This is a genomic window from Roseovarius aestuariivivens (assembly GCF_004761875.1).
GTDB classification, from domain to species: domain Bacteria; phylum Pseudomonadota; class Alphaproteobacteria; order Rhodobacterales; family Rhodobacteraceae; genus Roseovarius; species Roseovarius aestuariivivens.
The window spans coordinates 224874-337934 of sequence record NZ_SJEY01000001.1; the positions used below are offsets into that span (position 1 = coordinate 224874).

General features: G+C 62.6%; 104 protein-coding genes, 3 tRNA genes, 1 pseudogene and 1 riboswitch (2 of these 109 running past the window's edge). Of the genes and pseudogenes, 65 read left to right on the forward strand and 43 right to left on the reverse strand.

Going from position 1 to position 113061, the window contains the following annotated elements; translation table 11 throughout:
• Both EZV60_RS01095 and gltX read left to right on the forward strand, forming a co-directional pair.
• A protein-coding gene (locus tag EZV60_RS01095) for an MFS transporter (RefSeq protein ID WP_135501284.1) crosses the window boundary here: on the forward strand, positions 1-116 show its end. The gene continues 1216 nt to the left of window position 1, outside the view; the window shows 116 of its 1332 coding nt (coding positions 1217-1332); its start codon lies beyond the left edge, outside the window; the stop codon is at positions 114-116.
• A gap of 69 nt (positions 117-185) precedes the next feature.
• Positions 186-1511, forward strand: a complete 1326-nt coding sequence (gltX, locus tag EZV60_RS01100; RefSeq protein ID WP_135501286.1) for a glutamate--tRNA ligase — start codon at positions 186-188, stop codon at positions 1509-1511.
• Between the two features lie 13 nt (positions 1512-1524).
• On the opposite strand, the gene EZV60_RS01105 is transcribed toward gltX, so the two are convergent.
• On the reverse strand, positions 1525-2802 hold the full coding sequence (locus tag EZV60_RS01105) for a DUF2254 domain-containing protein (protein WP_135501288.1): 1278 nt from the start codon (positions 2800-2802) through the stop codon (positions 1525-1527).
• A 74-nt stretch (positions 2803-2876) separates the two neighbouring features.
• Complete coding sequence (locus EZV60_RS01110; RefSeq protein ID WP_135501290.1) at positions 2877-3452, reverse strand: gamma-glutamylcyclotransferase family protein; 576 nt, start codon at positions 3450-3452, stop codon at positions 2877-2879.
• Between the two features lie 113 nt (positions 3453-3565).
• A riboswitch (glycine riboswitch) is annotated at positions 3566-3651 on the forward strand.
• Between the two features lie 161 nt (positions 3652-3812).
• On the opposite strand from EZV60_RS01110, the gene gcvT reads away from it, so the two are divergent.
• From gcvT to EZV60_RS01130, 4 genes are all read left to right on the forward strand, one after another.
• The gene (gene gcvT, locus EZV60_RS01115; protein ID WP_135501292.1) at positions 3813-4937 is read left to right on the forward strand and encodes a glycine cleavage system aminomethyltransferase GcvT; all 1125 of its coding nucleotides are present in this window, start codon (positions 3813-3815) and stop codon (positions 4935-4937) included.
• 22 nt (positions 4938-4959) lie between these two features.
• Positions 4960-5319, forward strand: a complete 360-nt coding sequence (gcvH, locus tag EZV60_RS01120) for a glycine cleavage system protein GcvH (protein ID WP_135501294.1) — start codon at positions 4960-4962, stop codon at positions 5317-5319.
• A gap of 150 nt (positions 5320-5469) precedes the next feature.
• Entirely contained in the window at positions 5470-8313 is a 2844-nt protein-coding gene (gene gcvP, locus EZV60_RS01125; protein WP_135501296.1) for an aminomethyl-transferring glycine dehydrogenase, read from the forward strand.
• A 119-nt stretch (positions 8314-8432) separates the two neighbouring features.
• Positions 8433-9095 (forward strand): hypothetical protein, encoded by a 663-nt coding sequence (locus EZV60_RS01130; RefSeq protein WP_135501298.1) that lies wholly within the window; start codon positions 8433-8435, stop codon positions 9093-9095.
• A gap of 291 nt (positions 9096-9386) precedes the next feature.
• Here EZV60_RS01130 and EZV60_RS01135 read toward each other — a convergent pair whose 3' ends face one another.
• From EZV60_RS01135 to EZV60_RS01150, 4 genes are all read right to left on the reverse strand, one after another.
• Complete coding sequence (locus EZV60_RS01135; RefSeq protein ID WP_135501300.1) at positions 9387-10046, reverse strand: hypothetical protein; 660 nt, start codon at positions 10044-10046, stop codon at positions 9387-9389.
• Positions 10047-10056: 10 nt separating this feature from the next.
• Positions 10057-10920 (reverse strand): inositol monophosphatase family protein, encoded by an 864-nt coding sequence (locus tag EZV60_RS01140; protein ID WP_135501302.1) that lies wholly within the window; start codon positions 10918-10920, stop codon positions 10057-10059.
• Positions 10921-10998: 78 nt separating this feature from the next.
• On the reverse strand, positions 10999-13518 hold the full coding sequence (locus tag EZV60_RS01145; protein WP_135501304.1) for an ABC transporter permease: 2520 nt from the start codon (positions 13516-13518) through the stop codon (positions 10999-11001).
• Positions 13515-14201 (reverse strand): ABC transporter ATP-binding protein, encoded by a 687-nt coding sequence (locus EZV60_RS01150; RefSeq protein WP_135501306.1) that lies wholly within the window; start codon positions 14199-14201, stop codon positions 13515-13517. The genes EZV60_RS01145 and EZV60_RS01150 overlap by 4 nt, the downstream gene beginning before the upstream one ends.
• On the opposite strand from EZV60_RS01150, the gene EZV60_RS01155 reads away from it, so the two are divergent.
• Positions 14200-14889, forward strand: a complete 690-nt coding sequence (locus EZV60_RS01155) for an arylesterase (protein ID WP_135501308.1) — start codon at positions 14200-14202, stop codon at positions 14887-14889. The two genes, EZV60_RS01150 and EZV60_RS01155, sit on opposite strands and share 2 nt — an antisense overlap.
• 93 nt (positions 14890-14982) lie before the next feature.
• Here the strand turns inward: EZV60_RS01155 and EZV60_RS01160 are convergent, their stop codons facing one another.
• The 6 genes from EZV60_RS01160 to EZV60_RS01185 form a co-directional block, all read right to left on the reverse strand.
• Positions 14983-15189 (reverse strand): cold-shock protein, encoded by a 207-nt coding sequence (locus EZV60_RS01160; protein ID WP_135501310.1) that lies wholly within the window; start codon positions 15187-15189, stop codon positions 14983-14985.
• A gap of 171 nt (positions 15190-15360) precedes the next feature.
• On the reverse strand, positions 15361-15915 hold the full coding sequence (locus tag EZV60_RS01165; protein ID WP_135501312.1) for a L,D-transpeptidase: 555 nt from the start codon (positions 15913-15915) through the stop codon (positions 15361-15363).
• A 122-nt stretch (positions 15916-16037) separates the two neighbouring features.
• Entirely contained in the window at positions 16038-17204 is a 1167-nt protein-coding gene (locus tag EZV60_RS01170) for a geranylgeranyl reductase family protein (RefSeq protein WP_135501314.1), read from the reverse strand.
• Positions 17205-17491: 287 nt separating this feature from the next.
• Positions 17492-18064, reverse strand: a complete 573-nt coding sequence (locus EZV60_RS01175; RefSeq protein ID WP_135501316.1) for a hypothetical protein — start codon at positions 18062-18064, stop codon at positions 17492-17494.
• Between the two features lie 4 nt (positions 18065-18068).
• Positions 18069-19724: an energy-dependent translational throttle protein EttA gene (gene ettA / locus EZV60_RS01180; protein WP_135501318.1), complete on the reverse strand. Its 1656-nt coding sequence runs from the start codon at positions 19722-19724 to the stop codon at positions 18069-18071.
• A gap of 112 nt (positions 19725-19836) precedes the next feature.
• Positions 19837-21699: a putative bifunctional diguanylate cyclase/phosphodiesterase gene (locus EZV60_RS01185; protein WP_135501320.1), complete on the reverse strand. Its 1863-nt coding sequence runs from the start codon at positions 21697-21699 to the stop codon at positions 19837-19839.
• Between the two features lie 175 nt (positions 21700-21874).
• Here EZV60_RS01185 and EZV60_RS01190 point away from each other — a divergent pair, with 175 nt between their 5' ends.
• From EZV60_RS01190 to EZV60_RS01200, 3 genes are all read left to right on the forward strand, one after another.
• Positions 21875-22489 (forward strand): nicotinate-nucleotide adenylyltransferase, encoded by a 615-nt coding sequence (locus EZV60_RS01190; RefSeq protein ID WP_135501322.1) that lies wholly within the window; start codon positions 21875-21877, stop codon positions 22487-22489.
• Positions 22490-22550: 61 nt separating this feature from the next.
• Complete coding sequence (gene dacB / locus EZV60_RS01195) at positions 22551-24041, forward strand: D-alanyl-D-alanine carboxypeptidase/D-alanyl-D-alanine endopeptidase (RefSeq protein WP_135501324.1); 1491 nt, start codon at positions 22551-22553, stop codon at positions 24039-24041.
• Between the two features lie 54 nt (positions 24042-24095).
• On the forward strand, positions 24096-24410 hold the full coding sequence (locus EZV60_RS01200; protein WP_135501326.1) for a TraR/DksA family transcriptional regulator: 315 nt from the start codon (positions 24096-24098) through the stop codon (positions 24408-24410).
• Positions 24411-24446: 36 nt separating this feature from the next.
• On the opposite strand, the gene EZV60_RS01205 is transcribed toward EZV60_RS01200, so the two are convergent.
• A complete protein-coding gene (locus EZV60_RS01205; RefSeq protein ID WP_135501328.1) occupies positions 24447-24881 on the reverse strand; it encodes an Lrp/AsnC family transcriptional regulator in 435 nt (144 codons plus the stop codon).
• Between the two features lie 109 nt (positions 24882-24990).
• On the opposite strand from EZV60_RS01205, the gene EZV60_RS01210 reads away from it, so the two are divergent.
• The 3 genes from EZV60_RS01210 to EZV60_RS01220 all read left to right on the forward strand — a co-directional run bounded on the left by EZV60_RS01210 (position 24991) and on the right by EZV60_RS01220 (position 29521).
• On the forward strand, positions 24991-26118 hold the full coding sequence (locus EZV60_RS01210; protein WP_135501331.1) for a type III PLP-dependent enzyme: 1128 nt from the start codon (positions 24991-24993) through the stop codon (positions 26116-26118).
• A gap of 63 nt (positions 26119-26181) precedes the next feature.
• A complete protein-coding gene (locus EZV60_RS01215) occupies positions 26182-28470 on the forward strand; it encodes a xanthine dehydrogenase family protein molybdopterin-binding subunit (protein WP_135501333.1) in 2289 nt (762 codons plus the stop codon).
• Complete coding sequence (locus tag EZV60_RS01220; RefSeq protein WP_135501335.1) at positions 28454-29521, forward strand: DUF2235 domain-containing protein; 1068 nt, start codon at positions 28454-28456, stop codon at positions 29519-29521. The genes EZV60_RS01215 and EZV60_RS01220 overlap by 17 nt, the downstream gene beginning before the upstream one ends.
• A gap of 159 nt (positions 29522-29680) precedes the next feature.
• On the opposite strand, the gene metF is transcribed toward EZV60_RS01220, so the two are convergent.
• Positions 29681-30550 carry a methylenetetrahydrofolate reductase [NAD(P)H] gene (metF, locus tag EZV60_RS01225; protein WP_135501337.1) on the reverse strand — a complete coding sequence of 290 codons (870 nt, stop codon included), beginning with the start codon at positions 30548-30550 and terminating at the stop codon, positions 29681-29683.
• A 105-nt stretch (positions 30551-30655) separates the two neighbouring features.
• Between metF and EZV60_RS01230 the strand changes: the two genes are divergently transcribed.
• The 10 genes from EZV60_RS01230 to EZV60_RS01275 all read left to right on the forward strand — a co-directional run bounded on the left by EZV60_RS01230 (position 30656) and on the right by EZV60_RS01275 (position 38496).
• Positions 30656-31576 carry a LysR family transcriptional regulator gene (locus EZV60_RS01230; RefSeq protein ID WP_135501339.1) on the forward strand — a complete coding sequence of 307 codons (921 nt, stop codon included), beginning with the start codon at positions 30656-30658 and terminating at the stop codon, positions 31574-31576.
• Positions 31577-31691: 115 nt separating this feature from the next.
• Positions 31692-32933 (forward strand): glycosyltransferase family 2 protein, encoded by a 1242-nt coding sequence (locus tag EZV60_RS01235; RefSeq protein WP_135501341.1) that lies wholly within the window; start codon positions 31692-31694, stop codon positions 32931-32933.
• Between the two features lie 147 nt (positions 32934-33080).
• A complete protein-coding gene (locus tag EZV60_RS01240; protein WP_135501343.1) occupies positions 33081-33965 on the forward strand; it encodes a carbon-nitrogen hydrolase family protein in 885 nt (294 codons plus the stop codon).
• Between the two features lie 89 nt (positions 33966-34054).
• On the forward strand, positions 34055-34273 hold the full coding sequence (infA, locus tag EZV60_RS01245; RefSeq protein ID WP_005978431.1) for a translation initiation factor IF-1: 219 nt from the start codon (positions 34055-34057) through the stop codon (positions 34271-34273).
• Between the two features lie 14 nt (positions 34274-34287).
• Positions 34288-34866, forward strand: coding sequence for a Maf family protein (locus EZV60_RS01250; RefSeq protein ID WP_135501345.1), 579 nt, complete (start codon positions 34288-34290; stop codon positions 34864-34866).
• Positions 34863-35891, forward strand: a complete 1029-nt coding sequence (locus EZV60_RS01255) for a ribonuclease E/G (protein WP_135501347.1) — start codon at positions 34863-34865, stop codon at positions 35889-35891. Before EZV60_RS01250 ends, EZV60_RS01255 begins: the two co-directional genes overlap by 4 nt.
• Entirely contained in the window at positions 35888-36070 is a 183-nt protein-coding gene (locus EZV60_RS01260) for a DNA gyrase inhibitor YacG (RefSeq protein ID WP_135501349.1), read from the forward strand. The genes EZV60_RS01255 and EZV60_RS01260 overlap by 4 nt, the downstream gene beginning before the upstream one ends.
• Positions 36071-36146: 76 nt before the next feature.
• Positions 36147-36221: transfer RNA gene (locus EZV60_RS01265), tRNA-Phe, on the forward strand.
• Between the two features lie 329 nt (positions 36222-36550).
• The gene (locus EZV60_RS01270) at positions 36551-37765 is read left to right on the forward strand and encodes a CaiB/BaiF CoA transferase family protein (protein WP_135501351.1); all 1215 of its coding nucleotides are present in this window, start codon (positions 36551-36553) and stop codon (positions 37763-37765) included.
• Positions 37762-38496 carry a glutathione binding-like protein gene (locus tag EZV60_RS01275; RefSeq protein WP_135501353.1) on the forward strand — a complete coding sequence of 245 codons (735 nt, stop codon included), beginning with the start codon at positions 37762-37764 and terminating at the stop codon, positions 38494-38496. Before EZV60_RS01270 ends, EZV60_RS01275 begins: the two co-directional genes overlap by 4 nt.
• A 404-nt stretch (positions 38497-38900) precedes the next feature.
• On the opposite strand, the gene EZV60_RS01280 is transcribed toward EZV60_RS01275, so the two are convergent.
• Complete coding sequence (locus EZV60_RS01280) at positions 38901-39386, reverse strand: hypothetical protein (RefSeq protein WP_135501355.1); 486 nt, start codon at positions 39384-39386, stop codon at positions 38901-38903.
• Positions 39387-40584: 1198 nt separating this feature from the next.
• Between EZV60_RS01280 and EZV60_RS19270 the strand changes: the two genes are divergently transcribed.
• From EZV60_RS19270 to EZV60_RS01315, 8 genes are all read left to right on the forward strand, one after another.
• Entirely contained in the window at positions 40585-41586 is a 1002-nt protein-coding gene (locus EZV60_RS19270) for a diguanylate cyclase domain-containing protein (RefSeq protein ID WP_245306162.1), read from the forward strand.
• 12 nt (positions 41587-41598) lie between these two features.
• Positions 41599-42354, forward strand: a complete 756-nt coding sequence (locus EZV60_RS19275) for an EAL domain-containing protein (protein ID WP_280952561.1) — start codon at positions 41599-41601, stop codon at positions 42352-42354.
• 846 nt (positions 42355-43200) lie between these two features.
• Positions 43201-43989, forward strand: coding sequence for a hypothetical protein (locus EZV60_RS01295; protein ID WP_245306164.1), 789 nt, complete (start codon positions 43201-43203; stop codon positions 43987-43989).
• Between the two features lie 16 nt (positions 43990-44005).
• Positions 44006-44245, forward strand: a complete 240-nt coding sequence (locus EZV60_RS19280; RefSeq protein ID WP_245306165.1) for a hypothetical protein — start codon at positions 44006-44008, stop codon at positions 44243-44245.
• Positions 44202-45191 (forward strand): MFS transporter, encoded by a 990-nt coding sequence (locus tag EZV60_RS01300; protein WP_245306166.1) that lies wholly within the window; start codon positions 44202-44204, stop codon positions 45189-45191. Before EZV60_RS19280 ends, EZV60_RS01300 begins: the two co-directional genes overlap by 44 nt.
• A 433-nt stretch (positions 45192-45624) precedes the next feature.
• Positions 45625-46329 carry an ABC transporter ATP-binding protein gene (locus EZV60_RS01305; RefSeq protein ID WP_210115043.1) on the forward strand — a complete coding sequence of 235 codons (705 nt, stop codon included), beginning with the start codon at positions 45625-45627 and terminating at the stop codon, positions 46327-46329.
• 9 nt (positions 46330-46338) lie between these two features.
• A complete protein-coding gene (locus tag EZV60_RS01310; protein WP_135501361.1) occupies positions 46339-48702 on the forward strand; it encodes an ABC transporter permease in 2364 nt (787 codons plus the stop codon).
• Between the two features lie 9 nt (positions 48703-48711).
• Positions 48712-49917 (forward strand): efflux RND transporter periplasmic adaptor subunit, encoded by a 1206-nt coding sequence (locus EZV60_RS01315; RefSeq protein ID WP_135501364.1) that lies wholly within the window; start codon positions 48712-48714, stop codon positions 49915-49917.
• Positions 49918-50072: 155 nt separating this feature from the next.
• Here the strand turns inward: EZV60_RS01315 and EZV60_RS01320 are convergent, their stop codons facing one another.
• The 4 genes from EZV60_RS01320 to EZV60_RS01335 all read right to left on the reverse strand — a co-directional run bounded on the left by EZV60_RS01320 (position 50073) and on the right by EZV60_RS01335 (position 54658).
• The gene (locus EZV60_RS01320; protein WP_135501366.1) at positions 50073-51020 is read right to left on the reverse strand and encodes an MvdC/MvdD family ATP grasp protein; all 948 of its coding nucleotides are present in this window, start codon (positions 51018-51020) and stop codon (positions 50073-50075) included.
• Between the two features lie 86 nt (positions 51021-51106).
• Positions 51107-52774, reverse strand: a complete 1668-nt coding sequence (locus EZV60_RS19230) for a M43 family zinc metalloprotease (RefSeq protein ID WP_210115044.1) — start codon at positions 52772-52774, stop codon at positions 51107-51109.
• A gap of 67 nt (positions 52775-52841) precedes the next feature.
• Positions 52842-53150 carry a hypothetical protein gene (locus tag EZV60_RS01330; RefSeq protein ID WP_135501368.1) on the reverse strand — a complete coding sequence of 103 codons (309 nt, stop codon included), beginning with the start codon at positions 53148-53150 and terminating at the stop codon, positions 52842-52844.
• A gap of 71 nt (positions 53151-53221) precedes the next feature.
• Complete coding sequence (locus EZV60_RS01335; protein ID WP_210115045.1) at positions 53222-54658, reverse strand: M28 family metallopeptidase; 1437 nt, start codon at positions 54656-54658, stop codon at positions 53222-53224.
• Positions 54659-55385: 727 nt separating this feature from the next.
• Here EZV60_RS01335 and EZV60_RS01340 point away from each other — a divergent pair.
• From EZV60_RS01340 to EZV60_RS01355, 4 genes are read left to right on the forward strand one after another with little or no spacing between them, the layout of a single operon-like run.
• Positions 55386-56480, forward strand: coding sequence for an ABC transporter permease (locus EZV60_RS01340; protein ID WP_135501370.1), 1095 nt, complete (start codon positions 55386-55388; stop codon positions 56478-56480).
• A complete protein-coding gene (locus tag EZV60_RS01345) occupies positions 56477-57271 on the forward strand; it encodes an ABC transporter ATP-binding protein (RefSeq protein WP_135501372.1) in 795 nt (264 codons plus the stop codon). Before EZV60_RS01340 ends, EZV60_RS01345 begins: the two co-directional genes overlap by 4 nt.
• An 11-nt stretch (positions 57272-57282) precedes the next feature.
• Positions 57283-59022, forward strand: a complete 1740-nt coding sequence (locus tag EZV60_RS01350) for an MlaD family protein (RefSeq protein ID WP_135501374.1) — start codon at positions 57283-57285, stop codon at positions 59020-59022.
• 7 nt (positions 59023-59029) lie between these two features.
• Positions 59030-59665 carry an ABC-type transport auxiliary lipoprotein family protein gene (locus tag EZV60_RS01355; protein ID WP_135501376.1) on the forward strand — a complete coding sequence of 212 codons (636 nt, stop codon included), beginning with the start codon at positions 59030-59032 and terminating at the stop codon, positions 59663-59665.
• Positions 59666-59979: 314 nt separating this feature from the next.
• Here the strand turns inward: EZV60_RS01355 and EZV60_RS01360 are convergent.
• A pseudogene (locus tag EZV60_RS01360) lies at positions 59980-60316 on the reverse strand (transposase); the annotation flags it as partial.
• 477 nt (positions 60317-60793) lie between these two features.
• Here EZV60_RS01360 and EZV60_RS01365 point away from each other — a divergent pair.
• Entirely contained in the window at positions 60794-61309 is a 516-nt protein-coding gene (locus EZV60_RS01365) for an FkbM family methyltransferase (protein WP_167853432.1), read from the forward strand.
• Between the two features lie 676 nt (positions 61310-61985).
• On the opposite strand, the gene EZV60_RS01370 is transcribed toward EZV60_RS01365, so the two are convergent.
• Complete coding sequence (locus EZV60_RS01370; RefSeq protein WP_135501380.1) at positions 61986-65045, reverse strand: P-loop NTPase family protein; 3060 nt, start codon at positions 65043-65045, stop codon at positions 61986-61988.
• A gap of 870 nt (positions 65046-65915) precedes the next feature.
• Between EZV60_RS01370 and EZV60_RS01375 the strand changes: the two genes are divergently transcribed.
• Positions 65916-66923 carry a tyrosine-type recombinase/integrase gene (locus EZV60_RS01375; protein WP_135501382.1) on the forward strand — a complete coding sequence of 336 codons (1008 nt, stop codon included), beginning with the start codon at positions 65916-65918 and terminating at the stop codon, positions 66921-66923.
• A gap of 525 nt (positions 66924-67448) precedes the next feature.
• Here EZV60_RS01375 and EZV60_RS01380 read toward each other — a convergent pair.
• Positions 67449-67522 (reverse strand) — tRNA-Cys (locus tag EZV60_RS01380).
• A 245-nt stretch (positions 67523-67767) separates the two neighbouring features.
• On the opposite strand from EZV60_RS01380, the gene EZV60_RS01385 reads away from it, so the two are divergent.
• The 3 genes from EZV60_RS01385 to EZV60_RS01395 all read left to right on the forward strand — a co-directional run bounded on the left by EZV60_RS01385 (position 67768) and on the right by EZV60_RS01395 (position 71516).
• Positions 67768-68421: a protein-L-isoaspartate O-methyltransferase family protein gene (locus EZV60_RS01385; protein ID WP_135501384.1), complete on the forward strand. Its 654-nt coding sequence runs from the start codon at positions 67768-67770 to the stop codon at positions 68419-68421.
• Between the two features lie 23 nt (positions 68422-68444).
• A complete protein-coding gene (locus EZV60_RS01390) occupies positions 68445-69851 on the forward strand; it encodes a TolC family outer membrane protein (RefSeq protein WP_135501386.1) in 1407 nt (468 codons plus the stop codon).
• 75 nt (positions 69852-69926) lie between these two features.
• Entirely contained in the window at positions 69927-71516 is a 1590-nt protein-coding gene (locus EZV60_RS01395) for a hypothetical protein (protein WP_135501388.1), read from the forward strand.
• A 3-nt stretch (positions 71517-71519) separates the two neighbouring features.
• Here EZV60_RS01395 and EZV60_RS01400 read toward each other — a convergent pair whose 3' ends face one another.
• Entirely contained in the window at positions 71520-72974 is a 1455-nt protein-coding gene (locus EZV60_RS01400; protein ID WP_135501390.1) for a cobyric acid synthase, read from the reverse strand.
• A 58-nt stretch (positions 72975-73032) separates the two neighbouring features.
• On the opposite strand from EZV60_RS01400, the gene EZV60_RS01405 reads away from it, so the two are divergent.
• Positions 73033-73614, forward strand: a complete 582-nt coding sequence (locus EZV60_RS01405; RefSeq protein WP_135501392.1) for a cobalamin biosynthesis protein CobQ — start codon at positions 73033-73035, stop codon at positions 73612-73614.
• A gap of 72 nt (positions 73615-73686) precedes the next feature.
• On the opposite strand, the gene EZV60_RS01410 is transcribed toward EZV60_RS01405, so the two are convergent.
• The gene (locus EZV60_RS01410; RefSeq protein ID WP_135501394.1) at positions 73687-74007 is read right to left on the reverse strand and encodes a DUF6280 family protein; all 321 of its coding nucleotides are present in this window, start codon (positions 74005-74007) and stop codon (positions 73687-73689) included.
• A 217-nt stretch (positions 74008-74224) separates the two neighbouring features.
• Here EZV60_RS01410 and efp point away from each other — a divergent pair, with 217 nt between their 5' ends.
• Positions 74225-74788: an elongation factor P gene (gene efp / locus EZV60_RS01415; RefSeq protein WP_135501396.1), complete on the forward strand. Its 564-nt coding sequence runs from the start codon at positions 74225-74227 to the stop codon at positions 74786-74788.
• Positions 74789-74834: 46 nt separating this feature from the next.
• On the opposite strand, the gene EZV60_RS01420 is transcribed toward efp, so the two are convergent.
• Positions 74835-75635, reverse strand: a complete 801-nt coding sequence (locus EZV60_RS01420; protein WP_135501398.1) for a fructosamine kinase family protein — start codon at positions 75633-75635, stop codon at positions 74835-74837.
• The gene (ygfZ, locus tag EZV60_RS01425; RefSeq protein WP_135501400.1) at positions 75632-76366 is read right to left on the reverse strand and encodes a CAF17-like 4Fe-4S cluster assembly/insertion protein YgfZ; all 735 of its coding nucleotides are present in this window, start codon (positions 76364-76366) and stop codon (positions 75632-75634) included. Before ygfZ ends, EZV60_RS01420 begins: the two co-directional genes overlap by 4 nt.
• A 64-nt stretch (positions 76367-76430) precedes the next feature.
• On the opposite strand from ygfZ, the gene EZV60_RS01430 reads away from it, so the two are divergent.
• Complete coding sequence (locus EZV60_RS01430; protein WP_135501402.1) at positions 76431-77099, forward strand: TIGR04283 family arsenosugar biosynthesis glycosyltransferase; 669 nt, start codon at positions 76431-76433, stop codon at positions 77097-77099.
• Here EZV60_RS01430 and EZV60_RS01435 read toward each other — a convergent pair.
• Complete coding sequence (locus EZV60_RS01435; protein ID WP_135501404.1) at positions 77096-77779, reverse strand: phosphatase domain-containing putative toxin; 684 nt, start codon at positions 77777-77779, stop codon at positions 77096-77098. The genes EZV60_RS01430 and EZV60_RS01435 overlap by 4 nt on opposite strands.
• A 126-nt stretch (positions 77780-77905) precedes the next feature.
• On the opposite strand from EZV60_RS01435, the gene EZV60_RS01440 reads away from it, so the two are divergent.
• The gene (locus EZV60_RS01440) at positions 77906-79120 is read left to right on the forward strand and encodes a pyridoxal-phosphate-dependent aminotransferase family protein (RefSeq protein WP_135501406.1); all 1215 of its coding nucleotides are present in this window, start codon (positions 77906-77908) and stop codon (positions 79118-79120) included.
• On the opposite strand, the gene EZV60_RS01445 is transcribed toward EZV60_RS01440, so the two are convergent.
• Together EZV60_RS01445 and EZV60_RS01450 are read right to left on the reverse strand one after the other, a co-directional pair.
• Positions 79092-79271, reverse strand: a complete 180-nt coding sequence (locus tag EZV60_RS01445; protein ID WP_135501408.1) for a hypothetical protein — start codon at positions 79269-79271, stop codon at positions 79092-79094. The two genes, EZV60_RS01440 and EZV60_RS01445, sit on opposite strands and share 29 nt — an antisense overlap.
• Before the next feature lie 54 nt (positions 79272-79325).
• On the reverse strand, positions 79326-80435 hold the full coding sequence (locus tag EZV60_RS01450; protein ID WP_135501410.1) for a pyridoxal phosphate-dependent aminotransferase: 1110 nt from the start codon (positions 80433-80435) through the stop codon (positions 79326-79328).
• Positions 80436-80538: 103 nt separating this feature from the next.
• On the opposite strand from EZV60_RS01450, the gene EZV60_RS01455 reads away from it, so the two are divergent.
• The gene (locus tag EZV60_RS01455; RefSeq protein WP_135501412.1) at positions 80539-80703 is read left to right on the forward strand and encodes a Tat pathway signal protein; all 165 of its coding nucleotides are present in this window, start codon (positions 80539-80541) and stop codon (positions 80701-80703) included.
• Between the two features lie 122 nt (positions 80704-80825).
• Here EZV60_RS01455 and EZV60_RS01460 read toward each other — a convergent pair whose 3' ends face one another.
• Together EZV60_RS01460 and EZV60_RS01465 are read right to left on the reverse strand one after the other, a co-directional pair.
• A complete protein-coding gene (locus tag EZV60_RS01460; protein ID WP_135501414.1) occupies positions 80826-83747 on the reverse strand; it encodes a valine--tRNA ligase in 2922 nt (973 codons plus the stop codon).
• A gap of 164 nt (positions 83748-83911) precedes the next feature.
• Complete coding sequence (locus EZV60_RS01465) at positions 83912-84508, reverse strand: HD domain-containing protein (protein ID WP_210115050.1); 597 nt, start codon at positions 84506-84508, stop codon at positions 83912-83914.
• 192 nt (positions 84509-84700) lie between these two features.
• Between EZV60_RS01465 and EZV60_RS01470 the strand changes: the two genes are divergently transcribed.
• Positions 84701-85489, forward strand: coding sequence for an inositol monophosphatase family protein (locus EZV60_RS01470; RefSeq protein ID WP_135502170.1), 789 nt, complete (start codon positions 84701-84703; stop codon positions 85487-85489).
• Between the two features lie 40 nt (positions 85490-85529).
• On the opposite strand, the gene EZV60_RS01475 is transcribed toward EZV60_RS01470, so the two are convergent.
• A complete protein-coding gene (locus EZV60_RS01475; RefSeq protein ID WP_135501418.1) occupies positions 85530-85889 on the reverse strand; it encodes a GFA family protein in 360 nt (119 codons plus the stop codon).
• Entirely contained in the window at positions 85886-86629 is a 744-nt protein-coding gene (locus EZV60_RS01480) for a rhomboid family intramembrane serine protease (RefSeq protein ID WP_135501420.1), read from the reverse strand. The genes EZV60_RS01475 and EZV60_RS01480 overlap by 4 nt, the downstream gene beginning before the upstream one ends.
• 110 nt (positions 86630-86739) lie before the next feature.
• Here EZV60_RS01480 and EZV60_RS01485 point away from each other — a divergent pair, with 110 nt between their 5' ends.
• Together EZV60_RS01485 and EZV60_RS01490 are read left to right on the forward strand one after the other, a co-directional pair.
• Positions 86740-87297: a tetratricopeptide repeat protein gene (locus EZV60_RS01485; RefSeq protein WP_135501422.1), complete on the forward strand. Its 558-nt coding sequence runs from the start codon at positions 86740-86742 to the stop codon at positions 87295-87297.
• Positions 87298-88463: 1166 nt separating this feature from the next.
• Positions 88464-89222 carry an IS5 family transposase gene (locus EZV60_RS01490; RefSeq protein ID WP_135501424.1) on the forward strand — a complete coding sequence of 253 codons (759 nt, stop codon included), beginning with the start codon at positions 88464-88466 and terminating at the stop codon, positions 89220-89222.
• A gap of 145 nt (positions 89223-89367) precedes the next feature.
• Here the strand turns inward: EZV60_RS01490 and EZV60_RS01495 are convergent, their stop codons facing one another.
• Complete coding sequence (locus EZV60_RS01495; RefSeq protein WP_167853433.1) at positions 89368-90249, reverse strand: hypothetical protein; 882 nt, start codon at positions 90247-90249, stop codon at positions 89368-89370.
• Positions 90250-91782: 1533 nt separating this feature from the next.
• Between EZV60_RS01495 and EZV60_RS01500 the strand changes: the two genes are divergently transcribed.
• Positions 91783-91868, forward strand: a tRNA-Leu gene (locus EZV60_RS01500).
• A gap of 22 nt (positions 91869-91890) precedes the next feature.
• Here the strand turns inward: EZV60_RS01500 and metG are convergent.
• The 5 genes from metG to EZV60_RS01525 form a co-directional block, all read right to left on the reverse strand.
• Entirely contained in the window at positions 91891-93603 is a 1713-nt protein-coding gene (gene metG / locus EZV60_RS01505) for a methionine--tRNA ligase (protein ID WP_135501428.1), read from the reverse strand.
• 140 nt (positions 93604-93743) lie between these two features.
• Positions 93744-94976 (reverse strand): MFS transporter, encoded by a 1233-nt coding sequence (locus tag EZV60_RS01510; RefSeq protein WP_135501430.1) that lies wholly within the window; start codon positions 94974-94976, stop codon positions 93744-93746.
• A gap of 75 nt (positions 94977-95051) precedes the next feature.
• Positions 95052-95627 (reverse strand): YceI family protein, encoded by a 576-nt coding sequence (locus tag EZV60_RS01515; RefSeq protein ID WP_245306167.1) that lies wholly within the window; start codon positions 95625-95627, stop codon positions 95052-95054.
• 20 nt (positions 95628-95647) lie between these two features.
• Positions 95648-96043 (reverse strand): hypothetical protein, encoded by a 396-nt coding sequence (locus tag EZV60_RS01520; RefSeq protein ID WP_135501432.1) that lies wholly within the window; start codon positions 96041-96043, stop codon positions 95648-95650.
• Positions 96044-96661, reverse strand: coding sequence for an ImuA family protein (locus EZV60_RS01525; RefSeq protein WP_135501434.1), 618 nt, complete (start codon positions 96659-96661; stop codon positions 96044-96046).
• 112 nt (positions 96662-96773) lie between these two features.
• On the opposite strand from EZV60_RS01525, the gene EZV60_RS01530 reads away from it, so the two are divergent.
• Positions 96774-97817, forward strand: a complete 1044-nt coding sequence (locus EZV60_RS01530; protein WP_135501436.1) for an aldo/keto reductase — start codon at positions 96774-96776, stop codon at positions 97815-97817.
• An 87-nt stretch (positions 97818-97904) separates the two neighbouring features.
• Here EZV60_RS01530 and EZV60_RS01535 read toward each other — a convergent pair whose 3' ends face one another.
• Entirely contained in the window at positions 97905-98774 is an 870-nt protein-coding gene (locus EZV60_RS01535; protein WP_135501438.1) for a helix-turn-helix domain-containing protein, read from the reverse strand.
• A gap of 108 nt (positions 98775-98882) precedes the next feature.
• Between EZV60_RS01535 and EZV60_RS01540 the strand changes: the two genes are divergently transcribed.
• Genes EZV60_RS01540 through EZV60_RS01550 form a run of 3 tightly spaced genes read left to right on the forward strand, consistent with a single transcriptional unit; the run spans position 98883 to position 101011 of the window.
• Positions 98883-99089: a DUF2061 domain-containing protein gene (locus tag EZV60_RS01540; RefSeq protein ID WP_135501440.1), complete on the forward strand. Its 207-nt coding sequence runs from the start codon at positions 98883-98885 to the stop codon at positions 99087-99089.
• A 10-nt stretch (positions 99090-99099) separates the two neighbouring features.
• Positions 99100-100062, forward strand: coding sequence for a fatty acid desaturase (locus EZV60_RS01545; protein ID WP_135502174.1), 963 nt, complete (start codon positions 99100-99102; stop codon positions 100060-100062).
• 46 nt (positions 100063-100108) lie between these two features.
• Positions 100109-101011: a DMT family transporter gene (locus EZV60_RS01550; protein WP_135501442.1), complete on the forward strand. Its 903-nt coding sequence runs from the start codon at positions 100109-100111 to the stop codon at positions 101009-101011.
• Between the two features lie 11 nt (positions 101012-101022).
• Here the strand turns inward: EZV60_RS01550 and EZV60_RS01555 are convergent, their stop codons facing one another.
• Both EZV60_RS01555 and EZV60_RS01560 read right to left on the reverse strand, forming a co-directional pair.
• A complete protein-coding gene (locus EZV60_RS01555) occupies positions 101023-101730 on the reverse strand; it encodes an NUDIX hydrolase (RefSeq protein ID WP_135501444.1) in 708 nt (235 codons plus the stop codon).
• A 31-nt stretch (positions 101731-101761) separates the two neighbouring features.
• Positions 101762-102148, reverse strand: coding sequence for a DUF983 domain-containing protein (locus EZV60_RS01560; RefSeq protein WP_135501446.1), 387 nt, complete (start codon positions 102146-102148; stop codon positions 101762-101764).
• Between the two features lie 226 nt (positions 102149-102374).
• Between EZV60_RS01560 and EZV60_RS01565 the strand changes: the two genes are divergently transcribed.
• The 4 genes from EZV60_RS01565 to EZV60_RS01580 all read left to right on the forward strand — a co-directional run bounded on the left by EZV60_RS01565 (position 102375) and on the right by EZV60_RS01580 (position 104588).
• Entirely contained in the window at positions 102375-103064 is a 690-nt protein-coding gene (locus EZV60_RS01565) for an EF-hand domain-containing protein (protein WP_135501448.1), read from the forward strand.
• A gap of 98 nt (positions 103065-103162) precedes the next feature.
• A complete protein-coding gene (locus tag EZV60_RS01570; protein WP_135501450.1) occupies positions 103163-103741 on the forward strand; it encodes an RNA polymerase sigma factor in 579 nt (192 codons plus the stop codon).
• Positions 103738-104106, forward strand: a complete 369-nt coding sequence (locus tag EZV60_RS01575) for a hypothetical protein (RefSeq protein ID WP_135501452.1) — start codon at positions 103738-103740, stop codon at positions 104104-104106. Before EZV60_RS01570 ends, EZV60_RS01575 begins: the two co-directional genes overlap by 4 nt.
• A complete protein-coding gene (locus EZV60_RS01580) occupies positions 104106-104588 on the forward strand; it encodes a periplasmic heavy metal sensor (RefSeq protein WP_135501454.1) in 483 nt (160 codons plus the stop codon). The genes EZV60_RS01575 and EZV60_RS01580 overlap by 1 nt, the downstream gene beginning before the upstream one ends.
• Here EZV60_RS01580 and EZV60_RS01585 read toward each other — a convergent pair.
• Positions 104585-105976 (reverse strand): diguanylate cyclase domain-containing protein, encoded by a 1392-nt coding sequence (locus EZV60_RS01585; RefSeq protein ID WP_135501456.1) that lies wholly within the window; start codon positions 105974-105976, stop codon positions 104585-104587. The two genes, EZV60_RS01580 and EZV60_RS01585, sit on opposite strands and share 4 nt — an antisense overlap.
• 86 nt (positions 105977-106062) lie before the next feature.
• On the opposite strand from EZV60_RS01585, the gene EZV60_RS01590 reads away from it, so the two are divergent.
• The 8 genes from EZV60_RS01590 to EZV60_RS01625 all read left to right on the forward strand — a co-directional run.
• Entirely contained in the window at positions 106063-106347 is a 285-nt protein-coding gene (locus EZV60_RS01590; protein ID WP_135501458.1) for a DUF3572 domain-containing protein, read from the forward strand.
• A gap of 7 nt (positions 106348-106354) precedes the next feature.
• Complete coding sequence (locus tag EZV60_RS01595; protein WP_135501460.1) at positions 106355-107062, forward strand: HAD family hydrolase; 708 nt, start codon at positions 106355-106357, stop codon at positions 107060-107062.
• The gene (locus EZV60_RS01600) at positions 107059-107949 is read left to right on the forward strand and encodes a DMT family transporter (RefSeq protein WP_135501462.1); all 891 of its coding nucleotides are present in this window, start codon (positions 107059-107061) and stop codon (positions 107947-107949) included. The genes EZV60_RS01595 and EZV60_RS01600 overlap by 4 nt, the downstream gene beginning before the upstream one ends.
• Positions 107950-108041: 92 nt before the next feature.
• Entirely contained in the window at positions 108042-109604 is a 1563-nt protein-coding gene (locus EZV60_RS01605; RefSeq protein WP_135501464.1) for a trimethylamine methyltransferase family protein, read from the forward strand.
• Between the two features lie 77 nt (positions 109605-109681).
• The gene (locus tag EZV60_RS01610) at positions 109682-110278 is read left to right on the forward strand and encodes a heme NO-binding domain-containing protein (protein WP_135501466.1); all 597 of its coding nucleotides are present in this window, start codon (positions 109682-109684) and stop codon (positions 110276-110278) included.
• Entirely contained in the window at positions 110275-111309 is a 1035-nt protein-coding gene (locus tag EZV60_RS01615) for a diguanylate cyclase domain-containing protein (RefSeq protein ID WP_135501468.1), read from the forward strand. The genes EZV60_RS01610 and EZV60_RS01615 overlap by 4 nt, the downstream gene beginning before the upstream one ends.
• 82 nt (positions 111310-111391) lie before the next feature.
• On the forward strand, positions 111392-112405 hold the full coding sequence (locus EZV60_RS01620; RefSeq protein ID WP_135501470.1) for an NAD-dependent epimerase/dehydratase family protein: 1014 nt from the start codon (positions 111392-111394) through the stop codon (positions 112403-112405).
• 116 nt (positions 112406-112521) lie between these two features.
• Positions 112522-113061 carry the start of a SulP family inorganic anion transporter gene (locus EZV60_RS01625; protein ID WP_135501472.1) on the forward strand. 1095 nt of this gene lie beyond the right edge of the window, so only the first 540 of its 1635 coding nucleotides appear in the window; the start codon lies at positions 112522-112524; its stop codon lies off the right edge, out of view.

Below are 113061 nucleotides of genomic sequence, written 5' to 3' on the forward strand. Positions count from 1 at the left end.
ACGAGCATCCCGATCTGCCGCCCGACCACCCCCATCTGCGTGCCCATGGCGGGCGGCGTCACGCGCATCCCTTCGTGATCGACGACGAGCATCGCGTCTGGCCCACCCACGGCTGACGCGCACCGCGCGCAAACTGGACAAATCCCCCGCCATGTGACATCTCGCGCAGCGACAGGAGACACCCCATGACAATCACCCGTTTCGCGCCGTCCCCCACTGGCTATATCCACGTCGGCAACCTGCGCACCGCGCTGATGAATTTCCTGATCGCGCGCAAGGCGGGCGGTACCTTCATCCTGCGGATCGACGACACCGATCCCGAGCGCTCGAAAGAAGAATATGTCGACGCGATCAAGGAAGATCTCGACTGGCTCGGCCTGCATTGGGACCGGGTGGAACGCCAATCGCAGCGCCTTGACCGCTATGCCGAGGCCGCGGATCGTCTGCGTGAGATGGGCCGCTTCTACGAGGCCTTCGAGACGCCGACCGAACTGGATCTCAAGCGCAAGAAGCAGCTCAACATGGGCAAGCCCCCGGTCTATGACCGCGCCGCGCTCACCCTTTCGGACGCCCAGAAAGATGCCCTGCGAGCTGAACGCGGCGACGGCGTCTGGCGGTTCAAGCTGAACCACGAGCGGATCATCTGGGATGACGGCATTCTGGGCGAGATCTCCATCGACGCGGCCAGCGTCAGCGACCCGGTTCTGATCCGGGGCGACGGGCAGGTGCTTTACACGCTCGCCTCGGTGGTGGACGACATGGAAATGGGTGTGACCCATGTCGTGCGCGGCTCCGACCATGTCACCAACACCGCCACCCAGATCCAGATCATCGAGGCGCTGGGCGGCACCGTGCCCCAGTTCGCGCATCATTCCCTTCTGACCGGCCCGCAGGGTGAATCGCTCTCCAAACGCCTCGGCACGCTCAGCCTGCGCGACCTGCGCGCCCAGGGCGTCCAGCCCGCCGCGCTTCTGTCGTTGATGGCCCGGCTCGGCTCGGCCGATCCGATCGAGCTGCGCACCGACATGGCAGAGCTGATCGAGGGCTTCGACATCTCGCGGTTCAGCTCTGCGCCGACGAAATTCGACGCGCAGGATCTCTTCCCCCTGACGGCGCGCTACCTGCAGACACTGCCCTATGCAGATGTGGCCGACCGCATCCGCGCGCTGGGCGTGCCCGACGACAAGGCAGAACTTTTCTGGCAGGTCACACGCGAAAACATCACCACGCTCGACGATCTCGAAGGCTGGTGGGTGATGTTCCGCGACGGGGCCGAGCCGGTGATCGCCGAGGAAGATAAGGCTTTCGTGGCCGAGGCGATGGCACTTTTGCCCGAAGGCCCCCACGATACCGAGACATGGGGCACCTGGACGAACGAGGTCAAAGAGGCCACGGGCCGCAAGGGCAAGGGGCTTTTCATGCCGCTGCGCCTGGCGCTGACGGGGCAGCCGCGCGGCCCGGAAATGGCGCAGGTCCTGCCGCTCTTGCAGGTGATCCGCGCCAAGGGCTGATCTTGCCCGCGCCCTAGCGCCGCCGGGCAAACCCGGTGCCGTCCTGCTCGTCGCGCAGGGTCTCGCGCTCCTGGGCCAGGGGCAGCGCCCGCATGGCATAGGCCTCGGCCCGCGCGGCCATCTCGCGGCTGGCCTCGGCCAGCTCCGCGTCCGGGCCCGAAGCCAGGTGATCGAGTGCCTGCAGCAGCCGCCGCACGACCTCGATATTGCCCGCCACGTCCCGCGCCAGCATGCCAAAGGCGTTTTCGATCAGCGTTCCGGCGTCGAGCGGCGGCAGGAACACCCGCGACTGCGCCGGCGGCGCGTCCGAGACCGGCGCGCGCGCCCAGTCCCACAAAAGCCGCTCCTGCCGGCCTATCACGTCGATGGCGGTGCCCGGATCGTTGATGCCTGGCGACATCGCCCGCACGCCGATCTCGGCCAGGACCAGCGGACCATAGGTGGCGTCCTGCTCGAAGGTCCGGTGCGCGCCGATGACAAGCGCCTCGGTCACGCCCTGCGCCTGCGCGTCGGACAGCCCGGCGGCATGGCCGATCGTGTCGCCCTCGCGCACGAACCGGCCGGCCGGTACGTGCAGCCACACCAGCCCCTGACCGTCACCAAGACAGGCGGCGATACCGGCCGTGTCGACGATCTGCAGATACCCTGTAGATCCTGCGCGCAGCGGCGCGGCATCGGGCGGGAGGACCGTGTCGGGGGTCAGCGGCCGCGCGCCGTGACAGGGCCGGCTGCGGCTGCGCATCAGCGGCCCGCGCGCCTTGTCCTCGGTGGCGCGCAGGGTGGCGTCCATGCTGCCCAGCTCGCTCAGGTGGTCGATCCAGCGCAGCATCGCGAGGATCACCAGAACGACGACCACCACCGTCACCGCCATGAGCGTGACCGGCGCGCCGGGGGCCTGCAATTCGGATTTCAGCAGGATGATTGCGCTCAGCGCGTAGACGAAGGCGCCGATGAAGGTGGCCAGCACGGTTTGCGTGGTGCCGTCGTCCAGCAGGACCCGGTGCGCGCGCGGCGTGGCCTGCGCCGCCGCGGCCCGATGGGCCGAAACCATGACGTTAAGCGAGAACGTGCTGACCGCCAGCATGCCCGAGGCCAGGATCGTCAGCACCGGCAGAACCGCCTCGGGCCCAAGCCATCCCATCAGGTCGACGGGCAAGACCGGCTCCAGCAGGCCCGCCCCCAGCGTGGCAAGCACGGCCAGCACAGCCATAAGCGTCACTCGGACCCAAAGCTGCTTGAGAAAGCGCAGGGCGATCATGAACTTGCCTGAAACGGCGTCCGCTCCGGTCATGTCGCTCCCTTTCACATGGCGTTTCCCGGTCACGATGCGCCAGCCGCGCCGCGCGGTCCAGTCCGGTGATGCGCTCAGGCCTTCAGAAGGCGCACGCGCTTGTCGGCCAGATGCGCGTCGACCATCTCGCGCTCCTCGACGCTCAGCACGCAGTGCCGCGGATAACGCGGCGCGCCGCGATCGTTCAACACCGGCGCCTCCCAACCGTCGGTCGTGTCGAAAAACCGCGCCACGCCCTCGGCGCCGAACTCGCGCAGATAGCCCTGCACCACGACGTCGATATAGCTCAGCAGGACCGGGCTTTCGGGATCGGGCGGATGGTGCGCGCCGGGGGCGATGGCGTAAACCGCGATGCGCGGCCGCGTAGTCTCCGGCGCCTGGGGCAGGTCGATCTGGTGGGCGGCGTCGCGCCGCTCATAGGCTTTTTCGCGCAGATCGAGCGCGGCCCAGTCGCCCTGCGGCACGGCTGCGATCAGCCCGTCGATCTCGGTGCTGTCATCCGGCACGGCGGTCAGATAGGCGACCTCGCGCAGCGCCGTTTTGCGCCACATGCGCTTCCAGCCCCGAAGCCGCGCGGTCTGCGCCTCGGCAAAGCCATGCGTGCCCCGATTGACGAGCGATCCGTATCCGAAAAAGAAATCATGCGACATGGCCCTTGTCCTGCCCGAACCGTGCGGGCATCGCAACCGGTTCTCCGCCTCGCGGCACATCAGGCGCTAAAGGGCAGGGGGTTGCGGGCCGATACCGACGAAAGTATCGTTTCTTCATCGGATCGGGAGAATCGGCTTTGCCGGTGCCGAAGGAGCAACCGCCCCGGAAACTCTCAGGCGCAAGGACCGACCGGAAACAGACTCTGGAGAGATCTCCGCGATGACGGGGGCGCCGAAGGGATAGCGATCTCAGGCGAAAGGACAGAGGGGGCATCGCATGCGGGGGTGTTGCCCCTCGCGCCACTGACGATGCCGGACGCTGCACCCGCCAAAGCCCGGCCAACCCGAGGGAGACCGGCCTTGAGCGACCTTCACACCACGCCGCTGACCGCGTTGCACAAGGAACTTGGCGCCAAGATGACCGGCTTCGCCGGCTACGAGATGCCGGTGCAGTTTTCCCTGGGCGTTATGAAAGAACACCTGCACACACGCGAAAAGGCCGGGCTCTTCGACGTCTCGCACATGGGACAGGTGCTGATCCGGCACGAAGCGGGCTATGGCGGCGCGGCCGCCGACCTTGAAACGCTGGTGCCCGCCGACCTTCTGGGACTGGGCGAGAAGCGCCAGCGCTACGGGCTTTTCACCAATGATACGGGCGGCATCCTCGACGATCTGATGATCACCAACCGGGGCGATCACATCTTTGCCGTGGTCAACGCCGCCTGCAAGGGCGCCGATATCGCGCATATGCGCGCGGGCCTGCCCGACTGCGAGGTCGTGGCGGTGACCGACCGCGCCCTGCTGGCGCTTCAGGGGCCCGAGGCGGCCGGGGCGCTCGCCCCGATCGCTGCGGGCTGCGAGATCATGCGCTTCATGGACACCGGTATTTTCACCTCGGACTATGGCGAACTCTGGATTTCGCGCTCGGGCTATACCGGCGAGGACGGGTTCGAGATTTCCGTACCCGAGGCCGAGGCCGAACGCCTAGCGCGCGATCTTCTTGCGCAGGACGCGGTGGAACCGGTCGGCCTTGGCGCTCGGGACAGCCTGCGGCTGGAAGCCGGGCTTTGCCTTTACGGACAGGACATCGACACCACGACCACGCCGGTCGAGGCCGGGCTGAGCTGGTCCATCGGCAAGGCGCGCCGCGCCGATGGCGCCCGCGCCGGCGGGTTCCCGGGGGCCGAGCGGATCCTCGACGAGATCGCGGGCGGGGTCGCGCGCTGCCGCATGGGGCTTGCGCCCGAGGGGCGCGCGCCGATGCGCGCGGGCACAGAGCTTTTCGCCAACGAAGATGCCGACACGCCGATCGGTCAGGTCACCTCGGGCGCGTTCGGCCCGTCCGTGGGCGCGCCGGTCGCGATGGGCTATGTCGCCGCCAGCCACGCCTCCGAAGGCACCCGCATCTTCGGCGAACTGCGCGGCAAGCGACTGCCGGTCGAGGTGGCGAAGCTGCCCTTCGTCGCCCCCGGTTTCAAACGTTGATCATCAGGAAGGAGACCCCCCAATGAAATTCACCGAAGAGCACGAATGGCTCGACGAGGAGGATGGCGTCGTCACCGTCGGCATCACCGAGCATGCCGCCGAACAGCTGGGCGATATCGTTTTCGTCGAACTGCCCGAGGTCGGTGCAGAAGTGAGCAAGGACGACGAGATCGTGGTGATCGAAAGCGTCAAGGCCGCCTCGGACATCCTCGCGCCGCTCGACGGCGAGATCGTGGAGGTCAACGAGGCGTTGGTCGACGAGCCCTCGAAGATCAACGAAGATCCGATGGGGGCTGCGTGGTTCTTCAAGATGAAGCCCGCCGACACAAGCCAGATGGACGATTACATGGATGAAGCCGCCTACAAGGCCTTCATCGACTGATCCGAACCCGCCGGGCGGCGCGACGGCTTTGCCCTTAAAGCTTTGCCAAGATCCTCATGCGGGATTTGGCGCCGACGGCGGGATTATTCGAGGCACGGAGGACAGGGCAGGGCGCGCGCCGTGCCCCGACCCGACGCAAAGGAGACTGACATGCCGTTCCAGCCCACAGATTACCAGCCCTATGATTTCGCCAACCGTCGTCACATAGGCCCCTCGCCCGAGGAAATGGCCGAGATGCTGGAAGCCGTGGGCGCAAAGTCGCTCGACGCGCTCATCGACGAAACCGTGCCGAAATCCATCCGGCAGGACACGCCGCTCGATTTTGGCCCGCCGAAGTCGGAGCGTGAGTTGATGCACGACATGCGCATGGTCGCAGCCAAGAACAAGGTGCTCGTCAGCCTGATCGGTCAGGGTTATCACGGCACCGTCACGCCCCCCGCGATCCAGCGCAATATTCTCGAAAACCCCGCCTGGTACACAGCCTATACCCCATATCAGCCCGAGATCAGCCAGGGCCGGCTCGAGGCGCTGCTGAATTTCCAGACGATGATCTCCGACCTGACCGGGCTCGAGATCGCCAACGCCTCTCTGCTGGACGAATCGACCGCCTGCGCCGAGGCGATGACCATGGCGCAGCGCGTGGCCAAGTCGAAAGCGACCGCGTTTTTCGTCGATGAAAACTGCCATCCGCAGAACATCGCCGTGATGCGCACCCGGGCGGAACCCCTGGGCATCGAGATCGTGGTCGGCGCGCCCGAGGATCTGGACGCCACCGCCGTCTTCGGCGCGATCTTCCAGTATCCCGGCACCTTCGGGCATCTGCGCGACGTGTCCGACCAGATGTCGGCGCTTCACGAACAGAACGCCATCGGCATCGTGTCCGCCGATCCGCTGGCGCTGACCCTGCTCAAGGAGCCCGGCGCGATGGGCGCCGATATCGCGGTGGGCAGCGTGCAGCGCTTCGGTGTGCCGATGGGCTATGGCGGGCCGCACGCGGCCTATATCGCTTGCCGCGACGCCTACAAGCGCGCGCTGCCGGGTCGGCTTGTCGGGGTCAGCGTCGACAGCCACGGCAACCGCGCCTACCGCCTCAGCCTGCAAACGCGCGAGCAGCACATCCGCCGCGAAAAGGCCACGTCGAACGTCTGCACCGCGCAGGCGCTTCTGGCGGTCATGGCGTCGATGTACGCGGTCTTTCACGGTCCCAAGGGCCTGCGCGCCATCGCCGAGCGTATTCACGCCAAGACCGCGCGCCTTGCTGCGGGGCTGGAAGCGGCGGGCTTCACGGTCGAGCCCGAAACCTTTTTCGACACGATCACCGTCGATGTCGGCCCGCTCCAGTCCGCGGTGATGAAATCCGCCGTGGACGAGGGCATCAACCTGCGCGCCGTGGGCAAGACCCGCATCGGCATCACGTTGGACGAGGCGACGCTGCCGGCCAATGTGGATGCGGTCTGGCGCGCCTTCGGCATCACGGGCCTGTCGGTGGACGAACAGCACCCGCGCCTGCCCGAAAATCTTCTGCGGCGCTCGGACTATCTCACGCATCCCATTTTCCACATGAACCGCGCGGAAACCGAGATGATGCGCTACATGCGCCGCCTTGCGGACCGCGACCTCGCGCTTGACCGGGCGATGATCCCGCTCGGGTCCTGCACGATGAAGCTCAACGCGGCGGCCGAGATGATGCCGATCAGCTGGCGCGACTTCGCGCGCCTGCACCCGTTCGTGCCCGCTGATCAGGCCGAAGGATATGCCGAACTGATCGGCGACCTGTCGCACAAGCTCTGCGTGATCACCGGCTACGACGATATGTCGATGCAGCCCAATTCGGGCGCGCAGGGCGAATATGCGGGGCTTCTGACCATCGCCGCCTATCACCGTGCCAATGGCGACGAGAATCGCAATGTCTGCATCATCCCCGTCAGTGCGCATGGCACCAACCCCGCCTCGGCCCAGATGGTCGGCTGGAAAGTGGTGCCGGTCAAATCCGACAAGAACGGCGATATCGACGTCGAGGATTTCCGCGCCAAGGCCGAGAAGCATTCCGAAAACCTCGCCGGGTGCATGATCACCTATCCCTCTACCCACGGCGTTTTCGAGGAAACCGTGCGCGAGGTCTGCCAGATCACCCACGATCACGGCGGGCAGGTCTATATCGACGGCGCGAACCTCAACGCCATGGTGGGCTTGGCACGCCCCGGTGACGTCGGCGGCGACGTGAGCCATCTCAACCTGCACAAAACGTTCTGCATCCCCCATGGCGGGGGCGGGCCCGGCATGGGGCCGATCGGCGTCAAGGCGCATCTTGCGCCGCATCTGCCTGCCAATCCCCTCTCGGGCACGGGCGGGGCGGTGTCCGCCGCGCCCTTCGGCTCGGCCTCGATCCTGCCGATCAGCTGGGCCTATACCCTTCTGATGGGCGGCGAGGGGATGACGCAGGCCACCCGCGTGGCGATCCTCAACGCCAATTACATCGCCCGGCGGCTCGAGGGGGCGTATGACGTGCTTTACAAGGGCCGCAACGGGCGCATCGCGCATGAATGCATCCTTGATACGCGTCCCTTCGCCGACAGTGCGGGCGTGACCGTCGATGATATCGCCAAGCGGCTCATCGACAACGGCTTTCATGCCCCTACGATGAGCTGGCCGGTCTCCGGCACCCTGATGGTCGAACCGACCGAGTCCGAGACCAAGGCCGAGCTCGATCGCTTCTGCGACGCCATGCTGGCGATCCGCGAAGAGATCCGCGATATCGAGGAAGAGCGCATCGACCGCGACAACAACCCGCTCAAGAACGCGCCGCACACGATGGAGGACCTCGTGCGCGACTGGGATCGGCCCTATAGCCGCGAACAGGCGTGTTTCCCGCCGGGCGCCTTCCGGGTGGACAAGTACTGGCCGCCGGTCAATCGCGTCGACAACGCCTATGGCGACCGCAACCTCGTGTGCACCTGCCCACCGATGGAGGACTACGCCGAAGCCGCCGAATAAGGGCGGCGCCTCCCGGCGTGCGGGTACCTTGATCCAGACCCGGGGCAGCGCACCTGTCCCGGGCCGCAGATGTCTTGTAGGGTCAAAGGGTTTTCATCCACCTATTTGAAAGGCAATGCATGTCCAGCCCCTACAATTCTACTCCCACCGTTTCCGTCATCGGCTGCCCCCGGAACGACGCGCTGCGCACGCGGCCCTACGCGCCGCTCGGCGCGGCGGTCTGGACGTCCTCGGGCGATCTTGCGCAGCGCGGCATCACGGCCATCGCGCAGGCCGCGACAGGCACCATGTCGCCCTTCGCCGTTCAGGGCGGCGAACCCACGCGGAAGTCCGTCTCCGACAGCGTCGTCAACGCGCTGGCGCTCGCGTCCCAGAACGGGCGGGCAAGGCTGGCAATCCCGTTTGTGGCCAGCGGGATCTTTCTCACCCGGATCATGCCCGCCTGCACCAAGGCCGAACTGGCCGAGATCATCGTCAAGGCGGCGCAGGATAATGACTGCGGCGTGCAGCCGGTGATCGTCGCCTACGGGGCCGAGGATTTCGGCCTCTTCCAGACCGCGATCTCGTCGCTCGGCGCAACGGGAGTGGAGCTTGTCGAAGGCTCCGTGACGGATCACGCCCTGCATGGCTGCGACGTGATCGTCAACGCCGCCAACATGGAGGTGGAGTTCGGCGGCGGCATGTCCGGCAAGATCGGCAGCGCCACCGGCCAGGAAGCGCAGATCAACGCCGAAGCCCGCAAAGAGCTGCAGGCGTTCTGGGCGGCGAACCCGCCCGGCTGAGCGCGCAACGAAATCGGGGCGGCCCGTCCGGACCGCCCCGTCTTTGGTACTCAAAATGACTGCCTTAAATGGGGCGGGCCACGCGGGACAGGCGCGGCCCCTGCCGACGCACTTGGGGAAAAGGCCGCGTGGCAGTTAAACGTCTGTCGCGGCCATAGCGCGAAAGGTTCAAAACTTTTGTAACGTTTGGGTGAAAGAATTCACCGTGCCGAGGTAAAAGCGGCTTGCCCTTGGCCCGGGGTGCGGCGACAGGCACCCGCGACGCGCCCCATACGCGGTGCGCGGACCGCTCTAGGTCTCGTCGGTCCAGGGCAGCAGGGCTTTTTCAAGATGGTCCTGAAGCTCCTGCTTGATCCGGCGCTGTCGCTTGCCGCGCACGGATTCCGTCGTCATCCGCTCGGCGCGCAGAGCCCAACGTCCGTCGCGATGCGCGATCTGAAACACCCGGCGCGCGAAGACCAGCTTTTGCTCGGCCGAATAATCGGCAATGACCCAGATCTCGAAACTGTCGAACTCCATGCGGTCGGGCGACGCCTCGTTTTCTCCGGCCTTGCCGTAGGTGCGCTCGACAAGGTCCTGAAACCGACCGATATTCAGAAACTCGCCAGATTTCAGCGGCCCGTCATGCGGCGTCACGATGCGTGCCCCGCTTTTGGTCGTCGCCTCTTCCGACAGGCCGCCCGCCGCCGTGATCGCCGTGCTCCAGCGCTGCTTACCGCATTTTAGCACGAGGATGATGCCTTCCACATGGATGGCCTCGGCGCTCATGTTGCTGATCAGGCATTGCGCGTCCATGCCCGTGCCCGCCCCGGGATGGATGATCAGGCTTGCGCGCAGCTGGCGGCGGTAGCTGCTCCAGAAAAGCTGCAGATAGGTCATCCAGATGGGCACCATGGCGACACTCGCCACCACGGTGATCAGATCGCTGTTCTGTCGCAGAAAATCGAGCATATCGTCCTTTTCAATCCGCGAGGAAGGCGAACATAGCGGCCAGCTTGTCCCAGGTTGCCTGATCCGGCGCGGCCAGAAGATAGCCGTCCTCGAGGCCCGCGTTGTAGTCCGAGCCATCCAGCATCCGCACCACGCCGCCCGCGCGCTGAAAGATCAGAACGCCCGCCGCGTGGTCCCACGGGTTCATCGTGCCGGAGATGGTGAAATCCATCGCCCCCTGCGCCAGCATCCGGTACTCGTGGCACGAACAGCGCAGCATCTGCGTGCGCGCGAATTGCGGCAGCAGGGCCGCCGCCTGCGCGCGCTTGTCCTCTGGCAAAAGGTACAGATGCACGAACCCCGACAGATCCTGCGGTGCGCCACCCCTGGCCACGGACAGGCTGCGCGCCGCCCCTTGCTTGCGCGACATCCGCGCAGGCCCGTTTTCCTCGGCGAGGATCCAGTCATCCATGATCGGATCGTAAAGCAGCCCGAAGACCGGCACGCCAAAGCGGGCGACCGACAGGATCACCCCGAATAGCGGCAGCCCATGCGCAAAGTTCCACGTCCCGTCCAACGGGTCGACGATAAAGGCAAGCTCCGCCTCGGCCAGCCTGGCGCGCACGCCGTCTTCCCTTGCGGCCATTTCCTCGCCCACGACCAGCGCGTGGGGAAACATGCGCTGAATGCCGCGCAGGATCATCGCCTCGGCGGCCTCGTCGGCCTCGGTCACAAGGTCGAACCGATGCGCCTTGGTGCCCACGTCGCCCGCACCCAGATTACGAAAGCGCGGCAGGATCTCGGCCCTGGCGGCGCGCCGCACGAGATTTAGGATGGCGGTCGTTTGCGCAAGGCTCAGCGGCGAACTGAGCGGGATGGGCAGGCTGTCGGACATTCGGCGCGGGCTCCCGTCACAGGCGAATCCAAAAGGGGGTCGGGTGCGCCACTCAATAGGCCGTGACGGCGGACGGGATCAACCGCGCTCGTCTCGCGCCCGCAGCGTCCGCGCCGGCCGGGCCGAGATCGGGCCAAGCGAAAAGATCAACCCGGCCAGCAGGCTGATCGCCGCGCCGCCGGCCACCACGATCACGCCCGGGCCCCACGCCACCGCGAACTCCGTGCCCATCACGTAATGACTCACCGCCCAGGCCCCGGCCAGTCCCGCGCCAAGCGCCACCGCGCCCGCCGCGGCCCCCAGAAGCCCCGCGCGCAGGCTTAAGCCCCACAGGATCCGCGCCCGGCTCGCGCCCAGCACCTTCAGGATCGCCGCCTCGTAGCTGCGGCTGCGCTGGTCTGCCGCCGCCGCCCCGATCAGCACCAGGAACCCGGTCAGAAGCGTCGCCGCCGCCCCCCAGGCGATGGCCGAGGCGAGCCCCGCCAGAAGGCCGGACACCTGCTCGACCGCGTCCTTGACGCGGATCGCGGTGATGTTGGGATAGGCGCTGCTCAAATCGCGCAGGATCGCGGTTTCGGCCTCCGGCTCGGCATAGACCGTGGCGATGAAACTGTGCGGTGCCGCGGCAAGCGCGGCCTCGTTCATGATCATGATGAACCCCATGCCTGCGCTGGAAAAATCCACTTCACGGAAAGAGGTGAGCGTCGCCGTCATGTCGCGGCCAAGAATGTTGACGGTGATCTCGTCGCCAAGGCTCAATCCCATCTCGGCGGCCTCTTCGGCGGCGAAACTGACCTGCGGCGCGCCGTCATAGCCCGCGTCCCACCATTCGCCCGCCGTCACCGTGCTCCGCTTCGGCAACTCGGCGGCATAGCTTACCCCGCGATCCCCCTGCAGCACCCAGTGATCGCCCGCGACCTCGCTGGCCTCCCGGCCGTTGATCTGCGTGATCACCCCACGCAGCATCGGCGCGGCGTCAACCCGCGTGACACCGTCATCCTCGTCCAGACGGGCGCGAAATCCCGGCATCTGGTCGCGCTGGATATCGACGAAGAAATAGCTCGGCGCGCGCGTCGGCAGATCGCGTGCGATGGCGTCGCGCAGGTTGCGGTCGATCTGCCCCACGGCGGCCATAACGGTCAAGCCAAGACCCAGCGACAGCACCACGGGTCCCGCCGTGCTGCCCGGGCCGCCGATCGCGGCCAGCGCCCAGCCCAGGGCCACGCGCCCGCGCACCCGGGGCCGCACCAGCCGCGCCAGCGCGCGCAGGCCCCGCCCCGCCACCGACAGCGCCGCCAGCGCCCCGGCGATGCCGGCCGCCGCCCACAGCGTCAGCGTTGTATTACCGGAAAACCACGCCGCCACGGCCACCAGCGCGGCCACCAGCGCCAAGGTGAGCGCCACCAGCCCCGCACCGGGTCTTCCCGCGCCGTCCGCGCCCCGGTAAAGCGCGGCGGGGCGTACCTCGCGCACCCGCGCCAGCGGCCAAAGCGTGAAGATCAGCACCGTCAGCAGGCTATAGACCACCGCCTCGGCCATCGGGGCGGGATAGGGGGCGAAGACCGCCGGCACCGGCAGCCGCGCCTCGATCAGGGGCGCCAGCAGGATCGGCGCGCCCACGCCCAGAACAAGCCCCGCCGCAATCCCCAACAGCGCCAGCACGCCCACCTGAAGGAAATAAACGGTAAAGACCATCCGCTGATCCGCGCCCAGCGTGCGCAATACCGCGATGACCCGCGTCTTGCCCGCCAGATACGCCCGCAGCGCGGCGGAAATGCCCACGCCGCCCACCGCCAGCCCCGACAGGCCCACGAGGATCAGGAACGCGCCCAGCCGGTCGACGAACTCGGCCACGCCCGGCGCGCCGTTGCGCGCGTCCGACCAGCGCATGCCGCTGCCCGCAAGCGCGTCCTCGGCCTCGGCGCGCAGCGCCTCCAGATCGGCCCCTTGCGGCAGGTCGAGCCGGTAATGCGCCGAGAAGAGCGTACCGGGCTCCAGAAGGCCGGACGTGTCCAGCGCGTCCCGGGCCACGATGATGCGCGGCCCAAGCCCGAAGCCCGCCGTGCGCGTGTCGGGCTCTCGCGTCAGCCGCGCCATCAGGCGAAAGTCCTGCGTGCCCAGCCGCACGGTGTCGCCCGGCTCAACCCCCAACCGGGCCACCAGCGTCGGGTGCATCACCATGCCCGGCAGGTCCGCGTCCCCCGCCAGCGCCACGTTCAGAGGCATCGGGGGGTCCAGCCCCACTTCACCAATCAGCGGATAAAGGTCATCGACCGCTTTCACCTGCGCCAGACCACGTTCCGCGCCCGCCACGGCCATCGACCGGAAATCGGCGATTTCCGATACTTGCGTGGCCTCGCGCTCCATCCAGGCGCGTTCGCCGGCATCGGCAAACCGATAGGTCAGCTCGATCTCGGCATCCCCACCCAAAAGGGCCGCCCCTTCCTCGGCCAGCCCTGTCGCGATGCTGGCCCGCACCGTGCCGATGGCGGCGATCGCCGCCACGCCCAGCACGACACACGCGAGGAAAATCCGGAACCCCCGGATACCGCCGCGCAACTCCCGCGCGGCGATCCTTACGGCAACGGCCAGATTCACGCCGCCTCCGCCGCCCGGTCGATCCGCCCGTCGCGCAGACGAACAACGCGCCCGCAGCGATCCGCCAGCGCGGGATCGTGCGTCACCATCACCAACGTCGCACCCTGCCGCTCCGCCAGCCCGAAGAGCAGCTCGATGATCGCCGCCCCGGTCGCGCTATCGAGATTGCCCGTCGGTTCGTCGGCCAGAAGGATGTCGGGACGCGGCGCCACCGCGCGCGCCAGCGCCACGCGCTGCTGCTCGCCCCCAGACAACTGCGACGGGTAATGCCCCGCGCGCTTTGCAAGGCCCACCGTGTCAAGCGCCGCCTCCGCGCGGTCCATCGCGTCGCCCGCGCCCGCCAGTTCCAGCGGTGTCGCCACGTTTTCCAGCGCCGTCATCGTGGGGATCAGGTGGAAGGACTGAAAGACCACGCCGATATGGTCTCGCCTGAGCCGCGCCAGCGCGTCCTCGCCCATCGCCGTCAGGTCCTGCCCCAGCGCCTTGACCGTGCCGCCGGTCGCGCGCTCCAGCCCGCCCATCAGCATCAGCAGTGAGGATTTGCCCGAGCCGCTGGGCCCAACAAGGCCAAGTGTCTCGCCCCTGTGGACATCGAGATCGATTGCCTCAAGTATCCGCACAAGACCGGCGTTGCCATCAAGGGACAACGACGCCTGCCGCAGCGATAACACGGGATCGGACATGAAAATGCGCCTGTTTTGCAAGGGTTTTGGGACATATGGGGTCCGCCGGCTGGTGGGCAAGGCCGCAATCGGGCTTTTCCTGTCGGCCGCTCCGGCGCTGGCCGATCCGGTGCGGATTCTGGCCTTTGGCGACAGCCTCACGCAGGGCTACGGTCTGATCGCGGACGAGGGATTCGTGCCGCAGCTTGACGCGTGGCTCGATGAAAACGGCGCCGAGGCCACCGTGGTCAATGGCGGCGTCTCGGGCGACACCACCGCAGGCGGCGCGGCCCGCGTCGACTGGAGCCTGACACCCGATATCGACGCCATGATCGTCACGCTTGGCGGCAATGACATGCTGCGCGGGCTTGATCCGGCCGAGGCGCGCAAGAACCTGGCCGCAATCCTTGACAGCGCGGCAGCACAGGATCTGCCGGTCCTGCTTGTCGGCATGACCGCGCCGGGCAATTTCGGCCCCGACTACAAGGCGTCGTTCGACGCGATCTATCCCGACCTCGCAGACACCTACAACACACTCTATTTCAGGGATTTCTTCGCCGGTCTGGGCGCGGGCGACCCGGCCTCTCTGCAACCCTATTTCCAGCCCGACGGCATCCATCCCAATGCCGAGGGCGTGGAAAAGATCGTCGCGGCGCTGGGCCCGAAAGTGCTGAAGCTGATCGCGGCGGCCAAAGGGCAGGGCAGCTGACCCGGCACGCGCGCGGCGCGGCGGCGTCCAGGACCCTGCGCAAAAGAAAAGGGCCCCGCAAAGGGCCCTTCCGGTGTCATATCGCGTGAAAGCTTACGCCAGAGCTAGATTCGTCGCCGAGCTGCGGCCGTCACGGCCGGCTTCGATGTCGAAGGTCACTTTCTGGTCGTCCCGCAGGCCGGTCAGACCGGCGCGCTCAACGGCAGAGATGTGCACGAACACGTCCTTGCCGCCCTCATCGGGGGCGATAAATCCAAAACCTTTGGTTGCATTGAACCATTTCACGGTGCCACTGGCCATCCGTCTACTCCTTAGAATTGCGCTGCCCGCGGAAGTGCGGCAGCCCGGCGTGTCAGTGCAAGATCGAATAACTGAGCCGGGTCTCGGAGCAGGGGTCGATAGAGGTAACGTCGCACGCCCCATATGAGGGTGTGCGACGCGAAAATCAAGGGAATTCGCAGATGCGGCGTCTTACAGAACGGTGACGACCGTCCCCACCGGCACACGCTCATAAAGATCGATCACGTGGTCGTTGATCATCCGGATGCACCCGTTCGACACCGACCGGCCGATCGACCGCGGCGCCGTCGTGCCGTGGATCCGGAAATACGTGTCGCGCCCGTTCTGGAAGAGGTACAGCGCGCGCGCGCCAAGCGGGTTGCCGGGCCCGCCGGGCTGGACATAATCGTTGTCCTTGAACCGGCCATAGGTCTGCGGCTCACGCTCGATCATCTCCTGCGTCGGGCGCCAGGTGGGCCATTTCTTCTTGACATCGATGGTCGCGGTGCCGGTGAATTCCAGGCCGGCCTTGCCGACGCCCACGCCGTACCGGCGGGCACGCCCCGGCTCGGTGATGTAATACAGAAAATGCGCCCGCGGCAGGATAAGCAGCTGTCCGGGCGCGTATTTGCGCGAAATCGCCACTTCCTGCGGCATGAATTTCGAATCCAGCTCAAAGGCCCGCGCCGCGGCTGGCAGCATCGCGGCAGCAAGACCCGTGGCCACGAATTGGCGTCGGTCGATCATGATCGGTCTTCCCCTCAAAAAATCGTCAATCCTGTCAAGTGGCAATAATCTGCCACCGTCTCCAAAAAAAATCAAAACCCGGTGAGCCGGGTCGTTTCAACGACTGGCGTGGCGTTTCGGTGTCACCCGGCCCTGCCGCGCGTCACAAGGTGGCGCGTGATCTTGCCGGGCAGCCGCACCAGCACCCGCGACAGGATCGCGGGATAGCTCGTATCCCCCGATAAAAGATGCATATACGCGCGTTTCAAGCCGCGTGACGCCGCGAAACTTCGCGCAAAGAACGGCTGCAGCCGTCGTGAGAACATGAGCGGACGCAGCATGCGGGCCTGCGCGATCGACGTCCGGATGGGCCGTGTCGCCGCGCGGTAATACCCCGCCGCCAGGATGGGACGGCCCTCGCGGATCGCCCGAGCGCCCACCTCTGCGGCCAGCGCGCCCGACTCGATGGCATAGCCGATCCCCTCGCCGGTCAGCGGATCGACGAATCCCGCCGCATCACCGGCCAAAAGCACGTTTTCCCGCCCGGGCCGGGTCTTGGCTTCGCCGAAAGGCAGGAAATGTCCCTTCACCTTCGCCCCCTCGGGCAGGGTCAGCTTCGCGCGATAGGCCGCCAGCGCCGCGCCCATATCCGCGTTGCGCGCCTGGATCCCGCCTAGCCCCACCGTCGTGCTGCGGCTCTTGGGAAAGACCCAGCCATAGCCCCAGTCGGCGGCGGCGAAATCGATGCGCAGGGGCGTGTCCTCGTCCGGCATCTCGCTCGGCGCCTCGATTTCAAGCGCGAAACCGATTTTTTCAGGGTCGAAGGCGCGCCCGAAAAGCGCCTTGGCCACGAAGCTCTGCACCCCGTCCGCGCCGATCAGAACGCCATAGCGCAGCACCTGGCCGCCCTCCAGCGTGACGGTGTTGTGCTCAAGATCGAGGTTTTCGACCCGTCGCCCGGTGAAATCCGTCGCCCCCGCCTTGATCGCGCGGGCGTAAAGCAGCCGGTCGAAATCCCACCGCATGGTAAGGTGAACCGGCGGCACATCGTCGAGCCGCCCCAGATCGTCCGCACCCAGATGAAACGTGAAGTTCTTGCGCGTCTCGAACAGCCCGGGAATGAGATCGAGATCGAAGACCTCTTTCAAATGCGCCGCACACCGCCCCGTCACCAGCCCCCCGCACAGCTTCGCCCGCGGAAACACCGCCTTGTCCACCAAGGCCACGCTGAGGCCCCGTTTCCGCGCCGTCACCGCCGATGCAGCACCAGCGGGGCCGGCCCCGATGATCACGATGTCGAAGGTTTGCATGGTAAAATCCAGCTTTGTCCGGGTGTCTTGTGACCCAGCCCACGCCAACGATCAACAGCGCAAACGGTCGCTATTCACACCCGCGCGGTGTCAAGGCCGAAGGCCGCCGCGCGATCGCCAGACCGCCCGAACGGGCTGGCGATTGGATGCCGTTGGCGCGCCGCTCAAATCTCGTGCGGACACATCAGCATAAAGCGCGTCGTTCATCCGTCGGATCGCCATCCCGCGGTCTGGCCATCGCGCGGCTAAGCAATCCTGAGCTACTCAGTTCTGCCGTGTCGAAAGATTCAAAGTACCAGTGGTCTTTGATCTGTTTTATCATGGGCGAGCAGAGTTTCATCTGTCGAATATTTGATAATTTTTTTCCGAAGTTTTTCTTTACATCCGGATCTTGATAACGCCGATAAACTGCCAAAGATCTCGGTTTTGTCGACTTCTGGTTCTTGAGCCTCCGGATACATCTCGAAATACCAAACTTGAAAAACCTGAACGGCAATTGGCAAAGGTAATCTTGCGCTCGCATAATCGTACCATACAATAAACAGCATATGGTCATTTGCGATATCAGAGAAATCAGCCAGCTCTTTTTCGGGCAGGCGCAAAGAACCGTCGAGATGACGCGCATGTTTAATCGCATTCCAATCGCGATTTCTCAATTGTCGGATATAGCGTATAGATTTCTCTGGAAATGTTTTGAGAATTTGATCGTTGAACGTCTCCCCTGACGTTTGTCTGGCCAGTTCAGCCGCATGTTCTCCCGCTGTACTTGCAAGACAATACACAGAAAACGGATCTTTGTCGTTGATGAAAAGATCCGTTGCAACGCCGAGAAGGCGACGCACTAGTTCTTGTCGTTCCATCAATCTAGCGCGCAAACTTCTTGTGCTTGATCCGCTTTGGCTCCAGCGCGTCGGGGCCCAGCCGGCGCTTCTTGTCTTCCTCATAGTCCTCGAAGTTGCCCTCGAACCATTCCACATGCGCCTCGCCCTCGAAGGCCAGGATATGCGTGCAGATCCGGTCGAGGAAGAACCGGTCGTGGCTGATCACCACCGCACAGCCCGCGAAATCCACCAGCGCGTCTTCCAGCGCGCGCAGCGTCTCCACGTCCAGATCGTTCGTCGGCTCGTCGAGCAGGAGCACATTGCCGCCCTCTTTCAGAAGCCGCGCCATATGCACCCGGTTCCGCTCACCGCCAGAGAGCAGCGACACCTTCTTCTGCTGGTCGCCGCCCTTGAAGTTGAAGGCCGAGCAATAGGCGCGGGAATTCATCTGCGCGTCGCCCAGCTGAATGACCTCGGCCCCGCCGGTGATCGCCTCCCACACCGTCTCGCCGTCCTTCAGATCATCGCGTGACTGATCCACATAAGAAAGCTGCACCGTGTCGCCGTACTCCACCGTGCCCGCGTCGGGCTTCTCTTGCCCCGTGAGCACCTTGAAGAGCGTCGATTTACCGGCCCCGTTCGGCCCGATCACGCCCACGATGCCCCCCGGAGGCAGAGAAAAACTCAGATCCTCGATCAAAAGTTTGTCGCCCATCGCCTTTTTCAGGCCCTCGACCTCGATCACCTTGTTGCCAAGGCGCGGGCCGTTCGGGATGACGATCTGCGCGCGCGCGATCTTCTCGCGCTCCGACTGGTTGGCCAGCTCGTTATAACGCTCGATCCGGGCCTTCTGCTTGGACTGGCGCGCCTTGGCGCCCTGCCGCATCCACTCCAGTTCCCGCTCCAGCGTCTTCTGCCGGCTCTTGTCTTCGCGCGCTTCCTGCGACAGCCGCTTGGCCTTCTGCTCGAGCCAGCTGGAATAATTGCCCTCGTAAGGCACCCCGCGCCCGCGATCGAGCTCAAGGATCCAGCCGGTGATATCGTCGAGGAAATACCGGTCGTGCGTGACGATCAGGATTGTGCCCTTGTAGTCGATGAGATGCTGCTGCAGCCACGCGATCGTCTCGGCATCCAGATGGTTCGTCGGCTCGTCCAGAAGCAGCATGTCCGGCGCTTCCAGAAGCAGCTTACACAGCGCCACCCGGCGCTTTTCCCCGCCCGAAAGAGAGGTGACATCCGCGTCGTCCGGCGGACAGCGCAGCGCCTCCATGCTCACGTCGATCTGTGCGTCGAGATCCCAGAGGTTCTGGCTGTCGATCTCGTCCTGCAGCTGCGCCATCTCGTCGGCGGTCTCGTCGGAATAATTCATGGCCAGCTCGTTGAACCGGTCGAGCTTGGCCTTCTTCTCGGCCACGCCCAGCATCACGTTCTCGCGCACCGTCAAAGACGCGTCGAGCTCGGGTTCCTGCGGCAGGTAGCCCACCTTGGCGCCTTCCGCGGCCCAGGCCTCGCCCGAGAAATCCGTGTCGAGCCCCGCCATGATCTTCATCAGCGTGGATTTACCTGCGCCGTTCACGCCCACGACGCCGATCTTCACGCCGGGAAGAAAGCTCAGGTGGATATTCTCGAAGCACTTCTTGCCGCCGGGATAGGTCTTGGAGACCCCCTGCATGTGATAGACGTACTGGTAGGATGCCATGATGCCTTTTCCTCGCCAAAGGGAACTGCCCTTCTCATTCATCCTGTCCCATACTAGGCGTGAGGCGCGAATTCAAACGGGGAAATGCCCGCTGCGCACGGCGCCCGCCGGCTCAGCCGTGCCAGTCCTGCCGCGCCGCGCCAGGCGCGCGTGCCAAAAGCCGCTCGGGCGCGGCGCCGTGGGTTTTCAGCCAGTCGATCATGGCCGCCACCGGCATCGGTCGGGCCAGCCCGAATCCCTGGATCATCGGGCATTTCGCGGCCCGCAGCACCTCGACCTGCACGGGCCGTTCCACCCCTTCGGCGACCACATTGGTGCCCAGCCGCCGGCACAGCGCGATCACCGCGCGCACGATGTCGCGGGCGCGGGCGTCCTCGGGCAGGCGCGCCACCAGCGACCTGTCGAGCTTGATCGCGTCGATCTCGATCGCCGACATATGCGCAAGCCCGGCATAGCCGGTGCCGAAATCGTCAAGCGCCACTTTCGCCCCCAGCCGTTTGAGCCGCTCCACCGCCTGGCTTACCGCACAATCGGCGCGCTCCATGATCGCCGTCTCGGTGATCTCCACGCACAGCGCCGCCGCCGAAAGGCCGCGCGACTGCACGGCCCAGTCCAGCAGGCCGGGATAATTGGCATCCGCAAGGATCTCGGCCGAGACGTTGATCGCAAGCCCGAGCTCGGGAAATCCCGCCTCGCGAAGCCGCACCAGCGCGTCGAGCGACAGGTTGAGCGCCTGGTAATCCAGCTCGGCCAGCACGCCCGCGCGCCGCGCCACGGCTAGGAATTCGCCCGGGCTCAGCTGGCCCAGCTTCGGATGGTTCCAGCGCAGCAAGGCCTCGCAGCCGGTGATGCGCCCGCGCTGCAGGTGCATCTGCGGTTGCAGGTGGATCTCGAACGCCTCCTCGGCCAACGCGGTGCGGATGTCGCGCGCAAGCTGGTTGCGATCGGTCTGGGCGCGGCCCAGTTCCGGCGCATAGCTCACGATCTGACCTCGGCCGCGTTCCTTCGCGGCGTAAAGCGCCTGGTCGGCCTGCGTGATCAGCGTCTCACCCCGGCTGACCCCCGTTTCGGCAAGGCTCGCCCCGATGGAACAGCCGATGCGGATGCTCTGATCGCGCCAGCGCAACGGCTGATTGACCGCGCGCAGGATCCGCTCGGCCCGGCTCAGAAGGGCGGCCTGCGTGCCGACGCGCTGGCACACCAGCAGAAATTCGTCGCCACCGGTGCGGCAGGCAAGGTCCCGCGTGCCGCTCGCCGCGCGCAGCGCGCGCGCCACATGCACCAGCGTCGCGTCGCCGGCACCGTGGCCCAGCGTGTCGTTGATTTCCTTGAACTTATCGAGATCAAGCTGCAGCACGCCCAGTTCCCGGCGCGCCAGCGCATGCTTCGCCAGATCGGATTGCAGATAGGCCGTCAGCCGCTTGCGGTTGGCCAGCCCCGTCAGGTCGTCGTGATGCGCGGCATGCTGCAGCTCGACCTTGGTGGCGCGCAGCTTGCGCTCGGTCTCGATCTGCTCGGTCACGTCGCGGCAGCTGATCGCGACCATTTCCTCGGGCATCGTCGCCACGTCCGGCCCCTCTGCGGCACAGCTGGCGCAGGGCGCGGGCCGCTCGATCAGGGTAAAGCTCTGCTGGTTCCAGAACAGGCTGCCGTCGCGCCGTTTCTGGCGCGCAATCACATAGCGCTCGAAGATCGTGCTGTCCGTGTCGTAGCGAAAATTATCAAGCTGTTCCGGCGTTCCGGCCTCTTCGTCGGGCTGCACCCGTGTCACGCCGCGCTGGCCGGCCACCTCGTTCAGCTGCCAGCCGAACATCGCTTCGGCGGCCGGGTTCATCCAGCGCACCCGCCCGTCGAGATCCTGCACGACAAGCGCGTCGCGCCCGCGCAGCAAAAGCTGCAGGCAAAACGCGCCCGTTCCCCTGCCGCAGGGCGGCGCGGAAGGTCTCTGGCCGGTGATGTCTGATCCGTCGGGCACGAGGCGGGATCCTGTCGGTTGCAAACTCGCCCGACCCTGACGCGCGCGTGTTAACAAGCCGTCGCTGCCCGGCCCGCGAAATGGCTAAAATTGCAGGCACCACTCGGGCGCGGATCGGCCCCGCGCAGGCCGGAAAGGGCTGGACATCCGCCCGCCCGACCGCGAAAGGAAAACCATGCGCTATGCATTGCCCCTTTCGCGTCCCGGCCAGGTGATCGGCCTGCTCGGCGGCTCCTTTGACCCGCCGCATGCGGGCCATACGCATATCTCGCGCGAGGCGCTGCGCCGCTTCGGGCTCGACGCCGTGTGGTGGCTGGTCAGCCCCGGAAATCCGCTCAAGGCCCACGGACCGGCCCCTCTGGCGCGGCGCCTGGCGGCCTGCCGTGCGCTGATCGACCATCCGCGCATCCATGTCAGCGATCTGGAGGCGCAGGCCGGCACGCGCTACACCGCGCAGACGCTTGCGCGGCTGCAGACGGCTTGTCCGGACCGGCGCTTCGTCTGGCTCATGGGGGCCGACAACCTTGCGCAACTCGACCGCTGGCAGGACTGGCGCGAGATCGTGGCGCGCGTGCCCATGGGGGTGCTGGCCCGGCCCGGCCAGCGCATCTCGGCACGCATGTCGAAGGCCGCGCGCATCTTTCGCGCCGCCCGGATCCCGGCACGCCACAGCCACCTTCTCGGCCGGGCCGACCCGCCGACCTGGTGCTTCGTCAACGTGCCGATGCTGGCGCAATCCTCCTCGGCGATCCGCGCGCGCGGCGACTGGGGCGGGATGCCGTCGGGCTAAGTCACCCTGGACGGGTAATTGCTGATTGTCTGTGCCGCCCGGCTTGGGTTAACTGGCCTCCATGACACAGGGGTATTCTCGGCGGTTCTTTCTCGGCACGGCGCTTGCGGCGCTGGCCTCGGGCGCGCACGCGGGGGCGCCCGCGGTTTCGCTGCGTCCGCAACTGCGCCCCAATGGGCTCGGCACGCGCCGCGCGCCCGCGCTCGACGCGCTTTTGCAAGGGGCGCAGCTTGGCGGGCAGGTCGGGGTCGCGGTGGTCGACACCGCGAGCGGCGAGATGCTGGAATCGCACGGCGCCGACACCGGTCTGCCGCCCGCGAGCGTGACCAAGGCGGTCACGGCGCTCTACGCGCTCGACGCGCTGGGCGGCGCGCACCGGTTCGAAACCCGCCTCGTGGCGACCGGACAGGTCCGCGACGGCGTGCTTCACGGCGATCTGGTGCTGACCGGCGGCGGCGATCCGGTGCTCGACACCAACGCGCTCGCCGACATGGCGGCGCAGCTGGCCGCGTCGGGCCTGCGCGAGGTCCGGGGCCGGTTTTTCACCCATGGCGGCGCGGTGCCCTTCACGCGCGTGCTCGATCCCGGTCAGCCCGATCACGTGGGCTACAACCCGACGCTCTCGGGCCTCACCCTCAATTTCAACCGGGTGCATTTCGAATGGCGCCGGCAGGGACAGGGCTACAGCGTCGCGCTCGATGCCCGCTCGGACCGGCACCGCCCGCCGGTCTCGGTGGCGCGCATGGCCGTCGCCGACCGCCGCGCGCCGGTCTACACCTACCGCGACGAGGGCGATCACGACGCCTGGACCGTGGCGCGCGGCGCGCTGGGGCAGGGCGGCACGCGCTGGCTGCCCGTGCGCCGCCCCGAGGCCTACGCGGCCGAGGTTTTCGCGCATTTCGCCCGCGCCGAGGGGATTGACCTGAGCTATGACGGCGCGCTCGCCGCGCCGCCGGGCGGCAGGATCCTCGTGCGTCACCGCAGCCCCGAGCTGACGGCGATCCTGCGCGGCATGCTGAAATACTCCACCAATCTCACGGCAGAGCTGGTGGGCCTGGCCGCCACCAAAAAGCTCGTGGGCCCGCCCAAGGACCTCGCGGCGTCCGCTGCCGCCATGACCGACTGGGCGCGCGACAGCCTGGGCATGCAGGGCGCGCTTTTCGTCGACCACTCCGGCCTGGGCGAGGCGTCGCGGATGACCGCCGGCGGCATGGCCCGCGCGCTGGCGCAGGTGCATGGCGACGGGCAACTCGCGCCGCTGCTCAAGCCGATCCCGATGCGCGACGCCAAGGGCCGCACCCAACGCGATCACCCGGTGCGCGTCATGGCCAAGACCGGCACGCTCTATTTCGTCAGCTCGCTGGCCGGCTACGCCACCGCCGCCGACGGCACCGAGCTGGCCTTCGCCATTCTGACCGCCAATCTCGACCGGCGCGACGCCGTCGACAGCCGGACCGAGGAACGCCCGCCCGGCGCCGCAAGCTTCAACGCCCGCGCCAAGCGCCTGCAACAGCAATTGATCGAGCGGTGGGGCATCGTGCATGGCGGGTGATCCGCGGCGCGCCGCATCCCCGCCCTATCTGTCGTCAGTCAAGGAGGACCCAGCATGGACGTGACGAAATACGAGACCGCGCTGAAAGAGCGCCGCGCCGCGCTGACCGCGCATCTCGAAACGGTCGAACAGGAACTCGACGAAACACCGTCCAAGGACTGGGAAGACCGCTCGTCCGAGCGGCAGGGCGACGAGGTCCTGGAATCTCTCGGTCAGGCCGAACTGGCTGAGCTGCGCCGGATCGACGCGGCGCTGGGCCGGATCGAGGCGGGCACCTATGGGATCTGCCAGAAATGCGGCGAGGACATCTCGACCGCGCGGCTCGATATGCTGCCCGAAACGCCCTTCTGTAAGACCTGCGCGGTCTGAGGCGCGGCAGCGCCATTCGCCCCGGCCCCGGCCGCCTCAGCGTCCTCGGTCAAGCTTCGTGGCCAGGTGGATCAGGCTTTCCGAGCTGCGCACGCCCTTGGCCTCGCCAATCCGATCAAGCGTGTCGTCAAGCTCTTCGGTGGTCTCGGCCTCAAGCGTCACGATCAGATCGAACCGACCCGAGGTTGTGTGCACGCGTCGCACGTTGGGAAGCGATTTTAACCGGGCCAGCACCGCGGGCTGGCTGCGCGCCTCGAGGCTCAGAAGGGCCGTGGCGCGCAGAGGCGCGCGGCGCGCCGTCGACAGCCGCAGCGTATAACCTGCGATCACGCCGCCTGTCTCCAGCCGGTCCAGTCGCGCCTGCACCGTCGTCCGCGCCAGCCCCAGACGCCGCGCGAGCGTGGCCACCGGAAGGCGGGCATTGTCCTGTAAAAGCGCGATCAGCGCGGCATCAAGTTCGTCTGTTTGCATTATTCCCTCGGCGATTCGCCCGAATTTTACGGCATATTGCTGGATGTGACGCCTGAAATCGTCCGGTTTTCGGGGCACACTGAAAGAAAACAAGTCACGAGGTCCGGGCATGACCACACATCTTTCCTGGGGCACCCCCGTCGATCACCTGCGCCGCACGCGGCCCGACCGGGCGGTGCTCTACCTGTCGCCGGCAGTGCTGCACGACACCGCGCGGCGCTTCACGGACGGCTTTCCGGGGCTTGTGACCTACGCGGTCAAGGCCAACCCGCACGAGGCCGTTTTGGCCAATCTTCTGGCCGCCGGGATCACCGCCTTTGACGTGGCGAGTCCGGCGGAAATGCAGGCCGTGCGCCGGCTCGCGCCCGGGGCCGTGCTGCATTACAACAATCCGGTGCGCTCGCCCGACGAGGTGGCTCTGGCCGCGCAGATCGGCGTGGCCAGCGCCTCGGTCGACGACACAGCCGAGCTCGACAAGCTGGCCCCGCTGCCGAAAACCACCGAAATCGCGGTGCGACTGGCCCTGCCGGTGCCCGGCGCGGCCTATGATTTTGGCGCAAAATTCGGCGCGGCACCCGATCAGGCGGTGACCCTTCTGCAAGAGGTCGCGCGGCGCGGTCATCCCCCGGCGATCTGCTTTCACCCCGGCACGCAATGCGCCGACCCCGAGGCGTGGGCAAGCTATATTCGCGCCGCCGCCGACGTGGCGGCGCGCGCCGGTCTGCGCCTCGCGCGTCTCAACGTAGGCGGCGGGTTCGCCGCGCACCGCGCCGCCGCTGCGCCGGATCTCGACGCGATATTCGCGCGCATCGAGGCCGCGACGCGCGCCGCCTTCGGGCCTGCCACGCCTGCGCTCTATTGCGAGCCGGGCCGCGCCATGGTCGCCGAGGCCATGACGCTGGCCACCCGCATCAAGGCGGTGCGCTCTGGCGCGGTCTTTCTCAATGACGGGATCTACGGCGCTCTGGCCGAGGCCCGCGATATCGGCGCGCCGGCACGGCTTCGGGCGCTGTCGCCCTGTGGCACGCCACGCCGGGGCCGGCCAAAACCGTGCGTCGTCTTCGGTCCGACCTGCGACAGCCTCGACCGCCTGCCGGGCGAGGTGCCGCTGCCCGAAGACCTCGCGCCCGGTGATTATGTCCTTTTCGACGGCATGGGGGCGTATGCGGCCTGCCTTGCCACCGCGTTCAACGGCTACGGCCCGACCGGTCCTGTCACCGTGGGGCGCGTCGCCTGACCCGCGCTGGACAGCCGCGCGCGCCATGCTACCGTCCGCCTGTCTGTCAGAACGAGGCCCACCATGAAAAAATTCGGACGCAGCCAGCTCGTGACCCGGCTGGAAGACGCGCGATTTCTGGCCGGGGCGGGCCGCTATACGGGCAACATCGCGCCGCGCGGCGCGCTGCGGGCCTATATCCTGCGCGCCAGCGTGGCGCATGCCCGGATCCGGGTGGATCTGCAGGCCGCGCGCACCGCCCCGGGCGTGCATCTGGTACTCGACGCCGCGACCTTGCACGAAGAGGGCGTCACCGCGTCCATGCCGGCGCTGCTGGTGCAGAACCGTGACGGCTCGACAGCGGCGAACCCGCGCCGGCCCCTGCTGGCCGAAGACAAGGTGCGCTTCGTGGGCGAGGCGGTGGCGATGGTTGTGGCCGACACGCTCGAAGAGGCCCGCGATGCCGCCGAGCTGATCGAGATCGACTACGATGAATGCCCCGTGCATCTCGATCTCGTGGCAGGCGGCGCGGCGCTGCATGACGACGTACCCGACAACCGCGCCTTCGACTTTGCCCTCGGTGACGAAGACGCCACCGACACGGCCATCGCGGCGGCGGCGCATGTGGTCCGCCTGCCGCTCACCGACAACCGCGTCATCTCCAACCCGATGGAGCCGCGCGGCGCCTTCGCCCGGATGGAGGACGGCCGCCTGCACATCACCTATGGCGGGCAGAATGTCTGGAACACCCGCCGCCACGCCGCCGAGATCCTGAACATGGACCCAAGCGATGTGCGCGTGACCATCCCCGATGTCGGCGGCGGGTTCGGCACCAAGGCGCCTGACTACCCCGAGACGTTCCTCGTGGCGCAGGCCGCGCGGATGCTTGACCGTCCCGTGCTCTGGCTCGCCGACCGCTCCGAGGGGATGCTCTCGGACAATGCCGCGCGCGATCTTGTCCATGATCTGACGCTGGCCTTCGACGCCGATCACCGCCTCACCGCCTACAAGGTCGAGACCCGCTGCAACCTCGGCGCCTATAACAGCCCGCTGGCGCAGAACATCCCGACCAATCTCTTCGCGCGCGTGCTGATGGGGGCCTATGACTGCCAGACGGCGTTCCTGCGGGTCGAGGGGATCTACACCAACACCACGCAGGTCGACGCCTATCGCGGCGCGGGCCGGCCCGAGGCGATCTTCGCGCTGGAACGCGGCCTCGACCACGCGGCCCGGCAGCTTGGCGTGGACCCGTGGGACCTGCGCCGCCGCAACTTCATCCCGCCGGAAAAATTTCCCTACACCTCCGCCACCGGCGAACTCTACGACGTGGGCGATTTCGCCCGCGTGCTCGACGCGGCCGAGACGGCCTGCGACCGGGCGGGCTTTCCCGACCGGCAGGCCGACAGCGCTGCGCGGGGCAAACTTCGCGGGCTGGGGCTCTGTTACTATATCGAAAGCATTCTGGGCGATCCTTCCGAAACCGCGCGGATCACGTTTCAGAAGGATGACACCGTGGCGCTTTTTGTCGGCACGCAATCGAACGGGCAGGGGCACGAGACCGTCTTCGCGCAGTTTCTCGCCGATCAGACCGGCCTGCCGGTGGACCGCATCGAGATCGTGCAGGGTGACAGCGACCGGATCGAGACGGGCGGCGGCACCGGCGGCTCCCGCTCGGTCACGGTACAAAACAACGCGACGCTGGCCACGGTCGACGCGATGATCACGGCCTTCACGGCCTATCTGGCCGAGAAGACTGGCGTGGCCGAGGATGAGATCACCTTCGATCACGAAACATTCCGCGCGCCGGGCTCCAATCTGACGCCCACGCTGGCCGAAGCCGCGCGCATGGCGCGCGAGGACGGGCGCGACGACCTGCTCGATCACGCGCAAACCGCCACGCTGCCGGGCCGCTCCTATCCCAACGGCGCCCACGTCGCCGAGGTCGAAATCGACCCCGAGACCGGCCAGGTCACCGTCGCGCGTTACACCGTGGTCGACGATTTCGGCAATCTCATCAATCCCCTGCTGGTCGCCGGACAGGTCCATGGCGGCGTGGCGCAGGGGCTGGGCCAGGTGCTGTGCGAGCATGTGGTTCACGACGCCGATGCACAGCTGCTCACGGCAAGTTTCATGGACTACGCCATGCCCCGCGCCGATACTCTTCCGATGATCGCCTTTTCCGATATGCCAGTGCCCTCCACCGCCAATCCCATGGGCATGAAGGGCTGTGGCGAGGCGGGCACCGTGGGGGCGATGGCGGCGGCGGCCAATGCGGTGGCCGATGCGCTTCGCCCGCTTGGCGTCGAGACCCCGCAAATGCCCTTCACCCCCCACCGGGTCTGGAGCCTGCTGCGCGATGCGGCGGCTGCGTGATATCGCCCTCGGGCTGGCGCGACGGCTCATCCGGGCCGCGCCGCTGCATGCGCAGAACGTGCGCCCCACCCGGCGCGGGCCTGTTACCCATGTCATCATCCTCGACGGCACCATGTCCAGCCTGCGAACGGGCCGCGAGACAAACGCGGGCCTGACCTACAAGCTTCTCCTGCGCAATCGGGGGGCCGCCCTGTCGCTCTATTACGAGGCGGGCGTGCAATGGTCCGACTGGACCCGCACCGGCGACGTGGTGGCGGGCCGCGGCATCAACCGGCAGATCCGCCGCGCCTACGGCTATCTCGCCTCGCGCTACCGGCCCGGCGACCGGATCTTTCTCTTCGGGTATTCCCGCGGGGCCTTCGCCGCGCGGTCGCTGGCCGGTCTCATCGGGCGCATCGGCCTTCTGCGCCCCGAGAAAGCCACCGTGCGCAATGTCCGCACCGCCTATCGCCACTACCGCACGGGCGGGCAGGGCCGCGCCGCGCGCGCCTTCGCGCGCGCCCGCTGCCACGAGGCGGTCGAGATCGAGATGCTGGGTCTCTGGGACACGGTCAAGGCGCTCGGCCTGGGCGTGCCGCTGCTCTGGCGGGCCGGCGCCGCGGATCACGATTTTCACGATCACCATCTCGGCCCGCATGTAAAGGCCGGCTACCATGCGCTGGCGCGCGACGAGACGCGCAAGGTCTACACACCGGTCCTGTGGGACACCGCCGGCCTAAACGGCGCGCAGGTCGAACAGGTCTGGTTCCGCGGCACCCATGGCGATGTCGGCGGACAGCTCGACGGGCTGCAGGCCGCCCGCCCGCTGTCCAACATCCCGCTGGTCTGGATCCTGGAACGGGCCGAGGCCCGCGGCCTGCCCTTGCCCGAAGACTGGCGCGCGGATTTCCCCTGCGATCCCGCGGCCCCCTCGATCGGCACCTGGCGCGGCTGGGCCAAGCTTTTCGTGTTGCGCGGTCCGCGCCAGATCGGCGCGGACCCGTCCGAACGCCTGCACGAGACCGCGCTGCACGATCCCGCACCGCCGCCCGACGCCGCACCAGCGGTCTGAACGCCTGCCGGGCCCGCCTTTCGCGGCACGCCCCGTAGACCGTGCTTCAGCGCGGCCGCGCTGCGCGCATCTTTCCGTAAAAAACCCTGCCTCCGGGGGGACCGATGGCAGGGCAGGGGCACCAGGCCTTTTGGCCGGCACACAGGGATCTTTCGGCCCTCAGGCCACGTCGCGCAGCTGCACCTTTGGCGTCACGCCAAGCGCGTGACAGACATCGCGCGTCAGTTCGGGCCGGTTGAGCGTGTAGAAATGCAGCTTGTCGACACCCCCGTCGATCAGCGTGCTGCACAATTCCGTGGCCAGCGCTGTCGCCAGCAGATCCTCGCGCCCGTCGCGCTTGGCCTTTTCAAAGGCATCATCCAGCCACGCCGGCACGCTCGTCCCGCAGGAGAGCGCGAATTTGCGTGCGCCCGCCCAGTTTTCGATCGGGAAGATGCCCGGCACGATCGGCGCGTCGATCCCGGCCTTCACGCAGGCGTCCCGGAACCGGAAGAACATGTCGGCCTCGAAGAAAAATTGCGTGATCGCCTCGTCGGCGCCCGCATCGATCTTGCGCTTGAGCCACTCGATATCGGCGGCATGGTCGCGCGCCTCGGGGTGCTTCTCGGGATAGGCGCCGACACGGATCTTGAACTTGCCGGTCTCGGCAAGGGCGGCGATCAGCTCGCAACTGTCGCGGAACCCCTCCGGATGCGGCGTGAACCCGTCCGAGCCCTTGGGCGGGTCGCCGCGCAGGGCCACGATCTCGCGCACACCCGCCTCGGCAAAGCCCTCGGCGATCTGCATCGTCTCGGCGCGGCTCGCGTTCACGCAGGTCAGATGCGCCGCCACGTTCAGCCCGCTCGCCTTGTGCAGCGTCGCCACCGCATCGCGCGTCAGTTCACGGGTTGTGCCGCCCGCGCCATAGGTGACCGAAACGAACCGCGGCTCCAGCGGCGCCAGCACGTGGACCGTATCCCAAAGCCGGAACGACGCCTCGAGCGTCTTGGGGGGGAAGAATTCGAAAGAAACCTGCGGGGCCTGCGCCATCGGAATGATCCTGCTACCTGAACCTCTGTCCACCTCTTGTCGCAGCACATTAGATGTGAAACAACTTCATAAAATTCATGGTCTGAATGAGCCGGACTAATATTGATGCATATCGACTTTCGTCACCTGCGCACCATCCGCGCCATCCACAAGGCCGGCGGCCTGGCCCGGGCGGCCGACCTTCTGCACATCACGCAATCCGCTTTGTCGCATCAGATCAAGGGGTTAGAGGATCAGGCAGGGGTCGAGCTTTTCGTGCGCCGCTCCAAGCCGCTGAAACTTTCGGCTGCGGGCCTGCGGCTCTTGCGGGTGGCCGAAAAAGTCCTGCCCGAGATCGAGGCGCTCGAGGCCGAGTTCAACGGTCTGCGGCAGGGCAGCGCCGGACGGCTCCATATCGCCATCGAATGCCACGCCTGTTTCGAATGGCTTTTCCCCGTGCTCGAACGGTTTCGTCAGACATGGGCGGACGTGGATATCGACATCCGCCCCGGTCTCGCCTTCGACGCGCTCCCGGCCCTTGCCAAGGAAGAGGTCGATCTCGTGGTCTCCTCGGACCCTGAATCCATCCCCGGCATCACCTTCCAGCCGCTTTTCGACTACGAGCCGCTCTTCGTGGCCTCCGCGCAGCACCCGCTCGCGGCGAAATCCTTCGTCGAGGCTGAGGATTTCCGCGACGAAACGCTCATCACCTATCCCGTCGACCGCTCCCGCCTCGATGTCTTCACCGAACTTCTGACGCCCGCCAAGGTCGAACCCCGCGCCGTGCGCCAGATCGAGCTGACGGCGGTTATCCTGCTTCTGGTGGCCTCCAATCGCGGCGTCGCGGTGCTGCCCGACTGGGTCCTGCGCGAACAGCGCACCAGTTCGGAGTTCATCACCCGGCCCCTCACCAAAGACGGCGTGACCAAGCGGCTTTACGCCGCCATCCGCAGCGACGACGTCGATAAACCCTTCATGTCCCACCTTATTCGTCTCGCGCGCGAAATTCCCCTGCGCCTGCAGCGCCCGGCAGAACCCTCGCTCTGATTCCGCCTGCTCCGAATGCCCAAAAGATAGGCAGGCACCGCGCTTTTTCTTGGCATGCCGCCGCCCGCTTGGCATCATGGCGCCGCGCGGCGCAAGCTACAGGACAACGTTTCGGATGACCGGTTCTGTCTCGGTCGTGATCCCGGCTCGCAACGAGGCGGGCACGATACATGATGTGATCACGAACCTCTCCCGGCAGGACTGGGTCGACGAAGTCGTTGTCGTCGACAACGCCTCGACCGACGACACCGCCGAGGCCGCCCGCGCCGCCGGGGCCCGCGCAATTCACGAGGCCCGCCCTGGCATGGGTCACGCGCTGCGCACCGGCATCAGCGCGGCGCGCAACGACTGGATCATGAAGGTCGACGCCGATCTGCGCGATTTCGACATTTCGCTTTTCGCCAATATGGCCGCCGCCCGCGCCGACGGCGTCGGGCTCATCAAGGGCAACTGGCACGACCCGGCCAACAACATGCTGATGACCCGGCTGCTCGTCCGCCCGTTCCTGCGCCGCCGCCTGCCGGGACTGGCCGGCGTCGCCGCGCCCAATTCCGGTCTCTACCTGCTCGACCGGCGCTGCATCGCCCATCACGAGATCACCGGCTCCTACGCCGCCGATCTCGATATCATGCTGCGCGTCCATGCCGCCGGGGCGGCGGTGCGCGACGTCGACATCGGCCGCATCGACCACGCGCAGCGCGACCTCGATCACTACGGCGCACAGGCCGAGACGATCATGGACTTTCTGCTCGACACCGCCGGCCACGGCCTGACCGAAGAGATCGTCGTGCTGGTGGGCGACGGGCGCGACCTTGCGACATCGGGTCTGGGCCATTGCGCGGTGCGTGCCCGCGCCGGGGCCATCGTCACGATCTTCGTGCGCGACCCCGACGATGCCGTCGCGCTCCTGCTGCGCGAGGCTTTCGCGGCCTACCCGACGGTCTCGCTCCTGCCGCTGTCGCAAAGCGGCGCGTTCACGCCGCGCGGTCCCGAACGGCGGCTCTGCCTGCTGGCCCCCCATCCCGGCTCGCACGATCCCGCCGCCCTGCGCGCCGCCATCGCCCTGCGCGCCCGGCTTCTGGCCGAGCGCGTCGAGGCCTGCGAGCTTCTGCTTATGCCCGTCACCCGCAACGGGGCGCCCCCGGCGCCGTTCCATGCCGATTTCGCGTTCGACGTCTCGAAGGGCGTGACGATCCGTCAGCGGGTGCGCGACCGGCTCTCGACTCTCGGTCGCGGTACCGGGGGCGCGTTCGGGCATCGAGAAACCTTCCAAAGCTTCGGATCCCTGCCGTCCGCCCTGCGCCAGGACCTGACCGGCGTCCCGGCCGAGGCTGCAGCGCAAAGCCGCGCGCTTTAGATCGTCCGCCAGACCCCGGGGGGCGGCGGAGAAGCGGTAAAACCGCGCGAAAAATTTTGTACAAAATGGACATTCGCCCTTTAGAAGTTGCTCCAAATTGTACATTTTCGCCGCCACACACCTCCTTTCCCTCTAGCCGGACAGATCATGAAGCTCGCCACCGCCGCTTACCCGCTGACGCCTGTGCAAACCTGGGCGGACTACACCTCGAAACTGACGGAATGGGTCCAGGAGGCGGCCTCTAACGGTGCAGAATTACTTGTTTTTCCGGAATATGCCGCGATGGAGCTGGCCATGCTTGACGGGCCGGATGTGGCGGCGGATCTCGAATCGTCCCTGCACGCGGTTTCGGCCCATATGGTTAACGCCGACGTGTTGCATGCCGACCTCGCGACCCGGTTCAACGTGCATATCCTCGCCGGCTCCGGCCCGGTTTTCGACCCCGCGCTGGGGCCGCGCCCGGTCAACCGCGCCCGGCTCTTTACGCCGACGGGCGCCGTGGGCATCCAGGACAAGCAGATCCTGACCCGCTGGGAACGCGATCCCATGCAGGCGGTTCCAGGCGGACCCTTGCGGATCTTCGAGACAAGCCTGGGCCGGATCGGCATACTCATCTGTTATGATTGCGAATTTCCGCTTCTTGGGCGGGCATTGTCGGACGTCGATCTGCTGCTCGCGCCCTCCTGCACCGAGGCGCTCTCGGGCTATTGGCGGGTACGGATCGGGGCCATGTCCCGCGCGCTTGAGTCTCAATGCGTAAGCGTTATGGCCTCCCTCGTGGGTGACGCCCGCTGGAACGAGGTTGCCGACGTAACCACCGGAAACGGCGGTATTTTCGGGCCGCCCGATGTCGGGTTTCCCGACACCGGCGTGATCGCCGAAGGGCTGTTGAACGCGCCCGGGTGGACCTATGCCACCGTCGATCCCGCTGCCATCGCCCATGTCCGCGCCGACGGCCGCGTTTTGAACCGCACGCACTGGGCCGAACAGGACGGCCGCGCGGATCCGGTCGCAGCGCAGCGCCTGCGCTGACCGGCGCCAATAAAGTCCTTGAAAAAAGGGCCGAATAGGCCCATTTAATGCGCGTCCATAAGAACGGGACGGCAACATATGGAGAGATCATGGCCAAGGAAGACACGCTCGAATTCCCCGGCGTCGTGAAGGAACTCCTGCCGAACGCGACATTTCGGGTCGAGCTTGAGAACGGCCATGAGATTATCGCCCACACGGCAGGCAAGATGCGCAAGAACCGCATCCGTGTTCTGGCAGGCGACAAGGTGCAGGTCGAGATGACACCCTACGATCTGACCAAGGGTCGGATCAATTACCGCTTCAAGTAAGCGATTGATATAACATGCGTTTGATCCTCGGATCAGGCAGTCCGCGACGCCGCGAACTGCTGGCGCAGATTGGGGTTGTGGCGGATGAGATCCGCCCGCCTGACATTGACGAAACCCCCCTTAAGTCCGAATTGCCTCGCCCGTATTGCGCGCGCATGGCTTTGGAAAAGGCCCGCGCGGTGCCTGCCACACCCGAGGAACTTGTGCTGTGCGCCGATACAACCGTCGCCTTGGGGCGCCGGATCATGGGTAAACCCGAGACGGCCGAAGACGCGGCCGGGTTTCTGAGCGCCATGTCGGGCCGGCGGCACCGGGTCATCACCGCCGTCGCCCTGCGCCGGGGCGACCGGGTCTGGCACCGAGAGGTCGAAACCATCGTGCGTATGAAACGTCTGACGCAAAAAGACATTTCCGCCTATCTTGAGACCGGAGACTGGCAGGGCAAGGCCGGCGGCTACGGCATTCAGGGTCCCGCCGGCGCGTTCATCCCTTGGATTCGCGGCTCGTTCACCGCCGTGGTGGGCCTCCCGCTCTGCGAGACCGCCAATCTTCTGGCGGGTGCGGGTTATCCCGTTTGGGAGAGCGTCGCATGAAGGGTCGCGCAATCGCACTTGGCCAGTGGCGCGGCCACGAGGCCGCCGCCCTCATCGAGGACGGCATCGTCACGGATTTTCTGCGTGACGGCGATGCGCCGCGCCCAGGCACGATCTATCGGGCTATCGCAGACCGGCCCGCGAAAGGGCAGGGCGGCATTTTCGTCCGAACCCCGGATGGAAACGGATTTCTTCGTCAGATCAAAGGGATAAGCGCGGGCGGGTCTTTGCTTGTCCAGGTCAACGGCTATGCTGAGCCGGGTAAAGCGATCCCTGTGACCGCGCGGCTTCTCTTCAAAAGCCGCTACGCGATCATCACCCCCGGTGCGCCCGGTCTCAACGTATCGCGCAGCCTGCGCGACGACGACCGGCGCGACGCGCTGACCGTCCTGGCCAAAGAGGTCATGCAGGGGCGTGGCGCGCTTGGTCTGATCCTGCGCTCGGCCTGTGAAACGGCCGACGACGCGGACATCGCGCGCGACGTTAACGAAATGGCCGATGTGGCGCGGCAGGTGCTCGGCGACGAAGAGGGCAGGGAGCCCGAGAAGCTGGTCGAAGGCGACAGCCCCCATACCCTCGCCTGGCGCGACTGGCCCCACCCCGATACCTGGGCCGACGACCCGGACGCCTTCGATCACTTCGGTGTTCTTAAGGCTTTGGAAGATATGGAAAAACTTGATATCCCTCTCGACCGCGATGGCAGCATCTGCGTCGAGCCAACCCGCGCCCTTGTCGCCGTGGACGTCAATACCGGCGCCGACGGACAGCCCGCCGCCGGCCTGCGCACGAACATCGAAGCCGCCCGCGCCCTGCCTCGACTCCTCCGCCTGCGCGGCCTCGGAGGCCAGATCGTCATGGACCTCGCCCCCATGCCCAAGAAAGACCGCAAGACCTTCGAAAGCGCGCTTCGCGCATCTTTCCGCAAAGATCCCGTCGAAACCGCGCTCGTCGGATGGACACCGCTCGGCCATTACGAACTGCAGCGCAAGCGCGACCGGCTTCCCGTGACGGGAGGCAACGCATGACGTGTCCGATATGCGGAAAGAAGACTGAAACGGCGTTTCGCCCCTTTTGCGGCCGTGCCTGCGCCAACCGCGATCTGCTGCATTGGCTCAACGGTCGCTACGCCGTCCCGGGTCCCGAAAAGCACGCTCCTGAGGCAGATCCGGACGAGGAGGAAGAGACCAACGGAAAATGGCATTGACCGCGGAAAAACCTGCTGGACAGCCCGTTAACGCTGGCCTAGAAGACGCGCACCCGAACGCCCAAGCGTTCCCCGTGCCCGGGTAGCTCAGGGGTAGAGCAGTGGATTGAAAATCCTCGTGTCGGTGGTTCGATTCCGCCCCCGGGCACCATTCATTCAACTAAAACATTGGAAACGCTCTAGCTTTTGACAGATGCTAGGAGCCGTAGACCATGTCGGAGAACATTTCGCGCCCCTATACCTTCGTGAAAGATGGGGCTTTCTACTTCAGCCGTCGTATCCCGAAGTCGAACTGCCCGGAATTTGTCGTTACGTGCGTCTGGCCGAAAAGGCCGGGAGGGAGAGCCCAAGCCCATCGCGACTAGCCCCCTTTGACAATTTCCGGGTGAGTTGCCTCCCGGCGCGAGACGGTGGAAAGTGACACCAAGATGTATCGCGTCCTTGCCCAAAGGCGCAAAGACCGGAACGGAGACCGAGTAAATGCCAGGACCGCTGCACGGCTTTCGGGTGATCGACCTTACGACGATGATTTCGGGCCCACTGGCCACGATGACCTTGGCCGATCAAGGCGCCGAGGTGATCAAGATAGAGCACCCGAAAGGCGGCGATCACAGTCGGCAGGTGGCTGGACGTCGCGGCGGCTTCTCTGCTTCGTTTCTGAACAACAATCGCGGCAAGAAGTCGGTAACGCTGAACCTGAAAGACGAGCGTGGGGTCGCCGCGGCGCTTCGGCTTTGCGAGACAGCGGACGTCTTCGTACAGAACTTCCGCCCCGGCGTTGCTGAGCGGATCGGACTGGGCGAGGCGGCGGTGCGGGCGGTGCGGCGGGACATCGTCTATACCTCGATTTCGGGGTTCGGGTTCGAGGGCGACTGGGCGGGCAAACCCGTCTATGATCCCCTAATCCAAGCGATTTCCGGGCTGGCCAGCGTGCAAGGCGGTTCGGACGCGGAACGCCCCCGTTTGGTGCGCACGATCCTGCCTGACAAGCTGACTGCCATCCAGACCGCGCAGAGCATCACCGCCGCACTTCTGGCCCGCAGCCGCGACGGTAAGGGCAGTCACGTGCAGATCTCAATGCTGGATACGGTGCTGGCGTTCCTTTGGAGTTCGGACATGACCGGCTATACCTTCGTCGGCGACGAGGTGACCTCTGATACGAGCGCCACCGCGCAGACCTTCGTAGAGCTGATCTACCAGACTGCCGATGGGTGGATGGCCGTCTCGGCTCACACCGACAGCACATGGGCCGGGCTGACCGCGGCGGTTGACCGACCCGAATGGCTGGACGATCCGCGCTTTGCCACAGTCGCTGCCCGCGAAGAGAACAAGCCCGCGCGACTGGAATTGACGCAGGCGGCGCTGTTGCAGGACACGACGGCTAACTGGATGGAGCGCCTCGGCGCTCACGACGTGCCCTGTGCCCCGGTCTTGACTCGGGCGGAAGTCTATGACCATCCGCAGGTCGTCGCTAACGGGATCGTCGTCGAACAGGATCATCCGCAGGCCGGCCTGCTGCGGCAGACCCGTACGCCTGCGCGGTTCTCGGCCAACCCAACCGACAGCCCCGCTCCCGCCCGACGCCTGGGTGAGGACACCCGCGAGGTGCTGGCGCAGGCAGGGTACAAAACTGCGGCAATTGACGAAATGATCGCGCAGGGCATTGCCACGGACACACAGGACACCACCGAATGATTGACCTTTACTATGCGCCAACGCCCAATGGCTGGAAGGCCGCCATTATGCTGGAGGAAACGGGCCTTGAGTATCGATTGATCCTGATGCGCCTTGGTGAGGGCGACCAGTTCGCTCCCGGCTTCCTGAATATAAGTCCGAACGCCAAAATGCCGGCGATCGTGGATCACGCGCCAGGTGAGGGATGGGGCGCCGACCCGGTAACGGTCTTCGAATCCGGCGCGATCCTGATTTACCTTGCGGACAAGACCGGCCGCTTCGCCCCAACGGAGACCGATTTGCGGGGTCGCAAGGCGCTGATGGAGTGGCTCTTTTGGCAGGTCGGCAATCAGGGCCCGATGGGCGGGCAGCTCAGCCATTTCAGAAACTACGCTCCGGAAAACGAGCGCGCGTACGGCTTCAAACGCTATCTTGGCGAATATGACCGCAACCTCGGCGTGCTGGAAGCCCGGCTTGAAGGGCGCGACTATATCCTCGGCGACTATTCCATCGCCGACATGATGGCCTTTCCCTGGGCTTTCATCGCCAAGCCGCTTGGTGCATCGCTGAATGATTTTCCAAAAGTATCCGACTGGCGGGCGCGGATCAAAGCACGCCCTGCTGTGCAACGCGCCATCGATTTGTACAAGTCAGAGCAGAATGGCGGACGGCACAGGGTGGATAACAACGACATCCTGTTCAGCCAGTCCTCCGCGTCGTTCAAGCCCAAGCCGGACGGCGGTTCGGCCTAGTGTTTGATGCTATTTTTATGGTGTGATCTGTTCGTCGAGTCCTGTCAGTTTGCTTCGAACTCGTCTCGGTTCGTACGATGAAACACCTGCTGGGAAAGAGCGGACGACACCGAATGAGCGGCAAGACGCCGCGCGCAAAGCGTTGCTGGATCATGAGATCTCGGAACGTCGAACCGATTGATCTGTTCGCTGCCCGGCAGTGCCTTGCGAAGAATTGTCGCGACAGGCGTTGCCAATCCCAGGACGATCCGGAGCGAACGTCCGCCGAATATCCTTGCGATACGCAGTGACATCCAATCCGTCACTGCCAAGCGGCGCCGGTTGTGCTACCGGCGGATCGGGGTGATGCTGAAACGCAATAGGATGAGCATGAACCCGATCCACCAAACGCAAGAACCAAACATCTAGGCGGTCACCCAAGGGCGCTTGTTGGAGACCCCGGCGGCTTCACCCGGGTCGCGTTCTGCGGTCACCCACGGGCGCTTGTTGGAGACCCCGGCAGCTTCACCCGGGTCGCGTTCTGCGGTCACCCAAGGGCGCTTGTTGGAGACCCCGGCGGCTTCACCCGGGTCGCGTTCTGCGGTCACCCACGGGCGCTTGTTGGAGACTCCGGCGGCTTCACCCGGATCGCGCTCGGCGGTTACCCAGGGGCGCTTGGCGTCTATGCTGCATACGTCGCGTTTATCGCGCAAAGTGGTCAGCAAGGGACGTCTCTTGTCGAGGTCACAGACCTTGTCGCGCTTGCGATCAGCGGCCAACCAAGGTTCTGCGTTGTCAACGCCTGGTATCTCGCCCGGGTCGCGCTCTGCCAGCATATGAGGCGCGTCAAAGGACATGAAAGTGGCAAGCGAGGTAGCCACAACGAAGGATAGAATTGTACAATTATGCATAGTGCTTCTCCTTTCCTGAATGAGTTTCTATGTTTTAATTGCGTTCAACCGCCACACAGGATGGTAGAACTTCCACGCCATCCTGATTTACAATTGACTTTAATAATTTTTGATCATCGGGCTTTAGAGATTTTAGATACCTGAAAAAATAACTGCTTGTTTGACGTAGTTTTTACTCCATTTTTCAAAACTCGAGTGAAAGCTTTGGAAGGCCAAAGCTCTTACTATTACAGCATTGCTAGAGTTACGTTATCTTTGGCTATGATCCAATTACCGAACTGCTAAGTTTTCGAGAAGGAACAAAGAATCCAATAAACTTTAAAGCGATCGTGCTCTGACTTTTGAAAAGACAGAGGTACAACTATAAAACTGTAAATCGACTCCAAGCATCTTCGCATTACCTAGCTGGGTCATTTCCAAAGCTAGGATATTCGCCGTGACGCCTTCATCCAATTGGAAGTCGCCAATGAACTACTGATTACTGAGAGACTCATACCTTACCATAACTTTGATCATGCCACAATATTAGTCGCGCCATCTTCCGAGCCTTGAGTCAGGACCTTGAAAGGGGCGGTTCTACATGTGACAAAGCCGTCACGTCGACGCTCGATCGAATTCTGTGCATAGCGCCAATGTCCGCACAGCCCGACAAAGCCTAGAACGGGTTGTCAGCAGCCTAAGGTCGCAAGCGGACATGTATCGACTGATCATGCACTGCGCTGCAGTGTCACTTGGTTCGAGGGTCCTCATCATCGACAAAGCAAAGGACACGCTGGTAGACTAAGTTTGGACTCCGCGGATCGATGCCTTGGGCGGCGACCGCGAACAGCCAGACCGAAATGCTCAGACCGATGGCCCAAATTTAGTCTGCCCCTTAATGCCGAACGCAGATAGGACGCCGGGAAGATGAGCCATCAAACAGGCGCGACTTAGGACCATTATTCGACCGGAACAGGTATTTGGGGCCACGTTTGCCTTGGGCGGAACCGGACCGAATGTTCTTATCTCGTTCCATTTTTCCCTAAAAATAGGCCAGCACGCTGTCACGGTTTAACCGTTCCTAGTCGCTTACTTGCCATAGCAGGAGTGAACCACGTAGGCCCGGCTAGTGATACCTGCTCAGATATTCGATCAAGTCAACGACATGTGCACGGAAGGTCTCGCGCTTGCTTTGGCATCGAGCGACGACGGAGCGGTCATGGAGCTTCAATGGTGCAACAAGGCTTTCACCAGGATTACCGGGTACGAACCCACCGAGGTATTGGGGCAACGTGGAACCATACTGATCGGTCCGGACATGGAGCAGGGCGTTCACCTCTATATCATCGAAAAGCTGATGAATTGGGAAAACTTTTCAATCAAGGCTCTCAATAATCGTAAGAACGGCGAGATTTACTGGCAGCGCATGAGTTGGGTTCACCTGTCCGATCCCGAAACTGGAAATCACTGGTGGCTCTGTTCGATCATCGATTTGCAGGAAGAGCGCGTCGAACCGACCAAACGCGCGGAAGCGGACCTCACGAAATCGGATGAGACAAGCTATGCTAGGGCCGTTGAAAAAATTCAGCGTCTTGAGAAAGAGAACGCGCGCCTGCACGAACTTGCGAAGTCTGTGGCCCGGGACGCCAACGAAGATGCACTGACCGGTCTTTCGAACCGGCGGCACTTTGAGATCGAACTGAAGACCTGGATTGCGAGACTACAAGAACACGGAACCGAGTTTGCCGTGCTCTACATTGATCTCGACCGCTTTAAGTTGGTAAACGACACACTTGGGCATGATGCTGGCGACCGGCTGTTGGTGTCTGTCGCGAAACTGTTGCGGAGTGTGACCGATCCTTCGGATCTGGTTGCTCGACTGGGCGGGGATGAATTCGTTATATTGAAACCACTCGGAAAGAGCGCTCTCAACATTAGTAGTCTTGCTGACGAACTCGTTCGAAGTTTGCAGACGCCCTTTACCTGCGATGGCAAGTCGACCAACTGCAGTGCCAGTATCGGCGTAGCGATTGCCAACAAACGCATGGCGGATCCAGAACAGGTCGTCGCGGATTCAGATTCGGCGCTGTACCATGCGAAATCGCAGGGAAAGGGGCGGTGGTCATTCTTTACAGAACAGATGCACGCCAATTCCATTGCAACAAAGCAGTTGGCGTCGGACCTGCTACTTGCATGCGAAAGGCGGGAATTCGTTCCATAATTCCAGCCTCTGATTGATGCACGGACCGGCCGGATTGCCTGCGCGGAGATGCTGGTGCGATGGTCTCATCCAACCAAGGGCATTCTCGCGCCGGCAGCGTTTCTGGATACCGCCGCGGATATGGGGATCCTCAAAAGAATAGACGAAATCGTGTTTTCCAGCCTGCATGGCGTCATGTCGCGTTTCGATGATGCGCGCGTCGACGTACCGCGCGTTGCGGTGAATGTCTCAGCAGCCCGGTTGGCGGATCCAAGCTTCATCCATGACATCAAGAGTTCCGGTGTCGATCCAGCCAGACTGACGGTCGAGATTCTGGAGTCGGTTTACCTGGATCGCATGGGAGATGTCGTGCGCTGGACCATAGACGAACTCGATGAGTTGGGCGTGACAGTTGCACTGGACGACTTCGGAACGGGCCATGCTTCGGTCCGGGCACTCTTGGCCATAAGACCCGCGATCCTGAAAATCGATCGCCATTTCATCCAACCTGTTGTGATGGATCCGAGTACGAGGCCTCTGGTCGCGTCGATCATCTGCATCGGCAAGGGTCTGAGTATGCGCGTTGTTGCGGAAGGCGTCGAAACCGAAGAACACGCCCGGATTGTTGGCGAAATGGGATGCGATTATCTGCAAGGCTTCTATTTCGGGCGACCGATGAGCGAGAGCGACTTGTCTGTCAGGCTTGTTGAAACCGGTGGCAAGTTCTTTTCCGGCGTGAATTGGGAGCCTAACCGAGAGGACACGGACAAAGCCCGCCGCACAGTGTGAGGCGTCATACTGCAGTCAATCCGAGGGTGACCAAAGCTGTGTCACCGATCGGTCGACACTGCTTGGCTCCTCGATCATTCAATTTAAATGGCCACATCGTATCCATGCTGTGCAGAAAGGTGCCGTATTGATCCGATCATCCTATGCGGCCGCCGTCTCAGCGAGGTCAATCGCGCGAGACAACGCCTCGTTGGCGCAAGACGTCGGCTGGTCGGCGGCACAAACCTGTCTTCGACCGGGCCCGACCTCGTAGACGCAGGACACGTAGGCCCCATCCGCTATCGCGGACGCACATGGAATCCAACGTCCTCCAGGGCCTTCAACGGGAGGGCCGATGCACACGTTTACAGACCCAGGTGGTGGGTAGGACACGAGGCAGAAATTATCGAACATCCTAGCGAGGCTCATGGCGACTCCTTTCTCGCGCCGATAGTCCTTGCCAGATTTGACCAATTCATGGCTTCGCTTGCGTGTCCGCCTTTGGGATGCCGCATTGTCGTTCGGCAGGCCGTAGGATTTGATCCGGCACCGTAGTCTGTATTCCCACCGGCTTTCAGGCAGTCTCGGTAATAACTTTTAAAAACAAACGGTTGGAACTAGTGCGGAGCATGCGGCCTGTTGCCCTTAATTCTATGAGTAATCCTTACTTTGGCCGCTTTTGGTTTCGGTGCTTCGCCTTGTGAGCGCATGCCTTTGCACGGACAGCCGCCGCAGGAGGGTCTGGCAACTTGCACATGAAGACCGCACAAAGATCGGAGATCCCGCAAACTGCAGAAAAGCGACTAACACATCATTAACCATTTGATGGGAGCCTGAAGTCGTTAACCAGAGAATGGGACGGGTTGGATGGGCATGACGCCAAGTAAACTGTTTGCATCGGTTAGTAGCCTGTCCGGGATCCTTGCCGATCTCGAGGCGTCGGGAATTTTTCTAGAAATCGGCGACGATTTTGCCAAGTATCGCGCCTATAGGAGCCAGCAGACCGGTCGCAGTGCGATCTATCCGATGTTTGACGTGGCGAGCTCGTATATCGACCAGGCCAACGGTTTCTGGGTTTGTGGTTTCGACGCAAATCGCGAGTTAGTTCACACCCAGGCCGTGCGTCTTCTTGACCTGTCGGGGATTTCACTCGCAAGGCACCTGGAGATACATCGCCACAAGTACATCACCCCCGATACAACGCCAGACCCGGATCTTACCTTCTATTCTGGCCCCGAAGCGCTTCAAAAAATCACTGGCAAGGTCTGCTATCAGGGCGAGTTCTGGCTGCGCGCTAGCGGTCTTGGCGGCCCGCGCAGCCAGGGTGCGACGTCGCTTTTGTCGCGCGTCTTGTTCGAGATCATGGTCGGAACCTGGAACCCGTCATTCGTTTTTGCGCTCGTGCCAAAGCAGTTGGCCGCCAAGGGGGCCCATCTTCGATATGGTTACTGTCACTGTGAACCCGGTCGATGGTTGGGCCCGGACCAACAGGTGACCGATGAGGACCATTTGATCTGGATGGGGGCCAGTGACATGGCCAAAATGCTCGCGCAGCCGCCGGAAAAAATCCTACGCGCGGCTAAGGTTTCGGCGGTTCAATCGACCACTCGCTCCGATGAGACGCCGGACCATTTGACGGCTAGAGTCACTGTCTGACCGTCGGAATTTCTAAATGACATCCCAGACGCCAGAATTCGGCACGGCAAGCCCCATCGCCGTGTCGCCACGCAGCGCGATCATAGGCCCCGTCGCGGCAAATACCGCGTTCGTAATGGAGATCACGCTGGTTCCGCTGCTCCTACCGGCAATCCAAATGCAGTTCGGCCTGTCGATCGGCGAATTGGCGTGGGTATTTAATCTATACGGCATTGCCGTCGCAGTCGGCGTATTGCTCGGGGGGGTGGTCTGGTGACAGGTTCGACACGAAGAAAGTCTTTTGTTGCGGGGTTGCCTTTTTCGCGGGCGGGTCAGTCCTGGTGGCGGCCGCGGACGGCTTCGTGGCGCTCATGGTCGGGCGCATACTGCAGGGCTTCGGTGCTGGTATCTTTTCGCCGCTCGTGCCCATACTTCTGACACGTGCGTCACCCCACAAACCGGGTAAGGCACTTATCTTCTGGGGAGGTATCGCGGGCTACGTTGCTGCCTTTGCACCGCTTTTCTATGGTAGCTTTCTGGTCGAGTATGGATGGCATTTCGCTTTCATCATTACCGCGATGCTGGCGGGGGTCGCATTGGTTGTCCTCAATCGATCACAGACCACCGTTGATCTGGCTTTGGGCCACGAACCGAAGACGGACTATTCCGCCTTGTTTAGGGCCCGGGACCTTTGGGTGACCTTTGTCTACGTGTTCTGCACCTACGGGGCTATCACCTACTACTTGTTCCGGCTTCCGGTCTGGCTGTCGAAGAACGAAGTCACGGCGGCGAGCATCGGTTTCGCACTTACGATCCTGTGGCTGACCTATTCTGCCTTGAGTACGCTCTTGCGGAACATGGTGGACAAGCCGCATATCCGGATGATTATGCTCGCCGCCCCGCTGCTCATCGCCGCCGGACTGCCGCTGTTGTACTTCGATGAAAACCTGTTGCTGCCGATTTTGTCATCGATTCTCGTCGGTTCGGGTCTGGCCTGCAGCAACGCGCCGTCAACTCAATTGATTCTGAGGCTAGCTTCCAGCGGTATGAGCGCTGTCTCAACGAGTCTGGACATCACATTCGCGCGGCTCGGCGGTATTGCGACGGTCGCGATACTTGCAGAGATGGAGTTCGTATATGCAGCGGTCGCGACATGTCTTTCGTGTCTCGTCGCGGCCTTCTGCGCGCTGATGGCCAGCAATGGGTTTGACGAAGGTATGTGATTACGTGTGGTCGTACGCGCTTTACCGCAAAACGGCAGGGAAAAGCCCTGCAAGGGGCATAAATGGGGGCATCGATATGTCTCGCCCAGAATACAATTTACTTATCAGCCGGTTGGATGATCAAGATATCCCGGAGCATAAAGAAGTACTTCCCACCGTAGACCCGTTTACCCCGAATGAGGATCTGCTTGAACTCGATCATTGAACGGATCAGGCGCGTCAGCACGATTTGCCTGACGTTTTGAGCATCCACATGTGTGGACGGATTCTTCGCGGCACATAATCATTTTTGTCTGATAATGCCTTGAGTGATACCGCGCCTATCGGTCTGGCGGACACTTGCCTGTATGACATTGTTCCGAAACTCCGGTTGAGGCAGGTCAAGGCATGAAGGCGCACGGTTGATAGAATTCCCGCCGGAAAGGATCTTGATTTGGACACGATTTTTGTGACGGAGAAACTGACCAAGATCTACGACTCCGGCGAACTTCAAGTAAGAGCACTTGATGGCGTGAACCTCACGTTAAATGCGGGCGAACTGGTCGTTTTGCTCGGACCGTCGGGAAGTGGAAAATCGACGCTTCTGAACATCTTGGGTGGGCTGGATCATGCCTCCTCGGGCAAGGTTTGGTTCCGCAATCTTGAACTGTCCGCGCTCAATGACCGGGGCCTTACCCGATACAGACGCGATCACGTCGGTTTTGTCTTTCAATTCTATAACCTTGTCGCAAGCCTAACGGCGCGAGAAAACGTGCAGCTTGTGACTGATGTTTCGCCCGATCCTATGCCGGCGGACGAGGCCTTGGCTCAGGTCGGGCTTGAGCACAGGCTGGATCATTTTCCCGCCGAAATGTCGGGCGGCGAGCAACAGCGTGTGGCCATCGCGCGCGCCATCGCGAAACGACCGGAGGTGCTTTTGTGCGACGAACCGACCGGCGCGCTCGATAGCAAAACCGGCGTGCAGGTGTTGGAGGTGTTGCAGGATGTGAACGACAGGCTCGGCACGAGCACGGTTGTTATAACGCATAACGCCGCCATTCGCCGGATGGCCCATCGCGTGGTGTATTTCCTAGATGGGCGCATTGATCACGTTGAGGAAAACGCCATGCGCCTCGCGCCGTCGGAAATCAGTTGGTAGGGGCTGCGGATGACAACGCTTGATCGCAAGCTGTTGCGTGATTTCCGGCGTCTCTGGGCTCAGGCGATTGCGATCGCGTTGGTTCTGGCCTGCGGCGTAGCAATCCTTCTGACAACTTTTGGCACATTCGTTTCCCTCGAAGAAACTCGCAGCGCCTATTATGAGCGCAATCGTTTCGCGGACGTCTTTGCAGACGCAAAGCGTGCGCCTCTCTGGGTTATGCAGGAGATCCGCAAAATCCCCGGCGTGCGCGCAGCCGATGCCCGTATTTCGCAGTTCGCGGTGCTGGATGTCCCTGGGCAAGAGGAAACGGTCACCGCGCGAATTCTTTCGCTGCCGCAGACGGGCGTTCCGCATTTGAACCTGCCGGTGCTGCAGGTGGGGCGATTACCTTCGCCGGACGTTGCTCACGAGGTCGCCGTGAACGCGCCATTTGCCAAGGCCAACGATCTGCAGCCTGGCGATACCTTTCGTGCCAATCTAAATGGTCACCGGCGCGAATTGCTGATCACAGGAACATTCCTGTCGCCGGAATTCATCTACACGATTGGTCCGGGCGCGCTGATGCCGGATAACGAAACGTTCGGCGTGCTCTGGATGCCTGAAATCGCCGTCGAGGCGGCATTTGATATGGACGGCGCATTCAACAGCTTGGCGGTAAAGCTTAACCGCGGAATGAGCAGCGATGATGTGATTGATCGTCTGGACAACCTGCTCGAGCCTTATGGCGGAGTAGGCGCCTATGACCGCGAATTGCAGATTTCCAATAGTTTCATAGAATCCGAACTTGCCCAGTTGAAGACCAGCGCATTGATCCTGCCGCCGATATTTTATGCCATCTCGGCGTTCCTCGTCAGTATGGTGATCAGCCGGATTGTCGCACTTGAACGCAGCGAAATCGGTTTGCTCAAGGCCATCGGATACTCTGATGGGGAAATCTGTCTGCACTATCTTATGCTTGCGGTCCTGATTGCGGTTGCCGGAATATTGCTTGGTTGGGGCGCCGGCACGTGGCTTGCGAGGGCTCTCGCACGACTTTACGCACAGTTCTTCGACTTTCCGTACCTGATCTATAATCTTGGTTACGGTGCCTATGCCTTGTCTGGCCTTCTTGCCGTCGTTAGTGCGGCCTTGGGCGCGGCCCGTAGCGCGCTTCGGGCTGCGCGCTTGCCCCCCGCGGTCGCCATGGCGCCGCCTGCGCCGCCGCGTTTCAAGCGGACTTTGATTGACCGGGCGATGGCCGGTCTTCATCTTTCGCAGGGTGTGGTGATGATTATGCGAAGCCTCTTACGTTGGCCGATGCGCACCGCGCTGACATCGCTTGGGATGGCCCTTGCCGTCGGCGTGCTGGTGGCCACCAGCTTTTTCCCGGCGGCACTCGATTTGCTCGTATCGACCACTTTCGATAGATCCAACCGACAGGATGCTATGCTGCTGTTCGATCCGGACATTCCGGAATCCGTGCTGTCGGATGTCATGCGATTACCCGGTGTGATCCGCGCCGAAGGTCAGCAGTTCGAACCCGCTGTCCTGCGTCATGGACATCGCGAAAAGCGGGTCGAAATCGAAGCGCGACGCCCCGGTTCTGATCTGACGCGGATCATTGCGTCAGATGGCAGATCGGTCGACCCGCCAGCGACGGGTGTAATGTTGTCGCAACGTCTGGCTGACCAATTGCGCGTCAGTCCGGGCGATATCGTCAGCGTAGAATTTCTGGGCAGGATAAATGAAACCCATGCAGTTCCGGTCGCAGGGATCGTCACACAATATATCGGTCTCGGGGCTTACATGGATATCGACGCGCTCAGCCGGCTCTTGCGTCAGGCCCCGCGTATTTCAGTGGCCAATCTGCAAGTCGATGCGCAGCATTTGCCGGACCTGCATGACGTACTGAAAAGCACACCTGAACTGACCGGCCTGATCGAGATGAACAAGATGCGCCGTTCCTTCGAGGAGACCGTGCAGAAGAACATCGATATCATGACGACGATCTACCTGACGGTCGCCGTGCTGATAACCATAGGTGTGGCTTATAATGGCGCGCGCATACAGTTGTCCGAACGCGCCCGAGAGTTGGCGAGCCTGCGCATCCTGGGTTTTTCGCGTGGCGAAGTGTCTTTCATTCTTGTTGGTGAAACCATGGCATTGGCCCTTCTGGCGCAACCTCTTGGCTGGTTGCTCGGCGCGGCGATAGCGCAGGCTCTTGCAACGGGATCGACCAGCGATCTCTATGAAATTCCGCTGGTGCTCAAGCCCGCCGGGTTTGCGCAGGCGAGCCTGGTTGTTTTGTGCGCGGCATTGGTTTCGGCTCTGGTCGTCCGGCGTCGTCTCGACAGGCTTGATCTGGTGCAGGTGATGAAGACACGTGAGTAGGAAAATCCAATGAAGACAAGCACTGTGATGTTAACAGTCATTGGCGGCCTGACGGTCGCGATGCTTGGCTTCGTCGCGTTCCGAACCGAACCCGTGCCGGTGGATATCGTGACCGCTGCGCGTGCGCACATGCAAGTGACGGTCGACGTCGAGGGCGAAACAAGGATTGCCGAAATCTACGATGTGGCGGCAACCATCCGTGGCGTGGCGCGCCGGTCCCCGGTCAGGGTGGGGGACCCGGTCGCAGCGGGCCAGACAGTTGTCGCCATCATTGATCCGGCCGCGTCCGACCCGTTGGATCCCCGCAGCCGCATTCAGGCCGAAGCTGCCCTGCGCGAGGCAGAGGCGGGCCTGCACGTGGCGCAAAGTCGCCTGCAACAGATCGAAGAAGAGCTGGAACTTGCCGAGAGTGAATTCCGCCGTACGAAGGAACTGGTCGACCGCGGTGTCGCGTCGCTCACCCGTCTGGAAAATGCCGAGCAAACCCTAGGCGTCCGCAAAGCCGCGCGTCAGGCCGCCATTTCCAATCTCGAAATGGCAGAGGGCACGCTTGATCGGGCACGAGCGACACTGATGGATCCCGCGGGATTTGCCCGATCGAATGACGATTGCTGTTTGCGAATTCTCGCGCCGGTCGACGGTCTTGTCCTGGATATCGATGTGATCAGCGAACGTCCGGTGCTTGCCGGTACGAACCTTTTATCGATCGGTCGCCCGGAGGATCTTGAGATCGTAGCGGACGTGTTGTCGACCGATGCCGTTCGCCTTCAGGTCGGGGATCGCGCCATCGTCGAAAGATGGGGCGGACCGGGTACGCTCTCCGCACGGATCTCGGAAATCGAACCGTCCGGTTTCACAAAAATTTCGGCACTCGGTATCGAGGAACAAAGGGTCAATATCGTGTTCGAACTCGTATCCCCTCTCGAAGAGCGTCTATCTCTTGGGCATGGGTACTCTGTTTTCTTGCGTATCGTGGAGTGGGAGAAGGATAACGTGTTGCAAATTCCGCTGAGCGCTTTGTTCCGGCAGAACGGAGAATGGGCGGTTTTCATTGCGGATGGTAACACCGCGCGTTTGCGAGAGGTCCGCATCGGACGCACAAATGATCTTTCTGCCGAGGTTCTGAGCGGCGTCTCGGACACCGACCGGGTTTTGGTTCATCCAAACGAGAGGATCGAAGACGGCATCGCGATCACCCAGCGGAAAGAGGATTGATCGGTAGGCGCGACATGCGGTTCCTGACACATCGCGTCAGGACGCGTCACCGTAGGCTTGCCGTTGCTTCGAGCAACCACGGATGATCTGTGATACCGGAGCGTGAATACTCGAACACCGGGTGTTCTTGCTTTTTGGCGCCTCCGGAATGCTTGTCACCTGCTGTGGGCGGCGTCGTGACGTTCCAGCGTCGCGGCGATTGCCTGAGGGATCGGAAGGTCGATCCGATCTGAAACGAAAAGATACTCGCCCGCGGGATTGACCTCAAAGAACACGTGCTCACCCTCTGGCGTAACCCGGAAATCGACGGCGCCGAAGGCAAGTCCCAAACGCTTCATGAATTCGCGCAGCTTGTCGGTAATGTCGTCGGGCAATTGATAAGGTGCAACCTCGGCGGTTCCGATCCCCGCGCGATAATCGACATCGTATTGCGGGTCCGACCGAAACGACGCCGTGAAGATCTCTCCGTCGACCACTGTCACTCGCAGGTCAAGCGCGACAGGGATATATTCCTGAAAGATTACCGGGGTGAAGCGGACGGTATCGATCAGCTCCAGTTCGGCCGGTCCAACCTTCAGGGTTTGTCGTGGCGCAGAGGGATGGTTCCGAAAGGCCTTTCGGATCACGCCGCTGGCCATGCGCGGTTCAACGAAGGCTCTGGCCGTTTCGGGATCGTTCGTCACAAGGGTTTCCGGCACCCTAAGGCCCAATTGTGCGGCCAAACGATGCTGGTACACCTTTTTCATGGCTCGTTCGTCGGTATCAGGTGGATTCATCCAGAAACAGTCCATCCCGTACCAAAGACCCGGCAAAGACTCTGCAGCCTCGGACCAGGCGAAGCTGCGCGCTGTTTCTTCCGTCAGCGCGGGATCCAGTTCGAAAGGCCGAATGCGCCGGTGCCAGACCGCCCCGACTTCGTCGAGATCCAGTCTTCTTCCGTGGGGTAGGTCTAGCGCCATGGCGTCCACCTCGGGAGAGATCATGGCGTGCATGCGCATGTCCTTGGGAAACCATGACAGGTCAACGATTTCATAGTCTCGCGTCAGATGACGTGTGACGCGCTCAACATGGGCGTTATCCAGAAAAGAAATAATGAGGATCACGTGCGTCCTCCCCTTTCAAAGTATTTGGCAGTCCGCATGAAAAGGCCCCGGGGTGAACTCCGGGGCCAAGAACTCTGGTAAGACAGTCACTGTCCGCCCAGTTGACGATAGGTCGCATAAAGCTGCTGCCATGCAGCCATACCCTGAGCATCCAGCATGCCGCGTTGATACAGCCCTGCATATTGAGCCAAGAGCTGCGCATACTGACCCAAAGCCGATGCGGTTCCATCTGCCTGACCGGTTTCCTCTGGCCGGCCGGTTCCGAGCACGAACGGCGTGGCCGGCTGACCGGATCCTGCAAGCGGTATTGGGATCGGGCCGGGGAACGGTCCGGGGCTTGGTCCGATGGGCGGTTCGAGCGCCGATTTCGGGCTGGGACCCGGTTCGAATACCGTTTTCGGTCCCGGACCTGGCTCGAACACCGTTTTCGGTCCAGGCTCCAACACGGATTTTGGGTCTGGCCCGGGTTCCAGGATAGACTTTGGGCCGGGTTCGAATACTGATTTCGGCCCGGGATCGCGCGTCTTGGGCCCCGGATCGAACGGACCTTCCTTCGGGAAGTCCTTGGGAGGTTCCTTTTGGAATTCCTTGGGAGGATCCTTCGGAATTTCCTTCGGCGGATCTTTCGGGAATTCTTTCGGGAAGTCCTTTGGTCCGTCTTTCGGGAACTCCTTGGGCGGATCCTTCGGGAAGTCCTTTGGCGGATCCTTTGGCAGCTCCTTGATGATTTCTTTCGGCGGATCTTTCGGAAATTCCTTGGGGGGATCCTTCGGAAACTCCTTGATGATCTCCTTCGGGGGCTCCTTGGGCAGTTTGACTACTGGACCCGGGCCACACGGAATTGAGGTGCCGATAGAACTGCGCGGGCCGTCAAGGCATGCATGCATCCGCTGAATCTGGCCCTCGGTGAACATGACCATGGTATCGTCGTCGACATAATCCATGTAGTTCATGAACATGTCGCCGTTCGGGCCGTTGTTGCACGAAATCGTAGGGAATGTTGGCTTGCCCGTGTTCGGTCCGCCCTGGTTCGGCGTATCGTCGACGAAGTCCGAACCTGAACAGCCCGCCCCGTCATCGCCCCAGATGTGGCGCAGGTTCAGCCAGTGACCGATTTCATGTGTCGTTGTCCGGCCCTTGTCGAAGGGTGCCGCCGCTGTGCCGGTGGTACCGAAACCGGTATGCGTCACCACGACGCCATCGGTATCTGCGGGGCCGCCGGGGAACTGCGCGTATCCCAAAAGTCCTCCAGAAAGCTGGCAGACCCAGATGTTGAGATATTCGTCTCTGGGCCATGCATCAGACCCACCACGTGCATCGAATTTCACGTCATCGTTCGAACTGAAGCTGTCGCGGTCGGTCTCTTTGCGGATGACGCCGCTGTGAGGATTGCCTTGCGGATCGGTGCTGGCCAGTTCGAACTGGATCCGCGCATCTCCCGCAAGGGGAGAAAAGGGGGCCGGAACGCTGGAGACGTCCGGGTTGGTTTTCCGAAAGTCTCGGTTGAGCACGTCGATCTGGCTGTCGATCTGTGCTTGGGACACGTTTTGCGCGTCCGTCTTGTAGACGACGTGCACGACCACCGGAATGAGCGTGCATCCCGGTCGGGCCACCATAAACCCGCTTCGTGCGCGAAACGCCTGTTCTTCGATCCGCGCAAGACGACGCGCATAGCCTGGATCGGTATCGAGCAAGCGGCGATGCACCGACATGGTGCCACAGCCGCGATGGCGCGGGGTTTCTTCCTCTGCCATGACTTCCTCCTAAAAAATGATTTCAGCCGAAAACGCGGCAAACAATTTACTAGGTTCCAAGGCGCATTCAGCGCCGACGCAAAACGAGGATCTTGTCCCCGATCTCTTCAACTTCGTAAGTTCCGTTCCAGCCCTCCAAATCGAGCCGTAAAATATCTTCTTGCAGGGACCAGCCGCCTTCGCTGACCATGCTGATTTCGTCGGTTGCACCTTGGGCGAGGTTGCTTGCCGCGCCGCTGGTGGACAAATCCAGGTGCCGCCGCCCGCCGCGGGTCGGCGCGACAGGATAATCGAGCGGCCTAAGGACAAGCCGGTCGCCGGAGCTTTCTTCCTGTACTTCCACCCATTCGCGAGCGAGCATTGTTTGGTCTGCCATGGCAATCTCCCTGGTCTCAATAACGCCTGTACCAAGCAGTACGACGGCCGAAGCCAATATGACAGGCCGCACTACCATTGGCCCGGAGCCCCGCCGCGGCCGGCAGCGGCCATCGCCGTGCTATAAGCCGCGCGCGCCTGCTGCCATTGAGTGAAATCGAAATGAGTGAGTTTGCCTTCGTTGTGAAGGCGCGCATATTGCGCAAACAAAGCCTGATAATGCGCGGCAAGCTGATTGGTTCTTGCGATCTCATCTGCAGAAAGGGCATCGCCTAGGCCCGTGCAGCCACAGCTGCAGCCCCCGACGGGTTGGCCCGCGGGCTCCGGCTCGGCCACGGGGGCATCCGTCGCGATCCCTGCCTCGATCGCCAGATAGGCGGCGTTCATGCGAAGGATTTCCATCGAGAAACCGGGATTGACGTGGGACAGGATGTCGTCAGCGGTGTGGATGCTGTCGTTTGCGCTGTCCGCGCCTTCGATGGTCAGCACGGCCGGGATACCTGCGCGAATGAACGGGACATGGTCGCTTGCGAAAGGGTTGAGGGACGTCTGCACGCTTAGGGAAGTCACTTGGGCCGCGGCGGTCGCAAGGCCGTAGATCATGGACTGGCTCAGGTCCGCACCTTCAAGCAGCACGCTTTGTGGGTCGGAATTGATTGTGCCGATCATGTCCATGTTCAGCACGGCCTTGATCCGGTCCCGTTCTGCGGTGTCGAGCGTGCTGACATATTGCACCGATCCGTGCAGGCCCTGCTCCTCGCCGCCGAACAAGATAAAGATCAGATCATGATCGAAATTTCGCTTGCCCATGGCTTCGGCCAGAACGAGAAGACCCGCCGAACCGGAAGCATTGTCGTCGGCGCCGGGGGCGGGCGCATCCGGACCATCAACGGCATTTACCGAGTCAAGATGGGCCACGACCAGCACGGCCTGCTTGTCCGTGCCGGTGCCGGGCTTGCGCCCGACCACATTCAGGGATGTTCTGCCGGCTACGTCGATTTCGACGAGATCGGTTGTCATGCCATACTCTGTCAACCTGTCGCGGGCCCAGGTCGCGGCATCTTGAAATTCGGCCGAAAGAGAGTGCCGGGTGCGGAAGGACACCAGTTTCGACAGCGATTTTTCCAAAGTGGCGCGGCTCAGGTCTTCTACAATTCGGACCACCGCCGAGGCGGGTGCGCTTCGCGCTTTCGGCGCGAGCGTCTCGAAGACCACGCTGTTTTCGCGCAGGGGCTCGATGTGGAAACATGGTTCGTCGCGTTTGCCCAGACGTTTCGCAGTGGCGCTGTCGAGTTCGACCACCAGAAATCGACCCTTGTCCATCAGAACCGGAACATCGGGGTTCTCCAGTTGGAAAACTCTGCCCTTCTGGACCACAAGATGCATGTCGCCCTTTCGGACATCGCCTTCGGGGTCGGCCCGACCTAAGCTGTCGGCAACGCTGCGCCATTTGCTGTCAGCGGCATAAACAAATACATCTTCACCAAATCGGACCCACCATGCGCCCATATCTGAGAGCCTTGAAGTCCTGTCACGTCCGCCAGCAATCGGCCATGAAAAAGTCGCGTATTTCATGGGAAATCTGCTTGGTATAAATCAAATCTACTACCGCAATATATTACGAAATCCCAAAAAATTCTACCTTTAATTGCACGAGGCGTGTCATCGTTTGCGCGCGAGGGGGTCTTGCTTCGACGTTGGTCTATGCCCCTAGAGGGTGGTCCGGCTTGATTGTAGTTGCTCTGCTCGCCTCTTGTGCCGTGTTCCGAAGTTTTCCGGTGCGGGTAGTCGATATTCCAATGACTTATGCGGCCCGACCGTGTTCTTTAAACGCGTCATTGTTCAATCGGCACTCTGGCCGCACAGAGGCGTTAGAAGATTTCGTCAATGAGCACTTTGTTGCGGAACCTAGCGTACAGCCTTCGCAGTGCCGCTGTCTCATTGTGAGCCTAATTTGATGCACGCCGTCCCCTTCTAGATGGAACTGGCTGTTCAGACCGGCACTTTGTTACGGGGCCAGTTCTAAGGGTGTTTTCTTCATCAAGGGCGTTGCATACAGAAGACAAAATTCAAGAGCGACACTTGCGGCGCTGCCACCTTCTTGAACTAGGGTTGATCACGCGCAATCGTAAAGCGCGAGCATATTGATGAATGCTTGCGGACCCATAGGTCGGCAAAAGTTACCAGCGGCGGAGAAAGCTTGGAACAGGATCACTTATTTTGCTGTGAAGTTGCCATGGGTGAGGTTCCGGCACGGGTCGCTTTGCGCGGGGACTTGACGGTGAGATCCGTCACGCAGCTTGAGGAAACCTTGTCCAAGCTCGAGGCTTCTGGCGCGGTCAGTCTCGACCTGACGGACGTCCGTAGGTTGGATACCGCGGGCGCCTGGAGCCTTGTCGCGCTCCGACGGCGTGTCGAAGGCGCCGGGCAGAAGTTCGATGTCGTCGGCGTGACGCCCGAGGCGGAAAGCCTTCTGGATGTGGTGACGAAATCCTGGCCGTCGGTGGAAGAGGTGGAGCCGCGCAAGCGGTCTTTGAGTGACCTTCTGGAGATCGTTGGTCGCAAAGTCGGTTCTGGCGTTGGGTTTCTTTTGGACCTGACGAGCTATTTAGGGCTTTTTCTGGCGAGGCTCGGGCGATCTTTTCTGCATCCGCGCGAATTCCGCTTCACGTCTTTGGTGCATCATTGCGAAGAAGTGGGGCTCAAGGCCGTACCGATCGTCGCTTTGATGGCCTTTCTGATCGGGGTCGTCCTTGCTTTTCAAGGCTCGACGCAATTGCGGCAGTTCGGCGCAGAGGTGTTCGTCGTGGACCTTATAGCGATCTCGATTCTGCGCGAACTGGGTATCCTTTTGACCTCGATCATCGTGGCCGGTCGCACCGCATCGGCGTTCACTGCCGCGATCGGATCCATGAAGATGCGAGAGGAACTCGACGCCATGAGAACGCTTGGGATTGATCCGGCCATGGCGCTTTTCGTGCCGCGAATTCTGGCGCTGCTTTTCATGTTGCCGATCCTCGGTCTTATCGCGAACGCATCGGGGTTGATCGGCGGGGCGCTTATGTCCTGGGCTGACCTCGGCATTTCGCCCGAGATGTTCGCCACGCGCCTGATCGAAAACACGGATGTCGCACATGTTTTCGTCGGCCTAGTGAAGGCGCCAGTCTTTGCTCTGATCATCGGTGTCGTGGGGTGCTATGCGGGGATGCAAGTGCAGAGCAACGCGGAGTCACTTGGCCGAATGACGTCGAATTCTGTCGTAATTTCGATTTTTGCGGTCATCGTCGCAGACGCGATGTTCTCGATCTTTTTTGCAAGGATGGGTATATGACCGCGAAGCCTGCCCAGTCAGAAGCGGTCATACGGGTGCGTGGCGTTCGCAACCAGTTTGGCAAGCACGTGGTGCACGAGAACCTCGATCTTGATGTCTTTCGGGGTGAGATCCTCGGTGTGGTCGGCGGGTCAGGCTCGGGTAAGTCTGTCCTGTTGCGGACGATTGCCGGCCTTCAAAGACCCGCAGAAGGCTCGGTGAACGTGCTGGGTGTAGACGTCCTGAAGGCGGACGAAGACACGAGCGCAGCACTGGAGCAGAGATGGGGTGTGATGTTCCAGGACGGAGCGTTGTTTTCTTCACTAACTGTGAGGGAAAACGTGGAAGTGCCCATGCGGGCGGTTGACGGTCTCGATCCTCGCATCCGCGCAGAACTGGCGGATCTCAAGATCTCGATGGTCGGATTGCCCTATCTTGCGGGGGAAAAGTATCCGTCGGAGCTTTCGGGCGGGATGCGCAAACGCGCCGGGTTTGCCCGCGCGCTCGCGCTTGATCCCGAGATCATGTTTCTCGATGAACCGACCGCCGGCCTCGACCCGATTGGCGCATCGGCTTTCGACCGTTTGATCCGCAGTCTCAGCCGCTCACTGGGACTTACCGTGTTTCTTGTGACGCACGATCTTGATACGCTACACGCCGTATGTGATCGCATCGCCGTTCTGGCAGACCGAAAGGTCTTGGTGACCGGAACGATGCAGGAAATGTTGAAAGTCGAACATCCTTGGGTTCATGAGTATTTCCATGGGCCAAGAGCCAGAGCCGCTCAGATGCAAAGCCCCGGCGGCAAGTAGGAACCCGGTTTTTGGAAACACGAGCGAAATTCATTCTCATCGGGGCCTTCACGATTGCAGGGTTCGTTGGAATTCTTGCGTTTTTTCTGTTGTTTGTCCGCGTCGAACTGGACCGGCAGTTCGATTACTACGATATCCGCTTTTCGTCTGTTTCCGGCTTGGGGAACGCATCGGATGTGCGGTTCAGCGGCTTGCCGGTCGGCCAGGTCGTTAATGTCCGGCTGTCCCCGGATCAGGACGGCTCAATCGAGGTTCGGGTTGAGGTGGACGGAGATACACCCGTTCGTGTGGATAGCGTGGCAACCATCGAGGCGCAGGGGGTCACGGGCGTGTCTTTCGTGAATATCGGCCCGGGCACGCCTTCTGCACCGCTACTGACCGGCACGGATGCGGATCCTGTTCCTCAGATCGAAGCAGGCCGATCGACACTTCAGACGCTCTCGGAAGACGCGCCTGAGCTGATTTCCGAAACGCTCGAGATCGTCAAACAGATCCGCAGCCTTCTGGGCGGGGAAAACGAAGAACGGATTCAACGCATTCTGGTGAATGTGGAAGCTGCGTCAGAGGATTTCGCCAGCACGCTCGATGACTTCTCGTCGGTCGCTGATACCGTCTCGAAATTTGCTGAGCGGGTCGGGCGTTTCAACGAGATTCTCGAGACCCTGACGGTGGACCTCAGCGGTGTGCTTGAGACGGCGGATGATACGCTTGTTTCCATCGGCGAGCTCTCGGAAGAGGCGAAAACGATCGTCGCGCAGGGATCGGACACGCTGGAAAACGTACAGGGCACGCTGGCAAAAACCGAAACCTACATTTCGACGGACCTTACAGAGGCTACAAGGGATGTGCGGCAGACGGTGAATGACTTGCGAGAGCAGGTCACGGTGCTCAGTGAAGACGCACAATCGCTAATGCGGAGCCTCGACACCACGAGTAAGACAGCAACCCTGCGGCTTGAGGAAGCGCGCACGACTCTTGAGGGCGTCAATGGTGTCGTTACCCGCTTTGAGGACACCGCCGACGCGGTAAGCGATGCAGCAGGTAGTATCGAGGCCATGATCGACACCGATGCGACTCCGCTTCTGGCGGAGAGCCGCGCTTTGATCGCGGAGGCGCAAAAGGCGGTATCCGCGATCGGGCAAGCTGCCGAAGTTGACCTTCCGGCTATTGTCGCTGACATCCGCAGCGCGACGCAGACGTCATCTGAAGTCATTCAGGACGTGGCGGACAACCTGACATCCGCGAGCGGACGGATCGATACGATCGCGCAGAAGGCCGAAGTGACGCTTGTCGAGGCGACAGAAGCCTTCCGAAACGCAAATGATACACTCGGTGCGATCAATGCCGCGCTGGAAACAGGAGACCGTGCTTTGAGCGCGGCCGAACGCGCGTTTTCCGGAGCTGACCGCGTGATAAACGAGGAAATTTCAAAGATCATTACAAATCTGGAAACAACTCTTGGATCTCTTAATGCAGCGGTGGCGGAAGTTTCGGACGATCTTCCGCTTATTTCGGAAGACCTGAGATCTGCAGGCCGATCCGCGTCCGAGGCTTTCGACACTCTTCGCGATCTGTCGCGATCGATGGCGCCGGACGTGGAGCGGTTCACCTCAACGGCACTGCCGCTTTACACTCGACTTGCGGCCGAAACGCGGACATTGATCTCCAATCTGGATCGGCTGACACGACAGATAGAACGCGATCCAGCCCGCTTTTTCCTGAGCAGGGAAGCGCCGGAATTCAGAAGATGAGGTTAATGTGACTCTTCCATCGTTGCTTCGTGCGCTCTTGGTCGCCACCCATGTCTTTTCATTGGGAGGATGCAGTGCGCTAACGGCTTTGGGGTCGGCCTCCACGCCGCTCGATGTCTATGAACTGCGCGCGCCCGGACCCTCCGGGGCGCGGCCAGGCCGCGTTATTCCCGTAGATGTCACGATTGAGCTTCCGACAAGCGGTGGAGCGCTCCAAACCGATCGGATCATGATAAAACCCGGACCGCTGCAGGCTGAGTATCTGCCTCAGGCCCGTTGGGGAGATGAAACGCCCGTGATGCTGCAGACGCTTCTGTTGCGGTCAATAGAGGCAACGCAAGCTGTCCGCTACATCGGTCGCCGCCCCCTTGGAGCAAGGGCAGATTACGCGATCATTACGGAACTCACCGATTTTCAGGCCGAGTTGACCGAAAGCCGAGACACAGCCGAAGTGCGGATAAGCTTCATTTCCAGAATGGTCCGGGAAGACGATGCCCGCATCGTTGCAACACGGACATTCTCGTCAAACTTTACCGCGCAGTCCCTCGAAACCAAGGCGATCATCGAGGCATTCGACAGGGCGTCCACCGGGCTTTTGTCTGAGTTTTCCAGCTGGGTTCTTGCAACGCTGAGACGCCGGTAGCCTCCCAAGGCCGCTTCAAAGCTCACCGAAGCATAGACGTTCTATCCTCGGGGCGGGTCCGCGGAGGGCAGAATTTCATGGCCTTGATTCTGGAAACGCACGTGAAAACCATCATCAGAACCTGTTAGCACCTTCAAGATCAGCGCGTTGTGGTGATGATTTAGACCCAAGATATCGCCTTTCCGCTCAGAGAGCTTTGTGACGTCTGCCTGCGTGCCCGGATCAAATGAAGGGTCTACAGAAGCCTAGCTCAACCAATTGTCCAGATCTGAAATCGGTACCTGCTCCAAAAGTTTTTCGTTGAAATAAGCAAGCCGCTTATGCCGGTTCTTTGAAACGGTCGAATGATCGGGCACCGCATCGGCCATATCGAAGCGGCAGAACCAGCGCTACGGCAGGCTCAGATGCATTTCCTCGCAGAGCCGCCGCTCCGAACGGATGCCGAAGGCATAGCAAACGATCAGCATTCGGAGCGTTAGCTTCGGGTCGGCCAATGCCCTGTCTTTCGAACTGTAGAAAGGAGCGAGATGCCGGCGCATGGTATCGAGAGTGACGAACCTGTCGATGGCTCTCAACAGATGGTCCGGCGGCACGTGCTCTTCGATCGAAAACTCGTAGAAAAGCGCCCTGCGACACCTGCCGTGGCCCCATCGCCCCAAGACCTCCTTTGCATTGGGAGAAGTAGGTCGGCCAAAGACGAGCCGATCAAACCGAGTATTTCAAAACGATCAGCCCAAATCAGAGACACGGATCAGTCGCGGTGAAAATCCGAAACTATCTGAATTTGAACGACATATTTCGGCGCCTTCAGCATGAAGAACTGCGCCGGAATTGCGTTTACGGCATCTGCCAAAGCATTCCTGAACGCAAATGATCCGGAGATAACGCCGTTGTCATGTTCTGCTCCATGACCTTAGTGTGATGTGGATAATCTGCCGCCGTTTCAGAGACCTTGCCAAAGGAAAAACGATGGATGGAATGCACAACTCCTCAAGTAAAAGATGGTACGAGCGGGGACTGGGGTTAAGGACGAAACTGGCGCCGATACATCGCCTTCTTCGCTTCTTGCCTGGTAGAGAAGGTCGAAAGGCATACCTTTCCTGGATTGACCACGTTCGGACAGTTCGAATGGACGAAACAATAGAGGCCTTTATTCGCATCGTCGGCAGGTTGACTGCAGATGACGTTGTGATGGACATTGGTGCCAACGTCGGCGATTACACTGCCAAGTTCGCGGCTTCTGGGGCGCAGGTCCATGCATTTGAACCTGAGCCAAGGCTTTTTGCGTGTTTGAAGGATCGTTTCTCAGATTTTTCCAACGTATTCTTGTATCAAGCAGCGATCGCAGCGCAGCCAGGCGTGCTCAAGTTGTGGCTGGAAAACCAGAGTGACAAGAACCCACTCGACATGATGTCGCATTCAATAGTGGACGGCGGCGAATTGACCGAAAATGGCAAGGCGATCGACGTGGATTGTATAGACTTTTTTTCCTTTTTGGAAGGTCTCGAGAAGGTGCCTGCGTTGATCAAGATGGATATTGAAGGAGCCGACGTCGAAATCCTAGAGCGGTTGTTCAAGGAAGAGCGTTTCGATCAGGTCGGACCTCTTTATGTCGAAACGCATGAACGTCAGATCGCGAAATAACAGGATCGAACAATTGCTCTGCATAAGAAGGTAAAGGCAGCGAACCTAAAAAAGTTAATCTTTTCTGGCCGTAGAAACTGTATTTCTTAGGTGGGCAGAGGGGCCCACTTTTGACGTGATCTACAAAGCGTATTCGCGATTGTGACGAGCTTTCTGGCGACTGCTCTGATGATGACTTTGTGCGAATTTCCAGCAGCGCGCAAACGATCTGCAAAAGTTTTGAAAAAAGGGTTTGGTGGCTGGCAACGAGAGCGGCCTGGAATAGGACGCGGCGCAATCGCGCCACTGGACGTAGCCGAGGCCCGCTGGCACGCCCGCAAACTAATTGCAAAATAGTGCTCCTTGCCCGCTTCAGAGAGGCTTTGCCCTCGCCGGATAAATGCGTTTGAAGTGGCGAAAATACAAACACAGCAATGAAACAAAATGTTTAGGCCGGCGACGCTTTGCCACGCCAGAATCCGCTTATTCGTTGATAGCAAATGGAGGCGAGTACCGGAATCGAACCGGTGTACACGGATTTGCAAAACTTAGTATCTTTATGATTTTACGAAGGAATCGGTTTAGATGCAGCGCAAGAATTGGCGGAACATAGCACGAATGTTTAGACAAATTTCAGTGCCAAATTTAGCTTGGAAGCAGTACTACTGACGTTATCATCTCTGAGAGGTTTGTTCCCTCAGGTCTGACTGGAAACGCCTTCTTCGCCGCGCTCATCCAACCACCGTTTAAGAAAACCAACAGTCAAACTTCGATTGCCTTGCCTGGGAACAACCATGTCAGACCCGAGAAGTTCAACAAGCGGGTCCATCATCGTTCCCAACTCGGCCAAGCGATGGGCTTGGGCTGTCTCGCTGTCAATAACTGAAACTGCAATACAAACGATTTGCAGTGCTGCTGATCCAATCTCGCGATCCTCGGGGAAGGCCGCCCGTAGCGCACAGATACGCAAGAGCATCGCATCGATTCTCTTCCAATCGCCGGCTTGGCCGGCGTTGCTCGAGATGTTAATCGCCGACTGTGCGTCTGCTCGTGCAATCTTGCGATCCTTGGGAAAGGCCGCCCGCAGCGCATCCAGATGTGATAGCACTGCATCGATCCTCGGCCACTTGTCTGCTGTGCCGGCGAGGTTCGAGGTGTTGATCGCCGACCGACCCTCTGCACGTGCAATCTCGCGTTCCTCGGGAAAGGCCGCCCGCAGCGCATCCAGACGTGAGAGTACCGCATCGAGTCTCACCGAATCGCCGGCTTTTCCAGCGTGTGTCGAGATGTCGGCCGCCGACTGAGCCGCTGCAAGCGCAATCTCGCGATCCTTGGGGAAGGCCTCCCGCAACACATCCAGACGCGAAAGCATCGTATCAATTCTCGCCCACTCGCCGGCATTGCCGGCGTGGTCCGAGATAACGACCGCTGCATTGGCGTCTGCACTTGCAATCTCGCGATGCTCGGGAAAGGCTCTCCGCAACGCATCCAGACGCGAAAGCATCTCATCGATCCTCGCCCAATCGCCGGCTTTGCCGGCTGACTGCGAGATATTGACCGCTGAATGAGCTTCTCTAAGCGCAATCTCGCGATCCTCGGGGAAGGCTCCCCGCAACACATCCAGACGCGAGAGCATCGCAGCGACCCTCGCCCAATCGCCGGCTTTGCCGGCGTAGTTCGAGATGTTTGCCGCGTTCAGAGCCGCGGCACGTGCAATCTCGTGATCCTTGGGGAAGGCCTCGCGAAGCTTATCAAGACGTAAGAGCAACGCTTCAATTCTCTCCCAATCGCCTGCTATGCCGGCGTCGATCGAGATATTCGCCACCGCCATAGCCACTGCAAGCGCAATTTTGCGATCCTTCGGCATGGTGTCCGTTAGCGCGTCCAATTGGCGCTCCGCCAGCGTTCCACGGTCGTAGACCAGTTTTACGAACTCGATAGTTAGACCCGCAAGTGTCTTTGCGACATCCATTTTTGTTGTGGCTCGTGTGATGGCTGGAAGGTCAAGGCGGTCGACTGTTTCAGGGAAATCTCGAGCCAACCGCAAAAGGCTGACCGTTGGAAAAGGTTTGTTTAATTCCAGTGCCCCCAGCAGGAATTGCTGGCGGATGTTGTCAGGCATAGCCGGTTCCAAGAGTGTCTGGGCAAAGAAGAATTCCCCCAGAATGTCAGGTTCCATTTGTGGCCAATAGCCTTCAGTACAGCCAAAAGCTGACAATACCGTCTGGTCATCATTCGGCGGCAGTGGAGGTAACCAATCTAGTGCGTTGCCGAATCGCGCTTGTGTCATCTCGCTTAAGGCCAATCCTTGTACCAAAGTTGCAAGCGCAAATCCCCGCTCGTAGCGCCTTCGCAGAGCGTCATCGGGAATAGCCTTTGCCCAAATTGTCTGGCGGTCCCGGCGGACGATTCCTTCGAGCACTTCTTCGCGGCTAAGACTTTTTGGCAATTCTCCTGTTTGCCGTATAGCGTCAATGAGTGCGTCAGCAGCTGCTAAAGCAAAAAGAGGTCTGGGAGTGTGCGACTCAATTACTTCTCCGCTTTGTTTGGTACTTATAGTTCCCGGGTCAATTTGATGCGCAAAGCCTAACAATTCATGCGGTGACACTTCATCCAGACCTGACTCGGCGATCCGTGCGGCCATCAAGCGAAGCGTTACTTCGGGCAAGAGCGGTGATATGGTTCTTCCTTCGATGCCAGCGCCCAAGAACTCATGTTCCAAAATGGAAGGACGTCCGCCCGTTTCCGGGAGAAGCTTATCAGTCCACGTCCAATGCGAGCTCCGTTCAAGTAACAAAAGCCGCACGGGAAACTCGTACTGCGCTGATTGCCTTGAAAACGCGGCCAAAAGGCGATGTATGTCCTCTGGTGCGGACTGCGCGTAGTCGATGACAATGAAAGTAGGTTTTCGTGGACGCCATTTCTGGGGTTCGGTGAATTGGCTCAGGTCGCTAATGTCCAGCTTGCCCGTCTCCCAATGATCTGAATTCAAAACCTTCGTGGTGAAATGATACGCAAGTCGTGTTTTTCCGCTCCCCCCTTCTCCGGTCAGCAGCATCCACCGGAAATTAAATAAGCAACCGCCCAAATGCGGATCGCCAGCAAAGTCTGTCAAAAGCCCTATTTCTTCGTCTCGGCCAAGAAATTGATCCAAACCTGAGGTGTATTTCAGTCGGTTATAAGCAGATAGTTTTTCCGGCTGTGTCGCCTCCTCCGGCCATGAAAGTGTTGGACGGAACACTTCCTGAGCCATCGTAGCAATTTCGGCTTTCAAGGTTGCTACCAAGCTCTCCCCAAGGGTGTCTATTGCGCCGGACAGCGCCTCTAGCTTCTGGGTGCTGTGCAAAGCGATGGCAAATTCAAGAGACGTGGCATCATCAACTTCTATGCCTGGTTTGAATTCGCGCCCTTCGCGAATTGCGTAAATAAGCTCTGACTTAAAAAGGTCTTTCGCTTTCGCACCGTGGTGCAGGTTGGCGACCCTGCTTACCAAATTCGCGAGGGCGGGCGTTCGATCAATAAAGGCCTGCAAGCGCGAAGACAAAGCGCCACCGAGAAAAACTTCAGATTTACCGGCTGCGAAAACCAAGCAACGATAGACTACTCCAGGCATCGGAAAGCCTATGTCGCGAAGCTCTGATATGAGCGCCGCTTTTACATCTTTGTCCTCCAAAAGTTTGCTAAGTCCTGCAACATCGCCGATTTGTTCAATCAAATCACCAGCTGTTTCGCCGGCTTTCGGTTCTTCGTCATTCATGCAATCGAACCCCTTTACATTACTCCCTAGCCAAGCGCTTACATTTCGATGAGTCAAACACTGATAAGCCGGAAAGCAAATCGTAAACGTATCCTGTCGGTGCTCTAAGCGCTTTGCGTTCTGTCACTGACCACTTGCGCTAACTTCAATTCTAAATCGCACGACAGCCCCGCTCCTCCGTAGACCTTGGGTATCGGAGGAGGGGCGGGGCGGCCACCAATCCCCCACACTCTCTTGTTCGTCTTATCGCAGTTAGTGACACCAAAGTCAGTCAGCGACACTGGATCGGGCGGTGAAATCCGTTAGCCTGGCACGAAGGCAGTAGGGGCCAGTTACCTCGCAGATCGCTCGCCTGAGGCTAAGCGCACCGGCCTGCGCTATTCTCGGAAACTTCTAGATTCACTGTACGCCCAACTAGTTTTGCATGATGCTCGTGCATCCATTCGACCACAAGTCGCGCAAAACATCGGCGTTACCAGCTCTTGGTCGACGAATTTTCTTAAGTCGAAGTCGCGTAAGCTTCTGACTTTTCACACTAACTGCATAAAAGTATTAATCGGTCAGAGACCTTGGGAAGCAAGTCACGCAAGGCAAGCTGCCGACTCTCACGGGCTGCATGCACTGAAATCAATATGTTGTGTTGATGGGGGTAGAGGCACAACATATTGTGCCTCATGTGATCGTTTTACATATACAGCCAGGGTGCCACGGTGCCTGCAACAACTATAGAACAAAGAGCGCTGAGCCTTCTGAAGGTCCTTGAGGGCGCCGGCAAGCTTGTCAGCAGCGTATCTGTAGAGGGACGGCGGATTGAGATTGTACTATCTTCCGGCGAGACCTTCGACGAATTTGAGAAGATAGATATGCGTCATGGCAAAACGTGAGCTTCCCAAGCATGTCTACCGTCAGAGAAACGGTATCTATTTTCAACGGCGCGGATGGCCGTCGCAGAAATTCCAGAATGAGTTTGGGACAGCAGAATTTTGGCGGGAGTATGCGGGCATTCTCTCGCAGAAGGATCGCCCGCGCCGGGTCATTCGGCGCAACTTCGGCGCGCTGATTGACGACTACCGTAAGTCGCCCAGGTATCGTAACCTCAAGCCGCGCACTGGTTTGGATTACGACAAACATCTCGACTTCTTCCGCGAGATCATGGGTGAGGCCAATCCGGCCAAGATGCAGCGCAAGGACGTTATCCAGCTGCGGGACGCAAATGCCAACAAAGCCTATTTCGCCAACTACTCGCTGCGGGTGCTTCGAGTTCTAATGGAGCACTGCGTCGATCTAGGCTGGCGGGATAGCAACCCGGCACGGGGCGTCCCGGAACTCAAGACAATGAAGAAAGAGCGCGAGCCTTGGCCGCGCGAGCTTCTGGACGCCTACCGCGAAGCCTGCCCTCTCGGCAGCAGAGAGCGGCTTGTGATGGAACTGTGCGTCGGAACCGGCCAAAGGATCAGCGATGTCCTAAACATGCGCTGGTCCAATATCGAAGATGGAGCCGTCTGGGTTCGGCAAAGCAAAACCTCGAAAGAACTTTGGGTTCCGATCCTGCCTGAGCTGCAAAGCGCTCTGGACGCCGCCAGCCGCCATTCGGTCTTTATCCTGACGAATGAGCGCGGATCGAATCGCTGGTCCTACAGAGGCGCGTCAGCGGCTGTCAGGGCCGTCAGGGATCGTATCGGGGCGTTGGACTACGATATCCACTCTTGGCGCTACAACGCCGCCTGTGAGCTTCTAGAGGCTGGCTGCAGCGATGACCTTATCGCGTCGGTGACCGGTCAAAGCCCGGCGATGGTCCAGCACTACACCAGAAAGGTCCGTCAACGGATCAGGGCTGTCACGGCTCAAAAGATGCGCGGCGAGAAAAACCGCTCCTGACGAATGCGAAGAGCTAGTGCTGTTTATAGCGGCACGATCACGTCAAAACAGGTGCCCCAAAAAAGCCTAAAAAATCGTGTAACGTCTCGTCTTTCTTTCTGAGGCAGACTTCTTATGCGACAGGCTACGCAAAAAGATACACAATATCGCCGCTGTCACCGATGCAGGAGCACTGGCGAAGCTACGTGCGCTATATGTTTTGGGGAAGGTCTTGTATTTAAGCGACGGGACCAACGCGGAAAGCCAATTCGGGAAAGATGTGGCGGGTGCCTCGGTCGAAGGACCAGGAGGTGTCCACTTTGCGCCGGCTACGGTTTCATCTAGCCGCGCATGCGCGATAGGCGCGTGCGCAGAAACAACGCCATAAATTCTCTTCCCGGTCCACGTCACAACGGCGCGTTGACTGCCACGCAGATGCGTCTGGAGAGCTAAGAATGCGAACAGAACAAAAACAGAATGTTTAGACAAATGTTTAGACGGGCTATGCGCCGCCGCGTCAAAATCCGCTAAGTCATTGATTTTAGATGGAGGCGAGTACCGGAATCGAACCGGTGTACACGGATTTGCAATCCGCTGCGTCACCACTCCGCCAACTCGCCATCCGTGGTGCCTTTTAGGCTGCGCCGACAGTGTCAACGCGCGGAATGTGCTTAGTGTCTTGTTGAGACCTTGTCCAGTCCTTGCGCTGGAATTGCTAGAATAGTCCCGCCGTGTTTGGAGCCCTGCGGAATGGTCTCACGTCTCGCCGGGCGAGAATGGATTGCTGGGCTCTTATGGCATTGCCGGGTCCGGGGCTTTGTGGCAAGAACGCAGGGACGACTTCTTAGACGCAAGAGTGGATCGAATGACGGATTACACCGCACGCCGCACGATGATGGTCGACACCCAGATCCGCCCGGCGGATGTGACGAAATTCCCGATCATCGACGCCATGCTTTCGGTTCCGCGGGAGGCATTTGTACCACGATCGCTGCGCGAGGCAGCCTATATTGGCGAGAATATCGATCTGGGTGGCGGGCGCGTGATGCTCGAGCCAAGAACGCTCGCCAAGATGCTGGACGCGCTCGATATTCAGCGTGACGAGCTTGTCCTCGATCTGGGCTCGGGTCTGGGCTATTCGGCAGCGGTTATTGCGCGGATGGCCGAGGCGGTCGTCGCTGTTGAGGATCAGCCCGAACTTTTGTCGGAGGCGCAGACCATCCTGGCAGAGCAGGGGGTCGACAACGTGGTCTTGCACGAAAGTCTTTTGAGCGCGGGCGCAGAAGAGCATGGGCCCTATGACGTGATCATGATCGAGGGCGCGGTCGAGCACCTGCCTGAGACACTCGTGACCCAGCTCAAGGAAGGGGGCCGCATGGCCTGCCTTTTCTCCGAGGGCGCTCTTGGCGTTGTACGGATTGGATATAAGATCGATGGCGAGATGACGTGGCGCTTTGGTTTCAACGCCGGCGCGCCGGTGCTTGCAGGGTTCGAACGGCACGCGGCGTTTACGTTTTGAGGCGGGTGAGTGGGAGGCCGGGCATGTTCGGAACGATGACACGCTGGCTCGGCGCGGGTGTGATCTGCGCCGTGGTCACGGCGATGCCAGCACCGTCAAAAGCCGAGACGCTCGCGGACACGTTGATGGAGGCCTATAATCACAGCGGGCTGTTGGATCAAAACCGGGCGCTGCTGCGTGCCGCGGATGAAGACGTGGCCGCAATCGTATCAGAATTGCGTCCGATCCTGAACTGGTCGGCCGATGTGACCCGGAATTTCGGGCGTAGCCGAACAAGCGGGATTGCGCGCCCGGCGACGGAAACCGACATGGGCGTCGCGTTGACACTGGACTTGCTGCTCTACGATTTCGGGCAAACGCGGTATCGGATCGACGCGGCCAAGGAATCGGTTCTCGCGACGCGAGAGCTTTTGCGGAGCATTGAGCAGCAAGTTCTGCTGCGTGCAGTCACCGCCTATCTCGACGTGCGTCGTAACGGCGAATTCGTAGCCTTGCGCGAAAACAACCTGAGGCTTTTGCGGCAGGAATTGCGCGCGGCGCGCGATCGATTCGAGGTTGGCGAGGTGACACGCACCGACGTCGCACAAGCCGAGGCGCGCCTGGCCGAGGCGCAAAGCGGTCTGGCAGCTGCACAGGGCGAGCTGCAACAGGCTATCGAAGAGTTCCGGACCGCAGTCGGGCGCGCACCGGGCAACCTTCGCGCGCCACGCGCCACGCCCGATCTGACCAACACCGTCGCCGAGTCGCGGGCGATCGCAGTGCGCAACCATCCCGACATGCGCGAAGCGCAGCACCAGGTAGCCGCCGCAGACCTGACCATTCTCGCCGCCGAGGCCGCTATGAAACCCGAAATCGGTCTGACGGGCCGGGCAGGTCTGCGAGAGTCCTTTGATGACGATGATTTCTCGCGCACCGGAAGCTTCGGGGTCACCGTGAGGGGGCCGATCTATCAGGGCGGACTGCTTAGCTCGGCCAAGCGTCGCGCGATGGCGCAGCGCGACGCCCGCCGGGGAAACCTGCACGTGGTGCGCCACAGGATCAGCCAGGATGTCGGCAATGCCTATGCGATCCTGCGCGCCGCGCGTGCGGTTCAGCAATCAAGCCGCGAGCAGGTGCGCGCGGCGCGCGTCGCCTTTCAGGGCGTGCGCGAAGAAGCCAAGCTTGGCGCGAGAACGACGCTTGATGTGCTTAATGCGGAGCAGTCGCTGCTCGATGCCCAGACCAATCTGATCTCGGCGGACACGGATGTGCTGATTGCGGCCTATCGTGTTCTGGCCTCGATCGGGCAATTGACGGCCAAGGATCTCAATCTGAACGTGCAAACCTACGATCCGGCGGCCTATTACAACCTGGTCAAGGATGCGCCTGTGCCGATCAGTCCGCAGGGCGAAAAACTTGACCGTGTGTTGCGCGCGCTAGGGAAAGATTAAAAGCTTTTCTAACTTGTTGTGTGAAATCCTCGGCGCAGCTACACTTCGCGCGAGGCAAAAAAATGGTTGTTGAGCATGTCTGATCCCGTGTCGAACAGGGAAATCGAGGACGTCTTGTCGTCTATTCGGCGGCTGGTCTCGGTTGAAAAGCGAAGTGAACGCAATGAAGGCGATGATCCGACCGCCTCTGACCCGTCCGAAGAACCGGAATCCAGCACCGCCTCTCAGGAAGAGGCGAAGCTGCTTCTGACGCCGTCTTTTCGCGTAAAGGACAAGGAGGCCGAGGCCCAGGAAAACGCCCCTGCTGCACCGGAGCAGGCCGATCACGCCACGCAAGGCGACGACAGTCTGTCCTTGGAACAATGGCAGATCACGGACGAGCGCGGACAGCACACTGCGCAGGACGCGGTTGATGAGATCAGTGTGCCGCAATCCGAGGATAATGACGATGCTTCCTCAGAAGATCATGCGCTGACAGACACAGAAGCCGGGCCGGAAGTGACCGAGGCTGCGGACAGCCCAGACGAGGACGAAACAGAAGAGAGCGACGCGGAGCCTCGCGGCGACAGCTCCGACGCCGATGACCATGAGTTCCACGCTGACGCAGACGCTTATGATAAGGACGCGATTGAGGCTGAGATTCATACGGAGACGGAAGACGATATTGCCGAGGTCGCGGACCATGCGTCTGCTGAACATGCGGCGGACGAAGGCATGCTTGATGCGGCTTTCCTGAACGAGTGCGACGGCTTTGAGTACGAAGATGACGAGCCTGAGGAGGCCTCGGAACACGCCGCTGTATCACGTCATGGTGACAGCGAGCTAGAGGCGCGCATTGCGGAAGTCGAGGCCGCCGTCGCTGCGCGACAGGATGCCTGGGATCCTGAAGCGGAGGACGCGGATGATAACGCGGCGCGCAAGGGCGAGTCCGTGCCGTGGGAAGATGACGACGACGATTCAGAACATGTCGCCGCCGATCTGGGCGAAGCCGAGACCGAAGACACGGGACTGGTGGAAGACGCGCCGGAGGATATTGCCAGCGAGGCCGCCGCGGTGATGCCTGATCCGGAGCCGGAGCCGGAGCCGGAGCCGGAGCCGGAGCCGGAGCCGGAGCCGGAACACGATGACGATGAGGTGTCCGAGGCGCATGACCCGTCGGCAGAAGCCACGCCGGACGACGCCCCTGAGCCTGAAATGGAAGAGGGCTCGCCGGTCGAGAATGTCTCCGCCGAAGCGGCAATGTTGGCCGCCATGCGGGCGAGCCGGTCCGAGGCGCTTGCGCGTCGTGGTGAAAACCCCCGTGCGCGTCCGTCTTCAGAGGGTCGGCTCGAAGGTCACGCGGACAAGTCCGAGGACGACGCCGCAGAGACACTTGATTTCACGTCGAGCCGCAGTGCTGGGGCGGAAGCACGCCCGTTGGCCGAAAAGTCGGATAATCCCGACATGCCGGATGAGGCCAAAGCGAGTCCCGCAACAAGGCCCGCGCGTGACGCCGATTGGTACAACGAAGACACCGTGCTGGACGAAGATGCGCTGCGTGATCTCGTGGCGGATATCGTCCGGCAGGAATTGCAGGGCACGCTCGGAGAGCGGATCACACGCAACGTCCGAAAGCTTGTTCGCCGCGAAATTCATCGCGCAATGATGGGACAGGATTTCGATTGACGATCAGAACGTTGGACGCTCGGCCAGATTTAGCAACAGGTCGAGATCCATATGCGTCTCGAGATGTGTGGCGAGGGCGTCCAGCGTCGTTTCGACCGCGTCGTTAAAGGCAATATCCGAAGAAACGCCGAATTCCGCAAGATAGGCCGCGCGAAACCGGTCGGATGCGAACAGACCGTGCAAGTAGCAGCCACGCACCCGCCCCGTGGCGTTCGCGGCGCCTTCGAGACGATCGTCGATTTGCAGCCAGGCCCGATCTCGGTCAGGACCATCGGTTTCGCCGAGATGAATTTCGTATCCCTCGACAGCGTGCCCGCTTGGCAGGTAGAGCGCCCGTGTGAGAGACAGATGTTTTTCCTGCCGCATGACCGTGGTGACATCGAGATGCCCCAGGCCCGGCACCGAGCCCGGTGCACCTTCAAGACCTTCGGGGTCGGCGATTTCGCGGCCGAGCATCTGGTAGCCACCGCAGATCCCCAACACGTGTCCGCCGCGCCGGATATGCGCCGCAAGATCGATATCCCAGCCATTGGCGCGGAATGCGGTCAGGTCGGCGATCGTGGATTTGCTTCCCGGGATAAGTACCATGTCGGCATTGCCGGGCAGCGGGCGACCCGGCTCTATGATCTCGACGCTCAGGCCCGGTTCGGCGCTGAGAGGATCAAGATCGTCGAAATTGGCGATCCGGCCAAGGCGCGGCACGACGATCCGGAACCCCGCGCGCGGGGTTGAACGGATGTCCATCACGTCCTCCGCGGGCAGCCGCCAGGCCTGTGGGAACCATGGGATCACCCCGAGGCAGGGCCAGCCTGTGCGATCCGAGATGGCGGTCACGCCCTCGTCGAAAAGCCTTACATCGCCACGGAACTTGTTGACGGCAAATCCTTTGATCCGTGCAGCATCCGCAGGGGGCAAGATGGCTTGCGTGCCCACCAGCTGCGCGATCACGCCACCACGGTCGATATCGCCTACGAGGATTACCGGCACGCCTGCGGCCTCGGCAAAGCCCATATTCGCAATATCGCCGGCGCGCAGATTGATTTCCGCTGGGCTGCCGGCCCCTTCGACAAGCACGAGGTCGGCGTCCGCGCAGAGGCGTTGAAAGCTTTGCAGCGCCGGCCCCAGCAGCTGTGGTTTGGCCTTGGCGTAATCACGGGCGCGCATCGTGGCGACACGTCTGCCCTGCACGATCACCTGTGCCCCTGTATCGGTTTCCGGCTTGAGAAGAACTGGGTTCATATCGGTATGGGGGACCCGCCCGGCGGCGCGCGCCTGTAGCGCCTGCGCGCGCCCGATCTCGCCCCCGTCAACGGTGACGGCGGCGTTGTTGGACATGTTCTGCGGTTTGAAAGGGGCGACCGACCGGCCGCGACGCACGAAGGCCCGCGACAGCCCCGCAACGAGCATGGACTTGCCCACGTTGGACCCTGCGCCCTGGATCATGATGGACTGTGCCAAATCCCGCCCCATATTGGTCTCAGGCTCGGATACAGTTCACACGCTGCTGTGGAAAGACATGAATACGCCCGCCCACGTGATTTTCGCCGCCATGGCTTTCGCCCGCCCGTATGACCGGCGGCGGACGATTGCGGCGGTGGCCGGGGCGCTTGCGCCCGATCTTTCGCTTTACCTGATGGTCGCGGTGTCGCTCGGCCTTCTGGGCATAAGCCCCAGAACCGTTTTCGACGAGCTCTATTTTTCGGACGCTTGGCAGGCAGTGTTCAAGGTCGACAACTCGTTCTTCGTATGGGGCGCTGCGTTTGGCCTGGTCTGGTGGTGGAACGCGCGCAACGCGATGGTCTTTGCGGCGGCGGGGCTATTGCATCTGGCACTCGACTTTCCGCTTCATCACGATGACGGGCGGCCGCATTTCTGGCCGCTGACCGACTGGGTCTTTCAAAGCCCGCTGAGCTACTGGGATCATGCGCATCATGCCGGCCTGATCGGGCCGGTCGAGATGGCGCTTTCGGCGCTTTTCTGTGGGATACTGATGCTGCGGTTTCAAAGCGTGCGGTCGCGGCTGGTGATCGTAGGACTGGGCGCGGCGCAATTGTTCCCGCTTTTCATATGGGCCTGGATCTTCGCCACCGGTGGCTGAGCGTCGCAACGAAAAAGCCCTGCCGGTGAGGCAGGGCAATTAAGGGCTTACGCCGGATATGGTGACAGAGGGTCAGGCCGCTTCGGCCTGAGCGGCGGCGTGACGACGCTCGCTCTCCTCGCGCGAAAGGGCCACAGAGGTGCGCACACCTTTGGCCACGAATTCCATCAGTCCGGAAACCACACGCTCGTTCGGGTCGATCCCGGCGCAGGACAGCACCTCGCGACCATCGCGAGAGCGCGCCCAGCGGGCGATTTGTTCCGGACCGTTGCCATACTTCTTGTCATCGGCGATGGCGTCGTCCAGTGCGGCCAGTACGACGGCCGCGAAAAGTTTACGTGCACGGTTGCCCTGTTCAGCATTGAAGGCCGTGCCGTCAACGAAATCCTTCATGGTTCGTCCTTATTTTTTTGCTCTTGTGTCTGCGGCGTGGCGATGGTTATGGCGGAGTTTCAACGATTCGGATAGCCCTGACATGCATAGCAATGTTGCAAATTTTGCATGGCTTGCTGCATGTGCAGCACGATATTTCGTCGTCTTGCCCTTCATCACTCGCCTAGATATAGGGACGGACATCAACTGATCAAGTTTTTGTCAAGGTTTCGCCACAATGCCCAAGATCAATGGAAACGAGATCCGCCCCGGCAACGTTCTGGAGCATAACGACGGCCTCTGGAGCGCTGTCAAGGTTGACCACGTGAAGCCGGGAAAGGGCGGGGCCTTTGCCCAGGTGGAACTGCGCAACCTGCGCAATGGCTCGAAGCTTAACGAACGTTTCCGGAGCGCCGACAAGGTCGAACGCGTACGCCTCGAGCAGAAGGACCAGCAGTTCCTGTATGAACAGGATGGCATGCTTGTCTTCATGGATTCAGAGACTTACGAGCAGATCGAGCTGCCCGCCGACATCCTTGGCGAGCGCCGCCCGTTCCTGCAGGACGGGATGACGATCACGGTGGAGTTCTATGAAAGCGAGGCGCTCAACGCGACCCTTCCGCAGAAGGTCGTGTGCCGCGTGGCCGAGACCGAGCCGGTGGTTAAGGGACAGACAGCTGCCAACAGTTTCAAGCCGGCGATTCTCGACAACGGTGTCAAGGTCATGGTGCCGCCTTTCGTCGGACAGGACGAGGATATCGTCGTAAATACCGAGACGATGGACTACGCCGAACGCGCCTGACGAGTGCCTCGACCGGCGCCGCGCCGCGAGTGCCGCTGACGCGACGTCATGCGCCGCATCTGTCGAGAAGATCGCAGACCAGTGACCGGTAGCCGCTCCCGAAAAGGCGCAAATGCACGAGGGCGGGCCAGAGCTGATACACGGCTCTGCGCTCAACCGCCCCGGGCGAGAGGGGGCCATACCCCTCCCAGAACGCCGCAGGCGGCCTTCCGAAAAGCGTGAGCATGGCAAGATCGATCTCGGCATGGCCGTAGTAGCTGGCCGGGTCGATCAGATATCCGCGATCCCCTGAAAAAAGCAGATTTCCTGACCAGAGGTCGCCGTGCAGCAGGCTTGCCGACGGTTTTGGGGGAAGCATATCAGGCAGATTGGCGCAAAGCGTCTCGATGCGCGCGCGCAGGTCGCCGTCGAGCGAGTCCCGGCCGGCCAAAAGCCGGTTCTCGGCAAAGAATTCATGCCAGTCGTCAGCTTGGGTGTTGGGAATGTGCAACGAGCCGAAGGCATAGTTCTCGGGCCAGCCATACATGTCTCCGCAATGCCCGTGCAGCTGGCAGAGCGCGGTGCCGAGCGCGGACCAGGCGGTGTCGGAGGGCGGTGTTTCCTCCAGATACTCCAGTAAAAGCAGGCTTGGTTCGGCGTGAAGAACCTGCGGGGCAGGGGCGTGCTGTCCCAGCTTCTGCAGCATCCGAGCCTCGGTGTCGACGACAGGCCCGGTTTTCGCGACCACCGACCGGCCGTCCGACAAATCGGCGCGACGAACATCGGACAAGTCGCCGCCGTGAAGCGGTCTTAGACCGGTCACCTCTGCACCAAGCGCTGCCGCGATCCGGTCTGAAAGATCGCTCATGGTGCGGGGAAAGTCACCGTCGCCTGTCCGGCCTGCATCGGTCCGGTGGCGCGGTCAAACCGCAGGTAGGCGATGGCGCGGTCGCCCGAGCGGGTGAAGAGCGTGCCCGCCGTCTTTCCGCCCGCTGTGATCTCCGTGCCGGGAGCTGCGTCGCCGTCGATCCGAACCGTTGCAAAGCCCTTGCGCAGCTCGGTCTTGTGTTTCATCCGCGCGGTCACTTCCTGTCCCACGTAACAGCCCTTGCGGAAATCGACGCCGTTTAGACGTTCGAACCCGGCCTCGAGAATGAATGTGTCGGGCGTCAGCTCTATGCCGGTTTCGGGAATGCAGTGCGCCACGCGGAGCGCGTCGAAATCGGTGCCGTCGTCGCCCTCTTCCGTGCCGTAAAGCCGCCAGCCCATATCGGGATGGCGCGGATCTGCGACCGCGCCTTCGGGGGCGGGCACGGTGCCGCGCGTGACCTTGAGCGGGCTTTCCTCGATCAACACCTTCGCCCGCAACTTGTACATGTTCAGCCGTTGCAGAAGGGGAAGGGCGATGTCGCTATCGACATCGAGCAACACTGCATCCCCCTGCGGAATAAGAAAGAAATCCGCAATATACTTGCCCTGCGGTGTCAGCATCGCGGCATAGACCGGCCCGGCTTCCAGCCGTGCGACGTCATTCGTCACGAGGCCCTGAAGGAAATCCCGCGTGTCCGGCCCACTGAGTTTCAAAATGCTGCGCGTCATGGTCACCTCTCTGCCTTTCCGTCATATAGGCCAGAGGGCGGAGTGCAAACAGGGGGCCGGGACCATGCCAGCGAAACTCTCTATCGTGATGCCGACGCTTAACGCCGAGGACGCGCTGCGTCGGTCTTTGCCGGCGCTTGCCGAAGGCTTGCAGACAGGGCTCATTCGCGAACTGGTGATCAGCGATGGCGGCTCGACCGATGCCACGCTTAAGATCGCCGATACGGCGGGGGCCGAGATCGTCGAAGGGCCTGCGTCGCGCGGGGGGCAGTTGCGCCGCGGGGCAGAGGTGGCGCGGGGCGAATGGCTGCTTTTTCTTCATGCCGACACTGTGCTGCCGCCGGACTGGCCCGATCTGGTCGTGGCGCAGATGGCGCGTGGCGGCCCGGCGGCTTTTGCCTTGCGCTTTGACGCCACCGGGCTGGCCGCCGCGTGGGTGGCGGGCTGGGCCAACCTGCGTTCCCGGCTATTTTCCTTGCCCTATGGCGATCAAGGGCTTCTCGTGGCGCGCCGGACCTACCGCAAGGCCGGCGGCTATCCCGATATTCCCCTGATGGAAGACGTGGCGCTGGCCCGCGCGCTGCCGCGGATAGCGTTGATGCCGGGGGCGGTGCGGACCAGTGCCGCGCGGTACGAACGCGATGGCTGGCTGCGGCGGGGTGGCGGCAATCTTTTCCGTCTTTTGCGGTTCTTGCTGGGGGGCGACCCGGAAAAACTGACCCGGCGCTATTAGAACCAGGGTTTGTGATTCGCGAGGAAATCGGCCTGCATCGCACGAAACTCGTATTCGTTTCGCACCCAGTCCTCGAAGCTGATCGGCGCGCGCGCTGTACGGGCCTCGTAGACGTCGAGGATGTGATCCAGCACGCCGGTCTTTGATTGCTTCACGTGCAGGTATTTCAGGCCCAGCATGCGCCGCGCCTCAGCCATGGGGCGCCTTTCGATTACCAGCAGATAAACCGCAGCCGCGAAGCCCGCGCGGTCCGCACCCGATTTGCAATGCATGACGAAGGGCTTCTCCAGCGTGCGAAAGGCGTGGATCATATCGAGGATTTCTTCACCCGGTGGGGCGTGGCGCGCCTGCAGGTTGATGCTGACCAGCGTAAGGCCCAATTCGCGGCAGGTTTCTTCCTCGACCAGGTAATGCGCCGCGCCGAAGCTGCCTCGCAGGTTTAGCACCGACTTGATCCCCATCGCCTTCATCTTGGCAAAGCGTTTGGAGGTGGGATGGTTGGAGCGATAGACGCCCGGGGCGATTTCGAAGAAATTGGTCCAGATGCCGCGCAGGATCGCGTGGTCGAACCAGAGGTTGTAGATATGGGCGCGGCGGCGCTTTTCCGGCGTGGACAGATCGGTGTTGTAGTAGGCGCGCAGGTTCCGCTCCCAGTCGGAGATGCGTTTCAAGAGTTTCATTTGCGCTGCGCCTTCATCCTCGCTCAGGCGCCCCATTTAGGCGCAGGCGCCCTGCAACACAAGCCGCGCGATTGACGCCGGATGCGCGGGCAGCTAATCCGTCGCGACGTTTCAGGAGTATGCGCCATGCCCGGTTCCGGCGGTCGTCCCCATCTTGCCATTCCCGGCCCGTCCATCATGCCCGACCGGGTGCTGCGCGCCATGCATCGCGCTTCTCCCAATATCTATGCCGGCGAATTGCCCGACATGATGCCCGGCGTGATTGAGGATCTCTGCAAGGTCGCCCGGACAGACGGGCAGGCCGCGATCTATATTTCCAACGGGCACGGCGTGTGGGAAGCGGCGCTGGCCAATACCGTGGCACCGGGTGAGACCGTGCTGGCGCTTGTCACGGGCCGGTTCGGGCAGGGTTGGGCCGAGGTCGCGGAGGCGCGCGGAATCGCTGTCGAGACGCTTGATTTCGGCAAGCAGGCGGCGGCCGATCCGGCGCGGGTGGAGGAGCTGCTGCGCGCCGACAAGGGCCATAAGATCAAGGCGGTTCTGGCCACGCATGTGGATACCTCGACCTCGATCCTAAATGACATCGCAGGATTGCGCTCGGCGCTTGACGCGGCCGGGCATCCCGCGCTTCTGATGGCCGATTGCATCGCGTCGCTGGCCTGCGATCGGTTCGAAATGGACGCCTGGGGCGTCGACGTGATGATCGCGGCAAGCCAGAAAGGGCTGATGACACCGCCAGGTTTGGGCCTTGTCTTTTTCAGCGCGAAGGCTGCCGAAGCGCGACGGGGACTGCCGCGGGTGGCCAAGTACTGGGATTGGGGGCCGCGGGCCGAGCCGGAGCTGTTTTACCAGTATTTCGGTGGTACCGCGCCCACCCATCACATCTACGGTTTGCGCGAAGCGCTGGACATGCTGCTCGAGGAAGGGCTGGAGGCGGTTTGGGCGCGGCACGAATGGCTGGCACAGGCGGTTTGGGCCGCTTGCGGGGTCTGGGGCGCGGATGGGCCGCTGCGCATGAATGTGGCCGACGTCGCGAACCGCAGCCGTGCGGTCACCTCGTTGTCTTTGCGCGCGCCCGACGGGCGGCGGCTGCGCGAATGGCTGGAGGCCGAGACGGGCGTGACCCTCGGGATCGGGCTTGGCATGAACACCGAGGATGATCCCAAGGCGGAAGGGTTTTTCCGGATCGGCCATATGGGCCATCTCAATGCCCATGGCCTACTGGGCGTTCTGGGCGCGATCGAAAGCGGCTTGCTGGCGCTCGACATTCCGCACGGGCTTGGGGCGGTCGGGATGGCGGCGCGCTCTCTCGCTAAGCCCGCCGCAGGCGCAGCCAGCTGATGAGCCGGTTGAGGCCGAGGCCGACGGCAACCACCATGTAGAAGCCGAACACGGCCCAAAGCACGATAAAAATCCAAAGCAGGTTAACCAATCCCATAACCAAGGCGGCATTGGTGTAATTCGGAGCTTCGGGCAGGTTTCCGCGTCGCATGAGTGAATCCTAACGCAGTTTTCGTCAGGATGCGGTAAAAATTGTTAACAAACCCTAGAGGGCGCGCGCCGCGTCGAGCGCGCGGGGCAAGGCCTTGGCCAGCACGTCCAGTTCAGCGTCCCGACCGGCACTGATCCGGATACAGCGATCCAGCGGGGCGACGCCGGGCATGCGCACGAAAACGCCCTGATTGACGAGCGACTGAAGGACCGCGCGCGCGAAATCGCCGTCGCCGCCGCAATCGACGCTGACGAAATTGGTGGCCGAGGGCAGGGGCGTCAGGCCGTTCTCGCGGGCGATCTGCGCGATCCGGTCCCGGGCGGCGGCGGTTTTGGAGACTACGTCGGCGAGATAAGCCTGGTCGCGGATCGCGGCCTCGGCCCCGATCTGGGCGGTGCGGTTCATCCCGAAATGGTTGCGGATCTTGTCGAAGGATTTGATCAGCTCGGCCGCGCCGATGGCATAGCCCACGCGCGCGCCTGCCATGCCGTAAGCCTTTGAAAAGGTGCGCATCCGGATAACGCGGGGATCCTCGGCCTCAAGCGGCGCGGCGGTGCCTTCGGGGGCAAACTCGACATAGGCCTCGTCGAGCACGAGCAAGCAGCGCTCGGGCAGCGCGTCCATCGCCGCGACGATCTCGGCGCCGGTGCGCCAGCTGCCCATCGGATTGTCGGGATTGGACAGGTAAACGAGCTTTGCCTCCGTGTCGACCGCCTTGGCGAAAAGCGCGGCGGGATCCTCGTGATCGTCGGCATAGGGCACCTTGTGAAGAACGCCACCAAAGCCCGCCACGTGGTAGTTGAAGGTGGGGTAGGCGCCGTCGGAGGTGACCACCGTGTCGCCCTGCGCCACAAGCATCCGCACAAGATAACCCAGGATACCGTCAATCCCTTCACCTACAAGGATATTTTCGGCCACGATGCCATGGTGATCGGCGATGGCACGGCGCAGGTCGTGGCTTGTGGAATCGGGGTATTTCCAGATTTCGGCGGCGCTTGCCTGCATGGCTTCGATGGCTTTGGGCGAGGGGCCGAAATTCTGTTCGTTGGCGCCCAGGCGGGCCTCGAAGGCGCTGCCGCGATCGCGCTCCTGTTCCTCTGGCCCGACGAACGGGACGGTGGCGGGAAGCGAGGCGAGCAGGTCTGTGTAGCGTGGATAAGTCATGGATGAGAGTGATAGCGGTAGGGCGTGGCTGGGTGCAAGGCCTTGAAAATCAGGGCGGTTCGGCATAGTTGCAAACGGTTCGCAATAATCGGGAGGCCGGGAGATGCCCGACCTGACGCGCCGCGGCTTTATCGCCGCGAGCCTTGCCGCCGGGGGGCTGCGCGCCCTTCCCGTCGCGCTGAAACAGCCGCCAGCGCGGCGGATTCTGACGCTGGTCTACGACAAGTCGATCGGCATGATGCGGGCGGTGGAGCGGGTCGTGCCTTAACCAAGGTTAACGGCTGACAGACCCGGAATCGGCGATGCACAGCGCGTACACACCCTGTACACCATCCGTACACCGCCGGGTGCACCGCCGCCAAGCGGCGGCAAAGGTTAACGCCCGGCCCTTCAGGCCAGTTCGGCCAGCCGGTCGAGCGCGCCGCGCAGCTTGGCCTCTTCGTCTTCCTTCTGGGCCAGCTGTTCGCGCGTGTCCTCGACCACGTCCTCGGGCGCGCTCTCGACGAATTTGGGGTTCTTGAGCCGCCCGCGCAGTCCGCCCAGTTCCTTTTCCAGCTTGCCGAGCGTCTTTTCCAGTCGCGCCTTTTCTTCGGCCACGTCGATGACCTCGGCCACGGGCAGGCCGAACTCGCCGCCCTCGACCGCGATGGTGATGCAGCCCTTGGGGAAGCTGTCGGTCTCGGTGATGCCTTCGATCCGGGCGAGGCGCTTGATCATGGTCTCGTTGTTGTCCCACGCCGCGCGGGCCGCGGGGCAGAGGCCGGTGACGAGCAGCGGGGTGTAGAGGCCAACGGGCACATGCACCTGCGCGCGGGCGGAGCGCACCGCGTCGATGAGGGTGATGACCCAGTTCATTTCCGCGTCGGCGTCGCGGTCGATCAGGTCCTCGCCATAGCTGGGCCAGTCGGCATGGACGAGCATCTTGTCGCGCGTCGCCAGCGTGTCCCAAAGCTCTTCGGTGATGAAGGGCATGATCGGGTGCAGCAGGATCAGGCACTGGTCGATGACCCAGGCCATGGTCTCTTGCGTCTCGGCCTTCACCTCGCCTTCGCCATCGAGCAGAAGCGGCTTGGAAAACTCAACGTACCAGTCGCAGACCTTGCCCCAGACAAAGGCGTAAAGCGCGTTGGCCGCATCGTTGAAGCGGTACTGCGAGAGGGCCGCATCCACGTCCTGCTTGACGCGGGCGGTTTCCCCGATAATCCAACGGTTTACGGTCTGTTTTGCATCTGGAACCTCAGCCTTTCCGCCGACAGCGCCGTTCATCTCGGCAAAGCGCGCGGCATTCCAGAGTTTAGTGCCAAAATTCCGATATCCGGCAATACGTTGCGTGGAAAGCTTTAAGTCGCGGCCCATGGCGGCCATGGCCGTCAGGGTGAACCGCACGGCATCCGCGCCGTACTCCTCGATCAGCTCCAGCGGGTCGAGCACGTTGCCAAGCGATTTGGACATCTTCTTGCCCTTCTCGTCACGTACGAGCGCGTGCACGTAGACGTCGGAGAAGGGTTTTTCGCCCACGACGGCATATTGCATCATCATCATCCGGGCGACCCAGAAGAAGATGATGTCGAAGCCGGTGATCAGGACAGATGTGGGAAAATACTTCTGCAATTCCGGTGTGTTGTCGGGCCATCCTAATGTTCCGATGGGCCAGAGGCCCGACGAGAACCAGGTGTCGAGCACGTCCTCGTCGCGGGTCAATGTCTTACCGCCCGCCATGCGGCTCGCCTCGTTCTCGGAGGCGGCGCAGTACTGGTTGCCGTCCTCGTCGTACCAGACCGGAATCTGGTGTCCCCACCAAAGCTGGCGGGAAATGCACCAGGGCTCGATATTTTCTAGCCAGTGGAAATAGACCTTGCGATCGGCCTCGGGCATGATGTTCACGTCGCCGTTGCGCACGGCGTCGATGGCCGGCCCGACGATCTTGGTCGTGTCGACGAACCACTGATCGGTCAGCATCGGCTCGATCACCACCTTGGAGCGGTCGCCGAAAGGCTGCATGATCGGCTTGGCCTCCACAAAAGGCACGAGCGACTCGTCGCGCGCCTCGCCGCCTTCCTCGGGCGCGGCGGGCTTTTTCGCCGCCGTGCCAAGGCGCGGGTCGGTCTCGGGCACCATGACGGCGAGACCTTCCTCGGTGATCTCGGCGACCACACGCTCGCGCGCCTCGAACCGGTCGAGGCCCCGCAGGTGATCGGGCACGAGGTTTAGCGTGTCGACCTCGGCCTCGGAAAAGGCCGCGCCGTTCGCGATTTCCTGCGCGCGCGCCGCTGTCTCGGCGTAAGGATCCCCGTCGTCGCGCATCGCCCCGCGCGTGTCCATCAGGCGGTACATCGGGATGTTGCCGCGCTGGGCCACGGCGTAGTCGTTGAAGTCATGCGCGCCGGTGATCTTGACCGCGCCCGAGCCGAATTCGGGGTCGGGATAGTCATCCGTGATGATCGGAATGAGGCGGCGGTGCTCTTTCGGACCAACCGGAATTTCGCAGAGTTTTCCGACAATTGGCGCGTACCGTTCATCCGATGGATGCACCGCGACCGCGCCGTCGCCCAGCATGGTCTCGGGCCGGGTGGTGGCGATGGAGATATAGTCGCGCTCTTCCTCGAAAAGGACATTCCCGTCCTCGTCGCGTTCGACATACGTGTAGGTTTCACCCCCCGCCAGCGGGTACTTGAAGTGCCACATATGGCCCGGCACTTCCGCGTTCTCGACCTCGAGGTCGGAAATCGCCGTTTCGAAATGCGGATCCCAGTTGACCAGCCGCTTGCCGCGATAGATCAGCCCCTTGTTGTACATGTCCACGAAGACCTTGATGACGGCGTCGTGAAAATTGCCCTCTTCGCCTGCGGGTGCGTTCGGGGCGCCAGACATGGTGAAGGCGTTGCGCGACCAGTCGCAGGAGGCGCCGAGGCGCTTCAACTGGTTAATGATCGTGCCGCCCGAATGGGTCTTCCACTCCCAGACCTTCTCAAGAAACTTCTCGCGCCCCATCTCGCGGCGCGACAGATTACCCTCTTCGGCCAGCTTGCGCTCGACCACCATCTGCGTGGCGATGCCGGCGTGGTCCTGCCCGGGCTGCCAGAGCGTGTCAAAGCCCCGCATCCGGTGCCAGCGCACGAGAATATCCTGCAGCGTGTTGTTGAAAGCGTGACCCATATGCAGACTGCCGGTGACGTTCGGCGGCGGGATCATGATGCAAAAGCTCTCGTCGCGGCTGGCATTGGCGCCGGCCTTGAACGCGCCCGCCTCTTCCCAGGCGTCATAGATCCGCGCCTCGGCGGAAGTTGCATCGAAAGTCTTGTCCATCGCCATCGGGTGCGCCTCTGGTTTGCAAGGAAACGTTCCCGATCCTCTACCCAATGCAGGCGCAGAGGAAAAGGCCCCAGCGCCACCTCTTCATCTGGCGGGAAATACCTCGGGGGTTCGGGGGCAGAGCCCCCGATGACACATCTATGCGGCGTAGCCGCGCCTTTGGATCAGGTGCGGGCCGCCGCCACTGGCGGAACGCTCAAGGCCTCGCGCGCCCCGGGCCGGATCACATCGGGATCGTAGGGCGTGCGGGCAAAGACCTCTTCGACCATGGGGGCGAAAAACGCCAACGGCAGGGTGTCGTAGTCGGGGTCGAAACTCGCCTGGTCCCAGCGTTCGCAGAACGCCGCGCAGTCGTCGAAATAGGGATGGCCGCGATGGCGCTCCCGCTTGTTCTGGTCGAACCCTTCGAGGTGATGGCCGTAATAGAGCATCTGGAAATCGCCATGCGTGGCCACGCACCAGGTGCATTGCTCGCGCACGAAGGGTTTGAGGATGGTTGCCGCGTATTCATCGTGATTATAAGGCGCGTAGATGTCCCCGATATCGTGCAAAAGCGCCGCCACAACCCAGTCGATATCCGCGCCATCCCGCCACGCGCGCGTCGCCGATTGCACCGAATGCCCGAGCCGGGTGATCTGGTAGCCTGACAGGCCCTCGTCGAGCTCGACCAGCGCCTTGAGAAGCCGGCGCGCGGTGTGCTTCGTGTGGTCGATCTCATGCGCGGTGAGAAACTCGTAATCTTCCCGCGTGCCGTCCTTCATCGCGGTGAAACTGACGGTTTTCCGGCTGGAGTCTGTCATGGCGCAGGGTCCTTTGGACTTGGGCGATCGTCTTGCGCACAGGCTACTGCGCCAGGCGGTCGGCCGTAAAGCGGGATCGCGCGGATGCAGGGCCTTGCGGCGCTGGGCCACCGCGCGTATACGCGCGGCCTTGAGGATCAAGGAGCGACACCGATGCCGGGCAGTGCCAATCTCAACATCATGCTCAAGGCCGCCCGCAAGGCGGGCCGTGCGCTGGTCAAGGATTTCCGCGAGGTGGAAAACCTGCAGGTTTCGATGAAGGGCGCCGGCGATTTCGTGAGCCGGGCCGATCTGGCCGCCGAGAAGATCCTGAAAGACGAGTTGATGGGCGCGCGTCCCACCTATGGCTGGCTGGCCGAGGAGGGCGGCGGCGAGGCCGGTCAGGACCCGACCCGGCGCTGGATCGTCGACCCACTGGATGGCACCACGAATTTCCTGCACGGGCTGCCGCATTGGGCGATCAGCATCGCGCTGGAGCATAAGGGCACGGTTGTGGCGGGCGTGATTTACGACGCGGCCAAGGACGAGATGTTCTTCGCCGAGCGCGGAGAGGGCGCGTTCATGAACGACACCCGGTTGCGGGTGTCGGGCCGGTCCAAGATGATCGAGTCGATCTTCGCCACCGGCGTGCCGTTTGGCGGACGCGGCGACCTGCCGGCGACCCTGCAGGATCTGGCGCGGCTGATGCCCACCTGCGCAGGCGTGCGGCGCTGGGGGTCTGCGGCGCTCGACATGGCGTATGTGGCGGCGGGCCGGTACGAGGGTTTCTGGGAACGCAAGCTCAACGCGTGGGATCTGGCCGCCGGGGTCATCCTCGTGCGCGAGGCGGGCGGCTTTGCCGAGCCCATCCGCGAGGGCAAGAGCATTCTCGAAGATGGCGACGTGGTTTGCGGCAACGAGGGCGTCTTCGACAAGTTCGCCGGCATCATCCGAAACGCCTGAGCCGGGCGCGAAATCTATTCCGGTGTTTCCTCGCGCCCTGTCAGCGGTCTGACGGGTGATGGATGCCGTCAGACCAGGGGATCGGTTCGAACTCGGCGGGGTTCATGCCCTCGATACAGCCGAAATTCACCCCGAATTGCGTCGGGTCCGACCGGCGCTGGTGATGAGTGTAGATACCGCAGGTCTTGCAGAAGAAATGCTGCGCCGTGCCGGTGCCCCAGGTGTAAAGCGTGAGGTTGTCCGCCCCCTTCACGACCGTCAGATCTGCAAGCGGCACCGACACCGTGGGCGCGGCGCGCCTGCGGCAGAAGGAGCAATCGCAGCGATGGGGTTGTTCCAGATCCCTGGCGGCGATGTCGAGGCGCAGCTCGACCGCGCCGCAGTGGCAGGTGGCTTTCATTTGCGGGTCACTTTCGGAATGTGGCTTCGGGCGTAGCGGTACTTGGTCTCGGGATGAGGCGGGTGACCTTCGGTGCGCGACCAGAAGCGCGGGCCGCCGCGTGCCAGGAAAAGCGGCAGGGTCAGGACGATGCCCGCGATGAAGCCGCCCGCATGCGCCCAGTAGGCGACGCCGCCTGTATCCGGATCGGCGCCGGCCCCGCCGAACAGCTGGAACAGGAACCAGAGCCCCAGCATGATCCAGGCCGGGATTGTGACGATGCGCACGATGAAGACGATGAAGATCAGGATATCGACCCGCGCCTTGGGAAAGAGCAGCAGGTAGCCCCCCATCACCGCCGCGATCGCCCCGGACGCGCCCACCGTGGGCACCTGGCTGAACGGCGCGGCGTAGTAATGCGCCAGCCCCGCCGTCACGCCGCCCCCGAGATAGAAGGCGAGGTAGCCCAGGTGGCCCATCTCCTCTTCCATATTGTCGCCGAAGATCCACAGAAAGAGCATGTTTCCCGCCAGGTGCATCCAGCCGCCATGCAGGAACATGGAACTGATGAGCGTGCTGTAATCGCCCGTCTGACTGACCAGCGCGGGCACCATGGCCCAATCGTAAAAGAAAAGCTGAAGCCCGCGCGGATCGGAAAACAGCGGCCAGTAGCTTAGGAAAATCCCGATATTGAGCGCCATGAGCGCGTAGGTGACAAAGGGCGTCTGCCCCGAGGGATTGTGGTCTCGGATCGGGATCATGAGCGCAAAGTGGGCCGGTCCGCCGGTCGGGTCAAGCCGCCATGCGTCCTGCGGGCGGCCATGTCACGCGGGAATTGATTTTCCGCGACAGGGCTGCATCTTTGTAACGCATGAGACATCTTCTGCTTGCCCTTGTGCTTATCTGCGGTCTGGCCGGTGCGGTTCATGCCACCGGCTGTCCGCCCGCGCCCGATCACGATGCCGCGCTGAGCGCGCTGATCGCCGAGGCGCGCGAGGCCACGAGCGAGGCGGAGGGTCGCGTGCTTTCGGACGAGATGTGGGCGCTTTGGGCTGATGCGCCCGACGCGCGCGCGCAGGATCTGCTGGACACGGGCATGGCCCGGCGCGAAAGCTTCGATTACGACGCCGCTATGACGGCCTTCGATGCGCTGGTGGCCTACTGTCCGGACTATGCCGAGGGCTACAACCAGCGTGCATTCGTGCATTTCCTTCGGGCGGATTATACCGAAGCGCTGACGCAGCTTGCCCGGGCGCTGGAGCTGTCGCCGCGCCATGTGGGGGCGCTCACGGGGCAGGCGCTCAGCTATCATGCGCTGGGCCGCAACGCCGAGGCCGCGCTGGCGCTGCGCGCGGCGCTGGCCCTCAACCCGTGGCTGGGCGAGCGGCATTTGCTGCCGGTGCTGGAAGCGGCCGAGAAAGAGATCTGAGCCGGGCTGCCGCATGTAGCTGGTAAAATAGTCTCTGCAATCTACAGGGACCTTGGGCGAGGGCATCTCTCCGCACAGCCTGTGTCGGTCATTGAACCGCTGCATTCAAAATGGGTTTGCAACCGGACATGCTCTATTCTTAATCAGGCGGAGATTGGTATTCATGGAAAAGTTAAAAGAATACGTAATTTAAATTAATCCAATCAGAATATTCACGTGTGAAGTTAATTGCCTAGGCGGCCGCATGGATCAAAGGATAAACCGGTCATTTGGTCATTTTGGCATGGCTGACAACAACTTGCTTTAAAAGGCTGTTCTGAAAAAATGTCCTGACGCTTGGAGAGAAGCGGCAGGACAAAAGGACCAAAATAAAGTTTCTTTTTTGTAGCCTTTCGACGATATCACACGACATGTGTGAGATCACGTTTTGATTAAACAGGTAGAGTGCAGATGTGAGAAATCATCCTAGGGCGTATTTCGGTTGTTTGGACTTGTAATCCTTTATTTAGGATTTTGCGCGTAAAGCGATAATATTTGCCAGCCGATTGAGGCAGGCATCCCATTTCATCAGACCGTTCGGAGATCGCCGGATCATAGCCGTTTCATCCGCGTCACGACGACCTCCGGGGACTTTCGAACTCCCCCTTGCCCGTCGTGTACAGTCCTGTAATGGTCCGGTGACGTGTCCTGGCGGACCCATGGCAAGCCCTCGTGTCAACGTGCCGGCAACCGGCAGACAGATATCGGGTGCAGATGAGTCTCGGACGTCAGGACAGGTCGAAAAAGGCAAGCCCGCGTGGTGGAATGGTAGACACTGGGGACTTAAAGGGATTGGATTTATCTTTTAGAATCAACCATTAAAAAGGAACGTGTTTAGGGCCGATAGACGAATGGTAGACAGCTTGTTCGAGGCGTTGCGTGGAATGAACTGTGGGCAAGGTGTTTAGATATTTCTGGCTTTGGTGGTTATATAGAAATGTTACATTATCAATAAGTTAGATGATTTTCAGATGCTTTGGGAGTATCATAGGGCAAGAGGCATATCGACGTAGATTGACGCTGCAAATCTGGTTTGCAAGCATAGTACATTTGCACAACGCTAGGGTCAGGATGCGTTAATTTCCCAAGCGCTTCGTGATTCACGGCTCCAAAAACGGAGCGGTGACATGAACTATCTTTTCTGGCTGACGGACGCGCAGATTGCGCGTCTGAAACCCTACTTTCCGAAGTCGCATGGTAAGCCTAGGGTCGACGACAGGCGGGTGCTGAGCGGTATTATCTTCATCAATCGCAATGGGTTGTGCTGGCGGGACGCTCCAGAGGTCTGCGGACCGCATAAGACGCTTTACAGCCGCTGGAAGCGTTGGGGCGAGAAAGGTATCTTTGCACGGATGATGGTCGGCCTGGCTGCCGAACACGGCGAGGAAAAGACCGTGATGATCGACACGACCTACCTAAAGGCACACCGCGCCGCGACCTGCATGGCCGCGACAAAGGGGGGGCGTGGTCGTCTTGTCGGTCGAACCAAGGGCGGCATGAATACCAAACTGCATGCGCTCTGCGGCAGCCAAGGGCGACCGCTCAGCCTGTTCGTCACCGCCGGGCAGGTCAGCAACTACATCGGCGCGCGGGCGCTGCTGAGCAGCCAACCCAAGTTCGACTGGCTGCTCGGGGATCGCGACTATGACGCCGACTGGTTCCGTGAGGCGTTGAAAAACAATAGCATACGCGCCTGTATCCCAGGTCGGAAACAGCGCAAGACGACCGTGAAATACGACGAGCGCCGATACAAACGGCGCAACCGCATCGAGATCATGTTTGGCAGGCTCAAGCATTGGCCGCGTGTGGCGACACGCTATGACCGCTGCCCCGAGGTCTTCCTCTCAGCCACCGCCCTCGCAGCAACCGTCATCTACAGGTTATGAATCCTGACGCTAGATTAAGCCTGTTTCTTCTGCCACCGCAGCATCCAAGCCAGACCGCCGAGACTACCTCTCTTTTTCTAAGAGTGCATCACTCCTTCAGATGGGAGTCATTGGGTCATAACCCGTGAATTCACCTTTATTTAAGTCATATTCCGCGAACGATTAGGTTCTTTAGGCCAATTTTGCGAAGAGTGTTTATCTTGCAGTCCTTGGCGTCGTCATAAAAGGACAAGCCAAAAGCTTCCATAATTTCCAATGCACGATCTATCTCGTGTGTTTCTAGACGGTCGTTCCAACTCCTATTTACAATCTGCCCGCCTAGCAAGCCTTTTTCGTCTCGAGTCGTCGCGCTAGGTCGGCTCACTTCAGCTTGACCAAGCGAAATATGTGATAATCCAAGCCTTTCTACGGCAACGTCAAACAAGGTTGGATCTTCATATGCTTCTTCATAGGGAAGAAATATGCCGACTTCCTTGCATAAGGGGTCAAATACCGGAGTTACAGTATCCAAAATCACTCTTATCACCAGTTGATCGAAAGTGGTTATATGTTTTTCATGAAGTAAGGGTGTGTTGGGATAAAGTTCAAGAATGCTATCATCTAAGCTTTGCTCTACAATCCTTTCACCCCATCCCTCTTCCCTTTTGCCCGCCATCTTAACTGATCCGATAATGGATAGCGGGTTGCGCAATATGATAATCCCTTGAGTACTTAAATTTGATAAAATGAATGGCAGCAGTCTCTGAGCTGCAGTAAACTTTAAAATTGTCAGATCTGCCGATGCCAGTCGTAGAAAATTTTTTGTTCGACTCATATAGGGCGCGCGAGCACGCGTCATATCGAATGGAGCCCCCTCAGCGAAGAAATGAAATAAAGCGTCCTGAAGCTTTTTGTTGTCAGTAGGGCTTGTGATATGTGGTCTGAGGCCTCCCACGTACGCATCTACCGGTGGCCATTTCGCTTGAATTCCCTTTACTGGCTCCCAGTGTCGCCGTGCATTTAATTTATTTTCGAGAACTTCTAACATCCACGTTGTGCCAGACCTAGGTGGTCCTGAAATAAACATTGGCTTTACATTTATTCGGTGACTGCCCACTCGCCAAGCGCATCTTGCGGCGAACTGAATTCCTCTATTAGTGATCATTTCGTTTGAATTCCTTTCATTAGTATTGGCGGTGTCGGATGTAAAATTTATTGCCGAATCTAATCCAAGAAGTCAGCGCATCACTTTTTCATTCGGCTATAATCGCCGAGGTGCTAAAAGGTATTATAGCGTTTTATCAATTAAAAAGGTATAGTTGGTCTCCCTTCTGAGCGCAGCCATCATTTCGAAAAGACATTGAGCGTGAAAACCGCTTTTGTTCTGTTATTAGGATTCGATCATCACGATACCGGGCGAAAGCAGGTCGATCGTATCCTGACGGCGAGAGACAATCACTCCAGTTAGTTTCCGACTTTACGCATCTTAGAGCTGATGTCAGGTAAAGCAAGGAAGTATTAATCCAACGGATGATTAAGCTCGCTTCTCAAAACATCACTCAACAACTCGGCATTGCAGAGGCTTGCCTCAACTGAGCTTGGCGAAAACCACAGCTCGATCGAAACAACCATCCTCAACTCTCGCAAAATTTTAATGTGGAACGAGCTACTGGATGCTATTTGTGTCGAAGTGATGGCCACGCCGCGGGCAAGAGAACTATTCGGGGTCGGTAGCGAAAGTGGACGCGACGATGGCAGATGCCAAGTCATCGGTCAGAAACAAGACCGCCAGTTTACAAGTTTGGATGTCGCGTAAAGTTCATGGCTAATAGCTGATATATAACGGTAAGTATTCATGCCGCCCTAGATCCGGCCAAGCAGGCGGTCGCGCTCCCCTTTCTGACGCTGAGACTGGTCGCTGTCGGATCGGTTTTGAGATACGTTACAGCGGTCGTAACAGCCTCCTGTTCGCCGCGTTCGTCTGCCAACACTAGTTCGTGGAAGCGCGAGAGGTTAGTTCTCTGTATTTGTCAGCCACGGCTTTTTGGTAATCTTGTTTACTGGAGTATCCAGAAGGTTGGAGGAGCAATAGCGCATTACCTTTTAGTATGTCGCGACAGTTCCCGGCTTAAGCCGAACGCGAGTGGATACGTACTTTTCGAATACGTGTCCATGTGTGTCTGGTTCGGGGTGTACGATTGCCGGGCACTCTATAGCGATGTCGACGCCCTTTCTTAGACGGTAAACATTATACGGACCTCAATGCGGGCGTCGTCAAGGGAAATGTGGTCCACGTTGCCAATCTGCTTTCTGACCGTGCGACCGCTTTTGACTCTTGCCTCTGCGCAATGGCTGGCTTTGCCTTTGGGTGTGACGGTAATGCCAAATCATTTCTCAGTGATGTCTCGTATCAATTGACGCGAACCAGTGGGGCCGATACTTCCGAGCATGCGTTGAGTAATCTTGGTTTCCATCCGGCAATCCCCTGCGAGCTACGGTAGATGTTGAGTAGACGCAAATATCGTACCTGGAAGGAAAGTTGGGCATAAGAGACTAGGAAAATCTCAGTGAAAACAGCAGTGCCCGCGTGGTGGAATGGTAGACACAGGGGACTTAAAATCCCCAGGCCGGAAGGCCGTGCCGGTTCGAGTCCGGCCGCGGGTACCACAAGGCGCTGTCGGGCGCGGCCTTAGCCGCGCTGGCCCGCGAAACGGCTTTTCCACTCCTCGACATTCTCGTCGGTGATCTTGACGAAAAGGTTCTGCGGCACCTCGAAGGCGTGGCCCGGCTTCAGCGTCTCGAGCGCGGCCGCGACATCGTCGGGCCAGCTGTCGTCCCCGGTCTTGAGCGCGTCGAGCAACGTGGCCGCGGCATCGGGGATAAAGGGCCGGGACAGCACCGCGTAAAGCCGGGCGAGGTTGAGCGCGAAACGGATCTGCATCGCCGCGCGCTCGGGGTCTTCCTTGAAGGTGGCCCAGGGCGCGGCCTCTTGAAGGTATTCGTTGCCCGCAACCCAGATGGCGCGCAGTTCGCTGGCGGATTTGCGCACCTCGATGGCCTCCATATGGGACTCGTAGGCGCGGATGCGGGTCGTCAGCGTTTCGATCAGCGCGGTCTCGTCGGGGCCTTGGCGGCCCGCCTCGGGCACGACCTCGCCGAACTTGGAGCGGCAGAACTTGGTCACGCGGGAGACGAAATTGCCCAGCACGTCGGCGAGGTCCTTGTTCGCCCCGGCCTGGAAGTTTTCCCAGGTAAACTCCGCGTCCGAGCTTTCGGGCGCGTGGCTGAGCAGCCACCAGCGCCAGTAGTCGGCGGGCAGGAGTTCGAGCGCCTGGTCCATGAAGACGCCGCGCCCCTGTGACGTGCTGAACTGACCGCCGTCGTAATTGAGGTAATTGAACGACTTGATGTAATCGACGAGCTTCCACGGCTCGCCACTGCCCAGGATCGTGGCGGGGAAGCTGAGCGTGTGGAAAGGCACGTTGTCCTTGCCCATGAACTGGGTATAGCGGACATCCTCGGCGCCCTTATCGGTGCGCCACCAGCGTTCCCAGTTCTCGCCCTTGCCCGCGTCCTGCCATTCCTGCGCGCAGGCGATGTATTCGATGGGCGCGTCGAACCAGACGTAAAAGACCTTGCCCTCCATGCCCGGCCAGTCCTCATCGCCGCGCTTGACCGGAATGCCCCAGTCGAGATCGCGGGTGATGCCGCGATCCTGCAGCCCGTCGCCGTCGTTGAGCCATTTGCGCGCGATGGAGGTGGTCAGGATCGGCCAGTCGGTCTTTGCGTCGATCCAGGCGTTGAGCCGGTCGCGCATCTGGGACTGGCGCAGGTAGAGATGCTTGGTCTCGCGCACCTCCAGATCGGTGGAGCCGGAGATGGCCGAGCGCGGTTCGATCAGGTCGGTCGGGTCGAGCTGCTTGGTGCAGTTCTCGCACTGGTCGCCCCGGGCCTTGTCGTAACCGCAATTGGGGCAGGTGCCCTCGATATACCGATCCGGCAGGAAGCGGCCATCGGCGTTGGAATAGACCTGTTTTTCGGTGACTTCCTCGATTAGCCCGGCCTCGTGCAGCTTGCCGGCGAAGTGCTGCGTGAGGCGGTGGTTCTGCGGCGATGACGAGCGCCCGAAATGATCGAAGCTGAGGCGGAAGCCTTGCCCGAGCGCATCCTGCACCTTCCACATCTCCGCGCAGTACTGATCCACCGGCTTGCCCGCCTTGGCGGCGGCAAGCTCGGCCGGGGTGCCGTGTTCGTCGGTGGCGCAGAGAAACAGCACCTCGTGGCCGCGCCCGCGCAGATAGCGGGCGTAAAGATCGGCGGGCAGCTGGCTGCCCACGAGGTTGCCCAGGTGCTTGATCCCGTTGATGTAAGGGATGGCGGAGGTGATGAGATGGCGGGCCATGGCGATCTGTCCTTCGAGTGTGCGCGTCCCTTAACGCAATGGCGCGCGCAGTGCCAGAGGCGGGTTGGTAGGCCGTGCTTCAGCGCGGCCTTGCCGCGGGGCACGGTGCGGAGGCGGGGAAGGGCGCGCTGAAGCACGCCCTACGGATCGGCGCCCCGCTCTCGGTCCGACCGGGTGAGGCGGCCGATGACGAAAGACGTACGCGGCGCCCAGACATATCGGGTGCGGTCCTCTGGCGCGGGGCGGCGGCGCATCCGGATGAGACCGTAGACGATCAGAACCGCGTGGCCCGCCGCGATCATCCAGAACATCGCCGCCGGGCCGAAGCGTTCGATCAGGCCCGAGGCGGTGAGCGGCGCCGCGATTGCGCCGAGCGCGTAGAAGAACATCAATGCGGCGGAAAGCTCCACCCGTTCCGAGCTGTCGGCGAAATCGTTGGCATGGGCCGAGGAGACTGAGAAGATCGGAAACGAGGTCAGTCCGAAGAAGAAGGCGGTCAGCATGATGCCGCGCGGGCTGAGCCCCTCGATCAGCGCGCTGACGATGCAGCACAGGATCGCGGCGACCGAAAGCCCGATCAGCACGTGCCGCCGGTCGTATTTGTCCGCCAGCCAGCCCACCGGAAACTGCGCCAGCGCCCCGCCGAGGACGAAGGCGGCGAGAAACCACGCGATCTGGTCGATGGCCAGACCCACCCCCTCGCCGTAGAGCGGCCCGACCATGCGGAAGGTCGCGCTCGACAGCGCCGCGACCACGACGCCGAGCGCCGCCAGCGGCGAGCAGCGGAGCGCGAGACCGGGGCGCAGACGCGGGGCGGCGGGGGTTTCGGGCTGGCTCGCCTGGGTCAGCGTCAGCGGCAGAAGAGACGCGCAGCAGATGATGGCGAGCAGGTTGTAGGAGACATAGGCCGCGGGTTCGAGCACCGAGATGATCATCTGCGCGGCGAGCGAGGCGCCCATATCGGCCATCCTGTAGATCCCCATGGTGCGCCCGCGCGTTTCGTTCGTGACTTTCGATTGCAGCCACGCCTCGATCACCGTGTAGCAGCCCGCGACGCAAAGCCCCGAGGCCACGCGCATCAGCGCCCAGGCATAGGGATCGATGATCATCATATGCGCCAGCAACCCGATCGCACCCGCCGCCGTGAAGGCCGCAAACGCGCGCGAATGCCCGACCGAGCCCATCAGCCGTGGGGCCCACCAGCAGCCTATGAAAAAGCCCAGGAAATGCGCCGAGCCAAGGATGCCGACCTGCGCCGTGGTGAAATCGAGCGCCAGACCCGAAATGGCGTCGAGCGGTGCCACGCCCCCTGTGGAGAGCTGCAAGAGGATGACCGACAGGAAGAGGGCCGCGAAAGAAACGATGGTGCGCATGCGAGCAGTTTGGCAGGGCGGGGTAGGTCTGGCAGCCTCTTTTCGTCACACACGCGTCGTTTCCGCGCCGCGCCGCTACTTTTCTATGCGCGCGAAGATGTCGAGCCCGATCCGGTCGCCCACGTAATCGGGAAATCCGTCCGCGCCGAAGGCGCTTCGGCTGACGTCACCGGTGAGTCGGATGAGCAGGCTGTCAAGATCGCCCGGGTCGCTTCTGAGGGGGCGGTAAAGACCGGCCTGCAGCGTGACAGGGCGGGTGATGCCCCTGATTGTCAGCTCTCCGCGCACGGTGGCGCGGGCGAGGCTGCCGTTGATGGAAGAGGCGCGGAAGCGGATCGTGGGATAGCGCGCGGCGTCGAGCACCTTCGCGCTTTTCATCGCCTCGGTGGCGAAGATGAACCCGGCCCGTGCGCCCGTGACATCGAGCGTCACATCGACCGCGCTTTGCGTGACGTTCTCAAGATCGAGCGTGATCTCTGCGCGCAGGACCGGCATTTGGCCTTGCTGCTCTCGTCCCTCGAAATCGTAGGTGAAACCCACGACCGAGCGCTCGGCATCGAGCCTGTAGGCTGCAGGGGCGGCCAGAATGGGCGTGGCTGAGAGAATGGCAAGACAGGCAAGGGCGCGCAACAGCATGGCTGAGTCTCGCACGGCGCGCCCGCCATGCCTGCTCACTTTTCCGTCATGGGTGTGCAGGCGGGATTTTCCACCGCGTGCCGGGCGGTGACGCGCCCTGTGAAACGGTCGGTCTGCACGCGCAGGCAAACCCGGTCGCCCGGGGCCAGCAGCGGCGTCAGGCGGTTGGGCGTGACCAGCGGAAAGAACCGCCCGGCCTTGGTCGTGGCGGTATAGGCGGGACGGGTGCCGAAATCCGTGTCCACCTGCGTGATGCTGTCGATACGCGCGGGCACGAACGTGACCGAGGCGGGGACGCGGACGAAAAAGAGCACCAGCAGCAGGATCACCCCGACGAACAGGAGGGTCGCGCCCCACCAGGCGCGGCTGCCCAGCATCTCGCGCCAGAGTGCGGCAGTGAGGCCGGGCGTTTTCTGCGGTTTCTCCGCCATTTAGACAGAATTCGCGGTTTCTTCGCGGGGATCAAGGACAAAGCCCGTCTTGCCGGGGCTGACCTGCCAGCTTTGCGGGGGAAGCGTGCGCGCGCGGCGGCGTTCGAGCGTCCATCCCGGGCGGCCCGGCGCGTGGGCCGGCGCCATATGCCAGCGGCTTTCCACCCCCGGCGCGCCGCCTTCGCCCGGTGTCAGGATCAGGCCAAGCGGCGCGCCGCGCCCCTCGGCCGCGCCGGTCTCGGCGGCAAGGTGCAGACGGCGCACCGCTGTCAGCCCCGGCGGTTCGGGCAGCTCGGCCACCGCCAGTGGCACTGACCCCGAGCGCAGCACCTCCTCCAGCGTCCACAGAAGATCGGGTGCGCGGCGCGGGGTGACGAAGGTGAACCGCTCGGGCCCCACCAGCGGCGCCATCCCGTCGGGGTGGAGCCGGTCGCCCTGCCAGTCGGGCGTGATCCAGAAGACCGGGCCTTGCGTCGCGGCGGCCACCAGCATCGCCAGCCGGTGGCGCGCGGGCCCGCAGAGCTCGTGCAGACGCGCGGGCGCCAGCGCCATGCCGTCGAGCACGTGAAGGCCGGGGCGCGTGTTGTGGGAACGGCGGGTGAGAAGGCTGGCATCCATAGCGAACAGGATAGAATGTTCCCTAAATGTTCTCAACCCGCGAAATGCCGTGTGACGTGGCGCGACACGCCGCTAGATATGGGAAAACCCAAGGGACAGGGAGACGCCCGATATGCAACGCAAGACACTGGGACGCACCGGAATCGAAGTGAGCGCGATCTGCCTCGGATCGATGACATGGGGCAGCCAGACGTCCCAGCGCGAGGCCCACGCGCAGATCGACCGGGCGCTGGCGCGGGGCGTGGATTTCATCGACACCGCCGAGATGTATCCGGTGAACCCGGTGCGTGCCGAGACCATCGGGCGAACCGAAGAGATCATCGGCACCTGGTTCGCGGCAACCGGCCGGCGCGCCGAGGTGGTGCTGGCCACCAAGCAGTCCGGCGAAGGGCTCCGCGACGTGCGCGGCGGTGCGCCGATTTCGGCCCGGACCATTCCCGAGGCGATCGAGGGCTCGCTTCGGCGGCTCGGGACCGATTACATCGATCTCTACCAGTTTCACTGGCCCAATCGCGGCAGCTACATGTTCCGGCAGAACTGGCGCTTCGATCCCTCCGGGCAGGACCGCGCGGAAACCCTGGCGCATATGGGCGAGGCGCTCGAGGCGCTGCAGCGCGAGGTGGAGCGCGGCACGATCCGCGCCTTCGGGCTGTCCAACGAATCCGCCTGGGGCACCGCGCAATGGCTGCGCCTTGCCGAGGCCGGCGCAGGGCCACGGGTGGCGACAATCCAGAACGAATATTCGCTGATGTGCCGGCTCTACGATACCGACCTGGCGGAACTGGGCGTGAACGAGGACGTGACGCTTCTGGCCTTTTCGCCGCTGGCGGCGGGGCTTCTGACGGGCAAATATCAGAATGACGCGGTGCCGGAAGGCTCTCGGATGAGCCTCAACGGTAACCTCGGCGGGCGTAAGACACCACACGCCTTCAAGGCGGTGGCGGCCTATCTCGACCTCGCGGACCAGCATGGCGTCGACCCTGTGCAAATGGCGGTGGCGTGGTGCCTGACGCGGCCCTTCCCCTGCCTGCCCATTCCCGGTGCCACGCGGCTCGACCAGCTCGACCGCCTGCTTGACGCCGCGGACCTTACCCTCTCGCCCGAGCTGCTTGAGGCCATCGACGACACGCACCGCGCCCACCCGATGCCTTACTGACCTCTTCATCTGGCCGGAAATACCTCGGGGGTTCGGGGGCAGCGCCCCCGACAGACCAGACCTGCGCGGCGCAGCCGCACCTTTGGATCACGGCGCCAGCCCGGTCTCGGCCTGAAGCGCGCGCAGATGCGCGGGCAGATCGCGCGACCCGACACTGGCCTCGCGGACGATCAGGTCGAAATGCGCGGTCAGGGCCCGCACCCGCTCGGTGTCGCGAAAGGCCAGATAGTTCTGCCCGATATAAAGCACCGCGAGGAGCGGGCCGAAAATGGTGATCGGCGCGGAGAAGAGCCGCCGCGCATCGAAGAGATAGATCCGCAGCCGGGGATAGAGCTGCTCGGTCAGGTCGATCAGCTGGGCGACCTGCGCGGCGCGGATCTCGCGCGGCAGCGCGCGGTAATAGCCCTCGCCATGGGCAAGGCTCTCCACCTCGTAGAGCGGCATGGCGATCTCGTAATCCGATGCCGAACCGCGCATCCAGTCAAGCCGGTCCTGCGAAGCGCCGATCGCCTGCGCGGTGGAGCGGCCCAGATGCGGCGCGTATTCCCATTCCAGCATCTCGCGCGTCTTGAGCATGTCCGACAGCCCCGCCGGCACGTGACGGATCTTGTAGCCCGCGGCCTCCTGGTGCCATTGAAAGACCTGCTCGTCGACCAGCGCGCGCGGCGCTTCTGTCAGCGAGGCGGCGTTGGACAATAGATCGGCGGCGGTCTCGGGGCGGTCGGTCAGCCCCAGCAGCCAGTCCGCCGACACGCCGAGCGCGCGGGCGCATTCGCCGACCACCTGCGCATTGGGCAGGCGTGCGGCATCCCCTTTAAGAAGCTGCGAGACCGTCGAGCGATCCACGCCCACGGCGCGGGCCAGTGCGCTCTGGCTTGTGCCGCGCGTCTGTATCGCCTCGGTAAGACGGTTGCGAAAGAGCGTGGCGCGGGCGCGTTTGTCGGTTTTTGCCTGCATATGATGATATTTATCAACATTGCAAAAATTTGTGAACTGGAAACGGAATGGTCTCGCGTCGCAGGGCTGCCTAGCCTTGAAACATCCACAAGACGACAGGAGGACGAAATGGAGACGGCGCGGCGCAGCCTGGTCAAGGCGGGGATCTGGAACGGCATCGGGCTTTGCATGATGGCGCTCGTTGGTCTGGTCATGACAGGCTCGGCGGCGCTGGGCGGGCAGATGGCGCTTTTCAATACGGTGCTCGGGTTCCTGTGCTACCTCCTCTATGAACGCATCTGGGCACGCATCGGTTGGGGCCGCGACCGTGGCTGATGCGGCGCCGATGGCACGGGCTGCGCGGCTCGGGACGGTGGAATGGCCCACTTTGACTTTGCTGGCAGGGTGCTACGGGCTCTGGGCGCTGGGCGTGAGCGTTGCGGCGACCGTCTGGCTGCCGCTTGGGATCATGCTCACGGCGCTGGCGATCACGTTGCAGTCCTCGCTCTGCCACGAGGCGCTGCATGGCCATCCGACCCGGCATGCGGGACTGAACGAGGCGCTGGTCTTTCCGGCGATGATCGTTTTCATCCCGTACCGGCGGTTTCGCGATCTGCATCTTGCGCATCACCGCGACGAGGCGCTGACCGACCCCTACGACGATCCGGAATCGAACTATCTCGATCCGGCTGTCTGGGCCGATCTGCCGCGCTGGGCGCAGGCGCTTTTCCGCGCCAATAACACGCTGGCGGGGCGGATCGTGCTGGGGCCTTTGCTGGGTCTGGCGCTTTTCCTGCGGAACGAGATCCGCCTGCTGTGGCGCGGCGCGCGCGGCGTGCGCGTGGCCTGGGCGCTGCATGTGCCGGCGGCGGCGCTTGTCCTGGTGTTTGTGTCGGCCTCTCCGATGCCGCTCTGGGCCTATCTGCTGGCGGTCTACGGCGCGATGTCGCTGCTCAAGATCCGCACCTTTCTCGAGCATCGCGCGCATGCGCGGGCCCGCGGGCGCACGGTGGTGATCGAGGATCGCGGCCCGCTTGCGCTTTTGTTTCTCAACAACAACCTGCATGTCGTGCACCACATGCATCCCGGGGTCGCATGGTACCGGCTGCCGGCGCTTTACGCGTCGCGTCGCGCGCATTACCTGCGCCGCAACGACGGATATCTCTACCGCTCCTATGCCGAGATCTTTCGCCGGCATTTCTGGCGCGCCAAGGATCCGGTGGCCCACCCCCTGCGCCCGGGCGGCGAGGCGCATTTCCGCGAGGACGGGCCGCATGTCGCGCCGCCGGTCGGCCTGCCCGGGCACTGACTGCGGCGGGACTGGTCTTTTGATCCCCGCCGGTGCATGAGAGCGCATGCTCGAGACGTGGATCTGGTTATCGGTGATGGCGGCGGCGTTCCAGACGCTGCGATTCATGCTGCAAAAAGTGCTGAGCATGGGCGTACTGAGCGCGGGCGGAGCCACGATGGCGCGGTTCGCCTATGCCGCGCCGCTGGCCGCCTGCGTGGCGCTGGGCTATGCCGCGTGGCTGGGTGAGTGGCCGGGGGTCGGTCCGGCCTTCTGGGCCTATGTCGTGGCGGGCGGGCTGGCGCAGATCCTGGCCACCTGGTGCGTCGTCCTTCTGTTCGCCGAGCGAAATTTCGCGGTCGGCATCACCTTCAAGAAGACCGAAGTCGTGCAAACCGCCCTTGTCGGGCTGATCGTGCTGGGCGACCGGGTGAGCCTGGGCGGGCTGGCCGCGATCGTGCTCGGTCTGGTGGGTGTTGTGGTGCTGTCGGACGTCGCCGGGCGCGAGGGCGCGTTCCTGCGCCGCATCGGCAATCGCGCGGCGGGGCTGGGCCTGTTGTCGGGCGCGTTCTTCGCGGTCTCCGCCGTGACCTATCGCGGGGCGACGCTGGAGGTGGCCAGCGACGATCCGTTCCTGCGTGCGATGGTATCGGTGGCGGTCGTGACCGCCTTTCAGAGTCTTGTGCTGAGCCTCTGGCTGGGCTGGCGCGAGCCCGGAGAGCTTGGGCGCATCTGGGCGGCGCGGGGCCGCGCGGTCTGGATGGGGGCGGCCAGCCTGATGGGCAGCATCGGGTGGTTCACCGCCTTCACGCTGCAGAACGCGGCCTATGTTTTTGCCGTGGGGCAGGTCGAGGTGATCTTCTCGCTGATGGCCTCGGTTCTGTTTTTCCACGAGAAAATCACCGCGCGCGAGCTTTGGGGCATCGCGCTTGTCACGGCGAGCATCCTGTTGCTGGTGCTTTTGGGCTGAGGCGCGCCCCGTCAGTCGCGGGCCGGCATGGGGCGCCCGTTGAGCCGCAAGAACAGGCTTGTCTCGTCGTCGTTGCGGAAAAACGGCACAGAGGCGGGTGGTGCGGGATCGTGTGCGCGCGCCTCGACCTCGGCCAGCACGACCTCGGTGATGAAGGGCAGGTCGATGTCGCGCGCGCGCCGCAGCGGGACCCAGTGCAAATGGCTGAGTTCCTCGCAGGCGCGCGAGAAATCATCGAGATCCGAGGCGATTTCGCCGGCGTCGATCAGAAAGAACCGCGCATCGAAACGACGAGGCCGGCCCGGCGGCGTAATGGCGCGGAAGACGAATTGCAGCGCGTGCGCGGTGGGCACGTGTCCGGTCTGCGCAAAGCCCTGCCAATCGGGCGGCACAGCGCCCGGCCAGTCGCCGGGCTGGCCGAGGATCAGCCCGGTTTCTTCCCAAAGCTCGCGGATGGCGGCGGCGGCGAGGGCATGGCTGAGGTCGGTTGCGCTGTCCTCGGCCAGCCGGTCGGCGCAGAGCGGCGGCAGCGCGCGGGCCAGCGGAATCTCGGCATCTCCCGCGTCCAGAGCACCGCCGGGAAAAACGAACTTGTTGGGCATGAAGGCCGCGCTCGCGCCGCGCTGACCCATCAGAACATGCGGGTCGGTGGCGCGATCGCGCAGCACGATCACGGTGGCCGCGTCGCGGATTGCGGTCTTGTCGACGGTGGTGGTCATCGCGCGTCCTTTCGCCCCGGCGTTCGAAAGGTCAGTGCGCGGAGAACCCGTGCATCAGGCGGGCCCATTGAAAGCCCACGATTGCCCCTTTCAACCGGGGCAGAAGGTAAAGCGAGAGGGTCACGCAGCCAATAGCGAATATGGTGAAGAGCACCAGCGGCTCAGGCCGCCAGGTGGTGAAGACGATGTGCAGAAGCGGCGCCATGACGTGACCGACGATCAGGATCGTCAGATACGCCGGGCCGTCATCGGCCCGCGCATGGCTGAGGTCCTCGCGGCACACGGTGCAGGTCTCGCGGACCTTGAGGTAGCTTTTCATCATCGGGCCGCTGCCGCAATTCGGGCATTTGCGGCGGAAACCCCGCCACATCGCGTCTCCGACGGGGCGCTCGTGCGATTTCACTGTCTTGTCACTCATCCCGGACCTCTTGCTGGGCTTTGCGCAGATGTGGCCGATCCGGGCCGGGAAAGGAAGGTGACAGCCTGTCCTTGCGTCGCGATGTCGCAAATCCGCGGCCCTATGCCCATTTTTTTCGCCCGCCGGCGACGGAGAGCCGGCCCGGTTGCGTTTCACGCTTGTGCATGACGCAAAACCAGGGGCCGCAAAAGGCAGGCGGCCCGGAGAAAGAACTGGAGACTGAGCAATGAAGAATTCGATCCTCATGAGCGCCCTTACCGCTGGCATTGTCCTGGGCGGGGCCCTGCAGGGCGCAGCGCAGGACGACGAAGACCAGACCTTCGAGCCGCGCCACAGCTTTTCCGAGCTCGATACCAATGGCGACGGTCGAATCACACCCGAGGAGATGGCCGCGCATCACCAATCGCGCTTTGCGGCGGCCGACACGGACGGGGATGGACAGTTGTCCGCGAGCGAAATTCAGGCGCGGATGCAGGCGCGTATGGCCGAGCGTATGGCGCAGCGCGCATCGCGCATGATGGGGCGCGCGGATGCGGACGGCAACGGAATGCTCAGCCTTGATGAGATGCAAGCCATGGGGCGCGGTCGGATGATGATGCGCGCCGACGCCGATGGCGATGGCGCGATTTCCGAGGCCGAGTTCGACGCGATGCATCAGCGCATGGCCGACCGCATGGGCAATCATATGGGCGCTCAAATGGGGAACCACATGGGCGCTCAAATGGGCAACCATATGGGTGATCACATGGGCGATCACATGGGCCGCCGGGGCGGTGACGGCATGCGCCACGGCATGATGATGAATGACGGCCGGATGGGGGATCATGTCGGCAAGGATCATGGGGGTCATCACCACGACGACCATCATCACCATGACCATCACCATCATTCGCACGGCCACGGCGGACATCATTAACCCTCTGCCACGGGCGCGCCGAGGACCGCTTGGCCGCGGCGCGCCGGTCTTGCATCGCGGCGCGGCTCCGCGCAGAACAGACCGGTGGACGATGGGACATGCCTTTGGACGCTTTATCGGACCTGACAGATGAGGCTCTTCTGGCGCTTTTCGCCCGGGGGGACCGGGTGGCGGCGCGGGCGTTGACGATGCGCCTGACGCCCAAGGTTCTGGCGCACGCCTATCGCCTGCTCGGCCGACGCGACCAGGCCGAGGACGTGGCGCAGGAGGCGATGTTGCGGCTATGGCGCGTCGCGCCCGACTGGCGCAGCGGCGAGGCGAAGGTGACGACGTGGCTCTATCGCGTGACCGCAAACCTGTGCACCGACCGGCTGCGCCGGCGGGGCCGGACCACGCCGCTCGACGCTATACCGGAGCCGGTGGACGCCGCTGTGACACCGGCGCAGGCGCTGCAGCGCCAGGCGCGCGCCGACGCGCTTCAGGCCGCGCTTGATGCACTGCCCGAGCGGCAGAGACAGGCGGTGGTGCTGCGCCATATAGAGGAGATCGGCAATCCGGAGATTGCCGAGATCATGGGACTGAGCGTCGAGGCCGTGGAAAGCCTGACGGCGCGGGGCAAACGGGCGCTCAGGGCCGCGCTGGGCCAGAGACGCGAAGAGTTGGGGTATACCGAATGACCGGACGACGCGAGGATCACGACCCGGGCCTTGACCCGTTTTTCGACGCCGCGCGGCAGACTGCCCCGCAGCCCGAGGCGGACTTTCTGGCGCGCGTGCTGGCGGATGCCGAGGCCGCGCAGATCCGCACGACGGCTCTGCCGGCGCATCGCTGGCGGGCGCGGTTGGCCGAACTGGGCAGGGCGCTGGGCGGCTGGCCCGCGATGGCCGGGCTGTCGACCGCGGCGGTGGCCGGGCTGTGGATCGGGATCGCGCCGCCCGCCATGCTGCTTGCGCAGGTGGACGGCTGGCTTGGCGCGGCAGGACCCTTGGTGATCGACGCCGAGCCGGTCACGATGGTGCTGCTGACAGAGGAGGCGATGTGATGGCCGGACCGAACGACCGGGTCGCGCCCCCGACCGCGCCGCGCTGGATGCGCGTGCTGCTGGTCGTCTCTCTGGCGGTGAATCTTCTGATCGCGGGCGGCGTAATCGGCGCGGCGGTGACCGGCGGCGGGCCGTGGCGCGGCCATGCTCTGCATGGCGGCGGCGGGCCGATGGCGCGGGCGCTGAGCGACGAGGATCGCCGGATCCTGCGGTCCCGGATGCACGGGGAGCGCGCGCCGGACCTCGCGGCGCGGCAGGCGCATCGCGACGCGATGCGCGACCTCATCCGGCTGTTGCGCGCCACGCCCTATGACAGCGGTGCCGTCACCGTGCAAATGGCGCAGATCCGGGGGCATTTCGAGACACGTATGGCGCGGGGTCAGGCGCTTCTGGCCGAGCGGCTGGCAGAGATGACGGCGGCTGAACGCGCGGCCTATGCGGACCGGCTGGAGGCCGCGCTGCGGCGGCGTCTGTCGCGCTAGGCGGCAGGCCGGTGGGCGAAGGTGACGGTGTCGCGCCCGTCGGATTTGGAGCCGTAAAGAGCGCGGTCGGCCTGTCCAAGAAGCCCGTCGAGGCTGGGCACGGGCGCTCCCGGTCGGGTTTCGGCCAAGGTGACCCCAAGGCTGATCGTGACATGCAGCGGCGCAGACGCGCCCGGCAGGCTGAGCGGGGTTTCACGCACTACGCGGCAGATCTGCGCGGCCATGTGGCGGGCCGCGGCGCGCGAACAGTCGGGCAGCAGAATGAGAAATTCCTCGCCCCCCATCCGTGCCAGGACGTCCCCGGGACGCAACGCGCTTTGCAAAAGACCCGCCACCCGGGTGAGCACAAGATCGCCCGCTGCGTGGCCGTAGCTGTCATTGACCGACTTGAAATGATCGAGATCGGCGGCGATCACCGCAAAGCCGCCGCCGCGCACGGGCAGGGCCTCGATCATGCGGTTGAGCTGGCTGAGCGCGTAGCGGCGGTTGTAGAGCCCGGTCAGCGGATCGGTCATCGCGGCCTCGAGCCCGGTCTGCAACTGGTTGCGCAACGCGGCCTGGGCCTGCTGCTGGCGCAGTTGCGCGGCCAGGCGCAGTTCGATCTCGTCGGCGGACGTATCGGCGCCGATCACGTCATGCGCGCCGATATCAAGCAGATGTGCCGCACGCGGCGCATCGGCGCGGTCGATCATGGCGATGATGCGGGCCTGCCGGGTCGCGGGCGCGCTGCGCAGTTCTGCCAGAAGGTCGAGCCCGGGATCGTCCTCGGCCTCGCCGATGACCAGCAGCACGACATGCGGGGTCTGCGGCAGGGTGGCCAGGCCGTGGGCACGCGACACCGACGCGGTCGTGACCTGATGCCGGCCCTGCCGCGCCAGCCGCGACAGGAACGCGCGCTGCGTGCCGGCCGCATCGCCGCCCATGACCGCGATACGGCCGGGCGCGGCGAAGGCCGCCGGCGTTTCGGCAAACCCGAGCGCCCGCGCCACGGCCGGTTGCAGCCCCAGATCGTCGGCGCGGGGCGCATGCCGCAGCAGGCTGCGCAGCCGCGCCAGCAGCACCGCCTCGGACAGCGGTTTGCCGATCACGTCCGCCGCGCCCTCGCGCAGCCGCTGCGCGCGCGTCGCCGGGTCGTTCTGGTCGAGGAGCGCGACCACCGGCACCATGTCCATCCCCGGCACCGCGCGCAGTCGTGACAGCACCTCGGGAAAGCTGGCGTCTGGCAGTGCGGCGGCGAGCACGAGATCCGGCCGGCGCGTGTCCGCGAGATCGAGCGCCTCGTCGAGCGACCCGGCCTGGGAGACCGTGTAAAAGGCCGCCGAGAGTTTGACCTTGAGGACGATGCGGTTGGTGGAAACGCTGTCGACGATCAGGATATTGCCCGACATCGGGAGGACCTTTCTCGCTTGCCCTTCGAATGGTTGGGACTATTCCTGTGAGAAGTTAAGAAAACCTTTCCGGAGATTAAGACGGCATGGCCTATGCGCGGGAAGCCGCCGAAACGATCGGCTTGGAATGCCTGGCCTGGCTGGCGGGGCACGAGGATCTTCTGGGCGTCTTTATGGGCGCGACCGGTGCAGATCGCGATACGCTGCGCGAAGGCGCGCAAGACCCTGTTTTTCTTGCCTCTGTGCTTGAGTTCGTGATGCAGGACGACGCCTGGGTCGTAGAGTTCTGCGCGGCGGCGGGCCGCCCGAACGAGGCCGTGCAGCTGGCCCGCGCGGCCCTTCCCGGCGGCCAGCAGACCCATTGGACATGAGCGCAACATGGTGAACGGGGCGGAGAGAAAGATTGACGGGCTGATCTTCGACAAGGACGGAACGCTCTTCGATTTCCACACCACATGGAGCACGTGGGCCCATGGCGTGATCGCCGATTTGACCGGCGGCGACCCAGACCATGCGGCCCGCATGGCCGCGGAAATGGATTACGATCTTGCCGCGCGCCGCTTTCGCCCCTCGAGCCCCCTAATCGCGGGCACCAACCGTGAAGCCGCGGAATGCGTCGCGCGCGCGCTGCCGGGCCGCGACGTGGACGAGGTCGAAGCCTTCCTGATGCGCGCCACGCTCGACGTGCCGCAGGCCGAGGCAGTGCCGCTTGCGCCCTTCCTTGGCGGGATACGACGGGCGGTCCGCGCGCTGGGCGTCGTCACCAACGACACCGAGGCGGGCGCGCGGGCGCATCTGGGCCGTGCCGGCGTTCTTGACAGCTTCGATTTCGTGGCCGGGTTCGACTCCGGCCACGGGGCCAAGCCGGATCCCGGCCCGCTTCTGGCCTTCGCCCGTGTCACGGGCCTTGATCCGGCGTGCATCGCCATGGTCGGTGACAGCACCCATGACCTGATCGCGGGCCGCGCGGCGGGTATGCGCACGATCGGCGTGCTGACCGGCCCGGCGGAGGCGGCGGCGCTGGCGCCGCATGCCGATATCGTGCTGCCCGATATCGGGCATATTCCCGACTGGCTTCGCGCGTGAGCCGTGGCCCCGCCTTCGGCATCGCGCTTGCGCTTTTCGGGACGCTGGTACTGACGCCCGACGCGATGCTGATGCGGCTGTCGGGCATGGACGGCTTTCAGATGACCGGGTGGCGCGGTCTGCTGATGGGCAGCGTCATGCTGGGCCTCTGGGCCGCGACAGCGCGCGACCGGGCCGGGGATCTGGCCAGCCTGCGCAGCGGACCCGGCCTTCTGATCGTGATCTGCCAGGTGTTCAATTCGTTGCTCTTCTGCCTTGGCATCGCCAGCGCCCCCGTGGCGGTGGTGCTGATGGGGGTCGCCGCCGTCCCGGTCTGCGCCGCACTTCTGGCGCGGCTAGTGACCGGCGAGCGGGCGAGTCTGGCCACCTGGGCGGCCATCGGCGCGGTGCTGACCGGCATCGCCGTGGCGGTGCTGGGCGATGGGGCGGAAACGCTGTCGCTCGACCTGCGGGCGCTTGCGGGTGCGGCTTTCGGGCTGGGCGTGGCGCTGGTGCTGGCGCTCAACTTCGTGGTGCTGCGGGCGCGGCCGCGCCTGCCGATCCTTCTGGTGATCGGCCTTGGCGCGCTGATCGCGGGCGGGCTGGGCTGGGCGGTGACCGGCCCGGCGGCGATGTTCGACGGGCGGCTGGGCTTCATGGCGCTGACCGGCGCGGTGGTCCTGCCGGTCTCGTTCTTCACGCTGTCGCTGGCCTCGCGCCATGCGCCGGCCGCCACCGTCAGCCTGATCATGCTGATGGAAACCGTGCTCGGGCCGTTCTGGGTCTGGCTGGGCGTCGGCGAACGGCCCACGCCGGCCATGATCCTGGGCGGCGCCATCGTGGTGATCAGTCTCGCGCTTTACCTCTGGCGGCAATTGCGGCGCCGCGCGCCCTTTCCCGCGCCCTGAGGCGCACATCCGCGACAGCCGGTGTCGCGAACCGGCAAATGTCCGGACCCAAGCGGTGCTTGCATGGACCTATCCAGTCGGGAGGTACCGGGATGGCCGAAGCTCTGAAACAACGCAAGCGCAGCGGCGGGCGCGCGGGCAACGCCCTGCGCCGGGGTGTGGCGGTCATCGACCAGATGCCGTGGAACCCGCCGATCAATATCGACCGGCCCACCGAACCCCTCACCGAGGAAGGTATCCACGCGATCCACGACGGCGCGATGCGCATCCTCGAAGAGCTGGGCATCGCGTTTCTCAACGAAGAGGCGCTGGAGGTGCTGCGCGGTTCGGGCGGGTGCCTGATCGAGGGCGAAACCGTGCGCATGGGGCGCGATTTCGTCATGGAGATGGTGGGCAAGGCGCCGTCCGAATTCACCATCACGCCGCGCAATCCTGACCGGGCGATCACGCTGGGCGGGCGGAATCTGAATTTCGGCAATGTCTCCTCGCCGCCAAGCTACTGGGACATGAGCCTTGGCCGCAAGGTGACCGGCAACCGCGAGATGTGCGCCAGCCTTTTGAAGCTGAGCCAATATTTCAACTGCATCCACTTCGTCGGCGGCTATCCGGTGGAACCGCAGGACATTCACGCCAGCCTGCGGCATCTCGATGTGCTTTTCGACAAGCTCACGCTGACCGACAAGGTGGCGCATGCCTATTGCCTGGGCAAGGAGCGGGTCGAGGACGTGATGGAGATGGTGCGCATTGCCGGGGGCCTTTCCCATGAAGCGTTCGAGAGCCGCCCGCACATGTTCTCCAACATCAACTCCACCTCGCCTTTGAAGCATGATTATCCGATGCTGGACGGCTGGATGCGGCTGGCGCGGCGCAACCAGGGGCTGGTGGTCACGCCCTTCACGCTGGCGGGTGCCATGGCGCCGGTGACCATGGCGGGCGCGGTCGCTCAAAGCCTGGCCGAGGCGCTCTGCGCGGTGGTTCTGGCGCAGGTGATCCGGCCCGGCGTCGGTGTCGCCATCGGCACGTTCACCTCGAATGTGGATATGAAATCGGGCGCGCCCGCCTTTGGCACCCCGGAATACATGCGCGCCACGCAGATGACCGGACAGATGGCGCGGTTCTACGGCCTGCCGATGCGCGCCAGCGGCGTTTGCGCCGCCAATGTGCCCGACGGTCAGGCGGTGTGGGAAACCTCCAACAGCCTCTGGTCTGCGGTGCAGTCGGGCGCGCACATGGTCTATCACGCTGCTGGCTGGCTCGAGGGCGGTCTGATCGCCAGCCCGGAAAAGCTGATCATGGATTGCGAGATCCTGCAGCACATCCAGCGCTACATGGACCCGGCGATCTGCGCCACAGGTCCGGACGAAATCGCGTTCGACGCAATCCGCGAAGTGGGCGATCAGGGGCATTTTTTCGGCATCCAGCACACGCAGGACAGGTATACGACGGCCTTCTACCAGCCCTTCCTGAGCGACTGGCGCAACTACGAAGCGTGGGAGGCGGCGGGCGGTATCTGGACACCCGCCCGCGCGCACCAGGTTTTCCGAGACATCGTCGCGGGCTTCGAGCCGCCGCCGATGGATGAGGCCATCCTGGAGGAGCTTTCAGCCTTCGTGGCGCGGCGCAAGGCCGAGGGCGGCGCACCCACGGATTACTGAGCCGCGGTCCGGCCCGCGTTGATCATTGGTTAAGACATCTGTGGCACGGTCCCGCACCAGCATATCCGGAGCCCGCGATGCACGGCTTGATCAATCGCGCGATCGAGATGTTCGTTCGCGATACCTATGGGCGCAAGGCGTGGGTCGCCCTGGCGCTGCATTGCGATCTCGGCTTCAACGAGGTCGAGGCGATGCTGACCTACGAAGACGACATCACCCTGGCACTGCTGCACGAACTTGCGCGCGAGCAGCAAAAACCGGTCGAGACCCTGTCAGAGGATATCGGCACCTACCTTGTGTCGCATCCCAATTGCGAGCGGGTGCGGCGCCTGCTGCGGTTCTCGGGCGACAACTTCACCGAATTCCTGCGCTCGCTCGATGATCTTCCGGCCCGCGCCCGCCTGGCGGTGCCCGATCTCATCCTGCCCCGGCTGGAATTGCGCGAACATAATCTGCAGCACTTCTCGCTCAAGGTGGTGCATGGGCCTGATCTTCCGCCCGTTTTCGGCCATGCCCTTGTGGGGCTTTTGCGGGCGATGGCGGATGACTATGGCGCGCTGGTCGTGCTGGACCACAAGGGCGGCAGCGCCGGAACCGAGGTGATTTCGGTCGATCTGCTGGAAGCCGCCTTTGCGGAAGGGCGCAGTTTCGCGTTGGGACAGGTGCCGGGATGAGCGCGCCGGAGACGGATCTTGCGGCGATGCTCGACACGCTCTGTCCGATGCATGCCATTCTTTCGCCGACCGGCCATGTGCGCCATGCCGGTCCGACCCTGACCAAGATCCTGGGCGACCCGCCGGTCACCGGCCGGCGCTTTCTAGAGCTGTTCGAACTCCTGCGGCCTTCCGTGCCGGCCAGCATGACGTCGCTTTGCGGCATCGCGGGCCAGCGGCTGCACCTACGTCTGCGGGCGGACCCGCGCAGCGAGATGAAGGGTGTTCTGATGCCTCTTCCGGGCGGGCCCGACGGTGCGCTTGTGGTCAACCTGTCCTTCGGACTGTCGGTGGTCGACGCGGTGCGGAATTACGCCCTCAGCAACGCCGATTTCGCCGCCACCGACCTGACGGTCGAGATGCTGTATCTGGTCGAGGCGAAATCGGCGGCGATGGAGGCCTCGCGCAAGCTCAACCTGCGACTTCAGGGCGCCAAGATCGCCGCCGAGGCGCAGGCCTATACCGACACGCTGACCGGGCTCAACAACCGCCGCGCGCTGGAACCGGTGATGAGCCGGCTGATCGAGGCGGGCGAGGATTTCGCGCTCATGCATCTCGATCTCGATCATTTCAAGTCGGTCAACGATACGATGGGTCACGCGGCGGGCGATCACGTGCTGGAAACCGTGGCGCGCATCCTGCGTGACGAAACCCGGGCGGGCGACACGATCATCCGGGTCGGCGGCGACGAATTCGTCCTGATCTTCGCGCCGCTCATCCGGCCCGGCAATCTGGGCGATATCGCCGCGCGGCTGATCCGGCGGCTGGAAGAGCCGATCGTGTTCCGCGACAGGATCTGCCGGATCTCCGCAAGCCTTGGAAGTACGCTCAGCCGCGATTACGACGATCCCCGGATCGAGGCCATGATGGAAGACGCCGATATCGCGCTTTACGCGGCCAAGGACGGCGGACGGGGTCGACATGTGGCCTACGCGCCCGCGCTGCGCGCACGGGCCGGCGCGCACGTGGCACAAAGGCGTCAACAGGTTTGAAGTTCCGCCGCGCGTCTTGTGCGGCGCACGCGCCGCCGCTACCGCTTGACGGGGCGCAGCAGGGCAGTATCGGAACGGCGGCATGACACGGGTTTTCATCACCGGCACGGCGGGGTTCATCGGTTTTCACCTCGCGAAGCTATTGCTGGACGAAGGCATGACCGTGCATGGCTTTGACGGGATGACCGACTATTACGACGTCAGCCTGAAACAGCGCCGCCACGCCATGCTGCGCCAAAGCGAGGGATTCACCGCAACCGAGGCCATGCTGGAGGAAAACGACACGCTGGCCGCGGCCATCGACGCCTTCGCCCCCGACATCATCGTGCATCTCGCGGCCCAGGCCGGTGTGCGTTACAGCCTTGATAATCCCCGCGCCTATATCGACGCCAACGTCGTGGGCACCTTCAACGTGATGGAGGCCGCGCGCCGCCATGAGGTCCGGCATCTGCTCATGGCCTCGACCAGTTCGGCCTACGGTGCCGAGACCGAGATGCCCTATCGTGAAACGCAGAAGGCCGACACGCAGATGACGATTTACGCCGCCACCAAGAAGGCGACGGAATCGATGGGCCATGCCTATGCCCATCTGTGGAATCTGCCCACCACGATGTTCCGTTTCTTTACGGTCTACGGCCCCTGGGGCCGGCCCGATATGGCACTGTTCAAGTTCACCGACGCGATCTTCGACGGGCGGCCCATCGACATCTACAATCACGGCGAGATGTACCGCGATTTCACCTATGTCGACGATCTGGTGCGCGGTATTCGCCTGTTGATGGACGCGGTGCCGGAACGCCCCGCCGCGCCAGAGGACATTGCCGACGGGGACAGCCTTTCGCCTGTGGCGCCCTACCGGATCGTCAATATAGGCAATTCTCAGACCGTGCGCCTTTTGGATTTCGTCGACGCGCTGGAAGAGGTGATCGGCATTCCGGCCAAGCGCAACCTCATGGAGATGCAGAAAGGCGACGTGCCGGCCACCTGGGCGGACGCCGAGCTGCTGCAAAACCTGACCGGGTATCGTCCGCAGACCGATATCCGAGACGGGATCGCGCAATTCGTCGCCTGGTTTCGCGACTATTACGGCAAGTAAGCCTGATTTTTCCGCAGATCTACCTGCGGCGCATGGCTGCATCCCGGGATTAAGGGTGGTCTTTCGCGCCTCACGCGGATACCCGGCGCCTTCCACAAGCCAAGAACGGATCCGTAATGCCCGCAAGAAAAGCCCTTTTGCCCGCGCTGGCCGAGCGCCTGAGCCCCGATCTCGTTCTCGGAAGCGGCGAGGGCTTCGGCGTGGAGCGGCTGCGCATTGAGATCCTGTCGGGTCTGACTGTTGCGCTGGCCCTTGTGCCCGAGGCGGTGGCCTTTGCCTTTGTCGCGGGCGTGCACCCTTTGGTGGGGCTTTACGCGGCGTTCATGGTGGGGCTGATCACCGCGCTCATTGGCGGGCGCCCCGGCATGATCAGCGGCGCGACCGGCGCACTTGCTGTCGTGATGGTGTCGCTGGTGGCGCAGCACGGGGTCGAATATCTTTTCGCCACGGTTGTTTTGATGGGTCTCTTGCAGATCACCGCCGGTGTTCTGAGATGGGGCAAGTTCATCAGGCTTGTGCCGCATCCCGTCATGTTGGGCTTCGTCAACGGGCTTGCGATCGTGATCTTCCTGGCCCAGCTCGGCCAGTTCAAGGTGCCGGGCTCCATGATCAATACCGGCCACGGGATGAGCGGCGGCGCTTGGCTGGCCGGGCCG

Coding starts and splice junctions, on each gene's coding strand:
- EZV60_RS01170 (WP_135501314.1), bottom strand. CDS start 17,204: ATGCAAACCTTCGACATCGTGATCATCGGGGCCGGCCCCGCTGGTGCT.
- EZV60_RS01390 (WP_135501386.1), top strand. CDS start 68,445: ATGTTCGGAACGATGACACGCTGGCTCGGCGCGGGTGTGATCTGCGCC.
- EZV60_RS01475 (WP_135501418.1), bottom strand. CDS start 85,889: ATGAAAGCCACCTGCCACTGCGGCGCGGTCGAGCTGCGCCTCGACATC.
- EZV60_RS01280 (WP_135501355.1), bottom strand. CDS start 39,386: ATGCATAATTGTACAATTCTATCCTTCGTTGTGGCTACCTCGCTTGCC.
- EZV60_RS01435 (WP_135501404.1), bottom strand. CDS start 77,779: ATGAAACTCTTGAAACGCATCTCCGACTGGGAGCGGAACCTGCGCGCC.
- EZV60_RS01255 (WP_135501347.1), top strand. CDS start 34,863: ATGAAGGGTCGCGCAATCGCACTTGGCCAGTGGCGCGGCCACGAGGCC.
- EZV60_RS01450 (WP_135501410.1), bottom strand. CDS start 80,435: ATGACTTATCCACGCTACACAGACCTGCTCGCCTCGCTTCCCGCCACC.
- EZV60_RS01510 (WP_135501430.1), bottom strand. CDS start 94,976: ATGCGCACCATCGTTTCTTTCGCGGCCCTCTTCCTGTCGGTCATCCTC.
- EZV60_RS01240 (WP_135501343.1), top strand. CDS start 33,081: ATGAAGCTCGCCACCGCCGCTTACCCGCTGACGCCTGTGCAAACCTGG.
- EZV60_RS01525 (WP_135501434.1), bottom strand. CDS start 96,661: ATGGATGCCAGCCTTCTCACCCGCCGTTCCCACAACACGCGCCCCGGC.
- EZV60_RS01620 (WP_135501470.1), top strand. CDS start 111,392: ATGACACGGGTTTTCATCACCGGCACGGCGGGGTTCATCGGTTTTCAC.
- gcvH (WP_135501294.1), top strand. CDS start 4,960: ATGAAATTCACCGAAGAGCACGAATGGCTCGACGAGGAGGATGGCGTC.
- metG (WP_135501428.1), bottom strand. CDS start 93,603: ATGGCCCGCCATCTCATCACCTCCGCCATCCCTTACATCAACGGGATC.
- EZV60_RS01610 (WP_135501466.1), top strand. CDS start 109,682: ATGCACGGCTTGATCAATCGCGCGATCGAGATGTTCGTTCGCGATACC.
- gcvP (WP_135501296.1), top strand. CDS start 5,470: ATGCCGTTCCAGCCCACAGATTACCAGCCCTATGATTTCGCCAACCGT.
- EZV60_RS01330 (WP_135501368.1), bottom strand. CDS start 53,150: ATGGCAGACCAAACAATGCTCGCTCGCGAATGGGTGGAAGTACAGGAA.
- EZV60_RS01150 (WP_135501306.1), bottom strand. CDS start 14,201: ATGTCCGATCCCGTGTTATCGCTGCGGCAGGCGTCGTTGTCCCTTGAT.
- EZV60_RS01230 (WP_135501339.1), top strand. CDS start 30,656: ATGCATATCGACTTTCGTCACCTGCGCACCATCCGCGCCATCCACAAG.
- EZV60_RS01595 (WP_135501460.1), top strand. CDS start 106,355: ATGGTGAACGGGGCGGAGAGAAAGATTGACGGGCTGATCTTCGACAAG.
- EZV60_RS01540 (WP_135501440.1), top strand. CDS start 98,883: ATGGAGACGGCGCGGCGCAGCCTGGTCAAGGCGGGGATCTGGAACGGC.
- EZV60_RS01455 (WP_135501412.1), top strand. CDS start 80,539: ATGCCCGACCTGACGCGCCGCGGCTTTATCGCCGCGAGCCTTGCCGCC.
- EZV60_RS01615 (WP_135501468.1), top strand. CDS start 110,275: ATGAGCGCGCCGGAGACGGATCTTGCGGCGATGCTCGACACGCTCTGT.
- EZV60_RS01110 (WP_135501290.1), bottom strand. CDS start 3,452: ATGTCGCATGATTTCTTTTTCGGATACGGATCGCTCGTCAATCGGGGC.
- EZV60_RS01430 (WP_135501402.1), top strand. CDS start 76,431: ATGCCAGCGAAACTCTCTATCGTGATGCCGACGCTTAACGCCGAGGAC.
- ettA (WP_135501318.1), bottom strand. CDS start 19,724: ATGGCATCCTACCAGTACGTCTATCACATGCAGGGGGTCTCCAAGACC.
- efp (WP_135501396.1), top strand. CDS start 74,225: ATGCCCAAGATCAATGGAAACGAGATCCGCCCCGGCAACGTTCTGGAG.
- EZV60_RS01215 (WP_135501333.1), top strand. CDS start 26,182: ATGAAAAAATTCGGACGCAGCCAGCTCGTGACCCGGCTGGAAGACGCG.
- EZV60_RS01160 (WP_135501310.1), bottom strand. CDS start 15,189: ATGGCCAGTGGCACCGTGAAATGGTTCAATGCAACCAAAGGTTTTGGA.
- EZV60_RS01155 (WP_135501308.1), top strand. CDS start 14,200: ATGAAAATGCGCCTGTTTTGCAAGGGTTTTGGGACATATGGGGTCCGC.
- EZV60_RS01135 (WP_135501300.1), bottom strand. CDS start 10,046: ATGCTCGATTTTCTGCGACAGAACAGCGATCTGATCACCGTGGTGGCG.
- EZV60_RS01335 (WP_210115045.1), bottom strand. CDS start 54,658: ATGGGCGCATGGTGGGTCCGATTTGGTGAAGATGTATTTGTTTATGCC.
- EZV60_RS01375 (WP_135501382.1), top strand. CDS start 65,916: ATGGCAAAACGTGAGCTTCCCAAGCATGTCTACCGTCAGAGAAACGGT.
- EZV60_RS01190 (WP_135501322.1), top strand. CDS start 21,875: ATGCGCTATGCATTGCCCCTTTCGCGTCCCGGCCAGGTGATCGGCCTG.
- EZV60_RS01345 (WP_135501372.1), top strand. CDS start 56,477: ATGACCGCGAAGCCTGCCCAGTCAGAAGCGGTCATACGGGTGCGTGGC.
- EZV60_RS01590 (WP_135501458.1), top strand. CDS start 106,063: ATGGCCTATGCGCGGGAAGCCGCCGAAACGATCGGCTTGGAATGCCTG.
- EZV60_RS01105 (WP_135501288.1), bottom strand. CDS start 2,802: ATGACCGGAGCGGACGCCGTTTCAGGCAAGTTCATGATCGCCCTGCGC.
- EZV60_RS01395 (WP_135501388.1), top strand. CDS start 69,927: ATGTCTGATCCCGTGTCGAACAGGGAAATCGAGGACGTCTTGTCGTCT.
- gltX (WP_135501286.1), top strand. CDS start 186: ATGACAATCACCCGTTTCGCGCCGTCCCCCACTGGCTATATCCACGTC.
- EZV60_RS01480 (WP_135501420.1), bottom strand. CDS start 86,629: ATGATCCCGATCCGAGACCACAATCCCTCGGGGCAGACGCCCTTTGTC.
- EZV60_RS01175 (WP_135501316.1), bottom strand. CDS start 18,064: ATGGAACGACAAGAACTAGTGCGTCGCCTTCTCGGCGTTGCAACGGAT.
- EZV60_RS01570 (WP_135501450.1), top strand. CDS start 103,163: ATGCCTTTGGACGCTTTATCGGACCTGACAGATGAGGCTCTTCTGGCG.
- EZV60_RS01605 (WP_135501464.1), top strand. CDS start 108,042: ATGGCCGAAGCTCTGAAACAACGCAAGCGCAGCGGCGGGCGCGCGGGC.
- EZV60_RS01340 (WP_135501370.1), top strand. CDS start 55,386: ATGGGTGAGGTTCCGGCACGGGTCGCTTTGCGCGGGGACTTGACGGTG.
- EZV60_RS01140 (WP_135501302.1), bottom strand. CDS start 10,920: ATGTCCGACAGCCTGCCCATCCCGCTCAGTTCGCCGCTGAGCCTTGCG.
- EZV60_RS01565 (WP_135501448.1), top strand. CDS start 102,375: ATGAAGAATTCGATCCTCATGAGCGCCCTTACCGCTGGCATTGTCCTG.
- EZV60_RS01315 (WP_135501364.1), top strand. CDS start 48,712: ATGAAGACAAGCACTGTGATGTTAACAGTCATTGGCGGCCTGACGGTC.
- EZV60_RS01485 (WP_135501422.1), top strand. CDS start 86,740: ATGAGACATCTTCTGCTTGCCCTTGTGCTTATCTGCGGTCTGGCCGGT.
- EZV60_RS01210 (WP_135501331.1), top strand. CDS start 24,991: ATGACCACACATCTTTCCTGGGGCACCCCCGTCGATCACCTGCGCCGC.
- metF (WP_135501337.1), bottom strand. CDS start 30,550: ATGGCGCAGGCCCCGCAGGTTTCTTTCGAATTCTTCCCCCCCAAGACG.
- EZV60_RS01200 (WP_135501326.1), top strand. CDS start 24,096: ATGGACGTGACGAAATACGAGACCGCGCTGAAAGAGCGCCGCGCCGCG.
- EZV60_RS01580 (WP_135501454.1), top strand. CDS start 104,106: ATGGCCGGACCGAACGACCGGGTCGCGCCCCCGACCGCGCCGCGCTGG.
- EZV60_RS01165 (WP_135501312.1), bottom strand. CDS start 15,915: ATGATCGACCGACGCCAATTCGTGGCCACGGGTCTTGCTGCCGCGATG.
- EZV60_RS01560 (WP_135501446.1), bottom strand. CDS start 102,148: ATGAGTGACAAGACAGTGAAATCGCACGAGCGCCCCGTCGGAGACGCG.
- EZV60_RS01520 (WP_135501432.1), bottom strand. CDS start 96,043: ATGGCGGAGAAACCGCAGAAAACGCCCGGCCTCACTGCCGCACTCTGG.
- EZV60_RS01385 (WP_135501384.1), top strand. CDS start 67,768: ATGACGGATTACACCGCACGCCGCACGATGATGGTCGACACCCAGATC.
- EZV60_RS01555 (WP_135501444.1), bottom strand. CDS start 101,730: ATGACCACCACCGTCGACAAGACCGCAATCCGCGACGCGGCCACCGTG.
- EZV60_RS01260 (WP_135501349.1), top strand. CDS start 35,888: ATGACGTGTCCGATATGCGGAAAGAAGACTGAAACGGCGTTTCGCCCC.
- EZV60_RS01410 (WP_135501394.1), bottom strand. CDS start 74,007: ATGAAGGATTTCGTTGACGGCACGGCCTTCAATGCTGAACAGGGCAAC.
- EZV60_RS01445 (WP_135501408.1), bottom strand. CDS start 79,271: ATGCGACGCGGAAACCTGCCCGAAGCTCCGAATTACACCAATGCCGCC.
- EZV60_RS19230 (WP_210115044.1), bottom strand. CDS start 52,774: ATGGCAGAGGAAGAAACCCCGCGCCATCGCGGCTGTGGCACCATGTCG.
- EZV60_RS01550 (WP_135501442.1), top strand. CDS start 100,109: ATGCTCGAGACGTGGATCTGGTTATCGGTGATGGCGGCGGCGTTCCAG.
- EZV60_RS01585 (WP_135501456.1), bottom strand. CDS start 105,976: ATGTCGGGCAATATCCTGATCGTCGACAGCGTTTCCACCAACCGCATC.
- EZV60_RS01370 (WP_135501380.1), bottom strand. CDS start 65,045: ATGAATGACGAAGAACCGAAAGCCGGCGAAACAGCTGGTGATTTGATT.
- EZV60_RS01235 (WP_135501341.1), top strand. CDS start 31,692: ATGACCGGTTCTGTCTCGGTCGTGATCCCGGCTCGCAACGAGGCGGGC.
- ygfZ (WP_135501400.1), bottom strand. CDS start 76,366: ATGACGCGCAGCATTTTGAAACTCAGTGGGCCGGACACGCGGGATTTC.
- EZV60_RS01575 (WP_135501452.1), top strand. CDS start 103,738: ATGACCGGACGACGCGAGGATCACGACCCGGGCCTTGACCCGTTTTTC.
- EZV60_RS19280 (WP_245306165.1), top strand. CDS start 44,006: ATGACATCCCAGACGCCAGAATTCGGCACGGCAAGCCCCATCGCCGTG.
- EZV60_RS01535 (WP_135501438.1), bottom strand. CDS start 98,774: ATGCAGGCAAAAACCGACAAACGCGCCCGCGCCACGCTCTTTCGCAAC.
- EZV60_RS01470 (WP_135502170.1), top strand. CDS start 84,701: ATGCCGGGCAGTGCCAATCTCAACATCATGCTCAAGGCCGCCCGCAAG.
- EZV60_RS01420 (WP_135501398.1), bottom strand. CDS start 75,635: ATGAGCGATCTTTCAGACCGGATCGCGGCAGCGCTTGGTGCAGAGGTG.
- EZV60_RS01495 (WP_167853433.1), bottom strand. CDS start 90,249: ATGTTAGAAGTTCTCGAAAATAAATTAAATGCACGGCGACACTGGGAG.
- EZV60_RS01310 (WP_135501361.1), top strand. CDS start 46,339: ATGACAACGCTTGATCGCAAGCTGTTGCGTGATTTCCGGCGTCTCTGG.
- EZV60_RS01530 (WP_135501436.1), top strand. CDS start 96,774: ATGCAACGCAAGACACTGGGACGCACCGGAATCGAAGTGAGCGCGATC.
- EZV60_RS01250 (WP_135501345.1), top strand. CDS start 34,288: ATGCGTTTGATCCTCGGATCAGGCAGTCCGCGACGCCGCGAACTGCTG.
- EZV60_RS01130 (WP_135501298.1), top strand. CDS start 8,433: ATGTCCAGCCCCTACAATTCTACTCCCACCGTTTCCGTCATCGGCTGC.
- EZV60_RS01270 (WP_135501351.1), top strand. CDS start 36,551: ATGCCAGGACCGCTGCACGGCTTTCGGGTGATCGACCTTACGACGATG.
- EZV60_RS01405 (WP_135501392.1), top strand. CDS start 73,033: ATGAATACGCCCGCCCACGTGATTTTCGCCGCCATGGCTTTCGCCCGC.
- EZV60_RS01205 (WP_135501328.1), bottom strand. CDS start 24,881: ATGCAAACAGACGAACTTGATGCCGCGCTGATCGCGCTTTTACAGGAC.
- EZV60_RS01490 (WP_135501424.1), top strand. CDS start 88,464: ATGAACTATCTTTTCTGGCTGACGGACGCGCAGATTGCGCGTCTGAAA.
- EZV60_RS01440 (WP_135501406.1), top strand. CDS start 77,906: ATGCCCGGTTCCGGCGGTCGTCCCCATCTTGCCATTCCCGGCCCGTCC.
- infA (WP_005978431.1), top strand. CDS start 34,055: ATGGCCAAGGAAGACACGCTCGAATTCCCCGGCGTCGTGAAGGAACTC.
- dacB (WP_135501324.1), top strand. CDS start 22,551: ATGACACAGGGGTATTCTCGGCGGTTCTTTCTCGGCACGGCGCTTGCG.
- EZV60_RS19270 (WP_245306162.1), top strand. CDS start 40,585: ATGGAGCTTCAATGGTGCAACAAGGCTTTCACCAGGATTACCGGGTAC.
- EZV60_RS01365 (WP_167853432.1), top strand. CDS start 60,794: ATGGACGAAACAATAGAGGCCTTTATTCGCATCGTCGGCAGGTTGACT.
- EZV60_RS01460 (WP_135501414.1), bottom strand. CDS start 83,747: ATGGCGATGGACAAGACTTTCGATGCAACTTCCGCCGAGGCGCGGATC.
- EZV60_RS01295 (WP_245306164.1), top strand. CDS start 43,201: ATGGGCATGACGCCAAGTAAACTGTTTGCATCGGTTAGTAGCCTGTCC.
- EZV60_RS01465 (WP_210115050.1), bottom strand. CDS start 84,508: ATGAAGGACGGCACGCGGGAAGATTACGAGTTTCTCACCGCGCATGAG.
- EZV60_RS01275 (WP_135501353.1), top strand. CDS start 37,762: ATGATTGACCTTTACTATGCGCCAACGCCCAATGGCTGGAAGGCCGCC.
- EZV60_RS01220 (WP_135501335.1), top strand. CDS start 28,454: ATGCGGCGGCTGCGTGATATCGCCCTCGGGCTGGCGCGACGGCTCATC.
- EZV60_RS01545 (WP_135502174.1), top strand. CDS start 99,100: ATGGCACGGGCTGCGCGGCTCGGGACGGTGGAATGGCCCACTTTGACT.